Source organism: Parahaliea mediterranea, assembly GCF_003402235.1.
GTDB lineage: Bacteria > Pseudomonadota > Gammaproteobacteria > Pseudomonadales > Halieaceae > Parahaliea > Parahaliea mediterranea.
Genome location: NZ_QEWO01000002.1, coordinates 1 through 112,276 on the forward strand (window position 1 = coordinate 1; position 112,276 = coordinate 112,276).

General features: G+C 63.0%; 112 protein-coding genes and 4 tRNA genes (1 of these 116 cut by a window edge). 36 read left to right on the top strand and 80 right to left on the bottom strand.

Annotated elements, in window-relative coordinates; translation table 11 throughout:
- The first annotated feature begins 191 nt into the window (after positions 1 to 191).
- From DDZ17_RS05520 to DDZ17_RS05580, 15 genes are all read left to right on the top strand, one after another.
- Positions 192 to 701 carry a helix-turn-helix transcriptional regulator gene (locus DDZ17_RS05520; RefSeq protein ID WP_116364994.1) on the top strand — a complete coding sequence of 170 codons (510 nt, stop codon included), beginning with the start codon at positions 192 to 194 and terminating at the stop codon, positions 699 to 701.
- A gap of 20 nt (positions 702 to 721) precedes the next feature.
- On the top strand, positions 722 to 1,222 hold the full coding sequence (locus DDZ17_RS05525) for an antitoxin Xre/MbcA/ParS toxin-binding domain-containing protein (protein ID WP_116364995.1): 501 nt from the start codon (positions 722 to 724) through the stop codon (positions 1,220 to 1,222).
- Between the two features lie 125 nt (positions 1,223 to 1,347).
- Positions 1,348 to 1,575: a helix-turn-helix transcriptional regulator gene (locus DDZ17_RS22260; RefSeq protein WP_157976468.1), complete on the top strand. Its 228-nt coding sequence runs from the start codon at positions 1,348 to 1,350 to the stop codon at positions 1,573 to 1,575.
- Positions 1,576 to 1,596: 21 nt separating this feature from the next.
- Entirely contained in the window at positions 1,597 to 1,875 is a 279-nt protein-coding gene (locus tag DDZ17_RS22265) for a type II toxin-antitoxin system Phd/YefM family antitoxin (protein ID WP_157976469.1), read from the top strand.
- Positions 1,876 to 1,938: 63 nt separating this feature from the next.
- Entirely contained in the window at positions 1,939 to 2,187 is a 249-nt protein-coding gene (locus DDZ17_RS05535) for a hypothetical protein (protein ID WP_116364997.1), read from the top strand.
- A gap of 51 nt (positions 2,188 to 2,238) precedes the next feature.
- Complete coding sequence (locus DDZ17_RS05540; protein ID WP_116364998.1) at positions 2,239 to 2,493, top strand: type II toxin-antitoxin system HicB family antitoxin; 255 nt, start codon at positions 2,239 to 2,241, stop codon at positions 2,491 to 2,493.
- A gap of 11 nt (positions 2,494 to 2,504) precedes the next feature.
- A complete protein-coding gene (locus DDZ17_RS05545; RefSeq protein ID WP_157976471.1) occupies positions 2,505 to 2,819 on the top strand; it encodes a hypothetical protein in 315 nt (104 codons plus the stop codon).
- Positions 2,816 to 3,202: a hypothetical protein gene (locus tag DDZ17_RS05550; protein ID WP_116365000.1), complete on the top strand. Its 387-nt coding sequence runs from the start codon at positions 2,816 to 2,818 to the stop codon at positions 3,200 to 3,202. The genes DDZ17_RS05545 and DDZ17_RS05550 overlap by 4 nt, the downstream gene beginning before the upstream one ends.
- 81 nt (positions 3,203 to 3,283) lie before the next feature.
- Positions 3,284 to 3,760, top strand: coding sequence for a helix-turn-helix domain-containing protein (locus DDZ17_RS23015; protein WP_157976472.1), 477 nt, complete (start codon positions 3,284 to 3,286; stop codon positions 3,758 to 3,760).
- Positions 3,757 to 4,149 carry a type II toxin-antitoxin system death-on-curing family toxin gene (locus tag DDZ17_RS05560; RefSeq protein WP_116365002.1) on the top strand — a complete coding sequence of 131 codons (393 nt, stop codon included), beginning with the start codon at positions 3,757 to 3,759 and terminating at the stop codon, positions 4,147 to 4,149. Before DDZ17_RS23015 ends, DDZ17_RS05560 begins: the two co-directional genes overlap by 4 nt.
- A 47-nt stretch (positions 4,150 to 4,196) precedes the next feature.
- A complete protein-coding gene (locus DDZ17_RS22275) occupies positions 4,197 to 4,475 on the top strand; it encodes a hypothetical protein (protein WP_157976473.1) in 279 nt (92 codons plus the stop codon).
- Between the two features lie 93 nt (positions 4,476 to 4,568).
- Positions 4,569 to 4,958, top strand: a complete 390-nt coding sequence (locus DDZ17_RS05565) for a hypothetical protein (protein WP_116365003.1) — start codon at positions 4,569 to 4,571, stop codon at positions 4,956 to 4,958.
- A gap of 98 nt (positions 4,959 to 5,056) precedes the next feature.
- Positions 5,057 to 6,472 carry an HNH endonuclease gene (locus DDZ17_RS05570; RefSeq protein ID WP_116365004.1) on the top strand — a complete coding sequence of 472 codons (1,416 nt, stop codon included), beginning with the start codon at positions 5,057 to 5,059 and terminating at the stop codon, positions 6,470 to 6,472.
- A gap of 191 nt (positions 6,473 to 6,663) precedes the next feature.
- Complete coding sequence (locus DDZ17_RS05575; RefSeq protein ID WP_157976474.1) at positions 6,664 to 7,074, top strand: thermonuclease family protein; 411 nt, start codon at positions 6,664 to 6,666, stop codon at positions 7,072 to 7,074.
- A 5-nt stretch (positions 7,075 to 7,079) separates the two neighbouring features.
- On the top strand, positions 7,080 to 7,271 hold the full coding sequence (locus tag DDZ17_RS05580) for a hypothetical protein (RefSeq protein ID WP_157976475.1): 192 nt from the start codon (positions 7,080 to 7,082) through the stop codon (positions 7,269 to 7,271).
- 12 nt (positions 7,272 to 7,283) lie between these two features.
- On the opposite strand, the gene DDZ17_RS05585 is transcribed toward DDZ17_RS05580, so the two are convergent.
- The 6 genes from DDZ17_RS05585 to DDZ17_RS05610 all read right to left on the bottom strand — a co-directional run bounded on the left by DDZ17_RS05585 (position 7,284) and on the right by DDZ17_RS05610 (position 11,702).
- Positions 7,284 to 7,940, bottom strand: a complete 657-nt coding sequence (locus DDZ17_RS05585; RefSeq protein WP_157976476.1) for a Mom family adenine methylcarbamoylation protein — start codon at positions 7,938 to 7,940, stop codon at positions 7,284 to 7,286.
- A gap of 399 nt (positions 7,941 to 8,339) precedes the next feature.
- Positions 8,340 to 9,287: a hypothetical protein gene (locus DDZ17_RS05590; RefSeq protein WP_116365008.1), complete on the bottom strand. Its 948-nt coding sequence runs from the start codon at positions 9,285 to 9,287 to the stop codon at positions 8,340 to 8,342.
- Positions 9,280 to 10,059 carry a hypothetical protein gene (locus tag DDZ17_RS05595; protein WP_116365009.1) on the bottom strand — a complete coding sequence of 260 codons (780 nt, stop codon included), beginning with the start codon at positions 10,057 to 10,059 and terminating at the stop codon, positions 9,280 to 9,282. Before DDZ17_RS05595 ends, DDZ17_RS05590 begins: the two co-directional genes overlap by 8 nt.
- Positions 10,060 to 10,111: 52 nt before the next feature.
- Positions 10,112 to 10,633 (bottom strand): hypothetical protein, encoded by a 522-nt coding sequence (locus DDZ17_RS05600; protein WP_116365010.1) that lies wholly within the window; start codon positions 10,631 to 10,633, stop codon positions 10,112 to 10,114.
- Positions 10,634 to 10,686: 53 nt separating this feature from the next.
- Positions 10,687 to 11,088 (bottom strand): hypothetical protein, encoded by a 402-nt coding sequence (locus tag DDZ17_RS05605; RefSeq protein ID WP_116365011.1) that lies wholly within the window; start codon positions 11,086 to 11,088, stop codon positions 10,687 to 10,689.
- Positions 11,085 to 11,702: a hypothetical protein gene (locus tag DDZ17_RS05610; protein WP_157976477.1), complete on the bottom strand. Its 618-nt coding sequence runs from the start codon at positions 11,700 to 11,702 to the stop codon at positions 11,085 to 11,087. Before DDZ17_RS05610 ends, DDZ17_RS05605 begins: the two co-directional genes overlap by 4 nt.
- Positions 11,703 to 13,008: 1,306 nt before the next feature.
- Between DDZ17_RS05610 and DDZ17_RS05615 the strand changes: the two genes are divergently transcribed.
- From DDZ17_RS05615 to DDZ17_RS05640, 6 genes are all read left to right on the top strand, one after another.
- The gene (locus tag DDZ17_RS05615; RefSeq protein ID WP_116365013.1) at positions 13,009 to 13,194 is read left to right on the top strand and encodes a DUF7417 domain-containing protein; all 186 of its coding nucleotides are present in this window, start codon (positions 13,009 to 13,011) and stop codon (positions 13,192 to 13,194) included.
- A gap of 33 nt (positions 13,195 to 13,227) precedes the next feature.
- Positions 13,228 to 13,545 carry a hypothetical protein gene (locus DDZ17_RS05620; protein ID WP_116365014.1) on the top strand — a complete coding sequence of 106 codons (318 nt, stop codon included), beginning with the start codon at positions 13,228 to 13,230 and terminating at the stop codon, positions 13,543 to 13,545.
- Positions 13,546 to 13,578: 33 nt separating this feature from the next.
- Positions 13,579 to 14,070, top strand: a complete 492-nt coding sequence (locus DDZ17_RS05625) for an antirestriction protein ArdA (RefSeq protein ID WP_206613462.1) — start codon at positions 13,579 to 13,581, stop codon at positions 14,068 to 14,070.
- Positions 14,060 to 14,386, top strand: a complete 327-nt coding sequence (locus tag DDZ17_RS05630; RefSeq protein ID WP_157976478.1) for a hypothetical protein — start codon at positions 14,060 to 14,062, stop codon at positions 14,384 to 14,386. Before DDZ17_RS05625 ends, DDZ17_RS05630 begins: the two co-directional genes overlap by 11 nt.
- Positions 14,387 to 14,539: 153 nt before the next feature.
- Entirely contained in the window at positions 14,540 to 15,094 is a 555-nt protein-coding gene (locus DDZ17_RS05635; RefSeq protein WP_157976479.1) for a tyrosine-type recombinase/integrase, read from the top strand.
- Between the two features lie 42 nt (positions 15,095 to 15,136).
- A complete protein-coding gene (locus DDZ17_RS05640; RefSeq protein WP_157976480.1) occupies positions 15,137 to 15,580 on the top strand; it encodes a hypothetical protein in 444 nt (147 codons plus the stop codon).
- A gap of 18 nt (positions 15,581 to 15,598) precedes the next feature.
- Here DDZ17_RS05640 and DDZ17_RS05645 read toward each other — a convergent pair whose 3' ends face one another.
- The 10 genes from DDZ17_RS05645 to DDZ17_RS05690 all read right to left on the bottom strand — a co-directional run bounded on the left by DDZ17_RS05645 (position 15,599) and on the right by DDZ17_RS05690 (position 26,372).
- Positions 15,599 to 16,351, bottom strand: coding sequence for a hypothetical protein (locus DDZ17_RS05645; RefSeq protein ID WP_116365018.1), 753 nt, complete (start codon positions 16,349 to 16,351; stop codon positions 15,599 to 15,601).
- 25 nt (positions 16,352 to 16,376) lie between these two features.
- Entirely contained in the window at positions 16,377 to 17,210 is an 834-nt protein-coding gene (locus DDZ17_RS22280) for a hypothetical protein (protein ID WP_157976481.1), read from the bottom strand.
- A 629-nt stretch (positions 17,211 to 17,839) separates the two neighbouring features.
- Entirely contained in the window at positions 17,840 to 21,364 is a 3,525-nt protein-coding gene (locus DDZ17_RS05655) for a DNA-primase RepB domain-containing protein (RefSeq protein WP_116365020.1), read from the bottom strand.
- Positions 21,365 to 21,612: 248 nt separating this feature from the next.
- Positions 21,613 to 22,089: a hypothetical protein gene (locus DDZ17_RS05660; RefSeq protein ID WP_116365021.1), complete on the bottom strand. Its 477-nt coding sequence runs from the start codon at positions 22,087 to 22,089 to the stop codon at positions 21,613 to 21,615.
- The gene (locus tag DDZ17_RS05665; RefSeq protein WP_116365022.1) at positions 22,089 to 22,772 is read right to left on the bottom strand and encodes a hypothetical protein; all 684 of its coding nucleotides are present in this window, start codon (positions 22,770 to 22,772) and stop codon (positions 22,089 to 22,091) included. Before DDZ17_RS05665 ends, DDZ17_RS05660 begins: the two co-directional genes overlap by 1 nt.
- A gap of 11 nt (positions 22,773 to 22,783) precedes the next feature.
- On the bottom strand, positions 22,784 to 23,341 hold the full coding sequence (locus tag DDZ17_RS05670) for a hypothetical protein (RefSeq protein ID WP_116365023.1): 558 nt from the start codon (positions 23,339 to 23,341) through the stop codon (positions 22,784 to 22,786).
- A 30-nt stretch (positions 23,342 to 23,371) separates the two neighbouring features.
- Positions 23,372 to 24,391, bottom strand: coding sequence for a hypothetical protein (locus DDZ17_RS05675; protein ID WP_116365024.1), 1,020 nt, complete (start codon positions 24,389 to 24,391; stop codon positions 23,372 to 23,374).
- 25 nt (positions 24,392 to 24,416) lie between these two features.
- Entirely contained in the window at positions 24,417 to 24,785 is a 369-nt protein-coding gene (locus DDZ17_RS05680; protein WP_116365025.1) for a hypothetical protein, read from the bottom strand.
- A gap of 56 nt (positions 24,786 to 24,841) precedes the next feature.
- Positions 24,842 to 25,798, bottom strand: a complete 957-nt coding sequence (locus DDZ17_RS05685; RefSeq protein ID WP_157976482.1) for a hypothetical protein — start codon at positions 25,796 to 25,798, stop codon at positions 24,842 to 24,844.
- Between the two features lie 406 nt (positions 25,799 to 26,204).
- Positions 26,205 to 26,372, bottom strand: a complete 168-nt coding sequence (locus DDZ17_RS05690) for a hypothetical protein (protein ID WP_157976483.1) — start codon at positions 26,370 to 26,372, stop codon at positions 26,205 to 26,207.
- A gap of 145 nt (positions 26,373 to 26,517) precedes the next feature.
- Here DDZ17_RS05690 and DDZ17_RS05695 point away from each other — a divergent pair, with 145 nt between their 5' ends.
- The 3 genes from DDZ17_RS05695 to DDZ17_RS05705 are packed head-to-tail and all read left to right on the top strand — an operon-like array spanning position 26,518 to position 28,787.
- The gene (locus DDZ17_RS05695) at positions 26,518 to 27,216 is read left to right on the top strand and encodes a hypothetical protein (RefSeq protein WP_116365028.1); all 699 of its coding nucleotides are present in this window, start codon (positions 26,518 to 26,520) and stop codon (positions 27,214 to 27,216) included.
- A 4-nt stretch (positions 27,217 to 27,220) separates the two neighbouring features.
- The gene (locus DDZ17_RS05700) at positions 27,221 to 27,454 is read left to right on the top strand and encodes a hypothetical protein (RefSeq protein ID WP_206613463.1); all 234 of its coding nucleotides are present in this window, start codon (positions 27,221 to 27,223) and stop codon (positions 27,452 to 27,454) included.
- 10 nt (positions 27,455 to 27,464) lie between these two features.
- Positions 27,465 to 28,787, top strand: coding sequence for an Arm DNA-binding domain-containing protein (locus tag DDZ17_RS05705; protein WP_116365029.1), 1,323 nt, complete (start codon positions 27,465 to 27,467; stop codon positions 28,785 to 28,787).
- Between the two features lie 161 nt (positions 28,788 to 28,948).
- On the opposite strand, the gene DDZ17_RS05710 is transcribed toward DDZ17_RS05705, so the two are convergent.
- The 4 genes from DDZ17_RS05710 to DDZ17_RS05725 form a co-directional block, all read right to left on the bottom strand.
- Positions 28,949 to 29,036, bottom strand: a tRNA-Ser gene (locus DDZ17_RS05710).
- A 142-nt stretch (positions 29,037 to 29,178) separates the two neighbouring features.
- On the bottom strand, positions 29,179 to 29,997 hold the full coding sequence (gene queF / locus DDZ17_RS05715; protein WP_116365030.1) for an NADPH-dependent 7-cyano-7-deazaguanine reductase QueF: 819 nt from the start codon (positions 29,995 to 29,997) through the stop codon (positions 29,179 to 29,181).
- 4 nt (positions 29,998 to 30,001) lie between these two features.
- Positions 30,002 to 30,775: an ABC transporter permease gene (locus tag DDZ17_RS05720; RefSeq protein WP_116365031.1), complete on the bottom strand. Its 774-nt coding sequence runs from the start codon at positions 30,773 to 30,775 to the stop codon at positions 30,002 to 30,004.
- Positions 30,772 to 31,689 (bottom strand): ABC transporter ATP-binding protein, encoded by a 918-nt coding sequence (locus DDZ17_RS05725; RefSeq protein ID WP_116365032.1) that lies wholly within the window; start codon positions 31,687 to 31,689, stop codon positions 30,772 to 30,774. The genes DDZ17_RS05720 and DDZ17_RS05725 overlap by 4 nt, the downstream gene beginning before the upstream one ends.
- 95 nt (positions 31,690 to 31,784) lie before the next feature.
- On the opposite strand from DDZ17_RS05725, the gene DDZ17_RS05730 reads away from it, so the two are divergent.
- The 3 genes from DDZ17_RS05730 to DDZ17_RS05745 all read left to right on the top strand — a co-directional run bounded on the left by DDZ17_RS05730 (position 31,785) and on the right by DDZ17_RS05745 (position 32,556).
- Complete coding sequence (locus tag DDZ17_RS05730; RefSeq protein WP_116365033.1) at positions 31,785 to 32,168, top strand: PA2817 family protein; 384 nt, start codon at positions 31,785 to 31,787, stop codon at positions 32,166 to 32,168.
- Between the two features lie 96 nt (positions 32,169 to 32,264).
- Positions 32,265 to 32,340, top strand: a tRNA-Glu gene (locus DDZ17_RS05735).
- Between the two features lie 140 nt (positions 32,341 to 32,480).
- Positions 32,481 to 32,556: transfer RNA gene (locus tag DDZ17_RS05745), tRNA-Gly, on the top strand.
- A 21-nt stretch (positions 32,557 to 32,577) separates the two neighbouring features.
- Here DDZ17_RS05745 and msrB read toward each other — a convergent pair.
- The 8 genes from msrB to DDZ17_RS05785 all read right to left on the bottom strand — a co-directional run bounded on the left by msrB (position 32,578) and on the right by DDZ17_RS05785 (position 38,288).
- The gene (gene msrB / locus DDZ17_RS05750) at positions 32,578 to 32,991 is read right to left on the bottom strand and encodes a peptide-methionine (R)-S-oxide reductase MsrB (protein WP_116365034.1); all 414 of its coding nucleotides are present in this window, start codon (positions 32,989 to 32,991) and stop codon (positions 32,578 to 32,580) included.
- 104 nt (positions 32,992 to 33,095) lie between these two features.
- Positions 33,096 to 34,238: an ATP-NAD kinase family protein gene (locus tag DDZ17_RS05755; RefSeq protein WP_116365035.1), complete on the bottom strand. Its 1,143-nt coding sequence runs from the start codon at positions 34,236 to 34,238 to the stop codon at positions 33,096 to 33,098.
- Positions 34,235 to 35,377: a 4-phosphoerythronate dehydrogenase gene (locus DDZ17_RS05760; protein ID WP_116365036.1), complete on the bottom strand. Its 1,143-nt coding sequence runs from the start codon at positions 35,375 to 35,377 to the stop codon at positions 34,235 to 34,237. The genes DDZ17_RS05755 and DDZ17_RS05760 overlap by 4 nt, the downstream gene beginning before the upstream one ends.
- Before the next feature lie 38 nt (positions 35,378 to 35,415).
- Positions 35,416 to 36,318: a 5'-3' exonuclease gene (locus tag DDZ17_RS05765; RefSeq protein WP_157976484.1), complete on the bottom strand. Its 903-nt coding sequence runs from the start codon at positions 36,316 to 36,318 to the stop codon at positions 35,416 to 35,418.
- The gene (locus DDZ17_RS05770) at positions 36,318 to 36,968 is read right to left on the bottom strand and encodes an elongation factor P hydroxylase (RefSeq protein WP_193940553.1); all 651 of its coding nucleotides are present in this window, start codon (positions 36,966 to 36,968) and stop codon (positions 36,318 to 36,320) included. The genes DDZ17_RS05765 and DDZ17_RS05770 overlap by 1 nt, the downstream gene beginning before the upstream one ends.
- Complete coding sequence (gene tusA / locus DDZ17_RS05775) at positions 36,965 to 37,219, bottom strand: sulfurtransferase TusA (RefSeq protein WP_277749296.1); 255 nt, start codon at positions 37,217 to 37,219, stop codon at positions 36,965 to 36,967. The genes DDZ17_RS05770 and tusA overlap by 4 nt, the downstream gene beginning before the upstream one ends.
- Positions 37,216 to 37,491, bottom strand: coding sequence for a YheU family protein (locus DDZ17_RS05780; protein ID WP_116365038.1), 276 nt, complete (start codon positions 37,489 to 37,491; stop codon positions 37,216 to 37,218). Before DDZ17_RS05780 ends, tusA begins: the two co-directional genes overlap by 4 nt.
- On the bottom strand, positions 37,491 to 38,288 hold the full coding sequence (locus tag DDZ17_RS05785) for a class I SAM-dependent methyltransferase (protein ID WP_116365039.1): 798 nt from the start codon (positions 38,286 to 38,288) through the stop codon (positions 37,491 to 37,493). The genes DDZ17_RS05780 and DDZ17_RS05785 overlap by 1 nt, the downstream gene beginning before the upstream one ends.
- A 74-nt stretch (positions 38,289 to 38,362) precedes the next feature.
- Between DDZ17_RS05785 and DDZ17_RS05790 the strand changes: the two genes are divergently transcribed.
- Complete coding sequence (locus tag DDZ17_RS05790) at positions 38,363 to 38,890, top strand: glycine cleavage system transcriptional repressor (protein WP_116365040.1); 528 nt, start codon at positions 38,363 to 38,365, stop codon at positions 38,888 to 38,890.
- 13 nt (positions 38,891 to 38,903) lie between these two features.
- Here DDZ17_RS05790 and DDZ17_RS05795 read toward each other — a convergent pair whose 3' ends face one another.
- From DDZ17_RS05795 to prmB, 3 genes are all read right to left on the bottom strand, one after another.
- Positions 38,904 to 39,131 carry a hypothetical protein gene (locus DDZ17_RS05795; RefSeq protein WP_116365041.1) on the bottom strand — a complete coding sequence of 76 codons (228 nt, stop codon included), beginning with the start codon at positions 39,129 to 39,131 and terminating at the stop codon, positions 38,904 to 38,906.
- 12 nt (positions 39,132 to 39,143) lie between these two features.
- Positions 39,144 to 40,256 (bottom strand): chorismate synthase, encoded by a 1,113-nt coding sequence (aroC, locus tag DDZ17_RS05800; protein ID WP_116365042.1) that lies wholly within the window; start codon positions 40,254 to 40,256, stop codon positions 39,144 to 39,146.
- Between the two features lie 154 nt (positions 40,257 to 40,410).
- Complete coding sequence (gene prmB, locus DDZ17_RS05805; protein ID WP_116365043.1) at positions 40,411 to 41,301, bottom strand: 50S ribosomal protein L3 N(5)-glutamine methyltransferase; 891 nt, start codon at positions 41,299 to 41,301, stop codon at positions 40,411 to 40,413.
- 256 nt (positions 41,302 to 41,557) lie between these two features.
- On the opposite strand from prmB, the gene DDZ17_RS05810 reads away from it, so the two are divergent.
- The 4 genes from DDZ17_RS05810 to folE all read left to right on the top strand — a co-directional run bounded on the left by DDZ17_RS05810 (position 41,558) and on the right by folE (position 45,642).
- On the top strand, positions 41,558 to 43,087 hold the full coding sequence (locus DDZ17_RS05810) for an alpha/beta fold hydrolase (protein ID WP_157976485.1): 1,530 nt from the start codon (positions 41,558 to 41,560) through the stop codon (positions 43,085 to 43,087).
- Between the two features lies 1 nt (position 43,088).
- On the top strand, positions 43,089 to 43,832 hold the full coding sequence (locus tag DDZ17_RS05815) for an ABC transporter ATP-binding protein (protein ID WP_116365045.1): 744 nt from the start codon (positions 43,089 to 43,091) through the stop codon (positions 43,830 to 43,832).
- The gene (locus DDZ17_RS05820) at positions 43,829 to 44,998 is read left to right on the top strand and encodes an ABC transporter permease (protein WP_116365046.1); all 1,170 of its coding nucleotides are present in this window, start codon (positions 43,829 to 43,831) and stop codon (positions 44,996 to 44,998) included. Before DDZ17_RS05815 ends, DDZ17_RS05820 begins: the two co-directional genes overlap by 4 nt.
- Before the next feature lie 95 nt (positions 44,999 to 45,093).
- Positions 45,094 to 45,642 carry a GTP cyclohydrolase I FolE gene (gene folE, locus DDZ17_RS05825; RefSeq protein ID WP_116365047.1) on the top strand — a complete coding sequence of 183 codons (549 nt, stop codon included), beginning with the start codon at positions 45,094 to 45,096 and terminating at the stop codon, positions 45,640 to 45,642.
- A 50-nt stretch (positions 45,643 to 45,692) separates the two neighbouring features.
- Here the strand turns inward: folE and DDZ17_RS05830 are convergent, their stop codons facing one another.
- The 14 genes from DDZ17_RS05830 to sdhC form a co-directional block, all read right to left on the bottom strand.
- Entirely contained in the window at positions 45,693 to 46,295 is a 603-nt protein-coding gene (locus DDZ17_RS05830; protein WP_157976486.1) for a DUF4892 domain-containing protein, read from the bottom strand.
- Between the two features lie 13 nt (positions 46,296 to 46,308).
- Positions 46,309 to 47,223, bottom strand: a complete 915-nt coding sequence (locus DDZ17_RS05835) for an alpha/beta fold hydrolase (RefSeq protein WP_206613464.1) — start codon at positions 47,221 to 47,223, stop codon at positions 46,309 to 46,311.
- On the bottom strand, positions 47,220 to 47,723 hold the full coding sequence (locus tag DDZ17_RS05840; RefSeq protein ID WP_116365050.1) for a SixA phosphatase family protein: 504 nt from the start codon (positions 47,721 to 47,723) through the stop codon (positions 47,220 to 47,222). The genes DDZ17_RS05835 and DDZ17_RS05840 overlap by 4 nt, the downstream gene beginning before the upstream one ends.
- Positions 47,724 to 47,816: 93 nt before the next feature.
- Positions 47,817 to 48,833, bottom strand: coding sequence for an NAD(P)H-dependent glycerol-3-phosphate dehydrogenase (locus tag DDZ17_RS05845; RefSeq protein ID WP_116365051.1), 1,017 nt, complete (start codon positions 48,831 to 48,833; stop codon positions 47,817 to 47,819).
- A 125-nt stretch (positions 48,834 to 48,958) separates the two neighbouring features.
- The gene (htpG, locus tag DDZ17_RS05850; RefSeq protein ID WP_116365052.1) at positions 48,959 to 50,899 is read right to left on the bottom strand and encodes a molecular chaperone HtpG; all 1,941 of its coding nucleotides are present in this window, start codon (positions 50,897 to 50,899) and stop codon (positions 48,959 to 48,961) included.
- Between the two features lie 158 nt (positions 50,900 to 51,057).
- Positions 51,058 to 51,930, bottom strand: coding sequence for a succinate--CoA ligase subunit alpha (sucD, locus tag DDZ17_RS05855; RefSeq protein WP_116365053.1), 873 nt, complete (start codon positions 51,928 to 51,930; stop codon positions 51,058 to 51,060).
- Positions 51,930 to 53,099, bottom strand: a complete 1,170-nt coding sequence (gene sucC / locus DDZ17_RS05860) for an ADP-forming succinate--CoA ligase subunit beta (RefSeq protein ID WP_116365054.1) — start codon at positions 53,097 to 53,099, stop codon at positions 51,930 to 51,932. Before sucC ends, sucD begins: the two co-directional genes overlap by 1 nt.
- 184 nt (positions 53,100 to 53,283) lie before the next feature.
- Entirely contained in the window at positions 53,284 to 54,723 is a 1,440-nt protein-coding gene (gene lpdA, locus DDZ17_RS05865) for a dihydrolipoyl dehydrogenase (protein ID WP_116365055.1), read from the bottom strand.
- Between the two features lie 48 nt (positions 54,724 to 54,771).
- Positions 54,772 to 56,004, bottom strand: coding sequence for a 2-oxoglutarate dehydrogenase complex dihydrolipoyllysine-residue succinyltransferase (gene odhB / locus DDZ17_RS05870; RefSeq protein WP_116365056.1), 1,233 nt, complete (start codon positions 56,002 to 56,004; stop codon positions 54,772 to 54,774).
- A gap of 24 nt (positions 56,005 to 56,028) precedes the next feature.
- A complete protein-coding gene (locus DDZ17_RS05875; RefSeq protein WP_206613465.1) occupies positions 56,029 to 58,881 on the bottom strand; it encodes a 2-oxoglutarate dehydrogenase E1 component in 2,853 nt (950 codons plus the stop codon).
- Between the two features lie 184 nt (positions 58,882 to 59,065).
- Complete coding sequence (locus DDZ17_RS05880; RefSeq protein WP_116365058.1) at positions 59,066 to 59,770, bottom strand: succinate dehydrogenase iron-sulfur subunit; 705 nt, start codon at positions 59,768 to 59,770, stop codon at positions 59,066 to 59,068.
- Between the two features lie 12 nt (positions 59,771 to 59,782).
- Positions 59,783 to 61,555, bottom strand: a complete 1,773-nt coding sequence (sdhA, locus tag DDZ17_RS05885; protein ID WP_116365059.1) for a succinate dehydrogenase flavoprotein subunit — start codon at positions 61,553 to 61,555, stop codon at positions 59,783 to 59,785.
- Positions 61,556 to 61,558: 3 nt separating this feature from the next.
- Entirely contained in the window at positions 61,559 to 61,921 is a 363-nt protein-coding gene (gene sdhD, locus DDZ17_RS05890) for a succinate dehydrogenase, hydrophobic membrane anchor protein (RefSeq protein ID WP_116365060.1), read from the bottom strand.
- A complete protein-coding gene (gene sdhC / locus DDZ17_RS05895; RefSeq protein ID WP_116365061.1) occupies positions 61,915 to 62,289 on the bottom strand; it encodes a succinate dehydrogenase, cytochrome b556 subunit in 375 nt (124 codons plus the stop codon). Before sdhC ends, sdhD begins: the two co-directional genes overlap by 7 nt.
- 345 nt (positions 62,290 to 62,634) lie before the next feature.
- Between sdhC and gltA the strand changes: the two genes are divergently transcribed.
- Entirely contained in the window at positions 62,635 to 63,924 is a 1,290-nt protein-coding gene (gene gltA, locus DDZ17_RS05900; RefSeq protein WP_116365062.1) for a citrate synthase, read from the top strand.
- Between the two features lie 250 nt (positions 63,925 to 64,174).
- Here gltA and DDZ17_RS05905 read toward each other — a convergent pair whose 3' ends face one another.
- Positions 64,175 to 65,821, bottom strand: a complete 1,647-nt coding sequence (locus DDZ17_RS05905) for a SulP family inorganic anion transporter (RefSeq protein WP_116365063.1) — start codon at positions 65,819 to 65,821, stop codon at positions 64,175 to 64,177.
- A gap of 1 nt (position 65,822) precedes the next feature.
- Positions 65,823 to 66,470, bottom strand: a complete 648-nt coding sequence (locus tag DDZ17_RS05910) for a carbonic anhydrase (protein ID WP_116365064.1) — start codon at positions 66,468 to 66,470, stop codon at positions 65,823 to 65,825.
- Positions 66,471 to 66,598: 128 nt separating this feature from the next.
- On the opposite strand from DDZ17_RS05910, the gene DDZ17_RS05915 reads away from it, so the two are divergent.
- Complete coding sequence (locus tag DDZ17_RS05915) at positions 66,599 to 67,549, top strand: hydrogen peroxide-inducible genes activator (protein ID WP_116365065.1); 951 nt, start codon at positions 66,599 to 66,601, stop codon at positions 67,547 to 67,549.
- A gap of 108 nt (positions 67,550 to 67,657) precedes the next feature.
- On the top strand, positions 67,658 to 68,779 hold the full coding sequence (locus DDZ17_RS05920) for a beta-ketoacyl-ACP synthase III (RefSeq protein WP_116365066.1): 1,122 nt from the start codon (positions 67,658 to 67,660) through the stop codon (positions 68,777 to 68,779).
- A 14-nt stretch (positions 68,780 to 68,793) separates the two neighbouring features.
- On the opposite strand, the gene hisC is transcribed toward DDZ17_RS05920, so the two are convergent.
- From hisC to smc, 23 genes are all read right to left on the bottom strand, one after another.
- On the bottom strand, positions 68,794 to 69,849 hold the full coding sequence (gene hisC / locus DDZ17_RS05925; RefSeq protein ID WP_116365067.1) for a histidinol-phosphate transaminase: 1,056 nt from the start codon (positions 69,847 to 69,849) through the stop codon (positions 68,794 to 68,796).
- A gap of 88 nt (positions 69,850 to 69,937) precedes the next feature.
- Positions 69,938 to 70,013, bottom strand: a tRNA-Glu gene (locus DDZ17_RS05930).
- A gap of 107 nt (positions 70,014 to 70,120) precedes the next feature.
- Positions 70,121 to 70,933 carry a peptidylprolyl isomerase gene (locus DDZ17_RS05935; protein ID WP_116365068.1) on the bottom strand — a complete coding sequence of 271 codons (813 nt, stop codon included), beginning with the start codon at positions 70,931 to 70,933 and terminating at the stop codon, positions 70,121 to 70,123.
- Entirely contained in the window at positions 70,933 to 71,628 is a 696-nt protein-coding gene (narI, locus tag DDZ17_RS05940; RefSeq protein WP_116365069.1) for a respiratory nitrate reductase subunit gamma, read from the bottom strand. Before narI ends, DDZ17_RS05935 begins: the two co-directional genes overlap by 1 nt.
- 5 nt (positions 71,629 to 71,633) lie before the next feature.
- On the bottom strand, positions 71,634 to 72,392 hold the full coding sequence (narJ, locus tag DDZ17_RS05945) for a nitrate reductase molybdenum cofactor assembly chaperone (RefSeq protein WP_116365070.1): 759 nt from the start codon (positions 72,390 to 72,392) through the stop codon (positions 71,634 to 71,636).
- Entirely contained in the window at positions 72,382 to 73,944 is a 1,563-nt protein-coding gene (gene narH, locus DDZ17_RS05950) for a nitrate reductase subunit beta (RefSeq protein WP_116365071.1), read from the bottom strand. Before narH ends, narJ begins: the two co-directional genes overlap by 11 nt.
- Positions 73,941 to 77,711, bottom strand: coding sequence for a nitrate reductase subunit alpha (locus tag DDZ17_RS05955; RefSeq protein WP_116365072.1), 3,771 nt, complete (start codon positions 77,709 to 77,711; stop codon positions 73,941 to 73,943). Before DDZ17_RS05955 ends, narH begins: the two co-directional genes overlap by 4 nt.
- A gap of 25 nt (positions 77,712 to 77,736) precedes the next feature.
- Positions 77,737 to 80,433 carry a nitrate/nitrite transporter gene (locus tag DDZ17_RS05960; RefSeq protein WP_116365073.1) on the bottom strand — a complete coding sequence of 899 codons (2,697 nt, stop codon included), beginning with the start codon at positions 80,431 to 80,433 and terminating at the stop codon, positions 77,737 to 77,739.
- Positions 80,434 to 80,667: 234 nt separating this feature from the next.
- Positions 80,668 to 81,924 carry a putative porin gene (locus DDZ17_RS05965; RefSeq protein WP_116365074.1) on the bottom strand — a complete coding sequence of 419 codons (1,257 nt, stop codon included), beginning with the start codon at positions 81,922 to 81,924 and terminating at the stop codon, positions 80,668 to 80,670.
- Positions 81,925 to 82,085: 161 nt separating this feature from the next.
- A complete protein-coding gene (phoU, locus tag DDZ17_RS05970) occupies positions 82,086 to 82,817 on the bottom strand; it encodes a phosphate signaling complex protein PhoU (RefSeq protein WP_116365075.1) in 732 nt (243 codons plus the stop codon).
- A 32-nt stretch (positions 82,818 to 82,849) separates the two neighbouring features.
- Positions 82,850 to 83,671: a phosphate ABC transporter ATP-binding protein PstB gene (gene pstB, locus DDZ17_RS05975; protein WP_116365076.1), complete on the bottom strand. Its 822-nt coding sequence runs from the start codon at positions 83,669 to 83,671 to the stop codon at positions 82,850 to 82,852.
- Positions 83,672 to 83,678: 7 nt separating this feature from the next.
- Entirely contained in the window at positions 83,679 to 85,379 is a 1,701-nt protein-coding gene (gene pstA / locus DDZ17_RS05980; protein WP_116365077.1) for a phosphate ABC transporter permease PstA, read from the bottom strand.
- The gene (locus tag DDZ17_RS05985) at positions 85,379 to 87,616 is read right to left on the bottom strand and encodes an ABC transporter permease subunit (protein WP_116365078.1); all 2,238 of its coding nucleotides are present in this window, start codon (positions 87,614 to 87,616) and stop codon (positions 85,379 to 85,381) included. The genes pstA and DDZ17_RS05985 overlap by 1 nt, the downstream gene beginning before the upstream one ends.
- Positions 87,617 to 87,766: 150 nt before the next feature.
- Positions 87,767 to 88,735, bottom strand: a complete 969-nt coding sequence (locus DDZ17_RS05990; RefSeq protein ID WP_116365079.1) for a PstS family phosphate ABC transporter substrate-binding protein — start codon at positions 88,733 to 88,735, stop codon at positions 87,767 to 87,769.
- A 99-nt stretch (positions 88,736 to 88,834) separates the two neighbouring features.
- A complete protein-coding gene (gene phoR / locus DDZ17_RS05995) occupies positions 88,835 to 90,112 on the bottom strand; it encodes a phosphate regulon sensor histidine kinase PhoR (protein ID WP_116365080.1) in 1,278 nt (425 codons plus the stop codon).
- Complete coding sequence (gene phoB / locus DDZ17_RS06000) at positions 90,109 to 90,819, bottom strand: phosphate regulon transcriptional regulator PhoB (protein WP_116365081.1); 711 nt, start codon at positions 90,817 to 90,819, stop codon at positions 90,109 to 90,111. The genes phoR and phoB overlap by 4 nt, the downstream gene beginning before the upstream one ends.
- Before the next feature lie 164 nt (positions 90,820 to 90,983).
- Complete coding sequence (locus DDZ17_RS06005) at positions 90,984 to 92,036, bottom strand: 2-oxoacid:ferredoxin oxidoreductase subunit beta (RefSeq protein ID WP_116365082.1); 1,053 nt, start codon at positions 92,034 to 92,036, stop codon at positions 90,984 to 90,986.
- A gap of 3 nt (positions 92,037 to 92,039) precedes the next feature.
- Complete coding sequence (locus tag DDZ17_RS06010) at positions 92,040 to 93,893, bottom strand: 2-oxoacid:acceptor oxidoreductase subunit alpha (RefSeq protein ID WP_116365083.1); 1,854 nt, start codon at positions 93,891 to 93,893, stop codon at positions 92,040 to 92,042.
- Positions 93,890 to 95,668, bottom strand: a complete 1,779-nt coding sequence (locus tag DDZ17_RS06015) for an FAD-dependent oxidoreductase (protein ID WP_116365084.1) — start codon at positions 95,666 to 95,668, stop codon at positions 93,890 to 93,892. Before DDZ17_RS06015 ends, DDZ17_RS06010 begins: the two co-directional genes overlap by 4 nt.
- Positions 95,669 to 95,846: 178 nt before the next feature.
- The gene (locus DDZ17_RS06020; RefSeq protein WP_116366114.1) at positions 95,847 to 96,449 is read right to left on the bottom strand and encodes a transglycosylase SLT domain-containing protein; all 603 of its coding nucleotides are present in this window, start codon (positions 96,447 to 96,449) and stop codon (positions 95,847 to 95,849) included.
- A gap of 128 nt (positions 96,450 to 96,577) precedes the next feature.
- Complete coding sequence (gene ligA / locus DDZ17_RS06025) at positions 96,578 to 98,614, bottom strand: NAD-dependent DNA ligase LigA (protein ID WP_241505799.1); 2,037 nt, start codon at positions 98,612 to 98,614, stop codon at positions 96,578 to 96,580.
- 34 nt (positions 98,615 to 98,648) lie between these two features.
- Complete coding sequence (zipA, locus tag DDZ17_RS06030; protein ID WP_241505800.1) at positions 98,649 to 99,791, bottom strand: cell division protein ZipA; 1,143 nt, start codon at positions 99,789 to 99,791, stop codon at positions 98,649 to 98,651.
- A gap of 31 nt (positions 99,792 to 99,822) precedes the next feature.
- Positions 99,823 to 103,320 (bottom strand): chromosome segregation protein SMC, encoded by a 3,498-nt coding sequence (gene smc, locus DDZ17_RS06035; RefSeq protein ID WP_116365086.1) that lies wholly within the window; start codon positions 103,318 to 103,320, stop codon positions 99,823 to 99,825.
- A gap of 165 nt (positions 103,321 to 103,485) precedes the next feature.
- On the opposite strand from smc, the gene DDZ17_RS06040 reads away from it, so the two are divergent.
- Positions 103,486 to 104,487, top strand: a complete 1,002-nt coding sequence (locus tag DDZ17_RS06040; RefSeq protein WP_170150165.1) for a prenyltransferase — start codon at positions 103,486 to 103,488, stop codon at positions 104,485 to 104,487.
- 32 nt (positions 104,488 to 104,519) lie between these two features.
- On the opposite strand, the gene DDZ17_RS06045 is transcribed toward DDZ17_RS06040, so the two are convergent.
- The 10 genes from DDZ17_RS06045 to ttcA form a co-directional block, all read right to left on the bottom strand.
- Complete coding sequence (locus DDZ17_RS06045) at positions 104,520 to 105,746, bottom strand: tetratricopeptide repeat protein (RefSeq protein ID WP_116365087.1); 1,227 nt, start codon at positions 105,744 to 105,746, stop codon at positions 104,520 to 104,522.
- On the bottom strand, positions 105,743 to 106,201 hold the full coding sequence (locus tag DDZ17_RS06050) for a cytochrome c-type biogenesis protein CcmH (protein WP_116365088.1): 459 nt from the start codon (positions 106,199 to 106,201) through the stop codon (positions 105,743 to 105,745). Before DDZ17_RS06050 ends, DDZ17_RS06045 begins: the two co-directional genes overlap by 4 nt.
- The gene (locus DDZ17_RS06055; RefSeq protein ID WP_116365089.1) at positions 106,198 to 106,758 is read right to left on the bottom strand and encodes a DsbE family thiol:disulfide interchange protein; all 561 of its coding nucleotides are present in this window, start codon (positions 106,756 to 106,758) and stop codon (positions 106,198 to 106,200) included. Before DDZ17_RS06055 ends, DDZ17_RS06050 begins: the two co-directional genes overlap by 4 nt.
- A complete protein-coding gene (locus DDZ17_RS06060) occupies positions 106,742 to 108,724 on the bottom strand; it encodes a heme lyase CcmF/NrfE family subunit (RefSeq protein ID WP_116365090.1) in 1,983 nt (660 codons plus the stop codon). The genes DDZ17_RS06055 and DDZ17_RS06060 overlap by 17 nt, the downstream gene beginning before the upstream one ends.
- On the bottom strand, positions 108,721 to 109,197 hold the full coding sequence (gene ccmE, locus DDZ17_RS06065; protein ID WP_116365091.1) for a cytochrome c maturation protein CcmE: 477 nt from the start codon (positions 109,195 to 109,197) through the stop codon (positions 108,721 to 108,723). Before ccmE ends, DDZ17_RS06060 begins: the two co-directional genes overlap by 4 nt.
- Positions 109,181 to 109,387, bottom strand: coding sequence for a heme exporter protein CcmD (gene ccmD / locus DDZ17_RS06070; protein ID WP_116365092.1), 207 nt, complete (start codon positions 109,385 to 109,387; stop codon positions 109,181 to 109,183). Before ccmD ends, ccmE begins: the two co-directional genes overlap by 17 nt.
- On the bottom strand, positions 109,387 to 110,121 hold the full coding sequence (locus tag DDZ17_RS06075; protein WP_116365093.1) for a heme ABC transporter permease: 735 nt from the start codon (positions 110,119 to 110,121) through the stop codon (positions 109,387 to 109,389). Before DDZ17_RS06075 ends, ccmD begins: the two co-directional genes overlap by 1 nt.
- Positions 110,122 to 110,201: 80 nt before the next feature.
- Positions 110,202 to 110,888, bottom strand: coding sequence for a heme exporter protein CcmB (gene ccmB, locus DDZ17_RS06080; RefSeq protein ID WP_116365094.1), 687 nt, complete (start codon positions 110,886 to 110,888; stop codon positions 110,202 to 110,204).
- Complete coding sequence (ccmA, locus tag DDZ17_RS06085; RefSeq protein ID WP_241505801.1) at positions 110,885 to 111,544, bottom strand: cytochrome c biogenesis heme-transporting ATPase CcmA; 660 nt, start codon at positions 111,542 to 111,544, stop codon at positions 110,885 to 110,887. The genes ccmB and ccmA overlap by 4 nt, the downstream gene beginning before the upstream one ends.
- On the bottom strand, positions 111,544 to 112,276 hold the 3' portion of the coding sequence (gene ttcA / locus DDZ17_RS06090) for a tRNA 2-thiocytidine(32) synthetase TtcA (protein ID WP_116365095.1). The gene runs 110 nt beyond the window's last position; the window shows 733 of its 843 coding nt (coding positions 111-843); the start codon falls outside the window, past its right edge; it ends in the stop codon at positions 111,544 to 111,546. Before ttcA ends, ccmA begins: the two co-directional genes overlap by 1 nt.

Sequence of the window (112,276 nt, forward strand, 5' to 3'; positions counted from 1 at the left end):
GCATTACCCAGCCGAGGGACGATGCAGCTTGGGATATCCCGGATTCTGCCGGTTTCCCAACACGTCCGGAACGACACAATCCGGAATGAAACCCACCGCGGTTTACGGATTATTAAGCGAGACAACACCAAGAACCCGGCCCAGCGCCGGGTTTTTTGTACCTACTGATAACCTGTTAGGAGTAGTACCACGTGACACAGATAGCACACGAAATTCCACTGTTCATCCAGCCGGATATTTCTGACGAGAACACACAAGAGGCTCTCGCATCCGAAAAATGGTATCGGGAAACTGAGCTTTATTCCGGCAAGGATAGTCATGGGATATTGCCGATAGGGAGGTCCACGTTCAAGGCGATGGTAAAAGCAGGCGAACTCCCCCGGCCGATTAAAGCTGGTGGGGTGCTGATGTACACCGAAGGAATGGTGCGTATGGCCAAGCGGGTACTGCTGCACGACGAGCGCCCCGGCCGTGGTAGCAAATTGCACGCTACTGGGCCCAGCGTCCCGCATACACCCATTGAGTACAAGCCTGTGGAATCCACCCCACTCAAAGACGTAGAAAACTATCTGACCGTCGAACAAGCCGAGTTGCTTCTGGCCCGACTGGTAAAGATGGAAGATAGATTTGCGAACCTGACGGATCAGCTGAATGAATCCGTGGCGAGCTATGCGCGGGCCCTGCTCCGCGCTACCGAGTAGATTGTTAGGAGCAATATCCGATGGCAAAACAAAAACCAACGAAGAAACCCGACCCCCGCGTAGCGCGGTTAATGAAAGCCGCCGAGGCCGCCCGCGACACGCCCACTCCCGTCAAAGCGCTGCTGGGCCTGACCAGCAAGCGCGTTCTGCATGTCAGCCTTTATAGCCTCGTAGAACGGGGGTTACCGTTCAGCACGCTGACCAAGCTGGCGAAGCACTACGGCATGGCCCCAACCACTCTGGGTGAGGACTACCTTGGCATTACCAAGTCCACCCTTTCCCGCCGCCGTGCCAGTGGCAGGCTCACCACCCGCGAATCGGACGCCGTGGTGCGTTATGCCCGGCTGCTGGTCGATGCCACCGACATGATGCACGGCGACGAAGCCGCCGCCCGGCACTGGCTGCTGTCCCCTGCCCTCTTGTTCAAAGATCGTACCCCCGCCGAGCGGGCCCGGACAGAGGAAGGGGCGCGGGAGGTGGAAGGTTTGATTCACCGCATCGAACATGGGGTTTTCAGCTGATGGATGCCGCTAAACGCAAACGCCTTGAAGCCGCTGGCTGGAGATTTGGCGATGCCCAAGACTTTCTTGGCACGGCTGAGTCGGAGGGCCCTTTGTTTACTGACAACTTGTTAGGAGTAATACAGATGCAAGCCGATCACAACCCCGTATTGAAAACCTCCATCGCCAGCCGTGGCGGCGAGGACGCGCTATTGACCACGCAAGAGGTGGCTGACCTGTTGGGGGTAACCCGGCGCAACGTCAACCAGAGAATCCAGCGCGGTGAAATCAAAGGCGTGAAGCTGAGCACCCGGACGACCCGAATTGCGCTCAGTGAATATCGCCGCTACGTGGCCAGCCTACCAACGGCATAACTTTGTTAGGAGTAGTGACACATGAGACTAAGGCAACGCCACGACCGGGCACGGCTGCGTGTCCGCAACGTACGCCTCTATGACCGACGCCGCCACTGGCTATTTCACCAAGGGCGAGCCCGCAGCCACCGCTTCGCGTACCTGACCCCGGGCGGGCGTTACACCAGCGGCGGCTGGGATGTTGGGTGTATGGCGCATTTCAACCCCAGCAGCGAACGTCTACACGAAATCGCTGAGCATGGTGCAGTGCTGATGGCCAATGCTATGCCCGATGACCTTAAGACATTCAACGAGGTGTAACGAATGCCAAGCCACACAAAATCCCCCAGCTTTGCACAACCAAACACCGATGACCCCGCAGTAATGGAGCAGCTGGCGTCTGAGCGCTGGTATGCCGAGGATGAAGTCTGGGGCCGTAACGGTCGCCGGGGTGAACTGCCACTGGGCAGAAGCAAGTTCAAGGAAATGGTCGCCAACGGTGAACTGCCCGTTCCCATCCTAGCAGCCGGGAGATTGATCTACACCGAAAGCATGTTACGAGCAGCCAAGATCGCGCTGTTAAAGAGCGACCGCCCCGGCCGGGGTGGCAACCGCCGTTCTAAGTCGAAGTGAACACAGTAGATACCCGGTGCCACTGTGATCAACCTGTCAGGAGTAAAGACCATGCTCTACCCCGTCTACATCCACAACGATGACAACAGTGCGTTCGGCATGATCGTGGCTGATTTCCCCGGCTGCTACGCCGCCAGTGATGATTTCGATGGCATCCCGGCCGCTGTGCAGGAGTCTGTGGAGCTGTACTTTGCTGACGAACTGCGCAGCGTGCCCTTGCCCACCAGCCCTGCCCACTTTTCCGGTGCGGCGTTTACAGGCGGACTGTGGGCCCTGATTGATATTGACCTGACGAAACTGAAATAGGAGCAACACCCATGAAACCTGTACTTACCCTCATGCTGTTAGCAGCAGCCACTGCCATGGCCGACGATGACTGGTGGCCGGGCGACCCGCTGTTACCCGGTACGCCTTCCACGTCTGTCCTGATCGACAACGATACCCGGATCATTTCAGCACCGGGCAGATCATTGAACGAACGCTGGGGCGAGCCTGCGGGCAATGACTGGTACTTTGATCGGCCATCACAGGAGCTGTTCATTCAGCAGAAGCTGGGCGATACCACCGTGACCACCGGGGGTGGCCGCATCACCGTCTGCCAGAAAGTGGCGCAGCTGGAGTTTTGCCGATGACTTTGTTTTTCAACATTTTCGCCATGCTGCTGTTAGTGCTCGGCTCGTTTTCAGCCTTTATGGCCAGTGTCGTGAACTACGAATGGCCCGTCCTGCGCCGGGTGGTCTTGGGAGTTGGCGGCGTGGCCGGGTTCGCGCTGTTCCTGACCATTACCGTCCAGACCCTCCGCGACCGGGAAAGTGACTGGCGCGAATATGCGCTGGCGAACAACTGCACCGTGCAACAGCTTACCAGCAAGCGCGAAACCTCAGTGGGCGTCGCCCCGGTGGTGACTACCAGCGGCAGTGTCGGCGCGGCCATTGTGCCCAGCAGTAAAAACGCGGGCTATGCCGTGTGGTTCTGCGAGAACACTGGCGAAACGCACGTCAGGAAAATTCGATAGCAGGCAGCATGACAGGGGTGTCCAATTTGGGTATATTATACAGTCCGTTCAACGGTACAGCTTTTCCCGTAGGTGACCACCATGCCCAAGACAGTGAAATCAAACTTCCAACTCCCGACCAAAGGTAAAGGTGGAGGTAAAAGTGTGCGCAGTCATCGCACGGGCCGGTTTGTAGAAAAAACGACAGGGAAATCCCATCCCGTAGCCACTACCGCAAGGGGCCGAAAATCCACGGCCACCCCCCTGCCCGCCGCTATCAACGTCACCGCGCAAGACATTGTGACGCTGCGCGAAAAGCTGAAAGTGTCTCAGCCAGTGTTCGCCCGGCTGCTGCATACCAATGTCAAAACCCTACGCAACTGGGAACAGGGTATTGCCAAGCCTAACGCTCAGGCAGCGGTACTCCTGCGTCTGGTAGAGCGCAATCCAGCCATGCTTGGGGAACTGGAGCAGCTGGGTGGGGGTAAGCCGAAGACTTCCGATACTGACCGCCAGCTGGCACTGGCACGGCGTGGCATGGGTAAATACCGCAATGCCCTGCGTGACCTTGCTCAGTGACCGACTTCAACTGGCTGTCTCATGAGTTGGTTCGCCAGATACATGACGAGCAGTTGGCGGAGCACGGGGGGCTGCCCGGCATCCGCGACCAAAATGCACTGGACGCCACTTTGGCCCGACCAGAGCAAAAGCACTACTACCAGCCTGCTTCTTCCGTCTTCGAGCTGGCGGCGTCTTACGCCTACGGCTTCGCCCGCAACCACCCGTTCAGTGACGGTAACAAGCGCACTGCCCTGCTGGCAGCTTATGTTTTTCTGGCCGACAACGGATGGGAACTGGACGCTGACGAGGATGCGGCCCGGGACACATTTCTGGACCTTGCTGCTGGCAATTTATCAGAAGAGGCACTGGCTGAGTGGCTTGAACAGGAGTCGATACCCTTTGAGTAGCCAGCGCCCGCAGGCTACTCAATAACCTGTTGCTGGTAACGCCCACGTTGGGGCTGGACAGCAAAGCAACCACCAAAACGGGCAAGTGGTATGCCGAGCAAAAGGTTAAGCGAGGTGCGGGAAATCCCGCACCTGAGTTAACTCTGCTCGACCAGCCGGGTGATCTGGAGGTGCTGCGCTCCCTGTTCGATAGCGAGCAAGGTTTTCAGAAAGCCAAGTCAGGATTCTCCAATAATCCATGGCTTCCACCGCCAACCCCATGGCCGACCACGACAACACATCAGGCACCTGTCGCATTTTCATGCACACCCGTTATTTATATTTGACTAGTCATTTCAATATCACTAGTATTGTCAATGTAAGAGGTCAGGTAGCGACACAGCCACCGACCAGACACCGTAGGGAACAGGTAATCAATCATGGCAGCGAGAAAGCTACCGGACGATAGCGCGTGGGTATGGAGTTACCTGCGCAAGAAGCTGAACCGCCCCCGCCTCACGATGACTGAGGCAGTGACGCTGGCGCAGACACTGGAAAGCGAAGACTACGCGGCGATGAAAGCCGCATGGCGGAGCTACCAGCACCAGCAACGGGTACGCGAAGACGAGCCCATGGGCAGCAGTGAACCGAAGCCGGGGAAACTGTGGACGGACTTGGTGAGCAAGTACGGACTCAACTTTTCCTTGGTCCGCAGCGCCGCCGAGGCATACGGCTTCGAGAATGAACGATGTAAAGAATGGCTCAGTGACGTATTCAGCAATGTGAAAGAGCCAGTAAAGAAACCCAGAAAACGGGCCGCCAAAAAGTGATGGCCTGACGACTCAGGCCCTGTGCGCGAAGCCCGGTCCTGCCGGGCATTTTTGTCTCTGGAGAATGGAAAACGGTTAACTGCTTAGGAGTAGTAACGATGGACGCTACAGAAATTAACGCAAAACTGGAAAAGAAGCTGAAGGCGGACCTGAACGACATTCCGAACTTGCGTGTAGAACAAGAAGGCACCGGACGAGTCCTTGCCACCTTGCAGATGGGTCAGTTCAGAATATCCCTTCGCCAGAAATCACGGAACAGCACAAACGTGTCAGGCTTAATCATTCATCATGAGGACGATACCCAACTTAAAAGGGCGCTGGATTTCATTCAAGATAAGCAACCAAGCCGGAAGAAAGGCCACACCCTTGTGCAATTATCAGATTACGATGAAGCAGTCGCGCTGATCAGGCATATGGCGGTAGGCACACCCAGAGGTCGTACGACAGCGGGTGGGCGTCGTCCCCGTTTCGACTTCAAGGAAATGGGGGTCGCTGTCCCCGGCACACTATCTTACGTTCGCAATCCTGCTCATACCGTCACCACCACCGACAACAATCAGGTTCTGTATGAAGGCCAAAAGTACACCCTGACCCACGTAACTCGCCACTTCATGAATGAGCAAGGCGGGTGTACAGAACATTGGGTGTATGAAGGCAGGAACCTTGGTGATATTTATGATGACACCTACGGCCCCCGCGATGGCGAGCCAAGCCCTGCGAAAAAGCCTTCCAGTAAAGAAGCCAATCTGAAGTGGCTGGAGCATCTACGTGCTGATGTGGCCGATGGATACACCCTCGGAGGCCCCTACGAGAACGGTGACATTCGTTGCACGCTCGCTACTGGCGGCCTGAGCATGGTGGTCCGCTACCGCGTGACCGAGGAAAACTTCACCGTATCATTCCACAGCACATCAAACGATGCCCTACTGGCGCAAGCCGGTAAGCAGCTCGCGCCCTTCGCCACGGAGACAGGCGGCGGAGATAGTTACGTCCGCTACAGCGGGCTGAGCTACAAATACGTTGTGGAAATGCTACATAGCATTGCGAACAACGCACACGCAATGGAGGTAGAAGACACCGCTATTGAGAATGAGCTGACCAGTTACGTGAAACCTGACCAACCCCGTCCACGTGATCGTGACGCCATCGTCAAAGTGCGCGTCCAGCATGGCACATGGGCCAAAGGTGTCAAAGCGCGAGGCCGCTGCCAGCTGTTACCTGAGCTGACGCGCAACCTGATCGCAAGTCACATCAAACCATGGAGCCGTTGCGATGAAAGCACCGATGAACACCGGGACCGCGCAAACGGCCTTTGCCTCAGCCCTTGCATCGACAAGTTGTTTGAGGACGGCCTGATCCAGTTCGAGGACGACGGCAAGATCATCCTACATTCGGAGTTGTCCGCAGCAGAGCGGGCAATTTACGGCCTCAATGATGACATGCGAATCAAAGTAATACCGGGCCAAGACAAGTACCTCCGCTGGCACCGTGACAATGTACTAGTGAAGTCATGAGTGGCAACTGGCGCAACCGCCGCTGGCGCAATAAGCGCAGGCCGCTGTGGCGGGTCCGTCGCAGGCGTTCTCGCTGGTGGCCTACGCTTAAGCTGTTACTGCCACCGCTGGTCGCGTTCGGCGTGATCCTTGGCTATCTCGGCAATGACATGGGCTGGGACAAAGCGCGGGACGCTATTAGCTTCACCCCTGTGAAGCCTGTCGGCAGCCAGTTGCACCGTGTCATCGACGGCGACACCGTAGAGGCCACCATCCCCGGCTACGGCCGTGAACGCATCCGCCTGTCGAGCATCGACGCCCCTGAGCGTAACCAGCCCTACGGCAACCAGTCCACGCAGTGCCTGCGCGAACTTCTCAGGCAGGGCTCCCTCAGCGTGAAACCCAAAAAGACGGACAAATACGGCCGCCTCGTGGCGGACCTGTACGTAGGCGATGACCGAGTGGACGTAGCCATGGTGGAGCGCGGCTGCGCGTGGTGGTACTCGCGGTACGCCCCCGCCAGTGTCGTACTGGCCAAAGCCCACTACACCGCCAAGTTCGAGAAGCGTGGCTTGTGGGCGGGTAGTAACCCCATCAAACCCGAGCAATGGCGTCGGAGGTAATCACCATGAGCGATGACAGCCACTACACCCGCATCAAGGCTTTGGAGGCCAAGGTAACCGAGGCCAGCACCATGGACGAGCGCCGCGAAGCCCGCCAGCAGCTGTACCAGACACTGGTGGACTGCATCGGCACCAAGGACAAGAGCCCCACCAAACAAATGGCGCTGGCCCGATTGCGGCGGCGGTATCTGGACTGAGCCTGCTCACGTCTACCGTTTCGGGTACGGCTTTGACGTGTAACGCAATGCCGCCCTCAACGCCCGTTGTTCTCGCTTGTCCCCTTCCAGCCTGCAATACGTGTGCTTTCCCTTTGTGGGCACAATCTCATAGCCCGCCCTTCGAGCCTCGCCAAACGTAGCGGGGTTACTGCCAAACCGCTGAAGCGCTGTGCCATGACGCAGTATCCTTTCTGATAAGTAGTTAGCCACATCGCCGGGCTCTACCCACGGTGGCCGTAGCAAGTACCGCGCCGATGAGCGACCGAGGTTCTGGCCAAGGTACAGCCAGTTCGTCGCCTGATACACCGTGCCTATCTCACCGGCCATGGGGTCGGCATACGCCAGAAACACTCGCCAGCCATGTTCGGCGGCTGCCCGCTTGCAGGCCCGGGCTATCAAATACGATGCCGCGTGCTCGTGTGCCCAGTGCACGCAGGCACCGCGTTCCAGCAGAATCACCTTATCTGCATTCCGTTTGCCGCAAACGTGGCTGGAGTGGGTATGCAAAGGCTTGCCGAACGACGACACACCCAGTAACTCCCCTGCCCCATCCACCAGCCCATACGTCGCTTGCGGTTTACCGGGATTGCCCAGCCACTCGTACTGGCGGATCAGATCAGCGGCGTCCTTGCTGCTGACCACTTGCACCGTGCAGCCATGCAGTGATGTCTGGCGGGGGCGGCCATCGTCCTGTGCCTGTCGCACCTGCCACTGGTGGGCAGGAATTGTCGCGGGACGCTGGCGGTACGCCTTCTGCTTGCAGGCGGCAGAGCAGTATTTCGCGGTTCTGCGGAGTGCCTGAAACGGGTTTCCGCACTCAAGACAATTGGCCGACATCGGGTGCCTTAGCGTAACGGGGGAGCGTTACGCTAACCGGCGATTTATGCGCGGGTCAAGACATTCCAAAAGATATTTTTTATGTAACGCGCTGTCACGTGTAACACGTGTCGTAACGTGTCAAACGCTACAAATATAGGGGTTATAGGCGTTTTCAATTTGCGCTATATCTAAGTGCTTACTGGTAACTGGGACACTTTCCTAACCACCCTACTCTGCCAGCTCTGGCCACCGCTCCAGCACGGTCTCCAATGAGTCCAAGCCCAGCGCCTCCAGCTCCACCCGCAGTTTTGCCAGCGCCGTCGCCTCAATCTGGCGGATGCGTTCACGTGATAATACCCGAGGCGTATCACCGTCGCGGTACAGGGCTTGGGCCACGGCTTCCAGCGACATGGCGGGCTCAAGGTCCGCCCCTGCCACTTGCAGGTGGCGGTGCCTGATTTTTCCGGTGTTGCGGTTGATCTTGGCACGGCCACGGCGCGGGGGTGGGATCGTCACTGTGAGGAGCCCGGGCAGCACCTCGGTGAGCCACGGATCGTCGGCGGGTTCCGGGGCCGGTTCGTGCCCGGGGCTGGGGGCAAAGGCCACGGACAGGTCCAGCCCGCCCGGGCCTACCTGTAACTGGTTAATGGCAAGGTCCGGTATGTGGGTCTCGCTGGCCGCCGTGCGCTCTTCCCGCTGTCGCAGCTCCGCCAGTGCCGACCCACCCAGCAGCATCGACCGTAGCGGCTGGGTGCTTGTCCACGGCAGGTAGCTGTTCAGGAAATTGTGCAAGTAGGTGGTAGCGGCGGTGATGGCGCGGGCGGCCAAGGCGTCGGTGCGCTCGGTCGTGAACTGGAGTGACAGCTGGAGACCATGGACATGGACCATCAACAGCGGGCCGGGATCATCGGGCAGTGCGATGGCCAGCGCGATCTTGCCGGGCTCGGAATCCCGCATCACGTGTATCAGCGCCGGAAGCCGGTACAGGCTGTTCCACAACTGGAGAGCCTGCTGGCGCTCCTGCTCCAGCTGCGGGGCCCGGTGGGGTGCCAGCGCCACCACCTCGGCGGCCGGGGTGGTGGCGGGGGCAGTGAGGGCTTGGCGGGGGTTGGGCAGGGTCTCATTGGCGACCGCGTTGCCCCGGGTCTGGAACATCAGGACTTGGTGCTCAGCCATCGGTGGGGTCTCCCGCATCGCTGTCGTCGCCGTCGTGGGCGTCCAGTGTAGCAGCGGTGTCAAACGTGCTATCGGCCCCGTACAGCCACGCTGAGGTGTCCGGGCACAGGATGGGCTGCCACGGCCTGCACAGGGCCTGTAGCGCCCGCAGATCAGCGGTGGGCAGGTTGTCAGGGCTGCTGACGTGCACCTGCAACCAGAACGCCGGGGGCTCATCAGCAGCGACCTGACGGTAAGGCACCGGGCGTCCCTCGGCGGTGAGCCGGGGCACGAGGCACAGCGTCAGTTGCAGCGCAGTCACTTCGTTATCATCCACATACAGGGCGCGGTGCCCACCTTCGTGGGTCTGGTTGGGTACCCGCTGTCGCAGGGCCTCCGCGAGTTGCCGCATCAATGCCGGGCGCGTCTCAGGGTGGTGCAGAGACCGTAGGGCGGTGTCGATGTCGTTGAGGCTCGGTGGTGTGTAGGGTGCGATCACGGCCAGCGCATCGAACAGGTCTAGGGACTGTGGGCCGCCCCAGATGCCAAGAAAGTGGCGGCACATCCGGGCGACATCGGTGCTGACGGCATGGGGCGGGGGCAGGATGTCATAGCCAGCCGGGGTGTTGAGGACCACCAACCCATTGTGAAACTCCACGCGGCCCGGGAGCACATCAAACGCGCCCTCCCCGGCTTGTTGCAGGCTCAGCGCCAGCGAACCGACCGGGGTGTCGGTGTCCTGACGGTCGGCGTCGGGGACGTGCGCGTTCGCATCGGGGATCGGCGGGCTCATGTGGTGTTCTCCTTGGTGCTGACAGCTTAGGTGCAGCGGCCGGGGTCCGGGCTCAGTAGCCGGTCATGGTGTCGGCGGGCACACCGAACGCCCGGGTATCCTGATCGACCAGCTGGCAGGCTTCTTCCCAGAGCGAGTCGGCCACCTTGGCGGCTTGCGCAGGCGACATCGGCTGACCGTTGTTGGGATGGCGGTTGCTGTTGTTGCCGGGCCGGTAAGCGTCACTGGCTTTGTAGATGTTCAACAAGGCCACATTGTCGGAAGCCGCTGTACTGCGCACCATGGATTTCACACCGTCGCCTTGCTGATCAACCCATGCCCAGAATGCCGGGTCTTTCTGGATCGTCTGGTAGTCCGGGTGGACTGCGCTGAACGCGGCCAGCTGGGTCGCACGGTACTCCGCCATTTCCTGCTGCTGCAATCGCGTGATCGGCTCGCGCAGTTCCGCCAGTTGCGAATCGAGTTTGCCGGATAGCTCGTTGGTCCGCTGCACCATCAACTGCTCCATGGCGTTATACACCTCGGGAAAATCCTCTTGGAACATTTTGAGGTCAACTTGATTGGTGTCTGCCATGGTGATGTCCTCTGTTCAGGGTCGTAGGTGGGCGGCCAGTACTGGGGATGGAGTTAACCTGTTAATCCCAACCGTCTGCGCAAGGCATCGGTCTGGGCGTCATCGGCCAACTGCTGCTCGGCATCAAACTCCGCCATCATTTCATCCACCGAAGCATCCCGCGCATGGGCCGTGGCGGCGAACATTTCCGCATTGCCACGGGGAATGCTCAGCTCGCGCTGGACGGCATCGGCATGTTCCCTGACCAGATCGGGCAGGTGGTTCTGCGCAAAGCTATTGCCAGCGGCCACCCGCAGCACGCGGTCCGCCACCTGCCGCTGGCCGGGGGTTAGGGCCTCATAACGCGAACGGTCGGCGTGATCCAGCCGGGCCTGCACGGCGGACTCAATGGCGTTGAGCAAGTCGGCGTCTTCAGGTGCGAGCCGCGCAGGGCTGGCGGATGTCATGGGGTTCATGCGGCGGACTCCGGTTGCTGGGTGTTTGGTGTTTGCGGTGACGGGGCCGGGGCGTCGGGTGCCGGGTTGCTGGCCATGGACAGGGCTGCCACGGCATGGCGCACCCGAACCAGCAACGGTTTCCACCGCTGTGGACCATTCGGCTCGCGCAGGAAGCGGGCGTTCGTGGCCACGATCAGGGCATCCATCAGGGATGATGGGAACGCAGGTTCTGCCAGCGTACTGGTCAGCAGCTGGGCAATCTGGTCCGGGCCATCGGGTTGGGCTGCGAGGTGCCGGATGGCGACGCGGAAACTGGACTGCTGGCGCTGGGTTTCCCGGGTGTCGGCAACATCCGGCATCAACTGTTTGAGGGCTGCGGCGATGGACAGGCCCGCGTCGATAGCCGCCTGCCACTCGACTTCAAGGCCCCGCTCGGCCGCCATCTGGCCGTAGCGAATCCGCTGGGCCGCCAGCTCGTGGCTGACGTTCTCGGCCTCGGCCAACTCGCGGACGGTGGGTGCAGTGTCGCCAGCGGGGGTAGCGTCGGCGTCGAAAGCGGAAGACTGGGCTTCACGCCGCACGGCGTTGGCCCGGGCGCGGTTCTCAAAATGACGACGGCGTGATCGTCCCATGTGCGAACTCCTGAACAGCAGGTGACAACAGTAACGTGTGTCATTGCAGGTCAGAAGCCGCTGGAACCATCATCGCCAGACAACCCCACCTATGCCCACATCCGAACCGCAAGTAATCCTGTCTACGGTCCGGGCGCAGGGGCAACTGGCGAAAAGTCTGGACCTGAGCGGGGGCCCTGTCAACCAGTTTTTTCTGAGTAGAAGCGCCACGAAACCCTATAAATACAGGTGTTTTGTGACATCACGTTACAAGTTCTGAGTGGTTTCCAATAGCCATGGAAAGGGTTTGTTGTGTCCAGCACATGGGCAGGAAATGTGGACGCTAAAACAGGAGGCATGGACAGGGGCTTATAGCGTCCAGCACATGGAAAGGGAGCTATGAAGCATGAGACGTGGACAGGCGCTTTATCTGCATCGCTATAAAACATTGGGCATGGACAGACTGTTACCACTGGTCACACTCAATTTCGCCCTGAAACACGACAAAATGTGTGAAGGGGATAACCCCTACCCCCCGCCCCGCGCCCGATTGCCGCCCTCCGGGGGTTAGGGGGTGGGGTACCTGCTTCGGTTTCCGGCTGAAACGAACAAAAAAGTCCGAAATACGAAAAATTCAGACCTGCCGGCTACTCCTAAGCTCTTATGAGAAACACAGGAGTCGCCTCAAACCCCTGTATTTACAGGGTTTCCGCCGATCACCGCCGAATCATCTTGACATTTAACATACGTTTACCGTAGTATTTATCGCGTCGCGGGGCACTCCGCCCCGTTCCGACATTCCAACACTCCCACCCTTGATGCCGTGTAAGCCGTCGTGAGCGACGTTACGGCGGGAGTTTGTCTGGAGCTGGTACGGTGCCAGTTGAAACCGCCGGTCACCCGGAGCCACAGCACGTCGGAGCTGTCAATGGGCGAGCCTACTGGCGAGAGTGCGAGGTGACCCCGAATACCGGAGCAACAGTGTAAAGCACAGCAACGACCACCCGAACGGAATGCAGCTGTGATGCTACGCCCCGGCGATATGACACCCCGCACACCCACCACCCCACCTGACCTGCTACCAGCAATGACCCATAGCCCCGAGACCCGTCACTCCACGCGACACGGTAGGGCCCGGCGAGCTGGCCAGTAATTCCTAGTGAATCGAGCGCCCGCGTAGCAGGCAGGCAACGCCGCATGGCCAGCGGCTGGACTATGGCCAGAGACCTGCCGGGATAGCACCCGGCGCGGTTTCTAGTGGGCTCTCGACTCGTGCTGAGTGCTCACCAGTAACCGATATTTTCACACTGACTAGGAGTAATACCCCATGAACCAATTTGATGCTGTAGGCATCGCGGAAGGCTGGATTGAAGCCGACAGCGAGGACCAAGTGATTGAAGCGTGGCAGGCCCTTGTTGACACCGGCCTGTGCTGGCAGCTGCAAGGCTGGTTTGGCCGTACTGCCAGCCAGCTGATTGAGAACGGCATTGTGCAGCCCGCGCAAGCGCCGTAGCGCCCTGAATCTAACCGTCTAGGAGCAACACCAATGTCATTTTTCAAACGCGATCCCTTTGCTCACGAGTGGTGGGTTCGAGCGGAGATTGAGCGCCGGAAAACTTCACGCAAGCAAACCTATGCCGCCGCCGCTGTGGCCCACCTGCTGATTCTGCTCGTCTTCCCTATGGTCGGTTTTATCCACCTGATGCTGGCGAGCAAATGGGGCGTTGTCGTCGGCATCCTGCTCGCAATAGCCCTCTATGCGCTGGTCATGTTCTTTGGCACCCGCCGCCCCGGAGGGCTCACCCCCTACCAAGCGGGTCAAGCCCTCGGCCGATTTGTGCGCCGATTCAAGCGCAAGCGCTAACGCCATGAATCTAACTGCTTAGGAGTAGCAACCATGTCCCTGCAACTTTACGCCCAACCTTACGACCTCGACGCGGCCGGGTTCTATTTCTCCACCTTCGAGGAGTACGAATCAAAATCCGCTGACCTGCTGAACTGCCACGGGTACCCGGTGGAAGAGTTTGAAGTTCAATTCATCGACGGCCTTGAGGCCCCACCCATTGATCCCAACCAGTGCGAGCTGGAGGAATGGGTGGATTGCTACGACCAATATCAGGGGCTATCCCCGGAGGAAATCGTTGCTGTGAAGTGGTTAGTGGAGCGGGGTAAATCCTTCCGCGATGCTCTGGACCAGCATGGCGAAGTACAGGTGTTTCACGGTAGCGCCAGCGACTATGCCACAGAACTGGTGCACGACTGTCATGACTTGCCCGACTTCGCCTTGCAGTATTTCGATTACGACAGCTTTGCCAATGACCTGAAGTATGGGGGCGACGTGGAATGCCTTGGCAATGGCTACCTCGTCACGAACCCCCATGACTTCTAGCGCAGCTGTGGAGGCAATGACCATGTACACCTACAGCGAATTGATGGCGGAGTTCCGCCGTGCTGAGGATTGGCGCTACGACCCGTGGGGCTCTGCCATGTCCGTCCTGTTCGACCTGTGCGACAGGCTCTACCACCGTGATGGCGAAACCCCGGCTGAGTGGCACTACCAGCCCGGCATTTCCGGCCCGGCCCTTGAGCCGGATTCCTACTGGTTCGAGATTTTCCGCGATACCAGCAGCGCCGTCCTGATCACCTTCGGCCACACCCTGCACCGCTATATCGAGCGGCTGCGGATGGCAGGCCGGGATTACTGACGGTTTTTAAAACTGTCGCTTTTAAGTATTTTCAACAAAACTCTGGAGACTGCTATGAGTAACCATGCGGCTTTGCGGCTGGTCCCGTCTGAGGGTCAAACCGCGAAAGCAACAAAATCCAAAACCAAGGGTGGACGCCCGACCAACGAGGGCATGGGCCGCAAACGCGAGCACCTGACCCTGACCGAGGTGCGAGCCCTGCTGAACGCCGCCAAACGGACTGGCAGGGAATCCCTGCGCAAACGCAATCACCTGATGGTGTTGATCATGTACCGCCACGGGCTGCGCGTCAGCGAGCTGTGCGGGCTGCGCTGGGCCGATGTGGACCTGCCCGGGGGTGAAGTCTTCATTCGCCGGGTGAAAGGCTCCGTGAGCGGTACCCATCACCTCGAACATGACGAGAACCGGGGGCTGGCTGCCCTGCGCCGGGCACGGCCAGATACGGCGTTTGTGTTTTCTGGCGCTACGGGTAAGCCCTTACGAGATACCGCCGTGCGCGAACTGATCCTGCGACTGGGGCGCGAGGCTGGCCTGCCCTTTCGGGTGCATCCACACCAACTGCGGCACTCGGTGGGTTTCGACCTGATTGATCAAGGCCATGGACTCAGGCATGTGCAGCAGTGGCTAGGCCACCGGGATATAGCAAACACCGTGAAGTACACAGCGCTGAGTGGTTCTGCCCTGCGCGGAATCAAGGCCCGGGTGTAGCCGTGTTATCCTTAAGCACTTACTACGAAGGTGGTATTATTCGTGTCCGCCAGCAGCACACCTGAATTGTTCATCGGCCATGCCTGTCGGCTGATGGCGCAGCAAGCGATTGCCGAAGGCATCACCACGGGCGAACCCAGCGCCTACGCGGTGCTGGGCTGGCTTGAGCAGGCCCATGGCATTGTGATGCCGCCGCCGCGTGCATCGCGGTTGTGCAGCGGCCAGACCCTGCCCAGTGCTGATGACCCTGTGATTGATGTGCTTGCCGAGGTGACCGGGGCCCCGGTGTGGTTGGTGTTGGTGCAGTTGCAGCTGGACGCCCTGCGCAAAGCCGTAATGAGCGACACAGGGCTGCGCCAGCGGCTCGTGGAGGCTGAAACCGGGCTCATGGACAGGCTGACCAAGCCCCTGCGCGAAAAGTGCGTGACGGCCCCGGTGATGATGCCCGGAAAAGCAGGCCGGAAACCCAAAGCGGCCAAGCGCTAAGCTGTCAGGAGTAACGCTCTACCACAAAGGCTCGCCATCCGGTGCCAGCGGCGGCGCAGTAGGGTCATCCTCGGGGCTGGTCACCACTACCTCCCCCTCAATCACGTCATTCTCCGGCGTAATATCCTTCGGCTCCCGAACCGGCGTGCCGGGCACGTCGGCCAGCCTGCCGTCCTTGGCGCGGGTGACCATGCTCACGCCGATATGCTTGGGGCTGCCATTGCCGCTGTTCTCACCGCCGAAATCCAGCTGCACGTTCACCGCCACGCCCTCGCCACCATCCGGGCGCAAAATACCGTTGACCTTGGCTGCTGTGCTGAGCAGGTTATTGAGCGCGGTCAAATTCGTCACGCGGCCTTGGCCCTGAACATGCTCGCCCATTTTTGCGAAAAAGCTGTTCAGCTGCACATCCTCTTCACCTATGGCCATTTGAATGCCCCTTGCTAGGAACCTGTTAATCGCATCCTTGTCCACGCCCCGGGCCGGGTCTGCCAGCCGCTGGTGCACTTCCTGCTCCAGCAGATCGCGCAGCGCCGGGCGCTCCTGCAACCACTCCGCCATCGCCGTCTGATCCTTGGCGTTCAATGCCAGCTCCGTACACGCCGCCTCGGTGTCGCAGAACGGCTGCCTCAAGACAGCTTCCAGAAATTCGCCATGGCGCTCGCTGGGGATGGGGTCGGCCACCGCCAGTGCGCGTCGCCACAGCGACAGGCTGAAGTCGATGGGGTCACTGCTATCCGCTTCAATCGTGGGCAGTGGTGGTGTGTACATTGTCGGGATTCCAGCCATGGCGGCGTTACTCCGTTACAGGTGGCATGTTAATAACAAGATCGTTCAGCTCCCGGGCGACCAATACCTGATTCAATCGGTCTACGGCATTGGACAGATTCTGGCGGTATCGCCGCCACGCCTCCCGCTGGTTAGGGCTGTGGGCATAGCCGATAGGCGGGGCACTTAAGGTATAGCCCACCCGCTCATAGGCCATTTCCACGTCCAGCACCGCCCGCAGCGCTACCACCGTCTCAGGCAGGCCATTGCGCTGTCTCAACTGAGTGTAGGTAGTGCACTTCAAGCAGAACACCCGGCCGTTCGAGCCGACGTACAATTTTTCACAGCTATGGCCACAGCTAGGGCAGTTGACCTTGAAAATCCTGCGCCCATACAGCTGGGGCAGCATCGTCCAGTTTATGGGAACGATCAACCGAGAAATATGCGGTGAAACAAGGGGTCCGTCGTCCTTACCTTCTGGAAGACCTGTAAAAATAGGGCCTTGGAGAATGAAATGCTTTTCGGACTTGAGCACGATGATATCCACGGCCGGGGCGGTGTGCGGCGAGCGGCCATGGTTGTAGTTTTCTCTGATGACCGCAGGAAAATGGTACCTACCCGGGACACTTTGGCGACGATGCGGAACGCCACGGCGGTTTTTCTTAGGCCAGATGGGTCGCCACATAATCCGGGCCGCAGCTGGCGGCGGGATGCGTTGGCAATCCTCCCAGCCCGGCTTGAGGGTGCTTGCCATTAAACGGTTACGCACTTGGTTCAGGCGCTGCGTAAACGGCGATTCTGGCGGCGGGCCGAAGGTGAAAACCAGCTCGGGCTGGGGTAATACGGCAGGGGTAGTATTCACTGCCACATCACCCCCGCCCCGCGCCCGATTGCCGCCCTCCGGGGGTGTGGGTCGTGCACTGGACCTGCAAAATCTGGCGAATTTTCCATGTTTGGTCCCTGTGTTCTATCCCTTTTCATCGCCTTCTGGCTTATGGCTCATGACCTCTGGGCTGTGGATCATCAGCTTCGATAGCCTACCCATTTTTGCACCACCAATGGCCAATATTCCATTTTATGATGCACTAACAAGCATATGTATTCCCACACTGGCTACCCTCAACCAGTCACCAGCAAGCCCGCTCCACATCCCAATCGCCAAAAACGCCGCGAGAATACGCCGCCGTGATTGAGACCTTTGAGACCACCCTGAGACCACCCCCCTGTCTCACTTGAAACCCGCGCCAGCACTGGGCTGCGATAAATTTGAGACCTTGAGACCAGCAACCTATTTCTTCCCTATATATACCTATATTTCTCTTTTTCTTTATTTCTATATTTCTCTCTATTTCTATAACCCTAAAAAACCCCTATAAAGGAATAGAAAAGGTGGTCTCAAGGTCTCAACATAGCCGCAGCCCTTGGTATCACTGGCTTTCAGCTGAGACCATGGGGTGGTCTCAGGGTGGTCTCAAAGGTCTCAATTTGGTCTCAATCTACCCCTTTTTTCGCGTTTTTGGCCTTTTCCAGCGACGCTTTACCCTCATCTATCCGTTTTTGCGTTGCGGCATCGGCTGCACGCATGGCCTCACCCTTGTCAAAAACCGCCTTGCGAAACTTGGCATCGTTCGAGGTTTCCACCTCCAGAGCCTCGGCAAAGTCCGCCATATCTTCCGGCACCTCAGCCTCCATCCCACGCCATGATCGGGCGGCCAGCACCCCCTTTCTCAGCCACAGGCTTTTGGGGTCATTCGGGATGGGCGCGGTAAGGTTGAACTTCTCGCGTGCGTCCCGGTTCGGGTCGCGGTCCACCGCCCGTCGAATCTCGTCTTCACGCCCGGTGAAATTGTGCAGCAACCCGCCCTTCACCAGCTGTGCGCTGACCCATACCCGCAGTAGCGCTTCCGGGCTTCGGATACACAGCACCCCCTTATGCACCAGCAAGTTCTCGGCAACGAGGCGCTGGCCTGCATCAACAGGCCGTTTATCACTTAGCTTGTCGCGGGCTTCCATGGCAGTCATCAACAGCCAGCGCAACCAGTGTGCTCCCAGTTCCTCGTAAGCAGTTGCGTCCAAGACCCCACCCATAGCCCCTGACAGGCTCTTGGCACGATTCAGTTCAACCAGCCGGGCCATGGCCGCCTCGCCAGCTTTCGCGGCTCCCATGTCGCGGTACGTGGCCATACGCACGTTCACAGCATCGGCTACCCAGCGCATCAGGTGGAACATATAGTAGTTCCGCCCAACGCGGCGATAGAGTGGCCGGGTCTGCAATTTCATCGGGCCCGGGATGGGTTGCCCATCGGTGTCCACTTCGTCGCTGGGCTCGCCTACACCGTCCTCGCCCTGTGCCACTACCCGGTGGTAGATAAAGCGATTGTCCGTCTGCTCTTCGACCGGCGAGCCCTCTTCCAACCCCCGCACGCGCTCGGCAACGAAAAACAGTTTCAGGAATACTTCGACCTGCCCCGCCATCTGGTACTTGGGCGCGATTTCGATATCGTTTTGCAGCTCACGTATGTCACTGCCCAACACGTTGTATTCGTCAAACACGATGCCGAACGCTGATACCAGTGACTCAGGTGTGATCGGCGCGGGCTTGCCTTCCATCACGGCCTTGGCGGTGCCCTTTTTCAACACCACCAACAGCCGTAGTGCCCGGCCCATGTCAATCAGGAAGCCCTTACCCGCATCACTGAACCAGCGCATCAGGACAAACGCCTTCTTCCTGTCAGGGGCCACACGGGCGGCGACAAGGGCGTCCAGCAGATCATCCAACACACCACCAATCTGCACGTTGTAATCCTGAGCCACGGCCGGGTCCGCGCCGCCCTCTGGGATATCGAATCCCAGTTGCTTGGCCTTAACCGGCATCACCACCGGGTGGTAGCCGTAGCAAATATCCACGGTGTGTTCGACATCGCGCAGGAGTGTCAGCACTGTGGTGTCGCTGAAAGGGTCTACCCGGGTAACACAGCGGTGGATACTTCGGTGCTGGCGAAGGAAGGACAATACCCCCTCTTCCACCAACGCCATGACCTTGAGCACGTCTTTTTCGGAGACGCCCTGATCGCGGCGGGAATCGGGTTGCAGTCGCCGGGCCCAGCGCCGATAGCTTCCGCTGTCGAACAGGCTGGCATCCATGCTATGACTCAAGTTTGAGAGCACCCGCTGCGCTTCCTTGGACTCCTGCCAACTGAGCAGGCCAGTCTGGGCATCGACAAAACCAAACTGGCCTCGGAAACCGCCCGCCGCGCAGTACACCCAACCACTTAACAGCACGCGCACCAGCGGCTGTCCTGACAAAACAAACTTCAACTCGGCGGCTTTGGGCGCGGCCCCGGCTTTGCGCAGGACGCCAGCAATACACTGGCGTAGCAGTTCCAGATCACGCGGTGGTGCGCTCGGGGCTTCGCCAATCGGAGCAGCTACAGGCTCCCCATCGGCATTGACAGGCTCGAACACATCCTCTGGCGAGGGCCGCATGATCCATGGTTGTGCCGGGGCGTCTTCCAAACCTTCCAACTCCAGTGCGGTCAGGAACTTACCCGTAAGCTCACCCGCGCCGCGCTTTATACAACTCTCATGACGGCAGGAGTACACCACCCGGCCGTCGTCATGGATCACAAAGCCCGCCCCGGTAGGGTCACTGCTTTGGTGCTCGGCCTCATTGATGCAGGGTGTGAGATTGTAAAAGCCAGTGCCTTCGGCGTAGCGGTAGGAATCAATGGCCTTGGATTTCGCCAGCGCCTGTATGACCGGGTGATCCGCCGCGTCTGCCTCGCTGAGCAGCGTCTTGTGCCCCTGCTCCGACTCATCCAACGTCGCCCATTCCAGTGCTTGTGCGTCCGCAACGGATTCGACCAACTGTTCCAGTGAGTACCGCAGGCCCTTGTTCCACTGCACGCAGCGCACGAGGTGTGCCCCACCGTACTCACGTTTCGTGTTCACAGAGCCCACAATGCGCAACAACCGCGCTACCCCTTTGGCGTCTTCGGGGACATGCAAAGGCTCGCCCGCTTCGTCAGTGAGTAGCGTTCCGGATTTGTCGTACAGGTCGGCTGTGTGTAACACCTTGAGAGCAGCCTTGAACCGAGCCAAGTCTGTGCAGGGCGTATCCAGTACATAACACCAGTGCTGGTTGCCGGGGCTGGTCTCGATAGCAATGGTCGGCGGGGGTAGGACTTGCTGGATAACTGAGAGAGGGATTTTCTTGCCAACGTCATCAATGCCTATGATATGGGCCTGTAGGAAATTGGACTCCCGGCGTACTGCTGACTCCTGCTCGCCCCGCACACTGGGCTCGAACAGGCTCACAGTGAAGTACATATCCGCCTTCTGCATGAACGCAACGTCACCGGCCCGGTCCTTGTACTGGCTCCAGAAGCGGGCTGGCCAACCGGCGCGTTTGACGTTTTTCTTATCGGCTTCCGGGGCGGCCGCCAATCGCTGTTGGTACTTGTCCTCGGCGTTCTGGAAATGGCGGCGGCATACCACCACATCGTCAGTGCGCTCACCAAACATTTCCGCCAGCTGATCCGCAGGTGTCATTGCGATGGTGGCAAGCTCAACTGCCGCGCCCTTACCCTTAACCTGTTCGCAAGAACCCGGCCCCAGCAGGTCATCCCAGTCGTCATCGCTGACCACCCCGGCCGCTGACTCCCATGCCGCCAGTACCGCGTCATCCGCGGCTGTCGCTTTCAGTACCTGCTCGCCCGTGCCATTCAGTTTGCGCATCACCGGGGCCAGCGTCTTCACCGTAAGCACGGTGTACACGAGCGTGCAATGGCCTGCCGCCAGCGTCCTTGCCCCCGCCTCTACCCCCTTCGATGATAGTGACTCGCCCCCGCGATAGCGGAACAGGTAAGTAGCCTCATCCTGATCAACCACCGCCCCGGGCAAGTGGGTCTCGGCGGTGGCCAGCAGCGTGGCAACCTCGGCTTCGGGGCCATGGACGGTGAGCAGGACGGACTGGGTATTTTGATGTGATGTAGTTTCTAGTTTATTCTTGGCCATGGTGACTCTGCGTGGTGGTAGACGAACCTATGAACGCCGGGGTAGCAACTGCTTGTTGCCTCGGCGTTCGCCGTTATGGGGATTGATCCCCGGTGCCTGCTCCACGCTCTACGCTTTCAGCCTCAACCGCCCACGCTGGCCAACGTGACGGCATATCAGCCTCCCAACTGTTTAACCTCGCAGGGACGGCGAGCTGGCTGGTCAGTTTACGCCCGCCTGCATTCCGCAGGCCAGCACAATGCAGCGCGTCACCCTTGGTCGGGTTTCGGTGCAGCGCTTTTGTGGTAGCGAAACATTTGCCCGGAGTAGTTGAGAATGAAAATATACCCGCCAGTGAAATCCTCAAAGCCAACTTCACGCCAACCCTTCTTCAGTGCCTCCAGTGCCTCCAGCTCCGGTGGTGACCGCCAGTAGGTTTCGATGATCCCCTTATGGTTGTTCATAGCCAGAAGGTTCTGCGTGAGCGCTTCATGGGCGTCGGGGTCGATGTTGCTGTGGAGATAGCCTTGCGCGAAGCAGTACGCACCTAACGTGCGCCCGCTTGGGGATGTCCCGCCGTTGCCGGTGTGCAGCATGGGCTTTCCGCCAGTCACGTAGTGGTCCGCCAACTCGCCCGGGAAATTCTCGCGTTTGTACTCACTCACGGGCGCGACGGCAAAGCCGAGGTTACCGCTGTATCCCGTCTGGGCCATCACGGGTTTCAAGGTGGAAATTTTTTCACTCATTATCTTACTCCTGACAGGTTAGTCGCTGTGTTCTTGCGCTGTTGGTCCACCACCCTGCCCGGGTGCGTCCGCGCTTCCACGGCGTACAGGGCTTCGCGTGATGTGATCATGGAAAATAGCGATTGCACGTGCTCATCATCGTCGCGGGCAATCAGCATCGGCAGGCAGTAGCCGCTGTTGTGCAGTGAGTGAATGCCGATGTCGTAAGCGGCGAGCCCCATGTTCAGGTAGGGTTGCAACTCGTCCCACGACTGATCAGCGGGCAGGTAGGTCTGGGTCAGAAGGGCAGCGGGTCGCCGCTTGCGGTCGTAGAAACACTGGTGGTCGAACACTCGCTTGCCCTGATTCAGAAAATCCGGGTCGTACTGGCTTCGGTTGAAACTCGGGTTCCACAATTCCAGCCCGGCGCGGCTGGCACGAGCCAGCGCCTTTGGCCCGAAGCTGCGGTGGGTGTAGGAAAACCCGCAGAATTTGCGGAATGCCACGTACCAATCTCCTTCGTGCCAACTGCGATACTGATAAAACGCCTCCATCGCTTCTTGACTGACTCGCTGGGTGTCGCGGTTATTGAACACCACGATGTGCGCCAGCTGCGCCCCGAGGTCTTCCAGTGAGTCCAGCGTGCGCATGACCGGCTGGTTCAGATAGGCTCGGGCGTCTTGAACAGTGCGAAGTGTAGTCATACTCTCTACTCCTAAGCGGTTATAGGTTTCGGATAGTGGCGGTAATGGCGTAAATTCTTAGACTCGCTGACCTTGGCGAAATCCGCTCTCAGCTGGTCCTTGATACGCTCGGGGTCAACCAACCCGGAGTCCATCACTACGCGCATCGGGTCCAGTGTCGCCACCTCGAAAATCCAGCGGCGGGTATGTACGAACGGCCGTGCGTTGTCCACTGGGTGTTTGATCTGGCCGTTCACAATATGCGCGAGGTCTGGGTAGAAATAGCCGGGTTCCAGTTCGTAGCGCGGCATGTCCTCATCAGAAAAGCAATCGCCGTTCGTCGTGTAAAAATACAGGCCGACCAAGCGGTCCCAAACCACTTCCCCGCAGTCGATGTAGGTCTTCTCTTTCAGGTTCTCGGGCAGCCGACTGGCGTACAGCGTCAAAATCTGCTGCTTCACGTCGCATTTGATTTCTGGCCCCTCCCAATCCAGCCACGCAACAAGGGACAGCGCGTGATTGAAAGGGGCAGGTCGCAAGATGGCGTTGAGGTCTTCCAATGGCACGTCATGATATTTTGCCAGACACATTTCACTTCTCCTGACTTGTTAGTAGTAATCTCAATGCGCCCGGGGCGCAGGGGCCGCTGCAAAAGAGCACTGCTTTAAACGCCACGAACACATCACCTCTTCCAGCGCAGTCACCCCCATCAGGTCCAGCGCTATAAAGTCTTCAAGGTCGGTTTCGTAACCGGCCATGACCATGAACGCCTTGTCTTCGGCATTCAGGTGCCAGCTCAAGCTATGGCCATTGGGCAGGGTGAAATTCCACTGAATAAGAAACCCGGTAGCGAGCTGGGTTACGTCATACCCGCCGTACCACCGCAAGTAATACTGCTTGGCCAGACAGGTGATGTCGTAGAACGCGCCCAGTCGCCGCCGTTCTACGTTCAGGTTCGCCCGTGCTTTCCCCGCCATCTTGGCTTGGTTTTCCTGCTCCATGGCCTCAGCCAGCTGCTGGGTGGAGCAATGGAAATAGCCATCGGCACCGCAGGGCACGCCCCGCCCTTCCAGCGTTTTGCCCAAGCTCGCCATGACGGCATCCCGGTGAGCAATGTCATCCTCGGTCATCATGAAGGGCGTCCCCGACCGATCATCCTCCATCGTCATGGCGTCCAGCCGGGCCTGACGGGCAATCTCGTACTCGTCGGCCAGCGTCTGACTGGCACCCTCGGTGCTGTGCCCGGGCACACGCAAGGGGACTACAGCGGCCGTCCGCTCCGCCCCCGCAGGCGGCTGCAACAGCGGAAGCCCGGTGGTAGGTGGCACCACCCCCAGCACGACCGCCAGCGCCTCCAGCACACCGTCATGGAAATCATCTTCGGTCTCCGGTGTCAGGCCCTGTCGGGCATAGGCATTCTCCAGCCACACCTCCAGTGCCCATGGGCTGGCGAACGGCGCGGCCTCCACCACAGCTGGCAGGGCCCTGAACAGCTGTTCGCTGCTGAACGTCAGATCAGGGCCCTTACGCTCGGCACCCTGCTGCTGGAGCGCGGCGGTAATGGCGTCTTTGAACCGGGAAAGCTGCTGCTGGCGGCGGGCGCGGCGCAGGTCGATGACCCTCCGGGTGTCGTCAATCATGGTGCCAACTCCTAACAAGTTCAGGTCAGTGCAGGGTAACTTCCGCTGCCGGGGTCTCGCTGGTTTCCGCATCCGGTGCTCGCTGCCATGCCGCCTCCACGATGTGCGCGGTATCGAGGATCACCGCTTTGTTCACCACCTCGGGCACCTGCTCGCAGCGCTCCCGCAGCCAGCGGGTGGTGATGAACAGGTGACCATCGAACACGATCATCGGCCCGGGCTCCCCGGCCGCCATCAGGCGGTCCAGATCGTCGCCTATCAAACTGGCGGGCATGAACGTCTCGCTACCGCGCCGAAAAGAAAAGCATTCATGCGGTTCCAGCACTCCGGCCAGTGAGAGTAGGACCATGTGCAGGGCGTCAATGCCGCTGTCGTAGTGATACAGGTGGACCATGGTGTTGACTCCTGAGAAGTGAGCAGTAGGCAGTCATGACCCGAATCCGGCCATGACTACAAAAGCGATTGCGACTGGCTGCGAACCTGTGCCCGGAGCACTTCAAATAACTCCGCAATGAGATTGGCTTCTCTGAAGCACTGGCGGTCTGGGGACGTTTCGGGCAACCGGAAAAAGCGAGAGTCCTTGAGGGCTCTCAGCACGACGGCACACCAGAAATCAGCGTCTACCGCATTCGCGTCCGCCACCCGGCGCAGCAGCGCCTTGCTGGTAAACTCCATGAGTTTGGGTGTCAACGGATGCCCATAGGCCCAGTCATACCGCATGACGAGCCAATCACCCAGTTGCCAACCCGGGGGGCTGTGGACATCATCCGGGTCGAGGTGCTCATCAAAATCCGGCAGTGACATATCGCAGGGCAAACCGTGTAGTGTCAGGGACAGCGCCTTACCAAGTTGCTGTAACGCACGTTCGCTCAATAAGTGATCGAAGTGCCAGAGCCACGCTGCCCATGCCTCATCGGCGTCGTCAATATGGCTGCCGTTAAGTCGGTCCTCAACGCCGCGTAAAATGGGATCGCGCAGCGCGTTGTCGAGTAGGTGGTCCCCCGCCGCCAACCAAAAATCGTCCAGCCGGGGAATGGCAAGAAGGTTCACTTCTCCCACCAATGCTTTCAGGGCCTCGAAATTCGCCGGTTTCGCATCCGCCAGTGGGCGGTGCCTCGACAGGTCTTCAAAAAAGCCCTGCCCGTCGCACAGGGGGCAGATGGAGTGTTCGTCATCATCGTCGGCGTCTGGGTCAACCTCGGGGTTGTAGCCACCAGCTCCTCCACAGGCTGCGCAAAAAATACAGCCATCAGGAGGGGCGGTCTCCACGATGCCGCCTCCTCCACAGCGAGGACACTCCCCCTCGCCGTAACTGCTACTCCATGTGCCTTTACCACTGCACAACACGCAAGGCCCGGTGGTTGCGGTGGTGGTTTCACTCTCCATTACTTCCATTGCTTCTGTCATGGTGCGTTCTCCTTTGCGCGGTGCGCAGGTGGTGTCCAGACTGGACGGCGTGACTACCGATAAGGGGTTACCAGCAGCAGGGCGTAACCGGCGAAGACCGCCAGCGCTGCTGAGACAGTGACTTGAAGCATCAGGATTCTGTGGTAGGGTCATTGCGGTCAGTGTCCTTGGCGGGTCGCTGTCGTTCTCCAAAGCCCCCGGCTCGCGGCCACGAGTTGGGGGTTTTTCGTTTTCTGGGGCATGGGGTCACCTACACCGCCGCTGCGAGGCCATTCCATGCCCGGGCATCCCGCTCCGTCTTGAAGTGCCCCACCGGACGTTCGCGCCAGTGGAGCAACCCTGTAGCGGGCTCGTAGCGGAAACAGGCGTTGAGATACGACTGTTCTGGCAGCGGTGTGGGCATGGATCAGGCTGCCTGTCCGTCACGCTCATGTTCTAGGGCCTCAATCAACAGCCGCTGAACCTCTTTGTTGAGACTCCGCAGATTTTGGTCCGCTGACTGCTTCAACTGCTTGGCCAGTGGTGCAGGTAGTAACACGTGCACTGAGGTCAGGTTGCGCTCTTTGCTGGGCATGGGGTCCGTCTCCTCGTGAGCGGTCAAATTCTGCAACAACCATAGGATTCATATTTTGATCGGTCAAATACTTTTTTATTGTGTATTTAATAGGTCTGCAATATAGTTGGACAGTGTTACCCATTCTTGGACAGGAGAAAGGACCATGCAATCACCGTTGTTGCCCGAGGGGCGAAAGGCTGCCGACCTACGCATTTACCCACTGGATATGGTGTTGCACGCCGCTGAGGAAGTTACGGGCTTCGGCCACGGGAAGGGGCGCAAGTCCGCAGCGGATAAAGCGCGACTAGCGGCCAAAACCATGCGTGACAAAAAACTACGCAAAACCTTGAAGCAATTTGCAGAGGAACATCGGGGCTTCGATCCTGAGCCGTGGGCGAGACTGGACGAACACGAACCCGTGCTGTTCAAGGCGCTGCTCTATATCCTCGCCGGGTTCACATGGCGGGAGACTACCAAGCAACTGCCGTTGTCGGTGTACGACCGCGCTCGGCAGGCACTGGCGGCATTAGAAGAAGACGTGCCCACTGAGGAAATTTGCCTGCACCGGGGGATGTCGCTGTTGAATGAATGGATCAAAACCCAGCGATTAGAGCTGACTGTGCGACTGGACCAAGGCACGTTTACCCAGTCCTTCGCTGTCTGCAATCCACTGTTCGTTCACGTAATCGACCCCCTGCTGATTTTCCTGAACGCCTCGTCAGCAGAGTTTGATTTTGGGGTGCGCGAGTGCGACTGCTGCGGTGCTATCCAACTGACCGGGATTCGCAGTCGAAGTTACTGCACCTCGCACTGCGGCCAGACACTAACCCGGCGCAAACGCGCCGCCGCCTCGGGAGGCTGACACCATGAAAAAAGAGGACCGTAAGCACCTTGGCACGAGCGCCGTGGGTGTTATGCCCAGTAACAATATCCGGGGCTGCCTGCTGCCCGCCGTCTTTGGTATCTCCGAATCGGCAGCGGCCAAGTACCGTCAGCGCGGCACATGGTTGGAAGGTACACACTTCTGGCGTGATCCCGCAGGCCAATATATTTACAGCGTTCCGGCCATTTCCCAATGGCAGGAATCCACCAAGCATTGAGTAACAGGTTATGAGTAAGACAATCACGCTGGAAAACGGCAACACTATAGAACTACCCACAGGGGTGGAACTCAACGGCAAGACCCTGCGCATTGTGTTTCCCTACGAGGACAAGCGACGCCGGGAGCCAGTAAAGGGTCCACTGACAGCCAATACCGTAAAGTACGCCGAACGCTTGCGCACGGCGGTGCTCCATGAAATCGAAGTGGGCACGTTCGACTACGCCACCAAGTTCCCCAACTCGAAGTACCTGAAGCGGCAAGCGGTACAGGAACAGCCAGACGCCCGGAAGACCATGGGTGATTTGTGTGATGAATACGAAAGGCACATCCGCAATCTGGACCCCAAGACCGTCCGCGACTTCAAGACTACCCGGAAGTATCTGGCCCAGCACTTCGATGAATCCACGTTGATGGCCAGCCTGTCCGTGGTCAAGGTGCGGGGGTATGTTCAAGGTCTGGAAGACGGCATTAAGGAACCGGCGACCGGAGCCTACACCCGCAAGCCGCTATCTCCCAAAACGGTGAACACCCATATCCAGTCCTTGCGGTGGATACTGAAGCAGGCCGCGAACAGGGGGATGTGTGAGGGCCCCCTGCTGGACGAGGTGAAAACCCGGACCATTACGCAGGAGTACAAGGATCAGGCCAAGGAAGAAAACAACGACGCCTTTACCATTGATGAAGTGCTGGCGCTGGAGCAATGCGAAGCAAAGCGCCCCGAGGTCAGGGACATGCTGCTGTTTGCCATCTACACCGGGCTGTCGATTTCGGAGCTGCACGGCCTTTGCTGGGAGGATGTTGATAGCAGCGGCGAGGTCTGGACGGCCAAAATCCAGCGGGCCTGCTCCGAGGGTATTATGAAGTCCACCAAGAACGCCCACCGCAGCCGGACTGTCGAACTGTCCGGCCGGGCCAAACAACTGCTCCGGGCCCAAAAGCTCAAGACCAGTTCACTGCCACCAATAACGGTGCCAACTCAGCGGAAAGTCAACGCGGTTCAGGAGACGCTGATGGCGGAGTACCGGCTGGTGTGGCGACGACCTACCACCGGCCAGTCATCGGCGGGATACTGGGCTAAGGGCTCCCCTGCCCGCCATATCAAGAAGCTCTGCCGGGACGCTGGCGTGCGTGAACGAGCCCCCAATCAAGGCAAGCACAGCTTCGCCACTTTGATGTTCTCAGCACGTGCGGACCTGAACGTGGTAGCCCGGCAACTGGGTCACACGGACACCAAAATGTTGATGGATCACTATGCCAAGGTGACCGGAGACGGCAAGGGGTTGGCTTCGCAAACCTTCGATGCAGCCATGGAAAAACTGAGGCTTAATTGAAGTCCAAGTGGAACAAAAAAGGGGCCCCGAACAGGGCCCCTTTTCATTTTAGGGCATGGAAGCCAGCGCCGTGTCTTGCGGGTCGCCAGAGGGTCGATGCCCTAATTTTGCCCTAATTTAATTGGCTGATTTACTTTTTCCTTTAAAATCAGTCACTTATATGGCGGTGAGGGAGAGATTCGAACTCTCGAACGGTTTCCCGTTACACACTTTCCAGGCGTGCGCCTTCGACCACTCGGCCACCTCACCAGATAACTTGTCTGCCGGCCTTGCGCCGGCTGCTGTTGCTTGGTGGCTGGCAAGCCACGGCAGCAGAGGGCGCGCATGATACCACAGGATTTGCTGATTGCCAGTCCTGCGGGCTGGGAATGGGGCAGGAAATTTGCCTGCCCTATTGGCGGTTCATGCGCGGCAGGGGCTGGCGGCCGCCGGTGCTGCGAAACGGCGTGATATCGAGGCCGCCGCGGCGGGTGTAGAAGGCCTGGATGTGCAACCCGGACGGGGCGCATGCGGCGCTGAGGTCGCGGAAGATGCGCTCGACGCACTGTTCGTGAAATTCCTGGTGGTTGCGATAGGCCAGCAGGTAATTGAGCAGGCTGAGAGGCTCCACGCTCGCCCCTTCCATGGCAATCCACACGCTGGCCCAGTCGGGCTGGCCGGTCACCGGGCACAGGGAGCGCAGCAGGTGGGTATGCACTTGCAGGCTGTTTGCGCTGGCGCGTTGCAGTTGGCCGGCATCCGGCTCGCCGCCCTGCCAGCGGCCGGGCAACGGGTCCAGGCACTCGCCCGGCAGACGCCGGCCGGCCAGGGCCGGGTCGTCGGGGGCAAACAGGGTAAGGCTCACGTCAGCGCCGGCGGCAGCGCTTAAGTCGTGACAGATGCGCGCTATAGCGGCATTGTCGTCAGCCAGCACTTCCTGGTTCAGGGAGTTCAGGTAGAGCTTGAAGGATTTGGATTCCACCAGGTTGGCACTGTGCGCCGGCACGCTGAAACGCCCCACGCGGGACACCGGCCTACCCTGCCCGTCCAGCCAGGACAGCTCGTAAGCGTGCCACAGGTCTACCCCGGTAAAGGGCAGCGCCGCCTCGTTGATGCCCAGGTCATCGCGGGCCTGGCGGCGCGCAATGGGGTACAGCAGTTCCGGCGCGTAGTGTTCGCTGACCGGCACCTGCCGGCCGAGCAGCAGGCCGTTGTCGTTGGTATCGGCCACGGGCTTACTGCCGCAGGCGCTTGCCGGAATTCAGCAGGTGCATGCTGAAGGCAAAGGCCGCTACGGTGAACAGGGTGATCATGCCAAAGGCGAAGGGCAGGCTGACATCGGAGACGCCCAGCACGCCGTAGCGGAAGGCGTTCACCACGTAAACCAGCGGGTTCAACTTGGACACCGCAGCCCAGAAGGCCGGCAGTAAATTCATGGAGTAGAACACGCCGCCGAGGTAGATCAGCGGGGTCAGCACGAAGGTGGGCACAATGGAGATGTCGTCAAAACTGTTGGCATACACGGCGTTGATGAAGCCGGCCAGTGCAAACAGGGTGGAGGTCATCAGCACGATGGCAACCACCACGAAGATGTTGTGAATGTGCAGTTGGGTGAAAAACAGCGACACGATGGTCACGATGATGGCCACCAGCAGCCCCCGGCTCACGCCGCCAAGCACGTAACCCATAAGGATGACGTAGTTGGGCGTTGGCGATACCAACAGCTCTTCCACGCTGTGGTTGAACTTGGAGCCGAAGAAGGACGACACCACATTGGAATAGGAGTTGGTGACGATGGCCATCATGATCAGGCCAGGCACCACAAACTGCATGTAGGTAAAGCCGCCCATGTCGCCAATGCGCGAACCGATGAGGGAGCCGAAGATCACAAAATACAGGGACATGGTGATCGCCGAGGGCAGCAGGGTCTGGGTCCAGATGCGGGTGTAGCGCTTGATTTCCTTGCGCAGGATGGTCATGAAGGCAACAAACTGCTCATGCGGGGTCATGCGGCGCCCTCCACCAGGTTGACAAACATTTCTTCTAGGCGATTGGCGCGGTTACGCATGCTGGTGACCTGTATGCCTGCGCGATCCAACTGGGCGAAAACATCGTTGATGTGCTGGCCCTTTTCCACTTCCACCTCCAGGCTGTGCTCGTCGATGACGCGGGTGACAAAGCCATCCACCGCCACGCTCTCGGGCAACATGCCGGCGCAGTCGAGAATGAATACCTCCCGGTGCAGGCGGCGCAACAGGTCGCGCACCGAGCTGTGCTCAACGATTTGGCCGTGGTTGATGATGGCGATGTTGCGGCACAGGGCCTCGGCCTCTTCCAGGTAGTGGGTGGTGAGAATAATGGTGGTGCCCTCGGCGTTGATCTTGCGCAAAAAATCCCACATGGAGCGGCGCATTTCGATGTCTACCCCGGCGGTGGGCTCATCCAGAATCAGCAGCTTGGGCTCGTGCACCAGGGCGCGAGCGATCATCAGGCGCCGCTTCATGCCGCCAGAGAGCATGCGCGATGCCACTTCGCGCTTGTCCCACAGGCCCAGTTCCTTCAGGTATTTGTCTGCCCGCTCGGCGGCCTGCTGGGCCGGCAGGCCGTAGTAGCCCGCCTGATTGACGACGATATCCCGCACCTTCTCGAACTGGTTGAAGTTGAACTCCTGGGGCACGATGCCGATGAATTTTTTGGCGGCGGGAAAATCCTCGTCGATATCCACGCCATGCACGGCCACCCTGCCCCCGCTCTTGCTGACCAGCGAGCAGATAATGCCAATAGTGGTGGATTTGCCGGCCCCGTTGGGGCCAAGCAGGGCGAAGAAGTCCCCCTGTTTGACCTCCAGGCTGATGCCCTTCAGGGCCTGAAAGCCGTTGCCGTAGGACTTGCTGAGATTTTCGATGGTCAGGGCTGATATCATTGCGCCACGCGTCATTCTGCGGAAAACAAAACGCGCCATTGTACCTGCAATCCCCTCCCGTAACGACCACAGCAACCGCCACAGGACACCCCGACATGAACGATGAACAGTACCTGCAACACAGCCTGGAAGCCTGGCGCCAGTTTGCCGACACCTTTGTAAAGCGCTGCGCGTCACTGCCGGAGGGCGACCCTCTGGCCGAACTGGCCGCCGCCTGCCAGCGGGCCGGAGCAACCAGCGATGCGCTTTACCAGGCCGGGCCGGAACTGGTCGCCCGGCTGTTCACCGGCTTCCCGGAATTTGCCCCCACGGTGCCGCGGGAATTGCTGTGGTTTTTGGGGGGCGAATGCCTGCACTACCTCACCGATGAAGAGATAGCCGCCTACCAGGAGATCGACGAAGCGCGCACGGCGGCGGCCTCCCGCGGCGAGGTCATCGACCTGGCGGCAGCGCGGGCCAAGCTACTGCCAAGCCACTGAAAGCCCAGTAAAAAATCAGCCCGAATTTTGGAGTTTCGGGCTTGACGAGGGGGGCCACCCTACCTACAATGCGCGCCTCTTGATTGAGACCGATGCGTCCCCTTCGTCTAGTGGCCTAGGACACCGCCCTTTCACGGCGGGAACAGGGGTTCGAACCCCCTAGGGGACGCCACTCAAACAAGCGCTTTCAGGCTTCAGTCCTGGGATGCGGGAATAGCTCAGTTGGTAGAGCGCAACCTTGCCAAGGTTGAGGGGGGACGCCAAGTCTCGCCGGTTCCGGCGACCGTGACGACGGTATAAACGCGTAGATGTGCGGGAATAGCTCAGTTGGTAGAGCGCAACCTTGCCAAGGTTGAGGTCGCCGGTTCGAACCCGGTTTCCCGCTCCAATCCCCTCCCCCGAATCGCACTTATTCTTCTTCCCTCAGCTTCACTGATGCGCTGTTAATGCAGTAACGCATCCCGGTGGGCGGCGGGCCGTCGCTGAACAGGTGGCCGAGATGGCAGCCGCAGTGAACGCACTCCACTTCGGTGCGGCACATGCCGTGGCTGCTGTCGGGTTTTTCGACAATGCTGGCGCGCTCAATGGGGCGGTGGAAGCTGGGCCAGCCGCAGCCGGCATCGTATTTGGCAGAAGAGTGGAATAACGGACTGTCGCAGCAGCGGCAGTGATAGACACCCGGGGCATCGCACTCCCAGTACTCGCCGGTAAAGGCCCGCTCGGTACCCTGCTGGCGGCACACATGAAACTGCTGGGGCGTGAGTCGCGCACGCCAGTAAGCATCGTCCCTGGGTACCACTTTGTCTGGTGTTTTACCAACCATCGCCCGCTACCCCGCCAGCCCGAAATCCGACCATAGCATACACCGGCGGCGGATTGCGCCGTTTTACGGATTGATGAAATCACCCCCCACCTGGGGCTTGTGGCTCAGCCGCCGGCGGCCACGCGATAGAGGATTTCGTCGTCGTAGCCGGTCACCACGGGGTAGTAGCCAGCCAGTTCGCGATCCAGCGCTGGGTCGTTGGTGTCCACCAGCAGGGGGCGGCCCTCCAGGGCGGCTATCTTGGATTTGGCGGCGATCAGGCGGATATTGTCGCGCCCCACGGCGCGAATGACCGCCGGCGAAAACTGCTGGTTGCCACGGCCGAAGATATGCCCCTGGCCGCCAATGGCAGTGACGATCATCTGCACCGGGCCGGTGTGGGCCCCCAGCAGTGCCAGCAGGCGCGCCTCATCGGCGTCCGCCGCCAGAACCTGGCCGCCGCAAAGGGCATCAACCCCCAGCAGGGTGGCCGGCAGACCCAGTTCTTCCAGCAGCGCGGCGGTGGTGGAACCGGGGCCCAGCAGGTACAGCGTTTTATCATCCAGCGCCGGCGCCAGCCAGGCGGCGATATCGGCGGCCACCAGGGCCTGGTCTTCACGCCCGCCCACCTTGGTGTGCTGCAGGAAGCGGCCCTCCCCCGGCACGCTCATTTCGCCGTAGAAGCGGGTGCGTACCCGGCCCTGGCGAAAGGCGTCCTCGTCGATGTCACGCACTTCCTGGCGCCGCAAACCCACCAGGCCGCCACGCGCCAGTTGCAGCAGCAATTCCCCGGCCGCCTCGGGCGACACGGCAAACACGCCCGAGTGCATTTTCACCCCGGCGGGAATACCGAGCACCGGCTGCTGCTCGCCCACGGCATCGAAAACATCCCGCGCGGTGCCATCGCCGCCAGCGAATACCAGCAGGTCGCAGTGCTGGCAGAGGGTGGCGGCGGCCTGGCGGGTGTCGGCGGCGCTGCTCATCTGGCCCTGGCAGCTGCCCTCGGCAGCGCCCAGCACCTGCGGGGCAAAGCCCAGCGCCTCCAGCACCTGCTGGCCCATATCGCCGCCCCAGGTCACAAACGACAGCTCGGCCGCGCACTCGCGCAACAGTGACAGGGCGCGCTGGGCACGCCCCGCCGCGCGCTGGGGGTTGCCCTCTGCGGCCACCCGCTCGCGGACGGCCTCCCCGTCGGAGCCCTTGAGCGCCAGGCTGCCCCCAACGCCTGCCAGCGGGTTGACCAGCAGGCCAATGCACAGGGCACTCATTGCGCACTACCCCCGTCTGCCACCCGGTAACCGAGCGCCGTCGCCCAGGCGGCGGGGGCGGCCGGCGCATACACCGGGCTCCCCTTCAGTTCGCGCCGCTGGGGATACAGGCGGCGCAAGGCATCAAAGGCCTGGGCTGCCTGCGCCCCGCTGGCGCCGGCCAACGCATCGCGCAGGGCGGCATCGTCGGCCCGAATGTCGTAGCGGGCCTGCAGCAACCAGCGCAACAGGTCACCGCCGGCAAGCCCCGGCGGGGCTGCCAATGTTGCCACCGCATCACCTTCCAGCAGTGCCGGCGGCGCCAGGTCGAAGGCCGCCGCCAGCGCTGCCCCCAGCATGCGGGTGCCTTCCAGCTTGGCGTCCAGGCTGTGGCCGGCGATATGGGGGGTACCCAGGCGCACCTGCTGCAACAGCCCAGGCTGCAAGTGGGGCTCGTGCTCCCACACATCCAGCACGCAAGCCGGCCCCCGCCCCTGCTGCAACAGGCTGCACAGGGCGGCGTTATCCACCACCGCGCCGCGGCTGGCGTTGATCAGCAGGCTGTGTTGGGGCAACTGCTCCAGCGCCTGGGCATCCAGCAGGTGATAGCTCGGGTGGGGTTTGCGGCGGGTGAGTTCCGGGTGCAGGCAGATGACATCCGCCGCCAGCACCGCCGCCAGGTCGGCGGCGTCTTCCACCGACTCCAGCCAGGGATCATGGGCGCGCACCTGCACACCCAGGGCGCGGGCGCAGCGGGCCAGTGCGCGCCCCACATGCCCCTGCCCCACAATGCCGAGCACCCCGCCTTCCAGCAGGCGCTCCAGGTAGTTGTCGCAGGCGGCGATGGCCGCCAGTACATATTCCACCACGGCATTGGCATTGGAGCCCCGGGCGTGGGCAAAGCGAATACCCTGCTCCGCCAGGTAGTGCGCGTCCACGTGCTCCAGCCCGCTGGTGGCGGTGCCCACAAAGCGCACCCCGGTACCGCGCAGCAGTTCGCTGTCCACACTGGTGACCGAGCGTACCAGCAGCACATCCGCGCCTTGCAGGTCCTGCCGGCGCAGGCTGCGCCCTTCCACCAGTTGCACTTCGCCATAGGGGCTGAACACGGTTTCCACCCCCCGCATATTGGCGTCGGCAACAATTGTCAGTCCACTCATGTCCAGTCTCCGGCAAGCCGCCCGCAGCGGGCGGCAGCTCAGGCGGCGGCGCGCGCCGCCAGTTGTTCACAGCGTTGCAGCAGGCGGCCACCCAGGCCCAACTGCTGCAGGTAATCGCGCCCCGCCAGCAGGGCGGGCGCTTCAAGCCGCCAGTGAGGCATGTTATCCACCCCGGGAATGGCCGGCTCCAGGCGGGCCAGTTCACGGGACATCAGCGCCTGGGGCCAGTGCGCCTGTAGTTTGCGCTGCAGGCTGAGGGCGCCGCGCAGGGGCAGCGCCGCCACCTCGTCCAGTCGCTCACCCAGCGCATCCAGGCTGCTGAAGTGCGACAGCAGCGCTGCGGCGCTGCGCGCGCCCACGCCCGGTACACCTGGAATGTCATCAATGGCATCACCCACCAGAGCCTGATAATCCGGAAACTGATGCGGCGCAACACCAAAGCGCGCGGTAAAAGCCTTTACATCCAGTGCCTGGTCCGCTGCGGCATCCCACAGTGTGTCGTCGCCGCACAGTAGTTGCCCCAGGTCTTTGTCGCGGCTGACCAGGGTGACCGCGTAACCCTGCCCCCGGCACTGGCGGGCAAGCGTGGCCAGGTAATCGTCCGCCTCATAGCGGGGGCCGCCGTAGCAGGCCAGGCCCAGGCGTTCGGTCAGCTCCCGGCAGGCATGCAACTGAAATGCCAGCGCTTCATCAGGCAGTGCACGGCTGGCTTTATAGGCGGGGTAGATGGCATGGCGAAAGCAGCTGCCCAGGCTTTCGTCAAAGGCCGCCGCCAGCGGCGCCTGTGGCGCGCAGCGCTCCACCATGCCCAGCAAAAAACCGGCGTAGCCCACCACCGCGTTCAGCGGCATGCCCCGGGGGGTATGCCAGCGGTCTGGCAGCGAAAACCAGGCGCGAAAAATATAGATGGAGGTATCGAGCAGCCAGGCCCGCTGTGGCATCAAGCGAGGTCGTCCACGCTGAAGCTCAGGGCCTGCGCCTGCAGGTGCGTGCCAAAGTCCTCGCTGAGCGCGGCAAACCAGCGCGCTGCCCGGGGCGGCAGGCCGCGCTGGCTGCGGGCATTGGCGGCGGCGGTCACCGCCTGGCGGAAGGCCGCTTCCTGGCGGCGCGCGGCCTCGCCGCCGCTCAAGTTGTCCAGGCTGAGCCGAAAGGGATAGCCACAGGCCCGGGCAAAGAACCACTCCAGCGCCTGGGGCGCCACCTCCACCTGCTGGAAGGCCGCCTGCTGCTGCTCACTGCGTCCGTCCGGGGCGTACCAGTAGCCGAAATCCCGCTGCTGGCGCCGGGCGGGCCCGGCAATGCACCAGTGGGCGGTTTCGTGCAGGGCACTGGCAAAGTAGTCGTCGCGAAAGTACAGGCGGTGCGCATCGCAGGGGCCGCCGGGGCCCGGCTCTGTCGCCGGGATGTATTCCGGTTCCGGGGCGCCGCCAATCAATCGGGTGTTTTCGCTGTGGCCAAAGCAGCGCTGGAATAACTGCTCTAGCCGCCGGCTGTCGAAGGTGGCGTCACTGGCGTCACGCAAGGTATTGACGGGTTCGGCGCGGGGCACGCCCAATGCAGCGGCCCCCAGTGCCTGCTGGATCGCCGTCATGCCGCCGGCGCCGCCTTGCGCAGCCAGTAGCGGTATTCGCCGGCGTCCGCTTCCTGGTGCACCAGTTCGTGCCCCAGAAAGTGGCAGAACTTGGGAATGTCGCGCTGGGTTGCCGGGTCGGTGGCGATCACTTCCACCACCTCGCCCACGGCCATATCGCGCACTGCGTTGTGCAGCATCATCACCGGCTCTGGGCAGTACAGGCCACGGGTGTCCAGCTGGTGCTGGCCGGGCGGGGGCGCTGCACTCACGCGCCGCCTGCCTCGCCCTCATGGCAAACCTCGCCCGCCAGCCACTGGGCGGCCTGCTCGACGTCCACCAGATCCCAGTGTTCGGATTCGGCGTCAAAAAGCAGCTTCAATGCCCCGCTGTGCAGGCCGCGGCGCAACTGGGCGACCTTGGCCTCCAGGCTGGCTTCGCGCAGGCCGTAGTCGGTGCCATCGCGGGAGGCAAACTCCTCCAGCAGGGCCTGCAGGGTGTCGGCCTGCAGGCGGCCGACGGGAATGTCCAGCACCTGGGCCATCAGGCTCCCGGGCGCTCGAACAGCAGGGTCATGCGGTCGCTCTCGCCAATGGCCAGGTACTTCTCGCGGTCTTTTTCACCGTCGCGCAGCCCGGGCGGCAGGTTCCACACGCCATTGGGGTGGTCTGCGGTGTCTTTGGGGTTGGCGTTGATGTCAGCGCGCTTCACCAGCTTGAAGCCGGCCTTTTGCGCCGCCGCAATCACATAGTCTTCAGTGACGTAACCGCTGGCTTTCATCGCCTCTACGTCGGTGCCGGGTTTGGCGCGGTGCTGCACCAGACCAAAACGGCCACCGGGCTTTAAGGCGGTGAAGATGGCGGCAAGCGTGGGCTCCAGTACGTCGCCGCGCATCCAGCTGTGTACGTTGCGAAAGGCCACGGCCAGATCGACCGAGCCGGCCGGCGCCGCGGTCATTTCGCTGGGAGGCTGTAGCTGGGTGACCACCACGGCGCTGTACAGGTCGCTATCCGCCGCCAGTTTTTGCAGGTACTGGCCGAGTGAATTGCGGTAGTAGGCATTGGGCGGGTTGAGGCTGGCGTGGGCGGCGTAGTAGGTGCCGTTGTCCTTCATCAGCGGGGCAATCACCTCGGTGTACCAGCAGCCGCCGGGGGCCACTTCCAGCACGTTCATGCCTTCCTGCAGGCCGAAGAATTCCAGGGTTTCGCGCGGGTGGCGGAAGGTGTCACGGGCGCGGTTTTCCTCGCTGCGCTGGGCGCCATTGAGGGCGGTGTCCCAGTCCAGTGCGGCGTGTGCGAGGCCGGCGGACAGGGCAAACAGCAGTGCGATGCCAACTTTCATGTCGAGCTCCTTATAACAAGGGGAATTTGCGCGTTAATATACGGCCTGCGTAAACGAATGTGGAGTCCAGTGGCATGGAAACATCTTATATCGTCACCTTTATCGGCGATGACCGCCCCGGCCTGGTGGAACAGCTGTCGGCCGTGATTGGCGCCGCCGGCGGCAACTGGCAGGAAAGCCGCATGACCCAGCTCGGCGGCAAGTTCGCCGGCCTGGTGCTGGTGAGCCTGCCCACCGACAGCGCCAGCGGCCTTGAAACCGAGCTCAAGGGCCTGGCTGCCAGCGGCCTGAGTGTGCGGGTAACCCCCACCGCCTCCACCGTTGCCCTGGCCACGGCCCGGCGCATCAAGCTCAGCCTGATCGGGCCGGACCGCCCCGGCATTGTGCTGGAAGTGTCCCGCGCCCTGGCGAAGCAGCAGTTCAATGTGGTGGAGATGGACAGCGAGGTGGTGAGCGCCCCGATGACCGCCGAACCCCTGTTCCAGGCCCTGATCGAGGCGGACATCGCCCCGGACGCGCGGCTGGAGGAGCTGTCGGAGGCACTGGAGGCCATCGGCAACGAGATGGCCCTGGATATCGACCTGGAGGAAATCCTCGGCTAAGGCTGCCGGCGGCTCAATCCCTGCGCCGCAGCAGCCGGCGCAGTCCAATCCACACCGCGGCAAACAGCGCCGCGGCGGCAATGGAAAAGCCCACCATCAGCAGCGCGCCCAGCGCCAGTTGCAGCAGGGTGTCGGTTGACACCCCGAACTGGTCCACCGCCGTCCACACCAGGGTGGCCAGGGCCAGAATACCCAGCACCATGGTGCGCAGGAAACGCTTGGCAGCGCGAGTTTTAGCCATGCGCAGGCGGCCCTAGGCCCGCGGTTCCGGCGCCCGGGCCGGAATCACCGGGGTATCGCACTGCACGTCCATGTTCTGCCCCCGGTGGCGCAGCACATGATCCATCAGCACCAACGCCAGCATGGCCTCGGCAATGGGCGTGGCGCGAATACCCACGCAGGGGTCGTGGCGGCCGTGGGTGGCCATTTCCATGGCCTGGCCGGCAGTATCAATGGTGGCCCCCGGTTGGCGAATGCTGGAGGTGGGCTTGAGAGCAATGCTCACGGTAATGTCCTGGCCGCTGGAAATCCCCCCCAGCACGCCCCCGGCGTTGTTGCCCACAAAACCCTCGGGCGTCAGCAGGTCGCGGTGCTCGCTGCCGTGCTGCTCCACACTGGCAAAGCCGGCACCAATCTCCACCCCCTTCACTGCGTTGATGCCCATCATGGCACTGGCGATGTCGGCGTCCAGGCGGTCGAAGACCGGCTCGCCCAGCCCCGGCATCACGCCGCTGGCCACCACGTTGATGCGCGCGCCAATGGAGTCGCCGCGCTTGTTCAGCGCCGCCATGAACTCTTCCATCTCTCCCACTTTACCGGCATCCGGGCAGAAGAAGGGGTTGGTTTCCACGCAGTTCCAGTCCAGCTGTTCCGCGCGAATGGGGCCGAGCTGGCTCAGATAGCCCCGCACCAGAATGCCGTAGCGCTCGCGCAGGTATTTTTTGGCAATGGCGCCGGCGGCAACGCGCATGGCGGTTTCGCGGGCCGACGACCGGCCGCCGCCACGGTAGTCGCGAAAACCGTACTTCTGGTTGTAGGTGTAGTCCGCGTGGGCCGGGCGGAAGGTGTTCTGGATGTTGGAATAATCCTTGGAGCGCTGGTCGGTGTTCTCGATCAGCAGCCCGATGGAGGTGCCGGTGGTTTTGCCCTCGAAAACACCGGAGAGAATCTTCACCTCGTCCGCCTCGCGGCGCTGGGTGGTGTAGCGGGAGGTGCCGGGCTTGCGCCGGTTGAGGTCGTGCTGCAGGTCGCTGGCTGCCAGCGCCAGCCCCGGCGGGCAGCCGTCAACAATGCAGCCCAGAGCCGGCCCGTGACTTTCGCCAAAGCTGGTAACGGTAAACAGTTTGCCAAAGGTATTGCCAGCCATGGTGAGAAATCCCGCGCCCAAAAGCGGCTAATTATAAAGGGAGGCCGGGGCTGTCCGATAGCACCTGCCCGGCATCCTGGCGCACGGGGCAATATTGTTCAATACAGCGGCTGCGGCCGGCAGCAGTCTGGGCGCCCTGGCTGCTACACCGAACTCACCGCTGTAGTTGCTCCCGGTACTGGTGCAGCTCCGCCGCGCTGAGCACAAAAACACCGTGCCCGCCCTCGACAAACTCGACCCAGGTAAAGGGCACGCCGGGATAGGCCGCCTCCAGCGCTTCCCAACTGTTGCCCACCTCCACCACCAGCAGGCCGCGGGGGTTAAGGTAGTGAGCCGCCTCGGCCAGAATACGCCGGGTAATGTCCAGCCCGTCGCTTCCAGAGCCGAGGGCCAGTGCCGGCTCGCGATGATACTCGGCCGGCATGCTGGCCAGGTCGCGGGCGTCCACGTAGGGCGGATTGCTGAGGATAATGTCGTAGCGCCGCCCGACCACGGCGCTGAACAAGTCAGATTCCAGGCATTCGGTGCGCGCCTGCAGGCCTAGCAGGTCACGGTTCTCCCGGGCCAGTGCCAGCGCCGCCGGGTCCAGATCCAGCAGATCAACGCTGCACTCGGGAGCGTAGTGGGCCGCTGCCAGGCCGATCGCCCCGCCGCCGCAGCACAGGTCGAGAATGCGCCGTGGCGGCGGCCCCTCGTACCAGGGTTGGTAATCCCCCAGAATCAGCTCCCCCAGGGGCGAGCGCGGCACAATGGCGCGGTCGTCGCAGCGCAGTTCAAGGCCGGCAAACCAGGCGCGCCCGATGATATAAGGCAGCGGCACCCGCTCTTCGATACGCTGAATCAGCCAGTCTTCCAGTTGCTGGCGCTGGGTGGGGCTGACCGGCAGGGGCAGCACGCTCTCGTCAGCGTCGATGGGAAGCTTCATGGCAGTAAGCACCAGCTGCACGGCCTCGTCCCAGGCGTTGTCGCAGCCGTGCCCAAAGCAGACACCCGCCGCGTCGAGGGCTTGCGCACAGTGTTCCAGAGCGTCGTTAACCGTATGCATAAATGTCCTGTCGCGCGCGGTGGATCAATAGGGCTGGTTAATTAAGACGCCTTGCCAAGCCAGCAACAACGTGGTGGCATGGATGGCAACGGCGACAGCGGATTCTAGCAGAGGTGCGTGGGTGGGGTACGCGCTAATCCCGCTGGCACGAGTGGGCAACGACACAGGCCAACACACCGGTAACAACCCAACAGACTTTCATAGAAACCACCCAACAGACTTTCCACACCAACCACCAAGGGAGAACACAGCGGGCATGGATGCAGTATGGCGCCGCTTGGCAGCATGGGTACCCGGGCCATCGGCGGCGCTGCTCGCCGGGCTCATCGGCAGCGGGGCCGCGCAGGCCGGCGGCCTCCAGGCCGATGCCAGCGGGCAGCTGGTATACGGCGCGCTGACCTTCAGCCCCTGCGCCCTGAACAGCGCGAGCGGCCAGTCGGTGGAGGCCCACTGCACCACCCTGCCGGTGCCGGAAAACACCGCCAATCCCGCTGGCCGCCACATCGAACTGGCCCTGGCGCTGATACCCGCCACCGGCCAGGCAAAGGGCGACCCAGTGTTCATGCTGGCCGGCGGCCCCGGCCAGTCAGCCCGGGAAAGCTACCCGAACCTGCAGCAGGCCTTTGAGGAGGTGCTGCAGCATCGCCACATCCTGCTGCTGGACGCCCGCGGCACCGGCGGCTCGCATCCGCTGCACTGTGAACAGGCCGAAGCCGAGGCCGCCCTGACCAGCCTTGCACAGCAGAGCGAGGACGCCGCCCGGGCGCTGGCTGCCCAGTGTCGTGACGCACTGTCTGCGCAGGCCGATTTTCGCTACTACACCACCACCGAGCACATCGACGACCTGGAGCGGGTACGCGCCGCTCTGCAGGTGGCGCGCATCAATCTGGTGGGCATCTCCTACGGAACCCGTGTGGCCCAGCACTACGCCCGGCGCTTTCCCGGGCACACCCGGGCGTTGGTGCTGGACTCGGTGGTGCCCAATACCCTGGTGCTCGGCCAGGAGCACGCCCGCAACCTGGAAACCGCCCTGCAGCGGCAGTTTGCCCGCTGCCGCGAAACACCGGCCTGCGCCCAGGCCCTGGGCGACCCGCGCCAGCAGTTGAACACCGCCCGCCAGCAACTGACCGGCAACACCCTGGGGCCGGTGCGCTACCGCGACCCCATCACCGGCGCCTGGCGAGAGGAAGTGCCGCGCTTTGAGCATCTGGCCATCCTGCTGCGCATGTACGCCTACCAGCCCGCCATGGCGGCCTCGCTGCCGCTGCTGCTGCACGAGGTGGCACAGGGCAACTACGATGGCCTGCTCGCCCAGGCCCAGTTGGTCACCCGCGAACTCGGCCAAGCCCTGGCCATGGGCATGAGCCTGTCGGTGACCTGCACCGAAGACGCGGTGGATTTTCGGGACAACCCCGGCGACGCCGGCACCGTGCTTGGCACCGAGTTCATCACCCTCACCCGGGCGATGTGCTCCCAGTGGCCCCTGGGCGCCCGGCCGGCGGGGTTTCGCGAGCCCCTGCAAGGCGATGTGCCGGTGCTGGCCATCAGCGGCGAATTCGACCCGGTCACCCCGCCCCGCTACGGCGACGCCGTGATCGCGCCCCTGGCCAGGGGGCGCCACCTGGTGCTGCCCGGCCAGAGCCACAGCGTACTCGGCACAGGTTGCCTGCCGAACCTGGTGGCGCAGTTTCTTGACACCACCGACGCCGCCGCCTTGGACGCCACCTGCCTGCAGCGCCTGACAAGCCCGCCGCCCTTCAGCGGGCGCTACGGCTGGGAGCCCTGACATGATCCGCATCGACTCCCTGCACAAAACCTTTCGCAGCCGCGCCGCCACGGTACAGGCGGTGCGCGGCGTCAGCTTCTGCGCGCAGGACGGCGAAATCCTCGGCCTGCTGGGCCCCAACGGCGCCGGCAAAACCACCACCCTGCGCATGCTCTACACCCTGATGGCGCCCCAGCAGGGCCGGGTGGAAGTCGACGGCTTGGACGTACAGGCCAATCCCGGAGAAGTCAGGCGGCGCCTGGGGGTACTGCCGGATGCGCGCGGCATTTACAAGCGCCTCACCGCGCGGGAGAACATCACCTACTTTGGCCACCTGCACGACCTGGATGACGCCACCATCGACGCGCGCATTGCCGCACTGGCCAGCACCCTGGGCATGGAGGATTTTCTCGACCGGCGTGCCGAGGGCTTCTCCCAGGGCCAGCGCACCAAAACCGCCATTGCCCGCGCCCTGATCCACCGCCCGCGCAATATTGTGCTGGACGAACCCACCAACGGGCTCGACGTGATGACCACCCGGCGCCTGCGCGGCTTTTTGCGCGGCCTGCGCGACGAGGGCCATTGCATTGTGTTTTCCAGCCACATCATGCAGGAGGTGGCGGCCCTGTGTGACCGCATTGTGGTTATCGCCCGGGGCGAGGTGCAGGCCATCGGCAGCCCCGACGAGCTGCGCCAGCAGACTGGCCTGGCCGACCTGGAGGATGTGTTTGTGCGCCTGGCAGCTCTGGAGGAGAACACCGCATGAAGGCGCTATGGACCGTGGCCCGCAAGGAGCTCATCGACCTGTTCCGCGACCGCAAGACAGTGGTGCTGGGGCTGCTGCTGGGGCCCCTGCTGATGCCGGGCATTATCCTCGGCATCGGCGCCCTGGTGGAAAACAAAGTACGCACCCAGCTGGCATCCACCCTGCTGCTGCCGGTGGCAGGCATCGAGCGGGCGCCCAATCTGGTGGCCTTTCTGCAAAGCCGCAATATCGAGGTGACCCGGGCACCGGACGACCCGGTCAGCGCGGTGCGCGAGCAGACGGCGCCGGTGATCCTGCACATCGGCGATGCCTATGCCACGCGCTGGCGCGACAGCCTGCCGGCGCCGGTGGAGCTGACCTACGACAGCTCCCTGCAGGATGCCCAGATACCCCTGCAGCGCGTGCACCGGGTGTTGTACGAATACAGCGCCACCGTGGGCTCGCTGCGTGGCCTGCAGCGCGGGCAGAGCCCCCTGGCGGGGCAGGCGGTGCAGGTTGCCCTGCGCGATGTGGCAACACCCGAGGCCCGCCGCGGCATGCTGCTGACCTTTCTGCCCTACCTGCTGATACTGTTCAGTTTTATTGGCAGCGCGGCGCTGGTCATCGATGTGACCGCCGGTGAGCGCGAGCGCCAGTCACTGGAGCCGCTGCTGGCCACGCCCGTCGCGCGCAGCGCCATCATGAGCGGCAAGATTCTCGCCGCCTGCCTGTTCGGCATGCTCGGCCTGGTGCTGATTGTGTTCGCCTTCAAGCTCAGCTTCCAGCTGGCCCCCGGGGCGCTGGCGCAGGTGCATGTATCGCTGCCGGTAGCGGCCCAGCTCCTGCTGGTGCTGCTGCCCATGGTGCTTATTGGCACCACCCTGCTGACCCTGCTGGCCGCCGCGGCGCGCTCGGTCAAGGAGGCCCAGAGCTACCTGAGCATTCTGATGCTGCTGCCCATCGCGCCGACCATCATCCTGATGGTGAACCCGGTGAAGAACCAGCTGTGGCAGTTCACCGTGCCCTTTCTGGCCCAGAACCAGATGATCCTCAAATTGATTCGCGGCGAGGTGATCTCCCCCCTGGAGTGGGCCGTATACATGACATGTGGATTCGCGCTGGGGCTGCTTCTGTGGCTGATTGCGGCACGCCTGTATCATCGCGAATCGCTGGGTGTGTCGGGCTAGCCCGCCCTGCGGGGTGCGCTGTGTGGCGGTTTGCCATGACATAGGCGGGTTGCTACTATCGCCGTCCTTTTTACCTCCCTGACGAGGAATTTTCCGTGGAACAAGACTGGGCACGCATTATCGAAGCCATTGGCGAGGACCTGAACCGGCCCGGCCTGGTGGACACACCCAAGCGCGCGGCCAAGGCCTTCGAGTTCCTGACCCGCGGTTACCAGCAGTCCGTGGAAGACGTCGTCAACAACGCCCTGTTTCCCTCGGACTCCAGCGAGATGGTGCTGGTACAGGATGTCGAACTCTACTCACTGTGCGAGCACCACCTGCTGCCCTTCATCGGCAAATGCCACGTGGCCTACATCCCGACCGGCAAGGTGCTCGGCCTGTCCAAGGTGGCGCGCATTGTGGATGTGTTTGCCCGCCGCCTGCAGATTCAGGAATCCCTGACCACCCAGATCGCCGAAACCATCATGAACGTGACCGGCGCCGAGGGCGTGGGCGTGATCATCGAAGCCCAGCACATGTGCATGATGATGCGCGGGGTCGAGAAGCAGAACTCCGTCATGAAAACTTCCGCCATGCTAGGCAGCTTCCGGGACTCCCAGACCACTCGCGAAGAATTCCTGTCACTGCTGCAGCTGCGGCGCTGACACACTAGCGCCAGTGCTTCAGCGCTGGTGCCAGGTTCTAGGGCTAAGGGCTAAGGCTTAGAGTCCAGGGCAACCACTTCCGCGTGAAGATACTGGCGGTCCGCGGTGCGGGCCGAGGCGTAGGCCAGCATCAGGTAGGCGCCCGCTTCCGTGCTGGCACGAAACACCACATAACGCTGGGCATCGGCCCGGCCGTACAACACCCGCTGCCCGAAGACCCGGTTGGCCCATTGGGCGCCGTTGCCGCAGGCGCGGCCCTCGCAGCGAAACAGCCGCTCACTGCCCTGCCATTCGGCAAACCGCGTTACCAGCTCCTGGAACACTTCCTCTGAACTGAAGCCGTCGGTTATCTGCCAGGTGTACCGCAACCGTTCGCCATCAACCCGCTCGCTGCGCTTGAACTGCCAGTCGCCGAGATGCTTTTGCATGGCACCAAGGCCCACTTCGTAATCCACCACCGCCTGAGAGGACGTGGCCACGCGCACCGCATGGGGAAATTGATCCAGCTCGCCAAGCAACGGCGCGGGGCCGCCGACCGGCGCCGGGGCGGCATCCTGGGTGGCGGCAGCAACAGCGGTGAGCGCAACCACGCCCGCCATCAGCAGCACCACGCAGGCGCGGGCAATGGCAGACAAAACAGGCAATCTGGGCAAGGGCACTCCTTATCTAATCCTGTGCCAGGAAGGCAAGCAGATCGGGAACCAGAGAGTCCACCACTGCCTCCATGTGGAAATGGTGGCCGCCGTCGACCTGCGTAACCCGCAGCTGCGGTATGTGGCCGCGCGCCAGCTCCACCAGTGGCTCATGCTGCATCATTCCGCGCCCTGCCCGCAACAGCAGCGCCGGGGCGCGAATGGCGCCCAGGGTGGCGCGAATTTGCCCATCGGTCATCTTCACCGCCGACGCGGCACGCAAGCGCGGGTCGATACGCCAGGCCCAGCCCTGCTCGCTGTCACCCTCCAGCCCACGCAGGGCCAGGGTTTCGGCGCACTCCCGGTTAAAGCCGTTGCGCACCCGGGCTTCCACCGCCGCATCACGGCTGGGGTAGCGCCGGGCCTGGCGGGCCAGGGCGCGGTCGCGTTCGCTGACAAAGCGGCCAAGCTGGAAGGGAAAGGCCGTCTCTGGCACCGCTTCGGGCACAATACCATCCAGCATGACGAGGTGGCTTATCCGCTGCGGCGCGGCAGCGGCCACCAAGGTGGCAATGATGCCACCGCGGGAATGCCCGAGCAGCGCGCAGCGCTGCCAGCCGAGCCGATCCAGCAGCGTGATCAGCTGGGGCACGTCATCCCAAATCTGGTAGGTGGCATCGGCGGAGCGAAAACTACTACGGCCCTGCCCGCTGAGGTCTACCGCCACCACCCGGCAGCCGGTGAGCTGTGGGGCGAGCCGGGCAAAGCTGGCGGCGTTGTCCTGCCAGCCGTGCAGGGCCAGCACCGGCTGGCCGTCCTGCGGCCCCCAGCAGAGCCCGGCCAGGCGCAGGCCGTCGATCTCCCAGTGCGCCTCCTCGGCCTGGGACATGGCCTGCGCTACCGCAGCCGAAACCCCGGCGGATACAACACCACTGACCGGCGAAGTCACAGGCCGGCCTCGTAGTGCGGTGGGAAGGCCCACCACAGCAGACGCGCACAGCCGGCGGCGGGGGCATCCAGCTGCAGGCTGACCAGCCCGCCCGGGGGGTGGGGCGGCGCCGCGCGCGACTCGCCGAGCCAGTGATCCACCAGCGCCGACACCAGCGGCTGGTGCGATACCAGAATCAGGTGTCGCGGCGCGCTGACATCGCCCCAGAGAGGTTCCAGGGCCTGTTCAACGTCGGCGGGTTCAGCGCCGGGTATCAGCGCCTCTTCGGCGCGGTGTGGCAGTGTGGGATGGCCCAGCAACAGCAAGCCGGCGGTTTGGGTGGTACGCACCCAGCGGCTGTGCCAGAGCGCGTCTGGCACTGGCAGGTTGCGCTGGGCACACAGGCCCCACTGGCGGCCGGCGCCGGTGCTGATGTCCCGTTCACCCTGGAGCGTCAGCGGCCGCAGGCGATCTTCTGCAGCCCGGCCCGCCTCCCCGTGCCGCCACACTGTCAGGATCATTACACATCTCCCTGGGGGGGGCGGCATGCTCCACCGCCACCGTTGTTATGACTGTCTGCGCTGTCGCGCCGTCCACAATCCGCCCCACAGCGGCTAGCCGGCAACAAATTCCACATCCTGCGCCTGTTCGCGGGTCATCATATCACTGAACAATTCCGACACCGGGCGACTGTGGTGGAGGATGTCGTACAGGCCGTTGACCAGCGGCATGGGCACGCCGCGCTGCTCCGCCTGGGCCTTCAGCAGCTCCAGGGTATTGATGCCCTCGGCGACCTGATCCATAGCCGCCAGCACCTCCGAAAGCGGTTGGCCGCGCCCGATGGCCTGGCCGATGCGGTAGTTGCGCGACAGGGGCGACGAGCAGGTAACAAACAGATCCCCTACCCCGGCGAGGCCAAGGAAGGTCATCGGGTTGGCGCCGCAGTGCACGGCAAAGCGGGACATTTCGCTCAGCGCCCGGGTCAGCAGCAGGCCGCTGGTGTTTTCCCCAAAGTCGAGGGCATCCCCCAGGCCAGCGAGAATGGCGTACACGTTCTTCAGGGCCCCGCCAAGCTCCACGCCGTACATATCGCCGGAGCCGTAGATGAGGAAGCGGTCGCTGTGCAGCAGGTCGTGCAAGGTGGTGTTGATAGCATCGCTGCGCGAGGCCACCACCGCCCCGGCAATACCGCCGGCGGCGATCTCCCCCGCCAGGTTGGGACCGCTGAGCACGGCGCAGGGGTTCTCCGGCAGCTCCTGGGCGAGGATTTCACTCATCAGGTGAAAGCCGGGCGCCTCGATGCCCTTGGTGAGGCTGACCAGCAGGGCCTGGGGCGACAGCAGGCCCGCCAACCGCCGGGCCACTTCACGGAAGGAGGCGCTGGGCACCGCCAGAAACAGAATGTCGATAGCGCTGACGGCGTCTTCCAGCGAGGTGGTGGCGCGCAGTTTGTCGTCCAGCCGATAGCCCGGCAGGTATTCGGCGTTTTCGCGGGCGCTGTTGATGGCCTCAACCCGCGCGTCATTGCGCAGCCACAGGCAAACCGGGTGGCCGTTGCAGGCAATGAGATTGGCAACCACAGTGCCAAAACTACCGCCGCCGAGCACTGCGACGCGGTGGGTGTGCATCATAGGGAGTTCCTGCATTTATTGTGATCGACCCCGCCGGGCTGGCCCGGGCGGGGTCGAGTCTAACAGCTTTGGCGCGGCCTGCACTGGCGCGGCCAGCGATGGCGCGGCCAGCTTTGGCGTGCGCCTCAACCGGCCATGGTGGCCAGCAGCAGCTTGTTGAGGCGCGCCACGTAGCTGGCGGGGTCTTCCAGCTGCCCGCCCTCAGCGAGGGTGGCCTGATCGAAGACGATATTGGCGAGGTCGGCGTAGCGATCCTCGTCCGCTTCGGCGTCGAGCATTTTCACCAGCGGGTGCTGGGGGTTCACCTCGAGGATGGGCTTGCTGTCCGGCACCGGCTGGCCAGCGGCCTCCATAATGCGGCGCATCTGCGCGCCCATGTCGTAGTCTCCCACCACCAGGCAGGCGGCGGACTCGGTCAGGCGGGCGGTGGCGCGCACTTCAGACACTTTGTCTTCCAGCACTTTGGCCAGGCGCTCTACCAGGCCTTCGCTGTCCTTCTGCAGCTTCTCCTGCTCGGCCTTCTCCTCCTCGGAATCGGCGGCCAGGTCGAGGGCACCGCGCGCCACGTCCTGCAGCTGCTTGCCGTCGAACGCCTGCAGATGGTTCATCAGCCAGTCGTCCACGCGATCCGACAGCAGCAACACCTCGATGCCCTTCTTGCGGAACACTTCCAAATGGGGGCTGCTCTTGGCGGTGTTGAAGTTTTCCGCCACCACGTAGTAGATCTTGTCCTGACCGTCCTTCATACGCGACACGTAGTCTTCCAGGGACTGGTCCTGCTCGGCCTTGTCGGTGTGGGTGGTGGCAAAGCGCAGCAGCTTGGCAATTTTCTCTTTGTTGGCAAAGTCCTCCGCGGGGCCTTCCTTCAACACCTGGCCAAATTCCTTCCAGAAGGTGGCGTAGTCGTCACCGTCTTTCTTGGCCAGCTTGCCCAGCATGTCCAGCACCCGCTTGGTCAGGGCCGAACGCATGGATTCCACTGCCCCGTCCTGCTGCAGAATTTCGCGGGATACGTTCAGGGGCAGGTCGTTGGAGTCCACCACGCCTTTCACAAAGCGCAGGTACAGCGGCAGGAACTGCTCGGCTTCATCCATGATGAAGGTGCGCTGCACGTAGAACTTGAGGCCGCGGGCCATGTCGCGGTTCCACATATCAAAGGGCGCGCGCTTGGGCAGGTACAGCAGGCTGGTGTACTCCAGCTTGCCTTCCACCTTGTTGTGGCTCCAGCTCAGGGGCTCGTCAAAATCGTGGGACACATGACGGTAGAAGGCCTTGTACTCGTCGTCGCTGACCTCGCCCCGGGGGCGGGTCCACAGGGCAGTGGCCTCGTTGACCGCTTCGTACTCGGGGGCCTTTTCTTCTGCCTTGGCTTGGTCTTCAGACTTAGCTTCCTCATCCTCGTCGCCAGTGGGCATGTCCGGCTTCAACATCAGCACCGGCACAGAGATGTGATCCGAGTACTTCTTGATCACACTGCGCACGCGGAAATCGTCGGCGAATTCCTTGCAGTCATCCTTCAGGAACAAGGTAATGGCGGTACCACGGTTGTCCTTGGCGCGCGGCTCAATGGTGAATTCCGCCTCGCCGGCGGACTCCCATACCACGCCGCTGTCGGCGCCATCGCCCGCCTTGCGGGTGTGTACCTGCACGCGGTCGGCAACAATAAAGCCGGAATAAAAGCCCACGCCAAACTGGCCGATCAACTGGGAGTCCTTCTTCTGGTCGCCGGTGAGGTTCTCCAGGAAGGTGGCGGTGCCGGATTTGGCGATGGTGCCCAGGTTCTCGATCACCTCCTCGCGCGTCATGCCAATGCCGTTGTCGCTGATGGTGATGGTGCCGGCGTCTTTGTCGACATCCACCTGAATCTGGTAATCGCCCTGCCCTTCCAGCAACGCGTCGTCCGCCAGGGCTGCAAAGCGCAGCTTGTCGATGGCATCGGAGGCGTTGGAAATCAGCTCACGCAGGAAAATCTCCCGGTTGCTGTACAGGGAGTGAATCATCAGGTGCAGGAGTTGCTTGGCTTCGGTCTGGAAGCCCAGGGTTTCTTTCTGAACGTCGGCGGTCATGGGTCCCTCGTGCTTGATCTGTGGTTGGGATGACTGTCAGGGGGCAAACATGGGGACGCCACGGCGGAAATTCAAGGGAGACCGGCATCCTTTGCGCCGCACAACGAAAAAGGCCCCGCCAGCCTGCGCTGACGGGGCCCTTTAACAGCGAGCGTAAGTTACCAGCCGGTCACTTCCGCCAGCGCGCTGCCGATCTCGGCCAGGGAGCGCACGGTTTTTACACCGGCGTCTTCCAGGGCGGCGAACTTCTCATCGGCGGTGCCTTTACCGCCGGAGATGATGGCCCCCGCGTGGCCCATACGCTTGCCTTTGGGCGCGGTGACACCGGCAATGTAGGACACCACCGGCTTGGAGACATTGGCCTTGATGTAGGCGGCCGCCTCTTCTTCGGCGGTGCCGCCGATTTCACCGATCATGACGATGGCTTCGGTGGCCGGGTCCTTCTCGAACATTTCCAGAATGTCGATGAAGTTGGAACCGGGGATCGGGTCGCCGCCGATGCCCACACAGGTGGACTGGCCGAAGCCGGCGTCGGTGGTCTGCTTGACCGCTTCGTAGGTCAGGGTGCCGGAGCGGGAAACAATGCCCACTTTGCCGGGCAGGTGAATGTGACCCGGCATGATACCGATCTTGCACTCGCCGGGGGTGATGACACCGGGGCAGTTGGGGCCGATCAGGCGCACGCCCAGTTCGTCGCACTTCACTTTCGCGTCCAGCATGTCCAGGGTGGGAATGCCCTCGGTGATGCACACGATGAGCTTGATGCCGGCGTTGGCCGCTTCCAGGATGGAGTCCTTGCAGAAGGGCGCGGGCACGTAGATGACGGAGGCATCGGCGCCGGTGGCTTCCACGGCTTCGGCCACGGTGTTGAAAACGGGCAGGCCCAGGTGCTCCTGGCCGCCCTTGCCGGGGGTAACGCCGCCGACCATCTGGGTGCCGTAGGCAATGGCCTGCTCGGAGTGGAAGGTGCCCTGGGAGCCGGTGAAGCCCTGGCAGATTACCTTGGTGTTCTTGTCGATCAGAATGCTCATTATGCTGCACCTCCCGCTGCTTTAACTGCCTGCTGAGCAGCGTCTGTGAGGCTGGTGGCAGCAATGATGTTCAATCCACTGTCGGCCAGCACTTTCTGGCCCAGTTCCGCGTTGTTACCTTCCAGGCGCACAACCACCGGCACTTTCACGCCGATTTCCTCAACCGCGCCAATCACGCCTTCGGCGATCAGGTCACAGCGCACAATGCCGCCGAAGATGTTGATCAGGACGGCCTTCACCTTGTCGTCGGACAGGATGATTTTGAAGGCCTCGGAGACGCGCTCTTTGGTGGCGCCGCCGCCCACGTCCAGGAAGTTGGCGGGGAAGCCGCCGTGCAGGGCGACGATATCCATGGTGCCCATGGCCAGGCCAGCGCCGTTGACCATGCAGCCGATGTTGCCATCCAGGGCCACGTAGTTGAGTTCCCACTTGGCAGCGTGAGCTTCGCGCTCGTCTTCCTGGGAGGGATCGTGCATCTCGGCCAGTTGCTTCTGGCGGTAGATGGCATTGCCGTCAACGCCGAGCTTGGCGTCCAGGCAGTGCAGGTTGCCCTCGGTGGTGATCACCAGCGGGTTGATCTCGATCAGGGCCAGGTCTTTTTCCTCAAACAGCTGCGCCAGACCCAGGAAGATCTTCACAAACTGCTTGATCTGGTCGCCTTGCAGGCCCAGCTTGAAGGCCAGTTCACGGCCCTGGTAGGGCTGTGCGCCCACCAACGGGTCGATGGTGGCGCGGAGGATTTTCTCGGGGGTTTCCTCGGCCACTTTCTCGATTTCCACGCCGCCTTCGGTGGAGGCCATGAAAACGATGCGACGGGTGGCGCGATCCACTACCGCACCCAGGTAGAGCTCTTCGGCGATGTCGGTGCAGGATTCCACCAGGATCTTGCTGACCGGCTGGCCGTTTTCGTCGGTCTGGTAGGTCACCAGGTTCTTGCCCAGCCAGTTGGCGGCAAATTCGCGCACTTCGTCGGTGGTCTTGACCAGCTTCACGCCGCCGGCCTTACCACGGCCGCCCGCGTGCACCTGGGCTTTCACCACCCACATGTCGCCGCCGATCTGCTCGGCAGCTTTGACGGCATCCTCTGGGGTGTCGACCGCGTGCCCTTTGGACACCGGCAGACCGTATTCGGCAAACAGCTGTTTGCCCTGGTACTCATGAAGGTTCATGCTCTATCCCGTTCTCGTCTTGGGTTAAGGTTTACCCGGTGCGGAGGCCGTCATTAGCTCCCGTCACCTGCTGTTGCCTCCGGCACCAAAGTTAGGCTCTTATGCTTGCGCGCCGGGGACGGATTCTACTCCTTCATTACGCAAACTGCCCTCTCGGGCAGTTTGGCATTTCGCCCGTGGGCGATTATTTGCGCTTCTTGCGGTTGGCAATGTGGATGGCGTGGCCGTCCACCGCCAGCGCGGCTTCGTGCACCGCTTCGGACAGGGTCGGGTGACCAAACACGGTGAGGGCGAGGTCTTCCGCGCTGGAGCCGAACTCCATCGCAATCACCACCTGCTGCACCAGGTCCGCCGCGGAGGGGCCAACAATGTGGCAGCCCAGGATGCGGTCGGTCTCGGCATCCGCCAGCATTTTCACCATGCCGTCGGAATCGTTCGCCGCCAGGGCGCGGCCGCTGGCCACAAAGGGGAAGACACCGGCTTTGTAGTCGATGCCCTCGGCCTTCAGCTGCTGCTCGGTTTTGCCCACGGCGGCCACTTCCGGGTGGGTGTAGATCACCGAGGGAATGACATCGTAGTTCATCTGCACCGGCTTGCCGGCGATGCGCTCGGCCACCATCACGCCCTCTTCCGAGCCCTTGTGGGCCAGCATCGGGCCGCGCACCACGTCGCCCACGGCGTACACATGGGGCGCTTCGGTGGCGCAGTAGTCGTCCACGTAGATGAAGCCGCGCTCATCCAGTGACACGCCGCTGTCGGAGGCCAGCAGCTCTTCGGAGCGCGGGCGGCGGCCCACGGCGACGATGAGCTTGTCAAAGACTTCTTTGTGCTCGCCATCGGCGCTGCTGTAGGTCACCTCGACCTGGCCCTTGCCGACCTCGGCCTTGGTCACGCGGGTGCCAAGGCGAATGTCCAGACCCTGTTTTTTCAGGATCTTGGCGGTTTCCTTGGCGATCTGCACGTCCATCATCGGCAGGAATTCATCCAGCGCTTCCAGCACCACCACTTCGGCGCCGAGGCGGCCCCACACGCTGCCAAGCTCCAGGCCAATGACCCCGGCGCCAATGACACCCAGGCGCTTGGGCACGTCGGTGAATTCCAGTGCGCCGGTGGAGTCGACGATGTATTCGCCATCCACCGGGGCCGGGGGAATGTTCACCGGCACGGAACCCGCGGCGATGATCACGTTGCCCGCTTCCAGCACGCTGACTTCGCCCTTGGCGTTGGTGACCTCCACCTTGGCGCCCGCGAGCACCTTGCCGCGCCCCTGAATGGGGGTAACGCCATTGTGCTTGAACAGGCCGGCGATACCGCCGGTGAGCTGGCCGACGATTTTGTCTTTGCGCGCGAGCATGGCGGCAACGTCAATCTTCGGCTTGCTGACGCCGATGCCGTGTTCCTGGAAGTGGTCGCGGGCCTCCACAAACTTGTGACTGGAATCCAGCAAGGCCTTGGAGGGAATGCAGCCCACGTTCAGGCAGGTGCCGCCGAGCTTGACCTCGCCCTTGTCGTCCAGCCACTGCTCTACACAGGCGGTATTCAAGCCCAACTGGGCAGCCTTGATGGCTGCCACATAGCCGGCGGGGCCAGAGCCAATTACTACTACATCGAATTTGTCAGACATGGTGTGTCCCGTTGTCAGTGCGTTGCTTAGCCGATTATGCGCGCAATATTACAGTTGCAGCAGAATGCGCGCCGGGTCTTCGATCAGGTCCTTCACCGCCACCAGGAACTGCACGGCGGTCTTGCCATCGATCAGGCGATGGTCGTAGGACAGGGCCAGGTACATCATCGGCAAAATTTCCACCTTGCCGTTCACCGCCATCGGCCGCTCCTGGATTTTGTGCATACCCAGGATACCGGTCTGCGGCGGGTTGAGAATCGGCGTCGACATCAGCGAGCCGAACACACCGCCGTTGGTCACGGTGAAGGTGCCGCCGGTCATATCGTCGATGGACAGCTTGTTATCGCGGGCCTTGAGGCCCAGGTCGCGAATGGCCGCTTCCACGTCCGCCAGGCTCATGAAGTCGGCGTCGCGCAGCACCGGCACCACCAGCCCATTGTCGGTGGACACGGCCACGCCGATGTCCTGGTAGCCGTGGTAGACCACGTCGTTGCCATCGATAGAGGCGTTCACCTCGGGGAAGCGCTTGAGCGCCTCGCAGCAGGCTTTAACAAAGAAGCCCATGAAGCCCAGGCGCGTGCCATTGTGGATCTTCTCGAACTGGTCTTTGTACTTGCTGCGCAGCTCCATTACCGGCGCCATGTTCACCTCGTTGAAGGTGGTGAGCATGGCGGTTTCCTGGGAGGCCTGCAGCAGGCGCTGGGCAATGCGCGCGCGCATGCGGGTCATCGGCACGCGCTTCTCGACACGCTCGCCGGAGGGTGTGGTGGCAGCGGCAGGCGCCGGAGCGGGCTCTGGCGCTTTGGCCTTGGCCTTGGCCTCCGCCTTGGGTGCGTTTTTCAGGTGGTTGAGTACATCTTCCTTGGTGACGCGGCCGCCCTTACCGGTGCCGGCAATCTGGCTGGCATCGAGCTTGTGCTCTTCCACCAGCTGGCGGGCGGCGGGGCCCAGCACCGGCTCGGCGGTGCTGTCGGACGCGGCCTCGGCCACCGGCGCGGCGGGTTCCGCCTTGGCGGCGCTCGGGCTGCCAGCGGACGCCGCGGCACCCACTTCGAGGTCGGCCAGCAGTTGCTCGCTCTCGATGGTGTCGCCCTCGCCGGCGTAGATCTTGGTGATCACACCGTCTTCGGGAGCGACCACTTCCATCACCACCTTGTCGGTTTCGATTTCCACCAGCAGCTCGTCGCGAGCAACGGCTTCCCCTTCCTGCTTGTGCCAAACAGCGATTTCACCGTCGGCAACGGATTCCGGGAATGTGGGTGCCTTGATTTTGTGTGCCATTTCGCTTCCTTTAAATGCGATCGCTTATGCCTGGGGCCGGGGGCCCAGGGCTTCATTGATAAACCGTTCCTGCTGCTCGAGGTGCAGCGCCATGTAACCCGCCGCCGGCGCCGCCGACGGGTCGCGACCCACATAGCTGAGATAGACATCGCTCTTGTGGGCGTGAATCACGCGCCGCATGTGGTGCTGGCTGGCGTACCAGGCGCCCTGGTTCATGGGCTCTTCCTGGCACCAGATGACCTCTTCCACATTGGGATAGGCGCTCAGAATCTGCAGCAGCTCAGCTTCCGGGAAGGGGTAGAGCTGCTCCAGGCGGATGATGGCGATATCCTCGATCTCCCGCTCCCGGCGCGCGGCGCGCAGGTCGTAGAACACCTTGCCGGCGCACAGGATAACGCGCTTGACCGCCGACTTGTTGAGATCGTCGGTTTCGTCCAGCACGTTGTGGAAGTGGCCGTGGGCCAGGTCTTCCAGGGATGAGATGGCCTCCTTGTGGCGCAGCAGGCTCTTGGGCGACATCACCACCAGCGGCTTGCGCAGGGGACGAATGGCCTGGCGGCGCAGCATGTGGAAGACCTGGGCCGGCGTGGTGGGCACACAGACCTGAATGTTGTGCTCGGCGCACAGCTGCATGAAGCGCTCCAGACGGGCCGATGAGTGCTCGGGGCCCTGCCCTTCGTAACCGTGGGGCAGCAGCATGGTCAGGCCACACAGGCGCGACCACTTGTGCTCGCCAGAGGTGATGAACTGGTCGATCACCACCTGGGCGCCGTTGGCGAAGTCGCCGAACTGGGCCTCCCAGATCACCAGGCCGGTTGGCGAGGTGGTGGCGTAGCCGTATTCGAAGGCCAGTACGGCCTCCTCTGACAGCAGGGAGTCGTGGATGGTGAAATCCGCCTGGTCCTCGCTCACGTGCTGCAGCGGAATGTAGAGGCTCTCGTCCTTCTGGTTGTGCAGCACCGCGTGACGGTGGGAGAAGGTGCCGCGGCCCACGTCCTGCCCGGTCAGGCGCACCGGGTAGCCGTCCTGCAGCAGCGACGCATAGGCCAGGGTCTCGGCGGCACCCCAGTTCAGGGGCATGGCGCCGGCGGCCATCTTGCGGCGGTCCTCAAAGATTTTGTTTACCTGGCGCTGCACCGGGAAGCCGTCCGGCAGCACGTTGCTGTCGTGGGCCAGGGTCTGCAATGCCTGCAGATCCATACCGGTGTCGGCGTGCAGGGTCCACTCGTGGCCGAGGTAGGGGCTCCAGTCCACGAACATGCTTTTGTTCGGTTCCGACACCAGGCTGCTGACCAGCGGTTCGCCGCGGTCCAGCGACTCGCGATAGCCGTCCATCAGGCGCTGGTCTTCCTCGGCGCTGATCACACCCTGGGCGATCAGACGTTCGGCATAGAGATCGCGGGTGGACTTCTGCTTGCGGATCTGCTGGTACATCAGCGGCTGGGTCACCGAGGGCTCGTCGGCTTCGTTGTGGCCCCGGCGGCGGTAGCAGACCAGGTCGATCACAACGTCCTTGTGGAACTCGTTGCGGTAATCCACTGCCATCTGGGTGACAAACAGCACCGCCTCCGGGTCATCGGCGTTCACGTGGAAAATTGGCGCCTGCACCATCTTGGCGACGTCGGTGCAGTACTCGGTAGAGCGTGAGTCCTCGCGCTCGCTGGTGGTAAAACCCACCTGGTTGTTGAGCACGATATGCACCGTCCCGCCGGTCTTGTAGGCGCGGGTCTGGGACATCTGGAAGGTTTCCATCACCACGCCCTGGCCGGCAAAGGCGGCGTCGCCGTGAATGACGATGGGTACCACCTTGTGACCGACCGTGTCGTCCCGGCGATCCTGGCGCGCGCGTACGGAACCCTCCACCACCGGGGAGACAATCTCCAGGTGAGAGGGGTTGAAGGCCAGCGCCATGTGCAACTCGCCACCGGGGGTCATGACATTGGAAGAGAAGCCCTGGTGGTATTTCACGTCGCCGGAGCTCTGGTAGGTGGCGCGCCCCTCGAACTCGGCAAACAGTTCACTCGGGTTCTTGCCGAAAATATTGACCAGCACGTTCAGGCGGCCGCGGTGGGCCATGCCGATCACGATTTCCTGGGCGCCGTAGCCACCCAGGCGCTGCACCATCTCGCTCAGCATGGGGATCAGGCTCTCGCCACCCTCCAGGCCAAAACGCTTGGTGCCGGGGTATTTGGAGCCCAGGGACTTTTCCAGCCCCTCGGCCTTAATCAGCCGCTTGAGCAGCGTAGTGCGGACTTCATTGCCCCACTCCGGCGCCGAGCGCACGGACTCCATCCGCTGCATCACCCAGTGGCGCTCATCGGTGTTAACGATGTGCATGAACTCGGCGCCAATAGTGTGACAGTAGGTCTTCTCCAGCGCATCGACGATCTCGCCAAGACTGGCGTCCGCCTTGCCAATGTACAGGCTGGCGGTCTGGAACACAGTGTCCAGGTCGGCGGCGGACAGCTGGTGAAAGCCGAGGTCGAGATCCGGCACTGGCTCGCGCACGTGCAGGCTCAAAGGATCCAGGGAAGCCTTCTGGTGCCCGCGCTGGCGATAGGCGGAAATCAGCTGGACGACCTTGACCTGTTTGCGCTCGTATTCGGTGGCCTGGGAGTCGTGGGCCACCGTGGCTTCGGTCCGCACGCGCATCTTGGAGATGCGGGCAAACTGTTCGCGAATAGTGGAGTGGGGAATGTCCTGAATAACGGCGGACTTGGATTCGACCCGCGGCAGGGTGTCGAAATAACTGCGCCACTGCTCCGGCACTGAATTGGGATCAGTGAGGTAGGTTTCGTACAGGTCTTCCACGTAGGTGGCGTTGCCACCTGCGATGTGCGAACTCCGCCACAGGAGTTCCATTGAGCTTTCTTGCATCGTGACCTTTCCGGCAAGGTAAAACGGCCGGTGCCCGGCGAACTGCAAGCGAGAGTGGACCACCTTGCAGGGGGGCGCCGCGGCCCCGGTCCCAGAGTGTTCACCCGTTGCCGCCCCTTGAACCAGGGACGGTAACGGTCCTTAAACTACTTAAAAATCAAATGCTTGCTGACACTTCTTTATGTCAGGTGGCACGAGACAGCAGCATGTTGCGGATGTGCCCAATGGCCCGGGTCGGGTTCAGGCCCTTGGGGCACACGTTGACACAGTTCTGGATGCCATGACAACGGAATACGCTGAAGGGGTCATCCAGTTTCGCCAGCCGCTCTTCGGTGGCGGTGTCACGACTATCGGCCAGAAAGCGGTAAGACTGTAGCAGACCGGCGGGGCCGATGAAGCGATCCGGGTTCCACCAGAACGACGGACAGCTGGTTGAGCAGCAGGCGCACAGGATGCACTCGTAGAGGCCGTCCAGCTTGGCGCGGTCCTCGGGCGATTGCAGGCGCTCGATAGCCGGTGCCGGGCTGTTGTTCTGCAGGTAGGGCTGCACCTTCTCGTACTGGGCGTAGAACATGCTCATGTCCACGATCAGGTCGCGAATGACCGGCAGGCCGGGCAGCGGGCGCAGCACCAGCTTGTTGCCCTTCACCGTCGCCGACAGCGGGGTGATGCAGGCCAGGCCGTTCTTGCCGTTCATGTTCAGGCCGTCGGAGCCACACACGCCCTCGCGGCAGGAGCGGCGATAGGTGATGGTGGTGTCCTGGGACTTGAGCTGCTCCAGTACGTCCAGCACCATCAGGTCCTTGCCCTGGGTGTCGAAGTCAAAGTCCTGCATGTAGGGCTTGTCGTCGACTTCCGGGTTGTAGCGGTAAATACTGACTTTCAACATCGCTGGGGCCTCTTAGTAAGTCCGCGTCTTGGGCTGGAAGGTGTCCACGGTCTTCGGCGCAAAGTTCACCGCGCGCTTGCCCACACGCTTTTCACCGGGGAAGTACATGGAGTGACACAGCCAGTTCTCGTCGTCGCGATCCTGGTAATCGTCACGGGCGTGGGCACCGCGGGATTCCTTGCGCTCTTCGGCGGCAATGGCAGTTGCCTCGGCCACTTCGAACAGGTTGTGCAGTTCCAGCGCCTCGATACGGGCGGTGTTGAAGGCCTGGCTCTTGTCTTCCAGGGCAGCATTCTCGATGCGCCCGCGCAGGTCGGCCAGCTTCTGGATACCCTCCTGCATGAACTTCTCGTTGCGGAATACACCGAAGTGGTTCTGCATGGTGGTCTGCAGTTCCTTGCGCAGGTCCGCCACCTTCTCGCCGCCGGTGGAGTTGTTCAGCTTGTCGAGACGACTCATGGCCTGTTCGATGTCGCTGTCGGAAGCGTCGCGCATCTCGATGCCTTCGCGCAGGGCCTTCTCGATGAACAGGCCCGAGGCGCGGCCGAACACCACCAGGTCCAGCAGCGAGTTGCCACCCAGGCGGTTGGCACCGTGCACGGAAACGCAGGCCACTTCGCCACAGGCGTACAGGCCGGGGATCACCACATCGTTGCCGCTGGCGTCCACGGTGAGCGCCTGGCCGTGAACATTGGTGGGAATGCCACCCATCATGTAGTGACAGGTGGGCACCACCGGCACCGGCTCGTGTACTGGGTTGGCGTGGGCAAAGGTTTCGGACAGCTCACAGATACCCGGCAGTCGGCTGTGCAGCACTTCCTCGCCCAGGTGGTCGAGCTTCAGGTAAACGTGGTCGCCCTCGGGGCCACAGCCGCGGCCTTCGAGAATCTCCATCACCATGGAGCGGGCCACCACGTCGCGGCCGGCCAGGTCCTTGGCGTTGGGGGCATAGCGCTCCATAAAGCGCTCGCCGTCCTTGTTGACCAGATAACCACCCTCGCCCCGGCAACCTTCGGTTACCAGCACGCCGGCGCCGTGAATGCCAGTGGGGTGGAACTGCCACATCTCGATGTCCTGCACCGGGAAGCCGGCGCGCAGGGCCATGCCGATACCGTCGCCGGTATTGATGTGGGCATTGGTGGTGGATGCGTAAATACGCCCTGCCCCGCCGGTGGCAAACACCGTGGCCTTGGACTTCACATAGACGGTTTCACCGGTTTCCATGCAGATGGCGATCACGCCAACCACGGCACCGTCCTGGTTTTTTACGATGTCAGTGGCGTACCACTCGTTGAAGAACACGGTGTTGTTCTTCATGTTGCCCTGGTACAGGGTGTGCAGCAGGGCGTGGCCGGTGCGATCCGCTGCGGCGCAGGTGCGCGCCGCCTGGCCACCCTCGCCAAAGTTCTTGGACTGGCCACCGAAAGGACGCTGGTAGATGCGGCCCTCTTCGGTGCGCGAGAACGGCAGGCCCATGTGCTCCAGTTCGAACACCGCCTCGGGGCCCACGCTGCACATGTATTCGATGGCGTCCTGGTCACCGATGTAATCGGAGCCCTTGACGGTGTCGTACATGTGCCAGCGCCAGTCATCCTGCGGATCGGCACTGGCAATGGCACAGGTAATGCCGCCCTGGGCGGATACGGTGTGGGAACGGGTGGGGAAAACCTTGGAGATTACCGCCGTTTTGTAGCCGGACTGGGCCAGCTGCAGGGCCGCGCGCATACCGGCGCCGCCGCCACCGACGATCACGCCGTCAAAGGAAATCGTACGCATATTCGCCATAGCTTAATAACCCCACAGGATCTGGACGCCCCAGACCACATAAACAAAAATGGTGACCATGACCAGCAGTTGCAAGGCCACCCGCAGCACATTGCCCTTGGCGCCCATGAGGCGCTCAGTCAGGTAGTCCGTCAGCACGACCCAGATACCGATCCAGGCATGAGCCGCCAGCGACAACAGGGCCATCAGGCTGAACACCTTCACCCAGGTGTGGGCAAAGAGGGCCTTCCAGGCGATGTAGTCAACGCCACCAATGAGGTTGCTACCAATAAAGAGGAAGTAGGCCAGCAGGATAACGCCGCTGACCCGCTGCACCAGCCAGTCAGAGGTGCCTGAACGACCAAAACTCGTCACTGCAGTTACCATACCCACACCCCCGCAAGAACACTCAGGACAATCGACAGGCCAATCACCAGGCGCGCGCCCAGCACACCGCCGCGCATGGATTCACCGTAGCCGAAATCCATGATCAGGTGCTTGATACCGGCCAGCGAGTGATAGATGAGGCCGACGAGCACCGCCCACAGCACCAGCTTGGCGACGGGGCTGGTCAAGCACTCCTTCAGGGTGGCGAAGCTCTCGGGGCTCTTGAGGCTGGCATCCAATATATAAAGAAGCACGGCCATGCCGACAAAAAGGAATACGCCAGAGGCGCGGTGGGTAATGGACGTCCATGCGGTTATGGGGAGCCGCATGGTACCAATGTCCAAGTTCACGGGACGTTTGTCATTCACAGTATGGGTACCATTGTTTTGACGCCAAAAATGGCGGTTACAGAGCCGACGGCAGCCGGGCGTTGCGCCCCCGCGAGAGGGGGCGGCCAAACCAAAACGCGCGAAATTATAAGGAGTCGGGGCGACGATTACAAACCTGTAATAAATAAGAGAAAGGACGCCGCCTGCCCGGCATGCGCCAAAAAATGGCTGCTGCGAACGTCGGCGAACATCGCCAATCCTGATTGGCGAATATCACCGCAGTATCTATCGACATAGGGCCAAAACCCGCCTTTCAATTGACAAAAGCTGACGAAACTCTATAGTTGGGCACCCCACAGAAACACACCTCTAGCAGGACTTTTCATGAGTGACAAAAAAGCGACATTGACCGTCGATGGCATCGACGAGGCCATTGATCTGCCGATTTATTCCGGCACCCTGGGGCCTGACGTGATAGACGTGGGCGGCCTCACCGGAAAAGGCATGTTCACCTACGACCCCGGTTTCGTTTCCACCGCCGCCTGTGAATCCCAGATCACCTACATCGACGGCGGTAAAGGCACCCTCCTCCACCGCGGCTACCCCATCGACCAGCTGGCCGAACAATCCGACTACCTCGAAACCTGTTACCTGCTGCTCTACGGAGAGCTGCCCTCCAAGGCTCAGTACGAAAAATTCGTCGGCACCGTTAAAAACCACACCATGGTGCACGAGCAGATCCGCACCTTCTTTAACGGCTTCCGCCGCGATGCCCACCCCATGGCCATCATGTGCGGCGTGGTGGGCGCACTGTCCGCCTTCTACCACGACTCCCTGAACATCTCCGACGAGCACCACCGCCAGGTGGCGGCCTTCCGCCTGATCGCCAAGATGCCTACCCTGGCCGCCATGAGCTACAAGTTCTCCATCGGCCAGCCCTTCATGTATCCCGACAACAGCATGGGCTACGCCGAGAACTTCCTGCACATGATGTTCGGCAACCCCTGCGAGCGCAGCAAGATCAGCCCCACCCTGGCCAAGGCCATGGATCGCATCTTCCTGCTGCACGCCGACCACGAACAGAACGCCTCTACCTCGACCGTGCGCCTGGCCGGCTCCTCTGGCGCCAACCCCTTCGCCTGTATCGCCGCGGGCATTGCCGCCCTGTGGGGCCCGTCCCACGGCGGTGCCAACGAAGCGGTGCTGGAGATGCTGGAAGAAATCGGCGATGTCTCGCGCATCGATGAATTCGTGGCCCGCGCCAAGGACAAGAACGACCCCTTCCGCCTGATGGGCTTTGGCCACCGCGTGTACAAGAACTTCGACCCACGCGCCAAAGTGATGAAAGAAGCCGCCGACGAGGTGCTGGCGGAGCTGGGCATTGAGAACGACCCGCTGCTGGCCATCGCCAAAAAGCTGGAGCAGATCGCCCTGGAAGACGAGTACTTCATCGAGAAGAAGCTCTACCCGAACGTGGACTTCTACTCCGGCATCATCCTCAAGGCCATCGGCATTCCCACCAGCATGTTCACAGTGATCTTTGCCGTGGGCCGTACCGTGGGCTGGATTGCCCACTGGCACGAAATGATCAGCGGCAGCTACCGCATCGGTCGCCCGCGCCAGCTGTACACCGGCCACCCGCAGCGCGACTACGTGGCGCTGGACAAGCGTTGATCGCCCGCTGACATCTGCCTGACGCAAAGGGCCAGCGCGAGAAATCCGCTGGCCCTTTTTTTGCGCCCGCCGCGGCGCTATTTTGTTGCGCGTCCGTCGTAGCAGCGCAATTCTGTTGTGCGCCCGACACGGTGCCATGCTGTTGTGCGCCCGACGCAGCGCAGGTGCCCTGCCTGGCCCACAACGAAAAAAGCCGCCCCCACCAGGTGGGAGCGGCTTTTGCCATCGGGTGAATACGCTGTCAGTCAGCTCAGGTGGCGGGCACCATCTTCACGTGCGGCGAGCGGTCGCCACCGAAGTCACCGGACAGGGAGTACCGCGCCGCCCTGAGGGCCTCCAGGCGGGTCTCGTAGTCCCCATTGCCGGGCACGCTGCCCATGAGCCCCACCAGCACCTCGCGCACCTCATCACTCATGCCCGCCAAAAACAGCGACTTGCCGCTGGCCTTGGCGTCGGTGGCAATGGTTTCGATGGCCAGGGCCGCCGACAGATCCAGGAAGGGCACGCTGGAGAAGTCCAGGATCATGATGCGGGTGCCGGGCTCACTGTGCTCGCGCACATGGTGGCCAAGGTCCGCCGCCGCGCCGAAGCTCAGCGGGCCGCCAAAGTCGAACAGCGACACCTGGCTGCGGATGGATGACAGCAGCTCTTTCTCCTCCGGTGAATCCAGGTGCTCCGGCAGGTTCTTCAGGCTTTCCACCTGGGTCTTGGCCACCTGGCGCACGAAGGCCAGGGCCGCCAGCACCACGCCGGCCCCGACTGCGGTGATCAGGTCGACAAACACCGTCAGGCCCAGCACCAGCACCATCAGCGCCAAATCCCAGCGCGGGCCGCGGTGGGCGCGCTTGAGGTAGCTCCAGTCGATGATGTCCAGGCCAACCTTCACCAGAATACCGGCCAGCACCGCGTGGGGGATGTTGGCGGCCAGGGGGCCAAGGCCCAGCACCACTGCCAGCAGCACCAGGGCATGGGTCATGCCCGACAGGTTGGTGCGCCCGCCGGTGCGAATGTTGACCACGGTGCGCATGGTGGCGCCGGCACCGGCGATACCGCCGATCAGGCCGGCGATGCCATTACCAATACCCTGCCCGATCAGCTCCTTGTTGGAGTCATGGCGGGAGCGCGACATATTGTCCGCCACCAGGGAGGTCAGCAGGCTGTCGATGGCACCGAGAATGGCCAGAATCACCGCAGCCTCCACCACCAAGAACAGACTGTCGCGGTCGAAGACCGGCATGTGCAGGCTGGGCAGACCGGTGGGGATGTTCCCTAACACCGGCACTTTCAGGGCAAAAAAGGCAATCAGGGTGCCGGTGATCAGCGCCGCCAGCGGCGCCGGCAGGTACTTGCCCCACTTTGCCGGCCACAGGTAGCACATGGCCAGGGTGCCGATACCCAACGCCAGGGCGGCGAAGTTGATATCTGCCAGCGCCGTGGGCAGGTAGATCATGGCCTCAACCGGCTCACCGGGGGGCGCGTGGCCCATCAGGCGACCGAGTTGCAGAATAATAATGATGGCCCCGATCCCGGACATAAAGCCCGAAATCACCGGATAGGGCACCAATCGAATGTACTGCCCGATCCCCAGCACGCCGAACACAATTTGCAGGACACCGGCCAGCATCACCGCGGTGAAGACCAGCTCCACGCTGCCAGACAAGCTGGCAAACAGGCCCGCCAGCACCACCACCATGGGGCCGGTAGGGCCGGATATCTGGGAGGGTGTGCCGCCGAACAGGGCGGCGAAGAAACCGAGGGCAATGGCCCCGTACAGACCGGCCATGGGGCCGACGCCCGAGGCCACGCCAAGGGCGATGGCCAGGGGCAGCGCAACCACGCCGGCGGTGACACCACCGGCGATATCGCCGCGCACGTTACTGAAGTCGAGTTTGACCATATCAGGCCTCCGCGGCGCCCAGTGCAGCCAGCTCGCCGTCCAGCAGCGGCTGCATGCTGCGGCTGGATTCGTCGTAGCTCAGCACCTCGCCGGTGCCGATGTTGTACACCCAGCCGTGCAGCTGGACCTTGCCGGTCGCCAACTTGGCGGCAACCGCCGGGTGGGTGCGCAGGTGCTGCAGCTGCAGGGCCACGTTCTCGGAGGTAACGCAGTCCAGGTGCTCGGCGCAAACCTCGCCCTTCTGCTCGCGCACCACTTCCACCGCCGCGCGACAGTGGCCCAGCCACTCCCGCACGTGGGGCAGCGAAGCGACTGATTCCGGGTTCAGGGCGCCCTTCATGGCGCCACAATCGGTGTGGCCACACACCACAATGTGACTGACACCCAGTACCGCCACGGCGTACTCGATGGAGGCGGTCATGCCGCCGGTGTCGTTGCTGTGGGGCGGCACCACGTTGCCGGCGTTGCGGCAGATGAACAGCTCGCCCGGCTCGGTCTGGGTGATCAGGCTGGGGTCGATGCGCGAATCAGCGCAGGTAATGAACAACACTTCGGGTTGCTGGCCGTCGGCCAGTTCGCGAAAGCTCTCGGCTTTCTGCGGGTACACTTCGCGGCGGAACTTGGCGACACCGGATAGAACGTGATCCATGGTTACTCCTTCACGGATGACTGTAGTGGGTTACGGAGGGTCAGAGCCGAAAAGTATCTTGATAATTCCATAGAAGTATCTGTATTTTGTTGATAGTCTAAAATTATCAGCCGTCGACGGAGCCCCCCGTGGCACGCCCCAAAGAACCCACCCTGCGCCAGCTGGAATATTTCGAAAGCGTTGCCCGCCTGCTCAGCTATCGCGGCGCGGCGGAAGAACTGCAGATCAGCCAGCCCGCCCTCACCGCCCAGATCAGCACCCTGGAGGCCGGCCTGAAAGTGGCGCTGCTGGAGCGCTCCCGCAGCGGCACCCACCTCACCCCGGAGGGGCGCGAGCTGCTGCCCTATGCGCGGGATGTGCTGGCCACCATGCGCAACCTCAAGGAGCGGGCAGCAGTGGTCAGCGAGGGGCGCCAGACCACCTACCGGCTGGGCGTGCCACCCACCCTGGGGCCCTACCTGCTGCCCCACGTTCTGCCCGAGCTGCACAAGCGCCACCACAAGCTCAAGCTGTATGTGCGCGAACAGCCCCACCAGATTTTGCTGCAGGAGTTGCGCAGCGGCTCGCTGGACATTGCCATTCTGCCGCTGCCGGTGCGCGCCGACGACCTCATCATCGAGGGCCTGTTCAGCGAGCCCCTGCGCTACGTGGTGCCGGCGGACCACCGCCTGGCCGGCAACCCGGTGGTGCGCCCGCCCCAGTTGCGGGGCGAGCGGGTGCTGACGCTGGAAGCCCAGCACCACATTCACTCACTGGTGAAAAATGTCTGCGACCGCATTGGCGCGGTGATCGAGCGCGACTACGAAGGCACTAGCCTCGACACCCTACGCCAGATGGTGGTAATGGGCCTTGGCACCGCGTTTCTGCCGGCCCTGTACATCCATTCCGAAATGCACAAACCCGAAGCCCTCTACGTCAGCCAGCTGGAAGGCGTGCCCCTGGTGCGCGACCACGGCCTGGCGTGGCGCGCCGCGGCCCCCAGCCGCCACTTCTACCGGGAGCTTGCAGCGGACATCCGCGAGTTTGTGGAGCTGCGCTTGGGGGATGTCGTCAGCCTGGCCAATACCAGCCGCCGCTAGGCCGGTATTTTTGCCGCCAACACCCACGTAGGTGACGGATTCAGGGTACACTAGCGCCCATTCAATGGCCCTGCCCGGGCCCGTCAATTTCGCTTCAGGAGTTCCCGCATGACCGCCATCGTGATCAGCGGCACCGGCCTCTACACCCCGCCGGAGTCCATCAGCAACGCCGAGCTGGTGGCCGCCTTCAACACCTATGTCGACAACTACAACCAGGCCAACAGCGATGCCATCGAACGCGGCGAATTGCCCGCCCTGGGCCACTCCTCCGAGGAGTTCATCGTCAAGGCCTCCGGCATCAAGTCCCGCTATGTGGTGAACAAATCCGGCATTCTCGACCCCGAGCGCATGGCACCAGTGATTGCCGAGCGCAGTAACGAAGCGCCGTCTGTGCAGTGCGAAATGGCCGTGGCCGCCGCCCGCGAAGCCATGGCCCAGGCGGGCAAATCCGCCGCCGATATCGACGCGGTGATTGTCGCCGCCTCCAACATGCAGCGCCCCTACCCCGCCATGGCGGTGGAAATCCAGGCCGCCCTGGGTATCGCCGGTTACGGCTTCGACATGAACGTGGCCTGCTCATCGGCCACCTTCGGCATCCAGCAGGCCAAGGACGCCATCGCCAACGGCAGCGCGCGCTGTGTACTGATGGTGAACCCGGAAATCTGCAGCGGCCACCTCAACTTCCGCGACCGCGACTCCCACTTCATTTTTGGCGATGTGTGCACCGCGGTGATCGTTGAGCGCGAAGACAGCGCCACCAGCGACGACTGCTACCGCATTCTGGACAGCAAGCTGCAGACCATGTTCTCCAACAACATCCGCAACAACTTCGGCTTTCTTAACCGGGGCGACGAAAGCGGCATCGGCAAGGCCGACAAACTGTTCGTGCAGGAAGGTCGCAAGGTTTTCAAGGAAGTCTGCCCGGCAGTGGCCCGGCAGATGTCCGAGCAACTTGAGCGGCTGGACATTCCCGCCACCCGCCTGCGCCGGCTGTGGCTACACCAGGCCAACCTGAGCATGAACCAGCTGATTGCCAGAAAGGTGCTGGGCCGGGAAGCCACCGACGACGAAGCACCCACCATTCTCGATGAATACGCCAATACCAGCTCCGCTGGCTCGGTGATTGCCTTTCACAAACACCGGGGCGACATGGACAGCGGTGACCTGGGGGTGCTGTGCTCCTTCGGCGCCGGCTACAGCATCGGCAGTGTTGTACTGGAGAAGTGCTAGGGCCTAGCGCACGGTCAGACCAGCGACTCCAGCGCCGCCACCAGACTTTCACAGTCCGCCCGACTGCCAATGCTGATACGCAGGAAGCGGTCGATGCGGGGCTTGGCGAAGTGCCGCACAATAATCCCCTGCCCCCGCAACGCCTCGAACAGCTCCACGGCGTTGCGTTGTGGGTGGCTTGCAAACACAAAATTGGCCGCCGAGGGCAGGCATTCAAAGCCCAGCCGGGCAAGCTCACCGCACAGCCAGGCGCGGGTTTCGATCACCGCGGTACAGCCGGCCTGGAACCAGTCTTCGTCCTCAATCGACGCCACCGCCGCGCGCTGGGCAATGACATCCAGCGGGTAGGAGTTAAAGCAGTTCTTTACCCGGTTCAGGCCGTCGATCAACGCTGCATGGCCCAATGCGTAGCCGACCCGCAGGCCCGCCAGGGCCCGTGATTTCGACAATGTGTGCACCACCAGCAAGTTGTCGAATTCCGGAATCAGGCTGGCCGCCGACTCGCCGCCAAAATCGATATAGGCCTCGTCGATAACGACCACGCTGTCGCGATTGTTCTGCAACAGGCGGCGGATAGCCGCCAGCGGCAGCAGCACGCCGGTGGGCGCATTGGGGTTGGGCAGGATGATCCCGCCGTTGGGCTGGGCGTAATCGTCCACCTGGATGGTAAACCCGTCATCCAGCGGCACCTGCCGGTAGCGAATGCCGTACAGGTCTGCCCACACAGTATAAAAACTGTAGGTGATATCCGGGAACAGCAGCGGCTGGGGATGCTTTAGCAGGCCCAGAAAGGCGTGAGCCAGCACTTCATCTGAGCCGTTGCCGACAAACACCTGTGACGGGTCGAGTTGAAAACGTGCGGCCAACGCCTGGCGCAGGGTGGTGGATTCCGGGTCGGGGTAGCGCCTCAACTGGTCGCCGCTGGTACTGCGAATGGCCTCCAGCACCCGGGGCGATGCCTCCCCCGGCGCCTCGTTGGTATTGAGCTTCACCAACCGCTGATGCCGGGGCTGTTCACCCGGCACATAGGGCACCAGCGTATGGGTAATCTCGCTCCAGAAACGGCTCATGGCCAACCTCCGCTCGGCAGGTTATCTCAGAGACAAAAAAGCCCGGTGCGATACCGGGCTTTTTCGCCGCGCTCACGGCGCGGATATATGGCGTCCCCTAGGGGGTTCGAACCCCTGTTCCCGCCGTGAAAGGGCGGTGTCCTAGACCACTAGACGAAGGGGACGCAGCACTTTGCCAGGCGCATTCGATGCGCCGGTAAAGAAGCGCGCTATTGTACTCAGCGCGGCGCGTATTGCAAGCGGACGGCCGCAAGATAGTAGCGGCGCAGACTCACTGCATCAGCAGTGCACCGGCATCCTCATCCAGCGCCAGACCCTCGACGCCAATCTGCTCCGCCAACGCCAGCAGGTAGTGACGCAGGGCGCGTCGCGAGGCCTGTTCCTGCAGGCTGTGGCGCACGCGATGGCTCACCGCTTCGAACGGCACTGCCTGTGCCTCTATGCGCTCATCGACGCTCACCACATGCCAGCCGTAACGACTGGCCAACGGCTCCACATGCAGCCCCTGGGACAAATGCTTTAGCGCCCGGTCCAATTCCGGCACGGTCTGGCCGGCGCTGAGCCAGCCGAGGTTACCGCCGCTGTCCTTCGACGGGCAGGCGGAGTGGCGCATGGCGAATTCGGCAAAGCGCTCGGGGTGCGCGGCCAGCTCGGCCAGCAGTTTTTTGCCCTGTCTGTACTGGGTGTCCCGGGCGCGGGCGTCTTCGGGGGCCGCCGGCAACAGGATGTGGGAGACCTTGAGCCGGGCCGGCTCGCTGAAGCGCTCGGGATTGGCCTGGAAGAAGCGCCGGCAGGCGGCTTCGTCCGGCTCCGGCACGCTCAGCTCGCGCTCCAGCAACGCGGCAATGCCGGCCTCGTCATCCGCAGCATCGGTACCCGAACGCAAGCCGAGTTCCGCGGCCCGTTGCAACAGCAGCTCCCGCACCACCAGGGCGCGGGCGGCCTGGGCAAAGGCCTCCTGTTGGCTGCTGGCCGGGTGATGCTGCATTTCCTGGGCGATATGGCTTTCGTCGATCTCGGTCGCGCCCACCCGGATGGTAACGGGGGGCGGCTCGGGCAGATTTTCCAGATCGATCAGTTGCATCAGCGCACTCCCGTGGAGCGGCGGCGCACAATCTGGTAGTTGCGGCCGAAGTAGCCCACCGGCGCGCTCCACACGTGCACCAGGCGCGAGAAGGGGAACAGCATGACGATGGTCAGGCCGAGGAACACGTGAATCTTGTAGACCCAGCCCACCCCTGCCATGTGCTGCGCCGCATTGCCACCGAAGTAGACGATGGCCTGGGCCCAGGCGGACAGTTGCAGCATCAGTTCGCCGTCCAGGTGACCCAGGGAGAACACCACGGTGCCCAGGCCCAGCGCCGCCTGGATCACCAGCATGGCCAGAATCAGGTTGTCCATCAGGCTGGACGAAGCGCGCACCCGCGGGTTGAACAGGCGCCGGTAGAGCAGCATGGCGCCCCCGATCAGGCACAGCACACCGGCGATCCCGCCCACCGTTATCGCCATGATCTGCTTGGTGCTAGCGCTGAAGAAGGGCGCGTACACCCAGTGCGGGGTCAGCAGGCCGACCACATGGCCGAAGAAAATAACCAAAATACCGATGTGGAACAGGTTGCTGGCCAGCCGCATGTTCTTTGACGACAGCATCTGGCTGGACCCGGTCTTCCAGGTGTACTGGCCGTGATCGAAGCGCAGCAGGCTGCCGATCAGGAACACGGTGCCCGCCAGGTAGGGGTAGTAGCCGAAGATCAGTTGTTCAAAGTAGGCGGCAATCATGGTTGCTATCTCCTGGAGGTTTCGTTTGCAGTGCGCGCCATGGCCGGCTCCAGCGTGACCACCTCTGGATGCACCTGCTGTTTCTGTTCGGCCCGGCGCTGGCCGCCCGCCGATTGCACGGCGCAGTCGGCATCGGACTCGGCGGAAAAACGCACCGCTTCCTCCTCCCACACCGCATCCAGCGCCTCCGGCGTGTAGTCCGGTGGCTCATTGGCCACCTGCTCCCGGTGCTGTGCCACATCGCCCTCGGCGCCGATCAGGGCCAGCAGGCTCAGGGGTACCAGGGCGTAGTCGCTGTCCCGCCCTTCCAGGCGCACCGCCAGCAGGGCCAGAATATGGCGGATATCGCCCAGCCAGTTGCCGATCTCGGCCTCGTCCCGGGTGGACAGGAACTCCAGGAACAGCGGCAGGTAGTCGGGCAGTTCGCGGGCGTCGAGGGCAAAGCCTGCGGCCTCGTACTGGGCCAGCAGGTCCACCATGGCCTGGCCGCGGTCGCGGGACTCGCCGTGCACATGTTCGAACAACAGCAGCGACACCGAGCGCCCGCGATCGAACAACTCCACATAGCGGGCCTGCAGATCGAGCAATTCACCCGCTGCAATATCATGGCACCACTGCAGCAGCGCCCGGCGGCGCTGCTGCGACAGGCGCTCCTCGCGCTGGAACACCGCCAGCAGCTCGGGCACCGCCGCCTGTAATTCTGCCGTGGGGTAGTCCAGCAGGCGCGCCAGCGCGCGCAGGCTGAGCTGAAGGTCAGCGTTCATTGGCGGCCTCCGCTTGCACCGGGTCGTACTCCTGCACCGGCTGCACCAGGGTGGTGGTCTGGCGGCGCCCGCCGAACAGGCTGGTGCTGTTGTTGCCACTCTGGCAGCCATCGCCAAAGCTGAAGCCGCAACCGCCGCGTTCGGGGTAGGCGTCCAGCGCCATTTCCCGGTGGGAGGTGGGGATGACATAGCGGTCCTCATAGGAGGCGATGGCCAGGTAGCGGTACATGTCTTCCACCTGGGCCTCGCTCAGGCCGACCTCGTCCAGCACCGCGGTATCGGTCTGCCCGTCCACATGCTTGCCGCGCATGTACTGGCGCATCGCCAGCAGACGCTTGAGGGCCAGCACCACCGGCGCTTCGTCGCCGGCGGTGAGCATATTGGCCAGGTAGCGCACCGGAATGCGCAGCGATTCCACCTTGGGCAGCACGCCGTCCAATTCGATGTGGCCGGCTTCGGCGGCACTCTGCACCGGCGACAGCGGCGGCACATACCAGACCATGGGCAAGGTGCGGTACTCCGGGTGCAGCGGCAGGGCCAGCTGCCAGTCCATGGCCAGCTTGTACACCGGCGAGGCCTGGGCGGCCTTGATCACCGAATCGGGCACTCCGTCGCGGCGCGCCTGGGCAATCACCTCCGGGTCGCTGGGGTCGAGGAATATCTCGCACTGGCGGCGGTAGAGGTCGCGCTCGTCCTCGGAGGCAGCCACTTCCTCGATGCGATCGGCATCGTAGAGCAGCACGCCGAGGTAGCGGATGCGGCCCACGCAGGTTTCCGAGCAAATCGTGGGCTGGCCGGATTCAATGCGGGGGTAGCAGAAGATGCACTTCTCCGATTTGCCCGATTTCCAGTTGTAGTAGATTTTTTTGTAGGGGCAGCCGGATACACACATGCGCCAGCCCCGGCACTTGTCCTGGTCGATCAGCACGATGCCGTCCTCTTCGCGCTTGTAGATCGCACCGCTGGGGCAGGAGGCTACGCAGGCCGGGTTAAGGCAGTGTTCACACAGGCGCGGCAGGTACATCATGAAGGTGTTTTCAAACTGGCCGTAGATGTCGGCCTGCACCTGGTCGAAGTTGATATCCTTGCGCCGTTTGGCAAACTCGGTGCCGAGAATTTCCTCCCAGTTGGGGCCCCACTCGATCTTCTCCATGCGCTGGCCGGAAATCAGAGAGCGCGGGCGCGCCACCGGCTGGTGCTTGCCCGGTGCCGCGGTGTGCAGGTTCTGGTAGTCGAAGGTGAAGGGTTCGTAGTAGTCGTCGATCTCCGGCAGGTCCGGGTTGGCAAAGATATTCGCCAGCACCCGCCACTTGCCGCCGATGCGCGGTTCAATAGCGCCGTCTTTGCGGCGCAGCCAGCCGCCGCGCCAGCGCTGCTGGTTCTCCCACTCCTTGGGGTAGCCGATGCCGGGCTTGGTCTCCACGTTGTTGAACCAGGCATATTCCATCCCCTCGCGGCTGGTCCACACGTTTTTGCAGGTCACCGAGCAGGTGTGGCAGCCGATGCATTTGTCGAGGTTGAGCACCATGCCCACCTGGGAACGTATTTTCATTGCACAGCCTCCTGTTGGAAATCCGCCCCTTCACCGTCGAGCCAATTGATATCGCGCATCTTGCGCACGATCACAAACTCGTCGCGGTTCGAGCCCACCGTGCCGTAGTAGTTGAAGCCGTAGGCGAGCTGGGCGTAGCCGCCGATCATGTGGGTCGGTTTCGGGCACACCCGGGTCACCGAGTTGTGGATGCCGCCGCGGGTGCCGGTGATCTCCGAGCCCGGAACGTTCACGATGCGCTCCTGGGCGTGGTACATCATGGCGGTGCCGACCTTGACCCGCTGGCTGACCACCGCCCGCGCGGCGATGGCGCCATTGGCGTTGAACAGCTCGATCCAGTCGTTGTCCTCCACGCCGATAGCGCGGGCGTTGTCCTCCGACAGCCACACGATGGGCCCGCCCCGGGACAGGGTCTGCATCAGCAGGTTGTCGGAGTAAGTGGAGTGGATGCCCCACTTCTGGTGCGGGGTCAGAAAGTTCAGGGCGATTTCCGGGTTACCGTTGCTGCCCCGCTCCGCCACCGCGGCCACCGCCTTGGTGTCGATGGGCGGTCGGTAGACAAGCAGGCTTTCGCCGAAGTCGCGCATCCACTGGTGATCCTGGTAGAACTGCTGCCGCCCGGTGACGGTGCGCCAGGGAATCAGCTCGTGGACGTTGGTGTAGCAGGCGTTGTAGGAAACATGTTCATCCTCCAGACCCGACCAGGTGGGGCTGGAGATGATCTTGCGCGGCTGCGCCACCACGTCGCGGAAGCGGATTTTTTCCTCTTCCTTGGGTATCGCCAAATGGGTGTGGTCGCGCCCAGTCACTTTTGACAGCGCCGCCCAGGCCTTCACCGCCACCTGGCCGTTGGTTTCCGGCGCCAGGGTGAGGATCATCTCCGCCGCGTCGATGGCTGTATCCAGGCGCGGCCGACCATCGGCTGCGCCCTCGCGATGCAGGTGGTTCAGTTTGCCCAGCAGGTCCACCTCCTTGCTGGTCTCCCAGCTGATGCCCTTGCCGCCGTTGCCCAGTTTATCGAGCAGTGGCCCCACCGAACTGAAGCGCTCAAAGGTGTGGGGGTAGTTGCGCACCACCTCCACCAGGTTGGGCATGGTTTTACCCGGTATCGGCTCGCATTCGCCGCGCTTCCAGTCCAGCACCTGGGGCTGGGCCAGCTCCCCGGGAGTGTCGTGCTGCAGGGGCACGGTGACCAGGTCGGTTTCCTCCCCCAGGTGGCCGACGCAGACCCGCGAAAACGCGCCGGCAATGCCGCGGTAGATATCCCAGTCGCTGCGCGCCTCCCAGGCCGGGTCGGTGGCGGCGGTCAGCGGGTGAATGAAGGGGTGCATGTCGGAGGTGTTGAGGTCGTCCTTCTCATACCAGGTGGCCGTGGGCAGCACCACGTCGGAGTACAGGCAGGTGGTGGACATGCGGAAGTCCAGGGTGACCAGCAGGTCGACTTTGCCCTCGGGGGCCTCCTCCTCCCAGCGCACTTCCTGGGGCTTGGCAATGCCCATACCACCGAGGTTTTTGCCCTGCACACCGTGGCGGGTGCCGAGCAGGTACTTGAGCATGTACTCGTGGCCCTTGCCGGAGCTGCCCAACAGGTTGGAGCGCCACACGAAGAGATTGCGCGGGAAGTTCTGCGGGTTGTCCGGGTCCTCGGCGGCAAAGCGCAACTTGCCGGATTTCAGTTCGCGCACCACATAGTCTTTGGTATCAAGGCCCGCCTCTTTCGCCTGCGCCGCCAGGTGCAGCGGGTTGCGGTCCAGTTGTGGCGCCGAAGGTAGCCAGCCCATGCGCTCGGCGCGCACGTTGAAGTCGATCAGACTGCCTTCATAGTCCGCCGGGTTGGCCAGCGGCGACAGGATCTCGCCCACACCGAGCTTCTCGTAACGCCACTGGCTGGCGTGGTTGTAGAAGAAGGAGGTGCCGTTCATGTGCCGCGGCGGCCGGCTCCAGTCGAGGCCGAAGGCCAGCGGCAGCCAGCCGGTCTGCGGCCGCAGTTTCTCCTGGCCCACATAATGCGACCAGCCGCCGCCACTCTGGCCCACGCAACCACAGAGGATCAGCATGTTGATCAGCCCGCGGTAGTTCATGTCCATGTGATACCAGTGGTTCATACCGGCGCCGACGATGATCATCGAGCGGCCATGGGTGCGGTCGGCGGTGTCGGCGAACTCCCGCGCCAGGCGAATCACCCGCTGGGCGGACACACCGGTAATGCGCTCCTGCCAGGCGGGGGTATAGGGCTTGACCTGGTCGTAGTCGGTGGCGCCGTCGTCCTCACCCTCTTTGCCAAAGCCGCGGTCGATGCCGTAGTTGGCGCACATCAGGTCGAACACGGTGACCGCCAGCACCTCCCGACCGTCGGCCAGGCGCAGGCGCTTGGCCGGCAGGCTGTGGTGCAGTACGTCGCCGTCGCCCGCCGCCACATGGCTGAAGTGCTCGCGCTCGATGCCGCCGAAATAGGGGAAGGCCACCCGCGCCACTTCATCGTGATTATCGGCCAGGCTCAATTGCAGCTCGATATCGCGGCCCTCGGCATCCAGCGATTCCAAGTTCCAGACGCCCTCCTCGCCCCAGCGGAAGCCGATGGAGCCGCGCGGCACCACCAGGCGATCGCCGGCCCGGTCCCAAGCCACGGTTTTCCATTCCGGGTTGTTGTCCTGGCCGAGGGAAGCTTCGAAATCCGCCGCCCGCAGCAGCTTGCCGGGCACCAGGCTTCCCGCTGTGCCGCCCTCTCCCCGCGGCTCCAGCTCCACCAGGAAGGGCATATCGGTGTAGCGGCGCACATAGTCGCTGAAGTAGGCACTGGGCTTGTCCAGATGGAATTCCTTGATAATCACATGCCCCATAGCCATGGCCAGCGCGGCGTCGGTGCCCTGCTGGGGGCTGAGCCACTCGTCGCAGAGTTTGGACACCTCGGCGTAGTCCGGGGTGATGGCCACGGTCTTGGTGCCCTTGTAGCGCACCTCGGTAAAGAAGTGGGCATCCGGGGTGCGGGTCTGGGGCACGTTGGAACCCCAGGCGATCAGGTAGGCGCTGTTGTACCAGTCGGCGGACTCCGGCACATCGGTCTGCTCGCCCCAAGTCATCGGCGAGGCCGGCGGCAGGTCGCAGTACCAGTCGTAGAACGACAGGCAGTTACCGCCGATCAGCGATAGGTAGCGCGCCCCGGCGGCGTAGGACACCATGGACATCGCCGGAATCGGCGAGAAGCCGGTGACCCGATCCGGCCCGTACTGCTTGATGGTGTACACGTTGGACGCGGCGATCAGCGTCTGCACTTCATCCCAGTCGGCACGCACAAAGCCGCCCATGCCGCGGGCGGCCTTGTACTGCTTGGCCAGTTCGGGGGTTTCCACGATGGAGGCCCAGGCGTCCACCGGGTCGCTGTGCCGCTGCAGCGCGGCGCGCCACAGTTTCACCAGCGCACTGCGCATCAAGGGGTATTTGAGGCGGTTGGCGCTGTACAGATACCAGGAGTAACTGGCACCGCGAGGACAGCCGCGAGGTTCATGGTCGGGCAGATCGGGCCGCGTGCGCGGGTAGTCGGTCTGCTGGGTTTCCCAGGTCACCAGGCCGTTCTTGACATAGATTTTCCAGCTGCAGGAACCGGTGCAATTCACACCGTGGGTGGAGCGCACGATCTTGTCGTGCTGCCAGCGCGCCCGGTAGCCGTCCTCCCATTCGCGGTTTTCATCGCGGGTTTCGCCGTGGCCACCAGCAAAGGACTCGGGCCGCTTTACCAGGTATTTCAGGCGGTCAAGAAAATAGCTCATATGAGGCTCCTAGAATTTGGCCGAATCAAGTCGCTGCGGACATTGCCGCCGCAGTAGGCTGTTGCCTGTCAAACACAATCTCGGCCCCTTTGCGTACGTAGTAAAACCAGGTCACCGCCAGGCAGATGACATAAAACGCGATGAACAGATACAGGGCCATCTGCGGGCCACCGGTGAGCGCTAGCGAGGTACCGAAGGCCTTGGGAATCACAAAGGCACCGAAGGCGGCAATGGCAGAGGTAAAGCCGATGATAGCCGCTGACTCTCGCTCGGATTCCAGCTTGGCTTCTGCCGCGGACAGTTCCGGCATCAGCCGCGGCACTTCCTGGGCGAAGATGGTTGGCACCATCTGGAAGGTACTGGCATTGCCCACCCCGCTGATGAAAAACAGGAACAGGAACATGCCGAAGAAACCCCAGAAGGCTATCTCCTCGCCCCGCATCCGGAGGAAGAACAGCACGCCGCAGACACCGATGATCATGCACACGAACACCAGCAGGGTAACCCGTTGGCCACCCAGGCGATCAGAGATACCACCGGCCCAGGCGCGACTCAGGGCACCGACAAGGGGCCCCAGGAAGGCCAGTTGCAGGGCGTTCACCTCGGGAAACTGATTCAACGCCAGCAGCGGAAAGCCGGCGGAGAAGCCGATGAAGCTGCCAAAGGTGCCGGTGTACAGCAGGCACATCAGCCAGTTGTGTTTGCGCTGAAAGATCACCACCTGATCCCTGAAAGATGCTTTTGCATCAGCGATATCGTTCATGCCAAACCAGGCGGCGACCGATCCCAGCACAATGAAGGGCACCCAGACGAATCCGGCGTTCTGTAGCCACAACTGGCCACCCCCCGTCACCGGCTGCGGGTCACCAGTCAGGAAGGCAAACACGCCAGTGGTGACAACCACCGGCACCAGGAACTGCATCAGGCTGACACCCAGGTTGCCGAGCCCCGCGTTCATGCCCAGCGCCTTGCCCTTCTCGCGCTTGGGATAGAAAAAGGAAATGTTGGCCATGCTCGAGGCGAAGTTGCCGCCGCCGATACCGCACAGCAGCGCCAGTACCAGCATCACCAGGTAGGGGGTTTGGGTATCGCGCACCGCGAAGCCGATCCACAGGGCCGGCACCACCAGGGCCAGGGTGGACAGCGCAGTAAAGCGGCGGCCACCAAAAATGGGCACCATGAAGCTGAAGAAGATGCGGAAGGTGGCCCCCGACAGCCCCGGCAGTGCCGCCAGCCAGAACAGCTGGTTGGCGTTGTAGTCAAAGCCCACCGCCGGCAGCTTGGCCACCACGATGGACCAGACCATCCACACCGCAAATGCCAGACAGAGATTGGGAATGGAAATCCACAGGTTGCGGGTGGCAATGCGCCGGCCCTTTTCCTCCCAGAAGCTTTCGTCTTCCGGGCGCCACTCTTCCAGCACAAAGGGCGCGGGAGTGGAAAGTTCGGGTAGGTCTGTGGGCTCATCTTCCCGCCCCCACTCGATACGACCGGCCCTGACTATGGCGTAGTGCATCCACAGTAGCGCCGCGGCGCAGACAACAAACAGCAGCATGAAGCAGCTCTGCCAGATGCCCACCACGTCATTGAGCATGCCGAAGGTCAGCGGCAGCAGGAAACCGCCAAGGCCGCCGACCATGCCAACTGCGCCACCAACCACACCGACACTGTTCGGGTAGTACACCGGAATGTGCTTGTAGACCGCCGCCTTGCCCAGCGACATGAAGAAGCCCAGCACCAGGGTCAGCGCCACAAAGCCGCCCAGGGAAATGGCGAAGTCAAATTCGACCGGGCCGCGCACCCCCGCCACGGTGTAGTGGGTCGGAGGATAACTCAGCAGGAAGGTACACAGCACCGAAGCACCAAGGGTCCAGTACATCACCCGGCGCGCGCCGTAGCGGTCCGACAGCCAGCCACCAAGCACCCGGAACAGCGAGGCGGGAATGGTGTAGGCCGCAGCGATCATGCCGGCGGTCTTGATGTCGAGGTGGTACACGGCCATCAGGTAGTGGGGCAGCCACAGTGCCAGCGCCACGAAGGCGCCGAAAACAAAGAAGTAGTACAGGGAAAAGCGCCACACCCGCTGGTCGGCCAGCGGCGCCAGTTGCTCCCGCAGGGAGGGCGCCCGCGCACGGCGCGCAGCACTGCCTGGGTCTTCCCTGGCCAGCAGCAGGAACAGCACGCCGGTAGCGGCCAGCACCGATGCGTAAACCAGCGCGGTGTGTTGCCAGCCCAGTGCCACCAGTAGGAAGGGGGCGGCAAGGTTGGTGAGGGCGGCGCCGATATTGCCGGTGCCGAACAGGCCCAGAGCGATGCCCTGACGTTCCTGTTCGTACCAATTGGCGACGTAGCTCACCCCAACGATGAAGGAGCCACCGACCAACCCCAGCCCCAAAGCCGCCAGTAAAAGCATGTTATAGCTGTCGGCGACGCTGAGCAGGTAGACAAAGGCGGAGGCGACCAGCATCAGCAGGCCGAACACCCATCGTCCGCCAAAGCGGTCGGTGAGCACACCGAGGAACAGGCGGCTGACGGAGCCCGTCAGTACCGGGGTGGCCAGCAACAGGCCGAGGTGGGTATCGGAAAGACCGAGATCCTGCTTGATTTGCAGGCCGAGTATGGAAAGTAGCGTCCATACGGCGAAACAGAGGGTAAAGGCCAGGGTGGACAGCGCCAGCGCTTGGCGCTGGGCCGAGGAGGAAGGCAGCTTTGATACGAGCACAGCACGATCTCCCGACAGTTCTGGAGAGGCCGGTGAATAGCCTATAGCCTAGTACGCCCTGCAACAAACACAACTGTCACTATCGGGCGGTGGCCTGCGCGGCGGGTCAACACCGGATTTGCCCGCGCCTTGTTCTGCTTCCACAGCCCCTCTGGGCTCTGGAATTCATTAAAGTAGCATATTACATACCACTTTAAACATCCAGCAATCGCGCGAGCGGAGTTACCTGTTTTTTCAGTACTTGAAACGGGCGTCGAGAATCACGCGGTCGTAGGTGAGCGCCCGGGGCTGGTTGTCGGCGCCAAACTCGTTGTTGATGAACCAGGTCAGGCCGAGCTTGATACCGTTTTCCAGCGCATACATGCCGTACAGCTTGTGGCCGCGTCCGTCGGTGCCGCCGGCGGCAAAGTTGGAGTCGGTCACCAGACCCAGCGCGGCATCCGCCTCCAGTTCCTGGTACTGGTAGCCCAGCTCCCAGGTGCCGCGCTTGCCGGCCTCCCCCAGGCGCCCGCCGGCCAGCCAGCCGTGTTCGAACTCATCCACCGCCAGGTTCTGCACGGCATCGGCGTACAGCACCGCCGGCAGGGAGAAGGCGGTAAAGTCGAGGGCGGCAAACCACTCCATCTCCTGGTAGTCGTAACGGTAGCTGCAGTCGTCGCGCACGCCCGGCTCGGCACAGGTGAAGGAGTTGCCAAAGAACACATCCGGCCCGCCAAAGAAAGGGCTCTGCCCGGCAACGGGAATGTCAAAGTAACCAAGGCCCGTGGTCAGGCGCGCATCACCCAGGTGCAGGCTGAGCCCGCCCTGCAAGCCCCAGGTAACACGCTGGTTATCGGTGACGCTATCACTCTCCAGCCAGCTCACCAAGCCGTGGACGAAGGCGGTGCCGTTGGACCAGCCCGCCCCGATGCCCTCGGGGTTGTAGTCGTCATCCCACAGCAGGGCGGTGTCGGCCGGGCGGTAGAAGGGGTTGGTCATTTTGCCGGCGCTCAGGTAGCTACCCTCCAGCGGTTGCCAGCGCACATAGGCCAGGTTCAGGCCGATATCCTTGCGCGAGGCGCCTCCGCCCAGGGTCTGGTTGGCGGACAGGGGGTTGTCGCCGCCGGTGGCGATTTCGGTGCCGACTTCCACATTCCCCGGCAGCTGGGCGCGAATGCCGAGCCGGGCGCGAATCCGGTTGCGATCGCGGGTGGCCAGCTCCTCCACGTCGATCTCTTCATAGCGATAGCGGAAATTGCCGCTGATGGCGATGCGCTCGTTCCATGACAGCTTCTTTGGTGCCGGGGCGGCACCCAGCGTGGGCGCAGCTGCCTCGTCGTCAACCAGGTCCTGCAGCCTGGCATTTTCCTGCTCCAGCACGGCCACGCGGCTCATCAGCGCCGACATCTGTTCGCGCATCTGCGCAAAATCGGCGTCGCTGACGGTGGCACTGACGAGGGGTGACAGAACACAACAAAGGGCCGCAACAGGCGGCAAAACGGCGGATTTCATGGCTTTCTCCCTGGTCTGTCCAGGCCAATGTGACAATTGGGTGGCGATTTTATGTCGCTTTTATGACAGCTATGTTACAGCGTGCAGAAAAGTGCACCAGCATGGCACCATGCGGGCAAAAATGACCGTCTGCGAGGGGAGAAAGGTGGAGGCGGTGCCGCTCAGTCGCGGCGCCGGGACTCTTCGACCTGGGCCACGACCTCGTCGGGCTCGATATGGCGCACGTCCAGGCCGCGCACCAGGTAGACCACGTGCTCTGAGATGTTGCTCGCATGGTCGCCAACCCGCTCCAGGCTGCGCAGCGCCCACATTTCATTGATTACCGGCCCAATGGTGCGCGGGTCTTCCATCATGAAGGTAATCAGGCTGCGCATGGCGGTGGCGTATTCGGTGTCCACCGAGCGGTCGGAGACGATGGTGTCCACTGCCATGTCCACATCAAGTCGGGCAAAGGCATCCAGCGACTTGCGCAGCATGGTGGTCACGTAGCTGCCGATATGGCGAATTTCCACAAAGTTGCTGGGAGAGCCGCCCTCCTCCGACAGGCGCACCGCCTGGCGGGCGATCTTGGATGCCTCGTCGCCGATGCGCTCCAGGTCGGTGGTGACCTTGGAGATGGTAAACACCAAGCGCAGGTCCGACGCCGCCGGCTGGCGCCGGGCGAGGATGCGCGAGCATTCCTCGTCGATGCTGATTTCCAGCTGGTTGACCAGTTCGTCGTTGTTGATGATCTCTTCCGCCAGGCCGCTGTCGCGATTCAGCAGGGACTCAATGGCGCGGGAAATCTGCTGTTCCACCATCCCGCCCATTTCCAGCAGGTGGTTCTTCACCGCTTCCAGTTCGGCGTTGAACTGGGCGGAGATATGCTGTTTGTAGCTGTCCTGTTGCAACATGGCGCTTGTGTCTCCTGGGTCGGCGGGCGGGCTTATCCGTAGCGACCGGTAATGTAGTCCTCGGTCTGCTTTTTGGCGGGGTTGGTAAACAGGTTGTCGGTGGTGTCGACCTCAACCAGCTTGCCCATGTACATGAAGGCTGTCATGTCGGATACCCGCGCCGCCTGCTGCATGTTGTGGGTCACAATCACAATAGTGTAGCGGGATTTAAGCTCGTAGATGAGCTCCTCGATCTTGAGGGTGGAGATCGGGTCCAGCGCCGATGCCGGCTCATCCAGCAGCAGCACCTCCGGCTCCACCGCGATGGTGCGCGCAATCACCAGCCGCTGCTGCTGGCCGCCGGACATGCCCAGGGCGCTTTCGTGCAGGCGGTCTTTCACCTCGTCCCACAGCGCGGCGGCGCGCAGGGACTTCTCCACCACCTCGTCCAGCACCCGCTTTTTGTTGATACCCTGGATGCGCAGGCCATAGGCCACGTTCTCGTAGATGGATTTGGGGAAGGGATTGGGTTTCTGGAACACCATGCCCACCCGCCGGCGCAGGCTGGCCACGTCCACCCGCGGGTGGTAGATGTCTTCGCCTTCCAGCAGCAGCTCGCCCTGTACACGGCAGCCGTCCACCAGGTCATTCATGCGGTTGATGCAGCGCAGCAAGCTGGATTTACCGCAACCGCTGGGCCCGATGAAGGCCGTTACCCGCTGCCGTGGAATCTCCAGGTTGATGTCGTACAGCGCCTGCGAATCGTTGTAGAACAGATTCAGTTGGTTCACCGCCAGGCTGGTGGGCGGCGTGCCCTGCTCCGGCTTCAGGCTACCGCGGCGCAGCGCCTGGATGTCGATGGCGTGATGTTCCATGGTTGCTCTAGTTCTCCAGTGACTTGTAGCGCTCGCGCAGATGGTTGCGCAGGTAAACCGCCGCCAGGTTCAACAGGGCGATGAGAATCACCAGCAGCAGTGCCGTGGCGTAAACCAGCGGCCGCGCCGCTTCCACGTTGGGGCTCTGGAAGCCCACATCGTAGATGTGAAAGCCCAGGTGCATGAACTTCTGGTCCAGGTGCAGGAAGGGGTAGTTGCCATCCACCGGCAGCGACGGCGCGAGTTTGACCACGCCAACCAGCATCAGCGGCGCCACCTCGCCGGCGGCACGGGCCACCGCCAGAATCAGGCCCGTCATCATGGCCGGGCTCGCCATCGGCAGCACCACCCGCCACAGGGTTTCGGCGCGGGTGGCCCCCAGGGCCAGGCTGCCCTCGCGGATGGATTTGGGAATGCGCGCCAGGCCCTCCTCGGTGGCCACAATCACCACCGGCAGGGTCAACAGCGCCAGGGTGAGGGAGGCCCACATCAGGCCCGGGGTCCCGAAAGTGGGGCTGGGCAGAGCCTCGGGGAAGAACAGCTGGTCCAGCTCGCCGCCCACGAAGTACACGAAGAAGCCGAGGCCGAACACGCCGTAAACAATGGACGGCACGCCGGCCAGGTTGTTCACTGCCACCCGGATGGTGCGGGTGACAAAGCCCTGCCGGGCGTATTCACGCAGGTAGACGGCGGCCACCACGCCAAAGGGCGTGACCATGATGGACATCAGCAGCACCATCATCACCGTGCCGAACATGGCCGGGAAGATACCGCCCTCGGTATTGGCTTCGCGGGGCTCGTCGCTGAGAAACTCCCACAGCTTCTCCAGGTACATGGCGCACTTTTGCCACAAGCCCATGGCATTGGGCTGAAAGGCGCGCACCACTTTGGCAATGGGCAGCTCCACCACCCGGCCATCCGCCAGGCGGGCGCTGTAGCTGGCGTCCCCAATGCTCTGGTAAAGCCCCTGCAACTGGCCCTGCAGCATCCGGTACTCGGCATCCAGCTCGGCCCGCTCGGCGGCCAGTTGCGCCTGGGCGCTGGCGTCCAGCTCGCCGTCCAGTTGCAGCGAACGCTCGCGCAGGCGCAGGCGCTCCATGCGGTGGTTGATGGCGCCGATGTCGCCGCGCTCGATCTGCTGGATTTGCCGGCGCACCACCAGCGTGTCGGCAATCAGGCCCTGGAAAGCCTGCCACAGCTGCTGCGGCTCGCTGGCATCGGCCAGGGTTTCCCCGCCGGCGCTCACCGACTGCAAAACCCCGTAGAAATTGCCCCACTCCAGGCGCTCCACCACCATGACATCCTCTGGCCAGGCGGGGACGGACATCTGCTCGTTAAGTACCCAGACAAAATCATTGCCCAGGTAATCCCGGTTGCCCTGCTTGACCAGGGAGCGGCCGTAGAACGGGCCGGGGCCCTGCAGTGTAATGCCCGCCTCGCTGAGCTGCTCGCCAGACACCTGAACCTGCTCCACCACCTCACCCAGTAGGGCCTTCTGTTGGCCCTGGTAGCTGCTGGTCGCGGCCATAACATTGCGCGGCCAGAAGTGGCCAAAGCCACGCACGGCCAACAACAGGATCAGCCCCAGCACGGCCACCACACACACGCTGACCGCGGCGGCGTTGAGCCAGATCATCGGCTCGCCACTGCGGAACCAGGCCAGTGGGCCGGCGTGGCCCCTGGCGTGTATATCAGACTGCGGCGCCATCAGAGGGACCCATACTTGCTGCGCAGGCGCTGGCGCACCAGCTCTGCAACGGTGTTAAACACAAAGGTGAACAAAAACAGCACAAAGGCCGCCAGGAACAGCACCCGGTAGTGGGTGCTGTCCACCTCCGCCTCGGGCACCTCCACCGCGATATTGGCAGACAGGGTGCGCATGCCCTCGAAGATGTTGGCGTCCATGATGGGCGTGTTGCCGGTGGCCATCAGCACGATCATGGTTTCGCCCACCGCGCGGCCGAGGCCAATCATCAGGCCAGAGAAAATACCCGGGCTGGCGGTGGGTAGCACCACGCCCACCAGGGTCTGCCAGGGGGTTGCCCCCAGCGCCAGGCTGCCGTCGCTGAGATGGCGCGGCACCGAGAAAATAGCGTCTTCGGCAATGGAGAAAATGGTCGGGATGACCGCCATGCCCATGGCGATGCCCACCACCAGGGAGTTGCGCTGGTCGAAGGAAATACCCAGCTCCCGGGTGATCCACAAACGCATATCCCCGCCAAACAGGGCCAGTTCCATCGGGTCGTTGAGGGCAAAACTGAGGTAGCCGATCACCACCACCACGGGCATCAGCAGGGCTGCGTCCCAGCCTTCCGGCACCCGGCCGCGAACAGCCAGCGGCAGGCGCGAAAATGCGTAGGCAAATAACAAAATGCCAACGGGCATGAAAACCAGCAGGGTAAAGATGCCGGTGAGCTTGTCCTCGACGAAGGGCGCCAGCCACAACCCGGCCAAAAAACCGAGAATCACTGTGGGCAGCGCCTCCATCAGCTCGATCATCGGCTTGATTTTGCGGCGCAGCCCCGGCGCCATGAAGTAGGCGGTGTAAATGGCGCCGCAGATGGCCAGTGGCGCCGCCAGCAGCATGGTGTAAAAGGCCGCCTTGAGGGTGCCAAAGGCCAGCGGCGCAAAGCTGTACTTGGGCTCAAAGTCATTGTTGGAGGCGGAGGACTGCCAGATATGCGCCGGCTCGTCGTAGCTTTCGTACCACACTTGGTCCCACAGGGCCGACCAGGACACATCCGGGTGCTCGTTGTGTACCTGCCAGTGGCCCAGGGTGTTGTTGGCAACCGCCACAAGCAGGTCGCCCCGGGGGGCGATGGCTGCCTGCACGGCGCCCTGCATGCCCAGGGGTTCGGCGTACAGGCGGCGATGGGCGGTGGTGTGAAAGAGCTGCAACTCGCCCTGGCGCCCCACCAGCAAAAAGCCCTTGCGGCGGTGCTCTGGCAGCAGTTGCGCCGCCACGGTGCCATCGGTGTCAAAGCTGCGCACGCGGTGCAGGCGGTTGCCACCCTGCGCATCGCGCACCATGAAATACTGGGCCAACTCGCCCGTCTCCGATGCGGCCAGCAGAGAAATATTACCCAGCAGCATGGCACTGGTGGCCAGCCCGCCGCCCCCCTCGAACAGGGGCATGGTGGCGGTGATGGGCACCACACCGTCGCTGTCTGTCTGGCTCAAATCCAGCACGGTGGCATTGCCGGCACGATCCAGGCGATACAGCCAGCGCTGGCCGGCCCCCAGGTACAGGGCCGCGGTGTGCCCCGCCAGGCGCGGCAGTTGCAGCACTTCCTCTTCCAGCGTGATCTCGCCGGTGAGGAAGTTTTCCTCCCGCGTGTAACGCAAACCCCGCAGGCCCTGGCTCTCCAGGTCGGCCACCAGCAGCAGGCCGTCACTGTTGTCGCTCACAGCCAGCGTGCGCACCGCAGCGCTGCCGAGGCGCAGCACCTGGTCGGCGTACAGGCGATTGAGCGAGGGGGTAATCAGGCGCTCGCCATCGGGGTAGGACAGCCGGTAATCGTGCCGGGCCAGGGTCACCTCGCCATCGGCGTGCCCCAGGGCCAGCAGGCGCCCCTCGGCGCTATCGCGGGCCACTACGGTGACCGGCGCGTGAGCGCTGGCGAGGTCCTGCTCGCTCAGCGTCGCGCCGTTTTCAACCCGGAAGAATCGCGCCCGGCCACTGGCAGCCACCGACAGCCCAACCTCGCCCTGCTCCTCCACATAGAGCTGCGCCGGTGCTTCACCTACCCAGGCCTGCCGGGCGCCCGCTTCCACCCGCGCGCTGCCGAACAGGGGCAGCACTTCGTACAGCAGGTAGAAGAAGATCAGCAGGATGGCCAGCAGCACGCCAGCGCCGCCGGCGGTGATGCTCACGGTGGCCAAGCGGTCCTTGAAATAGCGGACTTTGGCGCGGTGGGCCGGAACGTACTGTGCCAGGTCTGTCATCAGTTTGCCGTGAAGGAGTAAAAATCGTTGTCCACTATCGTGGCTATCGTGGCTATCGTGGCTATCGTGGCTATCGCGACCATCGCAGTGGGAATAGCAAAGTGAATGGCGAAGGGGCCGCGCCTGCGCGGCCCCTCCAGCACGCCCTGCTTACAGGCCGAGTTGTGCACTGAAGCGCTCAACCACCGCGGCCGGCAGCGGTATGTACCCGTCCTTGAGCACCACTTCCTGCCCCTGGCGCGAGAACACCAGGCGCACAAACTCTCGCTCCAGCGGCGACAGGGCCTTGTTCGGCGCCTTGTTGATGTACACATACAGGAAGCGCGACAGCGGGTAGTCGCCGGTCACGGCGTTCTCCGGGGTGGCTTCTACGGTTTGGCCGCCGGGCTTTTTGCTGAGGGGCACAGCCCGCACGCTGGAGGTTTTATAGCCGATACCCGAGTAGCCGATGCCGTTGATGGAGGTGGATACCGATTGCACCACCGATGCCGAACCCGGCTGTTCGTTGACGGTGTTCTTGAAGTCGCCCTTGCACAGCGCCTCTTCCTTGAAGTAGCCGTAGGTGCCGGATACGGAGTTGCGGCCGAACAGCTGCATGTCGCGGGAGGCCCATGCCCCCTCTAGCCCCAGGCCACCCCAGCGGCTGACATCATCGCCGCGCCCGCAGCGGCGGGTGGATGAGAAAACGGCATCCACATCGGCAATAGACATCCCGGCGATGGGGTTGTCCTTGTGCACGTACACCGCCAGGGCATCAATGGCCACCGGCACAGCGGTGGGCTTGTAGCCAAAGCGGGTCTCGAAGGCCTCGATTTCCTTGTCCTTCATTTTGCGGCTCATGGGGCCGAGGTTGGCAGTGCCTTCGGTGAGGGCGGGCGGCGCGGTGGAGGAACCGGCAGCCTGGATCTGGATGTTCACGTTAGGGTAGGCCCGCTTGAATTCCTCGGCCCACAGGGTCATCAGGTTAGCCAGGGTATCGGAGCCAATGCTGGACAGGTTGCCGGACACTCCGCTGGCCACCTGATAGTCGGGCAGCGCCGGGTCCACATCCGCGGCGGCGGGAAGTGCGTTTACCAGGCCGAGGCCAACGACGGTCAGGGCGGCTTTGATCAGTTTCATGTTCACTCCAGGGCCGTATTCGGGTGGCGCCTACGTTAATCGCCAATTGTGACAGTTTTATGACATTTCCATGTACAGGAAAAATAAGCGGGCAACGCCCTAGGCCGGCTTGAACAGCAGGGTGAACGTGCTGCCCTGGCCGGGTCGGCTGGCAATCTCCAGCCGCGCCTGGTGCGAGGCCGCCACATGCTTGACGATGGCCAGGCCAAGCCCGGTGCCCCCGGTCTGGGACGAGCGGCTGTCATCCACCCGGTAGAAGCGCTCGGTCAGCCGCGGCAGGTGGCTCTCGGCAATACCGATGCCGCGATCTTCCACCGACAGGGCCAGGCCGCCCTCCTTCGCCTGCCAGCGCACCGTCACCGGCTGCTCCTCGGCGCTGTATTTGAAGGCGTTGATCACCAGGTTGGAAATAGCGCTGTGCAGCTCGCGGTAATCCCCCAGCACCTGGCCGTTGCTGTCCAGCTGCAGGTTCAGCTGACGCCCCGGGTGGGAGGTCTGCATTTCATCCTGCAGTTCCTGCAGCAGGGCCGCCACGTCCAACCGCTCGTGCTTGGGCTGGCTTTCCACGCTCTCGATGCGCGACAGCCAGAGCAGATCCTTGAGCAGGTTTTCCATGCGCTGGGCCTGCTGGTCCATCTGCTGCAGGGGGCGCACGTAACGCGGCTCAAGCTGGCTGGCGTTGGCGAGGATGGTTTCCAGGTAGCCCTTGATGACCGTGAGCGGGGTGCGCAATTCGTGAGACACATTGCCGACAAAATCCCGCCGCATCTGCTCCAACTGGGCCATTTTGGTGATGTCGCGCACGAACACCAGGCGGTCGCCGGCGCCGAAGGGGGTCACTTCAATCTGGCAGATGCGCCGTTTGTCGCCCCCCAGCTCCAGTTGCAGCGGCTCGCTGTAGTTTTCCGCCAGAAAATACTTGTGAAAGGCCGGAATACGCAGCAGGTTCAGCAGGGCCTGGCCCCGGTCGCGTGGAAATTGCAGCCCCAGCATATGCTGGGCCGCGGTGTTGCTCCATTCAATGGCGCCACCCTTGGTGACCATGACCACCCCGTCGCGCATGGCGGCGAAGGAATCCTGCAGGTACTCCACGGTGGATTGCAGGCGGGCGTAGTTCTCCCGGTTGCGGCGCTGCAGGTGGTGAATTTCATCAAACACCTCACCCCAGATGCCCATGCCCTCGGGAGCCTGCTGCTCCGGGTCCTGCAGCCAGCGGTGAATCATCAGCAACTGGCGCAGCCAGTAGATGGTGACCGCCACCAGCGCCAGCGACACCCCCAGCCAGGGTCGGCCAAACAACCAGCCGATACCACCGCCGGCAACAATCAAAAGGCCAAGCCGCTGGAGCTCCAGCAGCCAGCCACCCGGCACTCTCACCGTGCAGCAACTCCCCGGCTGGAGAAGCGGTAGCCCGTGCCGCGCACGGTCTGAATCAGGTCGCTGTAGTCATGCTCGCCGGTTTGCAGGGCCTTGCGCAGGCGCCGGATGTGTACATCTACGGTGCGCTCTTCCACGTAGACGTTGGCGCCCCACACCTGGTCCAGCAGTTGGTTGCGGGTGTAGGCCCGTTCCGGGTGAGACATAAAAAACTGCAGCAGGTTGAACTCCGTGGGCCCCATATCCACCGGCTCGTCGGCCAGGAAGATGCGGCGGCTTTCGCCGTCCAGCACCAGGTCGGCCACCTGGATGCGATCTTCATCGTCGCCACCGGCCACCCGGCGCAGCAGGGCCTTGATGCGGGCAATCAGTTCCCGCGGGGCAAAGGGTTTGGTGATGTAGTCATCAGCGCCCACATCCAGCCCCTGGATCACATTATCCTCTGCGGTTTTGGCGGTGAGCATGATAACGGGAATGTCCTTGGTGGTGTCATTGCGCTTGAGGCGGCGCAGCAACTCCAGCCCGCTGCCCCCCGGCAGCATCCAGTCCAGCAGAACGATGTCGGGACGGTCATCCACTACGCGGGTGAAGGCCTCGTGGATATTCTCCGCTTCCAGGCAGCGAAACTCGGCGATTTCCAGCGCCATACGCAGCATGTCGCGAATGGCGAATTCATCGTCGACGATCAGCACCTTGCGTTCATTCATTGGTCATACATCCCTGATAGCTCCCGAGTGAGGAGCCTATTAGATGATGGAATTATGACAATGTTATGACAGCCCCGGCAATTGCGCGGCACGGGGCACCCACACGGGTGAAAATCGGCCCGGGCGGTGCTCCCTGGTTGCAGGTGCCTGGTTGCCGGTGCCTGCTAACGCAGGCTGGCGTTGATGTTCTGCAACACCTTGTCGCCGGGGCACAGGTCTTCCTCGGCCAGGGTGTTCAGCGGCCGGCGACTGGTTTCCAGCACCTCGTGCAGGTCGCGGGAGTCCTTGTCCATGTAGATCAGGCCGGTGAGAATCTGGCCGGAACTGCGATAGCGCTCCAGCGCCATCATGGCCGAGCTGCGACAGAAGGGATCGAGCTCCTCCGACAGCTTGTGCAGGTGCAGCACCGAGCCGTCGTGCATGGTGACCTCCTGGCTCTGCCCCGGCGGGTAGCTGGTGGTGATCTCCTCGCGCATGGGTACAAAATCCACCGTGCCGGTGGCCGCCGCGTGCTCGCGCACAAACTCATAGCTCTTGGTGGAGGCGGTGTTGTTGTTGAAGGTCACACACGGCGAAACCACATCGATCAGGGCAAAGCCCCGATGGCTCATCGCCGCCTTGATCAGCGGCACCAGCTGCTCCTTGTCGCCGGAGAAGGAGCGCGCCACAAAGGTGGCGCCAAGCTGCAGCGCCAGGCCCGGCAGGTCGATGGCGCCAAAGGGATTGGGGTCGCCCTTCTTGCTGGCGGAGCCCTCGTCGGCGGTGGCCGAATCCTGCCCCTTGGTGAGGCCGTAGCAACCGTTGTTCATGACGATGTAAACCATGTTCAGGTTGCGGCGAATGGCGTGGGTAAACTGCCCCATGCCGATGGAGGCGGTGTCGCCATCCCCGGAGACGCCGAGATACAGCAGGTCGCGGTTGGCCATGGCGGCACCGGTGACCACCGAGGGCATGCGCCCGTGCACCGAATTAAAGCCGTGGGATTTACCCAGGAAATAGGTCGGCGACTTCGACGAGCAGCCAATGCCGGATAGTTTGGCGATTTTGTGGGGCTCCAGTGACAGCTCGTGGCAGGCGCGCACGATAGAGCCGGAAATGGAGTCGTGCCCACAGCCAGCGCAAAGGGTGGAAATGGAGCCTTCGTAATCGGCGCGGGTATAGCCCAGCTCGTTGCGCGGCAGTTCGGGGTGGCGGAACTTGGGTACCTGATAACTCATTGCTTATTCTCCATTGCCAACAACGCGCTCGCGGCGCAGCGGGGTCACATTGTGACCGGGCATCTGCATCAGGATCTGCTTGCGGATATTGCGGGCGCTGATGGGCGTGCCGTCGAAGCACAGTACCGACTTGAGTTTGTCCGGCCCCAGCTCAAACTCCGCCATCAGCAGGGTGCGCAACTGGGCGTCGCGGTTTTGCTCGATCACAAACACCCGCTCGTGCTCGTGCAGGAAGGCCTCCACCTCGTCGTTGAAGGGGAAGGCGCGCACGCGCATGGCATTCACGTGAATGCCATCCTCGGCCAGGTAATCCATAGCCTCGCGGGACGACTCTTCACTGGTGCCGTAGTACAGCAGTGCGGTGTCGGTGGCCTGCTTGCTGCGCACCACCTCGGGCTTGGGAACGTATTCCTTGATGGTCTCCCACTTGGCCATCAACCGGTGCATGTTCTTCTCGTACTCCTCACCGCGCTCGGTGTACACGGCGTACTCGTCGCGACTGGTGCCACGGGTAAAGAAGGCGCCCTTCTCCGGGTGGGTGCCCGGATAGGTGCGATAGCAGATGGCGTCGCCGTCCACATCCAGGTAGCGACCGTAGCGCTCGATCTTGTCCAGATCTTCTGCCGACAGCACCTTGCCGCGGTCGTACCTGCGCTCGTCATCCCAGTGCAGGGGCTCGGACATATTATCGTTCATGCCAAGGTCGAGGTCGGTCATGAGGATGATCGGCGTCTGCAGACGCTCGGCGAGGTCGAAGGACGCCGCCCCCATGTCGAAGCACTCCTTGGGCGTTGCCGGAAACAGCAGCACCTGCTTGGTATCGCCGTGGGAGGCGTAAGCCGCCGACAGCACGTCGGACTGCTGGGTGCGGGTGGGCATGCCAGTGGAGGGGCCTGCCCGCTGCACATCAAACAGCACAGTGGGTATCTCGGCGAAATAGGCCAGGCCCAGGAATTCGCTCATCAATGACAGGCCGGGGCCGCTGGTGGCGGTAAAGGCGCGGGCGCCGTTCCAGCTGGCGCCAATCACCATGCCCATGGCGGCCAGCTCATCCTCGGCCTGAACGATGGCGTAATTGCGCGCGCCCGTGCCCGGGTCGATGCGCAGGCGCTTGGCGTATTTTTCAAAGGCATCCACCACCGAGGTAGACGGCGTGATCGGGTACCAGGCCGCCACGGTGGCGCCGCCGTAGATGGCGCCAAGCCCAAGGGCCGTGTTGCCATCCAGCAGGATTTTATCCCCCACCTGGTCGCTGGCGCGCACGGTGATGCCGATGGGGCACTGCAGGTTGGACTTCACATACTGGTGGCCCAGCTCCAGCGCGTGAATGTTCGGCAGCACCAGTTTTTCCTTGCCCTTGAACTGGTCACCCACCAGCTGGGTGAGCACGGCAAAATCCATGTCCAGCAGGGCCGCCAGGGCGCCGACGTAAATCACGTTCTTGAACAGTTGGCGCTGGCGCGGATCGTCGTACTGCTCATTGCAGATACGGGTCAGCGGCAGGCCGATGATGTTCACGTCATTGCGAATCAGGCGCAGGTCCAGGGGCTTGGTGTCGTCGTAGATAAAGTAACCGCCCGGCTCCACCTCTTTGATGTCCTGGGGCATGCTCTGGGGGTTGACCGACACCATGATGTCCACGCCGCCGCGCCGGCCCAGGTAGCCCTTCTCGCTCACCCGCACTTCGTACCAGGTGGGCAGGCCCTGAATGTTGGAGGGAAAGATGTTCTTCGGGCTGACCGGCAGGCCCATGCGGAACAGGGCCTTGGCAAACAGGTTGTTGGCGCTGGCGGAGCCGGTGCCATTGACGTTGGCGAACTTGATGACGAATTCGTTGACTGCTTCGAGAGACTTCATGCCGCCTGCCCCGCTTTGCTGACGTTGTACAGGAACTTCTGCATATCCCAGGCCGTGGTGGGGCAGCGCTCGGCGCACAGGCCGCAGTGCAGGCAGACGTTTTCATCCTTGACCATCACCCGGGTTGTCGGAAGAGCCTCCGACACGTAGAGATCCTGGGCCAGGTTGCCGGCCGGGGCACTCAGGCGCCCGCGCAGTTCCTGCTCATCGCCATTGGCGGTAAAGCTGATGCAGTCCGTGGGGCAGATATCCACGCAGGCGTCGCACTCAATACAGCGGCTTTCCTCGAACACCGTTTGCACGTCGCAATTCAGGCAGCGCTCGGCTTCTTTGAAGCCCATTTCCTGGTCGAAGCCCAGTTCCACCTCCACCTTGCGATCGCCCAGGGCCTTCTCCAGCGGCGCCAGCGGCACGATGTAACGCTCGTCGTTCTCCACGGCGTTGTCGTAGCTCCACTCGTGAATGCCCATTTTCTGGCTGATGAGGTTGGTGCGCGGCGCGGGGCGATCCTGCACCGATTCACCGCGGCAGAACAGGTCGATGCTCACCGCCGCCTGGTGGCCGTGGGCCACGGCGGTGATAACGTTCTCCGGGCCAAAGGCGGCATCGCCACCGAAGAAGATCTTCGGATTGGTGGACTGGAAGCTTGTCTCATCCACCACCGGCATATCCCACTTGTCAAAATCAATGCCGAGGTCGCGCTCAATCCACGGGAAGGCGTTTTCCTGGCCGATGGCCATCAGCACATCGTCCGCCTCCATGAACACCCAGTCCTCACCGGTGGGCACCAGGCTGCGCTTGCCGTTGTCGTCGTACTTGGCCTCCACCTTCTCGAACAGCATGCCCTTGAGCTTGCCGTCCTCGATGACAAATTCCTTCGGCGTGTGGTTGTCGTAGATGGGAATGCCCTCGTGCATGGCATCCTCTTTTTCCCACGGCGATGCCTTCATGTCGGCAAAGGGGCTGCGCACCACCACGCGCACATCCTCTCCGCCAAGGCGCTTGGAGGTGCGGCAGCAATCCATGGCGGTATTGCCACCGCCCAGCACCAGCACCTTTTTGCCGATGCTGTCGATGTGCTCAAAGGCCACGCTGGACAGCCAGTCGATACCGACGTGCACGGCATCCCCCGCCTCGGCCAGGCCCGGCAATTCGAGCCCCTTGCCACGCGGCGCGCCGGTGCCGACAAAAATGGCATCGTAGCCTTTGTCGATGATGGATTGCATGCTGGTGACTTCGATGTCGAAGAAAGTCGTCACCCCCATGTCGAGGATGAAGTTCACCTCTTCGTCCAGCACCTGGATGGGCAGGCGGAAGGAGGGAATCTGGCTGCGCATCATGCCGCCACCGGCAATCTGGTTGTCGTAGATGTCGATGCTGTAGCCCAGCGGCATCAAATCGCGAGCCACGGTGAGGGAGGCAGGCCCGGCGCCGATGCAGGCAATGCGCTTGCCGTTTTTCTGCTCCGGGATGGCGGGCATGCGATCGCGCACCTCGCCCTTGTTGTCGGCGGCCACCCGTTTCAGGCGGCAGATAGCCACCGGCTCCTTTTCTATCCTGCCCCGCCGGCAGGCGGGTTCACAGGGGCGATCACAGGTGCGGCCCAGCACACCGGGAAACACGTTGGATTCCCAGTTGATCATGTAGGCTTCGGTGTAACGCCGGGCGGCGATCAGGCGAATATATTCGGGTACCGGGGTGTGGGCTGGACAGGCGTACTGGCAGTCCACCACCTTGTGAAAGTACTCCGGGTTCTTTACATCGGTCGGTTCCACAGCAGCGACTTACTCCCGCGCGGGTACAGGGCCCCGCGTCTATTATTTAGGTCTTTGGAGTTTGTCACAGCTGCCGGGGCTTTTCACCCGCCGCACTCATTCAATTACATGAAAATGCTGTAACGGCGCGGGTTTGGCGCGGCGCGGGCGGCATATTAAACCGCGCCGGCAGGTGGCTTTAAAAGATGCCGAAGAACCAGCCGTCGTCCTGCAGGTCTTCCTCGCAGGTGGCCAGCTGCGCGCTATAACTGGCGGCGCGCCGGGAAACTTTTTTAGCCACGTTTTGCAACCAGGCCTTGCTGCGATAGGTGCCGCGGTTATAACCGCCGTGCCCCTCGTGATAAGCCAGATACAGGCGGTAGGTATCGGCGCGATTGATGCCGCTGCGCTTGTAGGACTGGTAGTTGTACCAGCCGATGAAGTCGATGGCGTCGCCAAAGTCGTCGCGGTCGGCGCCGTAGCGGCCGGCGTCGCGCTTGTAGCTCTTCCAGGTGGAGCCCAGCGCCTGGCTGTAGCCGAAGGAGTCCGACGGCCGCGGGCCCGGGATGAAACCGAGGATTTTTTTGCGCGGCGGCTTGGCCCGCGCCACAAAGCGGGACTCCTGGTGCATGATGGCCATCATCACCGGAATCGGACTGCCCCACTCCTTGCGTGCGTCTTCCGCCTCTTCGTACCAGTCGTCCTTCTCGTAGAAAATACTGCAGATGTTGTCCACGTTGCGGGGCGTGGACGCACAGCCGCCGAGCAGCGCCAGCACACAACAGGCCAGGCTGAGCCGCAGCGGGGCAGCACCGGACAGGCTAAAGCCAGCGGGGCTAAAACCCGGCAAACGAAAGCTTGAACGACGCACGCAAAACAGTCGCAACTGGCGAAACGGGAGAAAACCAAACAGACAACAACGAAACAGGCTCAAAGGGTGACTCCATGTTCGGCCAGTAGCGCGACAAAGGCCGCCTCGTCGATAACATCAATACCCAGCTGCTCTGCCTTGGCGAGCTTGGAACCGGCACCGGGGCCCGCCACCACGCAGTGGGTTTTGGCCGACACGCTGCCCGCTACTTTTGCGCCCAGCGCCTGCAGGTGGGCCTTGGCGTCGCTGCGGCCCATGGCTTGCAGGCTGCCGGTCACCACCCAGGTCTGCCCGTCCAGCGGCAGGGTTTGTGCGGCCACCACTTCCACATCCGGCCAGTGCACGCCGGCCGCCCGCAACTGCTCGACCACGCCCATCAGCCCGGCGTCGTCGAAGAACTGGCGCAGGTGGTCGGCCACCACCGGGCCCACATCCGGCACCGCCAGCAAGGCCTCTTCGGAGGCCGCCGACAGGGCTTCCCAGCTGCCAAAGTGGCGCGCCAGGTTGCGCGCGGTGGCCTCGCCCACCTCGCGAATGCCCAGGGCGAAAATAAAACGCTCCAGGGTGGTGTGCTTGCTGGCCTCCAGAGCCTTCAAGAGCTTGTCGGCGGATTTTTCGCCCATGCGCTCCAGGTTGGTCAGCTGGGTTTTCTCAAGGTGGAACAGGCCCGCGGCGTTATCCACCAGTTGCTGATCCACCAACTGCTCAATGAGCTTGTCGCCGAGGCCGTCGATATCCATGGCGCGGCGCGACACAAAATGCCGCAGGGCCGCCTTCTGCTGGGCGCCGCATACCAGCCCGCCCATGCAGCGCAGCACCGCCTCGTCGGGCTCGCGCTCAAGCGCCGAGCCACACACCGGGCAGGCGCTGGGGAACACCACCGCCCTGGCATCGTCCGGGCGTTCGGCCTGTACCACCGACACCACCTGGGGAATCACATCCCCGGCCCGGCGCACGATCACGCTATCGCCCACCATCACACCCAGGCGTTCGATCTCGTCACTGTTGTGCAGGGTGGCGTTGCTCACGGTGACCCCGCCCACAAAGACCGGCTCCAGCCGCGCCACCGGCGTAACGGCGCCGGTGCGGCCCACCTGGAATTCCACCGCCAGCAGGCGGGTGACTTCCTCCTGGGCGGGAAACTTGCGGGCAATGGCCCAGCGCGGGGCCCGGGACACCGCGCCCAGTTGTTCCTGCAGGGCCAGCTCGTTCACTTTGTAAACGATACCGTCGATGTCGTAGGGCAAGGCGTCGCGGCGCTGGGCGAGTTCGTCGTAGTAGGCATCGCAGGCGGCAAAGCCGCGCACCACTTTTGACTCAGGATTGATGCGCAGGCCCCACTGGTGCAGTTGCTCGAGGATGTCCGACTGCCGCTCGGGCAACGCGCCCCCTTGGTAAAGCCCCACGCTGTAGCAGCACATTTGCAACGGGCGCTCGGCGGTCAGGCGGGCATCCAGCTGGCGCAGGGTGCCGGCGGCGGCATTGCGCGGGTTGACGAAGGTCTTCTCGCCCTTCTCCCGGGCGCGGGCATTCAGCGCTTCAAAGCCAGCCTTGGGCAGGTAGATTTCGCCACGCACCTCCAGTACCTGTGGGTAGCCACTGCCCCGCAGGCGCAGGGGCACCGACTGGATGGTGCGCACGTTGTGGGTAATGTCTTCGCCGGTGGTGCCATCGCCGCGAGTGGCGCCGCGCTCCAGCACGCCGTCACGGTACAGCAGGCTGACGGCAATCCCGTCCAGCTTGGGTTCGCAGGCAAATTCCAACTCGGTATCGGGCGCCAGCTTCAGGCGCTCCAGTACCCGGCGATTAAAATCCTCAAGCTCGTCGGCATTGAAGGCGTTGTCCAGCGACAGCATGGGGAGTTCGTGGCGCACCTGGGTAAAGCCCGCCAGGGGCTCACCACCAACGCGCTGGCTGGGTGAATCCGGGCGCAGCAGCGCCGGGTGCTGGGTTTCCAGCTCCACCAGCTGGCGCATGGCGCGGTCGTACTCGGCATCCGGCACACTGGGGTCATCAAGCACGTAGTACTGGTAGTTCCACTGCTCGAGCTGCTCTCGCAGGCGGGCCGCTTCCTGCTCGGGGCTTGCTGCTGTCACGCCTGCGTCTTCCCGGACTTGCCTGCCAGCAAAGTCAGCGCGCCTTGGCCAGCAGGCGGCGCTCGAGATCGCGAATCTGCTGGCGGGCGTGTTCCAGGGTCTGGCGGGTGAGTACGCTGCGGGTTTCGTCCAGCACATCGCCCTTCAGGTTGCGGGCCACCGCCTGGGCGGTCTCCAGCATGTAGTCGTAGGCCTTCATCATGTCGTCGGGGCCCGGCAGGGTGACGAAGAACACCAGCCCCTTGGTGGTGAAGTCATCCATGCGATCGATGTCGAACACGCCGGGTTGCAGCATGTTGGCCACGCTGAACTGGATGGGGCCCTTGCCGGTATCGTGCTCGTGACGGTGGAAGAAGCTCATGTCGCCAAAGCGCAGGCCACAGGCCAGCAGGATCTGCATGATGTCATCGCCGCGAAAGCCCTGCGGATCGCGCGCCACCACATTCAGCATGAAGACCTCGGAGGCCACATCGCGGGGCAGCTGGGCGCGGGTCTGGCCGCCCATCGCCGGTTCCGGCTTCGGCTCCGCTTCCAGGGCGTCCAGCCAGTCGAGGTTTTCCGGTTCGTCGCTGCTGCTCATGCCGCTGAACAGCTCCACATCGTCCTCGTCGCGGCTGGATGGGCGGGAACGGGGCGCTGTTTCGGATTCTGCCTGCCGGGGCGCTGGTGACTGGCGCTGTTGTTGAGACGATTGCTGTGGCGGCGCTTGTTTCAGCGCCGGTTCCGACCCGGCCACGGCGCGTGCAGGCTGTGCGGTTTGGCGCGGCGGCACGGGCTCTGACAGCGGTGCGGCTCCTGCGGCTTCATCCAGCGGGTCTTCAGCGACGGCTGCCGGCTCAATGGGAGCCTGGGCCGCCCGCGGTTCGGGGGCGGACTCGCCCATCGCTTCGTCACCGATCTCGTCGTCAGTCTCAGGGCTCGCGTCGTACTCATCGTCCCGTCCGGCATCGCGATCCACCACTCTCGCACCGCCGTTAGGCAATTCTTTCAGCCAGGCCAGGTCGATATCGCGGGCGCTGCGCCCGTCCTCTTCACCCTCGTCGCCCGATGCGGACAGTTTCATACGCACCGGCGCGCGCCGGTCCTGATAGATTCGTCGCCAGGCATCGGCCAGCACTGCCAGAATCAGCAGCGTCCCGATGATGACCATCCAGTCCCGAATCGTTAAGTCCGCCATATCACTCGCGCCCGTTCTGACTCGATCTCAATTAACTTGCGGCCAGCTCGGCCGCCTCTTCCACGTCTACCGTCACCAGCCGGGATACGCCCGGCTCGTGCATGGTGACGCCCATCAACTGATCCGCCAGTTCCATGGAGATCTTGTTGTGGGTGATGTAAATGAACTGCACCTTCTCGGACATCTCCTTCACCATGCGCGCATAGCGGCCAACGTTGGCGTCGTCCAGCGGCGCGTCCACCTCGTCCAGCATACAGAAAGGCGCCGGATTAAGCTGGAAAATGGAGAACACCAGCGCGATGGCGGTGAGTGCCTTTTCGCCACCGGAGAGCAGGTGAATGGTGCTGTTTTTCTTGCCCGGGGGCCGCGCCATGATGGAGATGCCGGTGTCGAGCAGGTCGTCGCCGGTCAGTTCAAGGTAGGCGCTGCCGCCGCCGAAGACGCGCGGGAACAATTCCTGCAGGCCGCTGTTCACCTTGTCGAAGGTGTCGCGGAAGCGGTTGCGGGTTTCCTTGTCGATCTTGCGGATGGCCGACTCAAGGGTTTCCAGCGCGGTGTGCAGGTCTTCGTTCTGGGCATCCAGGTAGTTCTTGCGCTCGGACTGCAGGCTGTACTCGTCGATGGCGGCGAGGTTGATCGGCCCCAGCCGGGCGATACGGTTGGCCACCCGCTCCAACGAGCGCTGCCACTCGTCTTCGTTGGCGCCCTCGGGCATGGTGTCCAGCACCTGCTGCACGTCGTGTTCGTTTTCGGTGAGCTGGCGCTGGATGTTTTCGCGCTGCACCTGCAGGCCCTGGTGCTTGAGCCGCAACTGCTCCAGCTCACTGCGCACGGCCTGGGCGCGCTGCTCGATGGCGCCGCGCTGCTGCTCGGCCTGGCGCAGGGCGTGCTCCACTTCCGCCATCGCCTGGCGGGCCTCGGTGAGCTCGCCCTCGGATTGCAGGCGCAATTCCAGCTGGGCATCCAGCTCTTCCTGCAGGGCATCCAGCGGGTTGTCGGATTCGTTGAGGCCGGCTTCCAGCACCTGCCGGCGCTCCTGCAACTGGGCCACCTGGCTGCGGGTGCGCTCGATGGTCTGGCGCACGGCGTTGAGCTGGGTATCCAGTGACTGCGAGCGCATGGCGGCCTGGTGGGCGGCGTCCTTGTCGTGGCGCGCCTTCTGGCGCACTGCATCCAGGTTGCTGCGGGTTTCATCGCGGGTAGACAGCAGGGCCTCGCGCTCGCGGGAATCGGTCTCCATCCGCTCGATGGCTTCAGACAGAATCTGCCGCGCCTCGGCGACGGATTCCTGCTCCTGGGCAAACTGAGCCCGGGCCTCTTCTATATCGGCCTGCAGGCGCTCGCGGCGGGCGGTGATCTGCTCCACCTTGGCCCGGTGCGCCGACAGCTGGGCACTGTATTCGGCGTGCTGGCGGGTAGCCGCCTGCAGCTCGCGCTGGCCCTGCTGGCGCTGCTCTTCCAGCTGGCGAATCTGCTCCCGGGCGCCCTGCTGCTCGGCTTCAAGGGAGGCAATGTCACCGGCCAGCTGCTCGACCTCCGCCGCCAGGCTTTCCAGCTCCTGCTGGCGCTGGATGACACCGCCCTGCTGGTCGCTGAGCCGGGTGACCCGCACCCAGTTGGGGCCGAGCCAGATACCATCGCGCGTAATCAGCGATTCACCGGCGGCCAGCCCGGCGCGCAGGCCGAGGGCGGCGGGCAAATCCTGCGCCACTTTTACGCCGGCCAGCAGGCTGCCGGCCAGGCCGCCGTTACGCACTTTGGCGGCCAGCGCGTCGCTGGCCGGTGCCGGCGCGGGGCCGTCCTGCACCAGGGTCAGCTGGCCTTTTTCGAGGGCGGCAAGGCGATCGCCAAAACCGGCCAGGTCGTCGACACACACCGCCTGCAGATCGGCACCCAGCACGGTTTCCACCGCCAGCTGCCAACCTTCTTCAACGTCGAGTTTCTCCAGCAGGCGGGGGCGGTCACTCAGCTGGGCATCGCGCAGCCAGTCGCCGACGGCCTGGTCGCTGTCTTCCATGGCCGCCTGCTGCAGTGCTTCCAGCGAGGCCAGCCGGCCGCGCTTTTGCTGCAGTGTGGAGCGCAGCTGGTCCAGCTCCGCGCCCAGGGATTCGGTGCGCTCGCGGTGGCCGCCCAGGTCATCAACCAGCGATTCCCCGCGCTGCTCCAGCTCGGCCATCACCATCTCGGTTTCCGCCAGCTGCTCGCCGAGGGCTTCTATCTCGTCGTCCGCTGGGCCGGAGGCCAGGTTCTCGCGCTCCTGCTCCAGCTGGCCGATACGGTTCTGCAGGCGCTGCATGGCCTGCTCCAGGTGCTGGATGCGCGATTGCTGCACCTCGGCCTGCTGGCGCGGCTCGGCGGCGTGCTGGTTAAAGTCGTCCCAGCGCTGCTGCCAGGCGTGCATGGCCTCTTCCGCCAGCAGCAGGGCCTCGGCGGAGCCCTCTTCCACCGCTTGCAGCATCTCCAGATCCGGCGCCAGGGTCTCGCGCTCGGCCTCCCAGGCTTGCAGCTTGCGGCTGTCTTCGCCCAGGTGGGTTTCGGATTCGGCCAGGCTGGCGAGGGTCTGACTCAGGTCGTCCTGCAGCTGGCGCCCGCGCTCCTGCTGGTGCTTGATGGTCTGCTCGATACGGGCCACTTCCGAGCCAAGGGCGTAGTAATTGGCCTGCACCTTGTTGAAGGCGTCGTTGCGGTCGGTGTGCTCCAGCCGGTGCTGCTCGATGGCGGTGTCCACCTGCTGGTGCTCGGCGTGCACCGACTCCAGCTTGACCTCCAGCTCGGCAATCGCCTGGCTGGCGCTGCGCACCTGAACATCCAGCTCGCGCCACTGCAGGGCCTGAAGCTGTGCCTTCAGTGTGCGCTCTTCCTCTTTGAATTCGCTGTACTTTTCCGCTGCCTGGGCCTGGCGCTGCAGGTGCTGAAGCTGGCGCTCCAGTTCGTCCCGCAGGTCGGTGAGGCGCTCCAGGTTCTCCAGCGTGCGGCGCATCCGGCTCTCGGTTTCCTTGCGCCGCTCCTTGTATTTGGAGATGCCCGCGGCCTCTTCAATAAACACCCGCAGCTCTTCCGGCTTGGATTCGATCAGCCGGGAAATCATGCCCTGCTCAATAATGGCGTAGCTGCGCGGCCCAAGGCCGGTGCCAAGGAAGATGTCGGTGATGTCGCGGCGGCGGCACTTGGTGCCGTTGAGGAAGTACTCCGACTGGCCCTCGCGGGTCACCAGGCGCTTGATGGAGATTTCGGCGTAACTGGCGTATTCGCCGCCGACGCCGCCATCGCTGTTGTCGAACACCAGTTCGATGGACGCCTGCCCCACTGGCTGGCGGTTGACCGAGCCGTTGAAGATCACGTCAGTCATGGATTCGCCGCGCAGGTTCTTGGCGGAAGACTCCCCCATCACCCAGCGCACGGCGTCGATAACATTGGATTTGCCGCAGCCATTGGGGCCGACAACTGCGCACATATTGCTGGGGAAGCTGACGGTTGTCGGGTCGACAAAGGACTTGAAACCGGCCAGCTTGATGGACTTGAGTCTCATATGACCTTAACTAACTTTCGCACCCTGCTGTTTTATAAGGTTTTATCCCGAAAGGGAACGGATTTTCAGCGACCCCGGAACACTACATCTAGTGTATCGGACTTAATTCGGTAACACTATGCCCGCAGCCCATAAATCCCTAAAACAGCCCCCCTCCGGAGCCCGATGCCAAACCTGCAGATGTGGGGCCGCGCCCTCACCCACATGCCCAAGCTCAGCGCCCAGCAATGGCAGGCACTGGACCCGCTGGCGCGCTGGCTGCTGGCCTGCCGCGCCTCGGTGCTGTTCATGACCCTGGCCGCGGCGGCCCTGGGCGGCCTGCTGGCCTGGCGCGACGGGCGCTTCGACACCCTGCCCTGGCTGCTGTGCACCCTCGGGCTGTTGCTGGCCCACGCCACCAACAACCTGCTGAACGACTACAGTGACAGCCGCCGCGGCATCGACCGCGACAACGACTACCGCAAACAGTACGGCGTGCACATTCTGGAAGATGGCCTGGTGAGCCAGGCCGGCTTCTGGCGTTACCTGGCGCCCACCGGCCTGCTGGCGCTGGCACTGGGGCTGTGGCTGGTGGCGCTGCGGGGCGAGGTGACCCTGCACCTGATGCTGGCCGGTGCCTTCTTTGTGCTTTTTTATACCTGGCCGCTGAAGTACTACGGGCTGGGCGAGCCGGCGGTGCTGCTGGTGTGGGGCCCCCTGATGGTGGGTGGCAGCTACTATATCGCCAGCGGCCAGTGGAGCTGGCCGGTTACCACCCTGAGCATGGTGTTTGCCCTGGGGCCAACGGCTGTGCTGTTTGGCAAGCACATCGACAAAATGCCAGCCGACCGCGCCAAGGGGGTCAACACCCTGCCGGTGCTGCTGGGGGATGGGCTGGCACGCGCATGCACCCGCGCCCTGCTGCTGTGCCAGTATCTGCTGTGCCTGGCGCTGGTGTGGCAGGACGAATTTGGCTGGCCGCTGTTACTGGTGCTGGCCTGCCTGCCGCGCCTGCTGGCCCTGTGGCCCCGCTTCGGCGCGCCCAAACCCGACCAGCGGCCGGCCAACTATCCACACGAGGCCTGGCCGCTGTGGTTTTCCGCCTGGGCCTTCCGGCACACGCGGCTGTTTTCGAGTCTGTTTTTGGCTGGGGTCATGATCGATACTGCCCTGCAACGCTGGCCATGACGCAAACGCTTTAATCTTTGGGGCTTGGCCCCCTAGCCCTGCCGCGGGCTCAGCACGACCTCTACCACTTCATCCACGTTGGCGCTGGGCGCCAGGGGGCCACCGCGCCCCAGCCAGCTGGCGCTGGCTTCACCGGGCTGGCCACTGGGTGAAACCTGCACTACCACCACGACCTTCTCGGTCTGGGACAGCTTCTGGCCGGCCATGGAGCTGCTGTCATCCAGGCGCAGGGTCATCGGCAACTGGGCGGCCCGCAGGCGCTGCACGGCAATGGGCATGCGGCTGCCGCTGTCGGGGTTGCGGGCCAGCACGAACACGGTGTCATCCGGGTCAAGCTCGGCCCCTTCCGGCAGGGAGACACGCACGGTCACACCTTCGCCCACGCCCGCACCCGGCGCGGGTTCAGCGGCAGCCAGGCCGGCTTCACTGGTAGCACTCTCGGCGCCGGATTCGCCCAGCTTTTGCCGCGCCTGCTCGATAACGCCGGCAATCATGCGGTCGCTGTCGGACCCCGGCTGTTCGGTGGCGCGCAGGCGCTCCCAGTACTGGATGGCAGCCCGGTACTGGCCCTGCTCGAAGGACACCATGCCCAGCAGGCCGAGGGCGGTACGCTGGTGGGGGTTGATGGCCAGGGAGGCCTCCGCCAGACGCTGGGATTCGTCATCCAGCACTCGGCCGGCGGCGAGATAGCGGGCCTGGGCGGCGTAGGCCAGGGCGTAGGCGTCGCCGGGGGCGGCATCGGCCATCACGCTGTAGGTGTCGGCGGCCTGGGTGTACTCCTCCTGCCCCATGTAGTAGCGGCCGAGCAGCGCTTTGTAATGCAGGTTGTCCGGGCGCTGGGCCGAGCGCGCCTCCACCGCCGACATCACCGCATAGACCTCGGTGGCCGAGGCCGATTCATCCAGTTGCTGCAGGCGCTGGTTGAGCACCACATCCGGGGCGGCGCCAAGCAGGTAATACAGCCCGAAAGCGGCTACCGCCACCACCGGCAACAGCAACCAGCCGGGGAAGCGCTGGCTTTCGGCCCTCACGCTGGTTTTGGCGTTGGCGCGGGCCTGTTCTTCTTCCAGCAGGCGCAGGCGGGCGTCGTCGTCCAGGGCGTCGTCCCCGCCCTCGGCCAGCTCCTGCTGGCGCAGGCGGTACCATTCGAAGTTGGCGCGCTCCAAGGCCTCGGCGCCGCTGCCGCGACGGGAGGGAAACAGGTAAAACAGGCCGCTGAGCAGGACCAGTCCCGCACAGGCCAGAATAAAGGTGGTCAAGCGTCTTGCTCCCGCTCCAGCATTTCCTGCAGCTTGCGCTGCTCTTCTTCGGTCAGGGCCCGGCTGTCGGCATCGCGCCGGGAGCGCAGCACCGCCAGCGCCACCACAATCCCCACCGCCAGCAGCAGCACCGGCGCCAACCACAGGATCAGGGTGGCCCCGCCCATCTCGGGGCGATAGCGCACAAACTCACCGTAGCGGGCCACCATGTAGTCGAGAATCTCGGCATCCGTCGCGCCGGACTCCAGCTGTTGATACAGCTGCTTGCGCAGATCCTGGGCGATGGGTGCGTTGGAGTCGGCGATGTTCTGGTTCTGGCACTTGGGGCAGCGCAGCTCCTGGCTCAGGGCGTGGTAGCGCGCCTCCAGTTCCGGCGAGCTGAACTCGTAGGTTTCGATCACCGCCCCGGCGGCCAGCACCCAGCACCCGAGCAGCAGTGCGATCATCCTTTTCATGGCCCGGCCTCCGCCAGTGCGGGCGGCAGTTCGCCGCCGATCTCCGCATAAATGGCCGCCAGCTTGCTGCGCCAAACCCGCTCGTCGATCACCCCCACATGGCGGTAGCGAATGACGCCCTCGGCATCGACAAAGTAGGTTTCCGGCGCGCCGTAAACGCCGAGGTCAAGGCCGAGATTGCCATCGGCATCAACAATATTGACGCTGTAGGGGTTGCCGAGATCGGCCAGCCAGCGCTGCGCGGCGGCGTCATCGTCCTTGTAGTTCACACCGACGATGTGAATGCCAGCCTCGGTCAACTGGTTGAGGTAGGGGTGCTCCACCCGGCAGGAGATGCACCAGGTGGCCCAGATGTTGACCAGGCTCACCTTGCCGAGCAGCAGGCTGCGGTCCAGCGTTTCACCGCTTTCCAGGGCCGGCAGGGAGAACACCGGAAAGGGCTTGTCGATGAGGGCCGAGGGCATGGCCCGCGGGTCCAGTGACAGGCCCCGGAACAGGAACAGGGCGAGTACCGCAAACAGGATCAGCGGCAGGAAGAGTTTAAGCCTGGGCGCCATGGGCTACCTCCCCTGCGCCAGCTGCCCGCGCCGCCCGCTGGCGGCGGTAGCGTTTGTCCATCACGGTGACAAAACCGCCCACCGCCATGAAGATGGCGCCGAGCCACATCCAGCGCACCATGGGCTTGTAATGCAGGCGAATCGCCCAGGCACCGCCCTGCCCCACCGGCTCGCCCATGGCGACGTAAAGGTCGCGGAACAGGCCGGCGTCGATGGCGGCCTCGGTCATAATCTGGTTGCTGGCCAGATAGCGCCGCTTCTGGGGCGCCAGCCGGGCCACTTCCTCGCCATTGCGGGACACCACAAAGCGGGCCTCGTCGGCCAGGTAATTGGGGCCGCGGAAATTGGCCAACTCCACAAATTCAAAGCGGTAGCCGGCCAGCGTTTCTGCCTGGCCAACCTCCATTTTCAGGTCGCGCTCGATGCTGTACTGGCTGGTGGCCACCACCCCCACCACACAGGCGGCAAAACCCAGGTGAGCCAGCACCATGCCCCAGTAGCTGGCCGGCGTGCGGCGCAGGCCACGGGCCAGGGTTGGCGCGGCGCGCAGGCGGAACCACACATCCCGCAGCAGGCCCAGCAACAGCCAGCCCGCCAGCACCAGCGCCAACGCCACCCACAGGTTGTACTCGCCGTGCAGCAGCGGCAGGGTCAGGCCACAGGCCAGGGCGGCCAGGGTCGGCAACAGCAGCTCGGCCTTCCAGCGCTGGGCGCTGTCGCGCTTCCAGCGGGACACCGGCCCCAGGCCCATGAAGGGCACCAGCAGGGCCATCAGCGGCACAAATACGGCGTTGAAATACGGCGGGCCCACCGAGTACTTGCCCTGCCCCAGGGCGTCCATCAGCAACGGGAACAAGGTGCCGAACAGCACAGTAAGGGTGGCCACCAGAAACACTACGTTGTTCACCAGCAGCAGGGTTTCCCGCGACAGCCAGGCAAAACTCACCCGGCTGTTCACCGCCGGCGCGCGCAGGGCGTACAGGGTCAGGGAGCCACCCACCACAATGGCCAGGAACACCAGAATGAACAGCCCGCGGGCCGGGTCGGTGGCAAAGGCGTGCACCGAGGTCAGCACCCCGGAGCGCACCAGAAACGTGCCCAGCAGGCTCAGGGAGAAGGCGAAGATGGCCAGCAGCACCGTCCAGCTTTTGAACAGGCCGCGCTTTTCGGTCACCGCCAGCGAATGCAGCAGGGCGGTGCCCGCCAGCCAGGGCATGAAGGAGGCGTTTTCGACCGGGTCCCAGAACCACCAGCCGCCCCAGCCCAGCTCATAATAGGCCCACCAGCTGCCGAGCATGATACCCAGCGTCAGAAAGGCCCAAGCGATGTTGGTCCAGGGCCTCGACCAGCGCGCCCAACTCGCATCCAGGCGCCCGCCCAGCAGGGCCGCGATGGCAAAGGCAAAGGCCACCGAAAAGCCCACATAGCCCATGTACAACAGCGGCGGGTGAATGATCAGGCCCGGGTCCTGCAGCAGGGGGTTCAAGTCCTGGCCGTCTGCCGGGGTGCCGGGAATCAGCCGGGCGAAGGGGTTGGAGGTGAGCAGGGAGAAGGACAGAAAACCCACCGCCACAAAGCCCATCACCGCCAGCACCCGCGACAACACCAGCAGCGGCAGTTCCCGGCTGAAGAGAGCCACCGCCGCCGTCCACACCGCGAGAATGAGCACCCACAGCAGCAGGGAGCCCTCGTGGTTGCCCCACACGGCGGAGAATTTATAGATGGGCGGCAGCAGGCTGTTGGAGTTGTTGGCCACCACCTCGACCGAGAAGTCGTCCTGCAAAAAAGCGGTGGTCAGGCACACAAACGCGATGCCGGTAAACACCAGCAGGCCCATGGCCAGCCCCGGCGCCAGCGCCATGGCGCCGGTGTTGCGCCGCCAGGCGCCCCACAGGGGCACGGTGGCCAGCAGCACCGCCAGGCACAGGGCAATAATGAGGGCAAAGTGCCCGAACTCTGGAATCATTCGCCCTGCCCCTTGCCCGCCTTATCCGCGTTACCCGCGCCCATTTGCGCCCTGGATTTTTCCAGCGCGTCGGCGACTTCCGGCGGCATGTAGTTTTCATCGTGCTTGGCCAGCACTTCGGTGGCCTGCAGCACGCCGTTTTCGTCCAGCACCCCGGCGGCAACGGCGCCCTGCCCCTCGTCGAACAGGTCCGGCAGAATGCCCTCGTACACTATCGGCACGCTGGCCTGGTAGTCCGTTACCTCAAAGCGCACCCGCAGGCTGTTGTCGCTGCGCTGCACACTGCCATCCACCACCATGCCGCCCACCCGGATCGGCTGGCCGACGGGCGCCTTGCCGGCGGCCACTTCCGCCGGCGGGAAGAACAGGTTGATATTGCCGCGCAAGGCGTAGGCCATAAGGCCGATGGCGGCGCTGGAAAACAGCACCACACACAGCACCACAATCAGCCGCTGTTTACGTACGGGATGCATAGCCACCCTCCCCGGCAGCCGCCTCGCGGCGGCGAATGTCACCGGCCAGTTCGCGGCGCAGGCGGCGCGCGCGCAGCACCGGCGATACCAGCAGTGTCAACAGAACAAGCGCCGTAATGGCGTAGGCGCCCCAGACGAAGGGGCCGTGACCCTCCATCGCCAGGGCGGCATGCAGGGAATCGAAGTACATCAGGCTCCCACCAGTTTGCGCACCCAGCCGGTGCGGGATTCGCGGCGCAGGATTTCCAGCCGCATATTCATCAACAGGGCACAGGTAAACAGTGCGTAAAAACTGCCGATCATCAGCAGCAGCGGGTACAGCATACTCGGGTCGATGCTGGATTCGCCGGTAAATTTGATGGAGGCCGGCTGGTGCAGGCTGTACCACCAGTCCACCGACTTGTAGATGATGGGAATGTTCACGGTGCCCACCAGGGTCAGCACGGCGCAGGCCTTGCCGGCGGCCTCTTTGTTGTCAAAGGCCTCATAGAGGGCAATCACCCCCAGATAGAGGAAGAGCAGAATCAGCATGGAGGTAATGCGCGCATCCCACACCCACCAAGTACCCCAGGTGGGCTTGCCCCAGATGGCCCCGGTAACCAGGGCGATAAAGGTCAGCGCCGCGCCCACTGGCGCGCAGGACTTCATCGCCACGTCGGCCATCTTCATTTTCCAGATCAGGCTGATGGCGCCGGCGAAGGCCATCACGTAGTAGCCCGCCAGGGCCACCACCGCCGAGGGCACGTGGATATAGATGATGCGATAGCTGTTGCCCTGGCGAAAATCCGGAGCGGTGAACAGCAGCCCCCACACGGCGCCCACCGCCAGCGCGATGAGCGTCAATGGCAACAGCCAACGCAGGATGCTACCGGTAATGCGGTACAGCCACGGCGGTGAGCCCAGTTTGTGAAAGAAAGACCACATAGCGGCGGCATTATACTCCGTGACCGGGGGCCAACAACCGCGCCCTGTCAGTGTTGATGGGAAGGGTGTTTGGCGCGGCCTCAGGCATCGATGCTGATCCGCAGGGCGGCGCTGATGGCCAGTGGCGCCAGCGCCACCGACAGGCACAGCATGGCACCCAGAATGGCCAGGTGCGACGCGGCGGGCATGCCACCGACCACCGCCTGCACCGCGGCGCTGCCGAAAATCAGCACCGGCATATAAAAGGGCAGAATGAGCAGGGCAATCAACATGCCGCCCCGCTTCAACCCCACTGTCAGGGCGGCGCCGATGCCGCCCACCAGGCTGAGCACCGCGGTGCCCAGCAGCAAGCTGGCCACCAGCGTTGGCACCGCCGCCCCCGGCAGGCCCAGCATCAGGGCAAACAGCGGCGACAGCACAGCCAGCAGCAGCCCCGTTACCAGCCACTGGGCCAGTACATAGGCCAGCACCGACAGGTACAGCGGCTGCGGCGACAGCAGCAGTTGCTCCAGGCTGCCGTCTTCAAAATCACCGCGAAACAGGTTGTCGGCAGTCAGCAGGTTGGCCAGCAGGGCAATGATCCACAGAATGCCGGGGGCAAAGCCGGCCAGCGCGGCCGGGGCCGGGCCAAGGCCCAGCGGGAACAGGGCCACCACCATGGCAAAAAACAGCAGGGGGTTGCCGATATCCACCGGCCGCCGCAGGGCCAGCACCAACTGGCGGCGCAGCAGGCGGCCGCAAAAGGCCAGCAGCCCTGGCGCACTCACGTGTGTGCGCCCTCGCTCAAGCCCTCTTTCAAACCCGCGCGCAGGTCGAGCCGGGCCACCGGGTAACTGACCGACAGGCGCTGGTGGGAGGTAAGCACCACCGCCCCGCCCTGCTGCGCATGGCGCACCAGCAGAGCCTCCAGCGCCGCCACGCCGTCGCGGTCGATGGCGGTAAAGGGTTCGTCCAGCAGCCACAGTGGCGAGCGCGACAGGTAGAGGCGCGCCAGGTTCACCCGCCGGTGCTGCCCCGCCGACAGGGTGTGACTGGGCACGTCTTCGTAGCCGTACAGGCCCACCTGGGCCAGGGCGGTGTCGATTTCATCCGCGCGGTAGCTGCCCTCGCCGGCAATGTGCCAGGCCAGGTTTTCCCGCGGGCTCAACATGGCCTTGACGGCGCTGTGATGGCCCAGGTACAGCAGCGGCGCAGCGCGTTCCACCTGGCCGCTAAAACCGTAGCGGGACAGGCCGGCCAGAATGCGCAACAGGCTGGTTTTGCCGGCACCATTGGCGCCCTCCACCTGCAGCAGGTGGCCGGGGCGCACGGCGAAAGACAGATCGCAAAACAGCTCGCGGCCGCCGCGCTCCAGCCCCAGCCCCCGCGCCTGCAACAGGGAGCCGGCGGCCACTGCCGCGCCACTGTGGCCGGCAACCGACACTAGAGGTTGACGACCCGGATGCCGGGAAGGTGGAGGTCGCTGTCGACCTCGGCGCGCAGATTGCTGAAGTCGAACAGGCCTGTATCCGCCAGCTGCGACGGCGCCACATTGCGAATGGCGCCAAAAATGGTTTCGGTGCGCCCCGGGTACTGGCGCTCCCAGTCGGCCAGCATCTGCTTGACCTGCTGGCGCTGGAGGTTTTCCTGCGACCCGCAGAGGTTACAGGGAATGATGGGAAAGGCCTTGTAATCGGCGTAGGCCGCCAGATCCTTCTCTTTACAGTAGGCCAGCGGGCGAATCACCACGTTTTTGCCGTCGTCGCTGAGCAGCTTGGGCGGCATGGCCTTGAGGGACCCCTGGAAGAACATGTTGAGGAACAGGGTTTCGACAATATCGTCCCGGTGGTGGCCAAGGGCGATTTTGTTGGCGCCGATGTCCTGGGCAAAGCCATACAGGCTGCCCCGGCGCAGGCGCGAACACAGCCCGCAGGTGGTTTTGCCCTCCGGCACCACCTCGCGCACGATGCTGTAGGTGTCCTTCTCCAGGATGTAATAAGGAATGCCAAGCTGCTCCAGGTAGGCCGGCAGCACCTCCTCGGGGAAGCCGGGCTGCTTCTGGTCCAGGTTGACCGCAATCAGCTCGAAGTTGACCGGCGCGCTCTGCTTGAGGTTCATCAGCACATCCAGCATGCCGTAGGAGTCCTTGCCGCCAGACAAGCACACCATCACCCGG

Coding starts and splice junctions, on each gene's coding strand:
- DDZ17_RS05700 (WP_206613463.1), top strand. CDS start 27,221: ATGAAAAAAGAGGACCGTAAGCACCTTGGCACGAGCGCCGTGGGTGTT.
- DDZ17_RS05790 (WP_116365040.1), top strand. CDS start 38,363: ATGGAAACATCTTATATCGTCACCTTTATCGGCGATGACCGCCCCGGC.
- DDZ17_RS05565 (WP_116365003.1), top strand. CDS start 4,569: ATGGCAGCGAGAAAGCTACCGGACGATAGCGCGTGGGTATGGAGTTAC.
- prmB (WP_116365043.1), bottom strand. CDS start 41,301: ATGCATACGGTTAACGACGCTCTGGAACACTGTGCGCAAGCCCTCGAC.
- DDZ17_RS05755 (WP_116365035.1), bottom strand. CDS start 34,238: ATGAGTGCCCTGTGCATTGGCCTGCTGGTCAACCCGCTGGCAGGCGTT.
- ccmE (WP_116365091.1), bottom strand. CDS start 109,197: ATGCATCCCGTACGTAAACAGCGGCTGATTGTGGTGCTGTGTGTGGTG.
- DDZ17_RS05605 (WP_116365011.1), bottom strand. CDS start 11,088: ATGAACCCCATGACATCCGCCAGCCCTGCGCGGCTCGCACCTGAAGAC.
- DDZ17_RS05550 (WP_116365000.1), top strand. CDS start 2,816: ATGACTTTGTTTTTCAACATTTTCGCCATGCTGCTGTTAGTGCTCGGC.
- odhB (WP_116365056.1), bottom strand. CDS start 56,004: ATGGCACACAAAATCAAGGCACCCACATTCCCGGAATCCGTTGCCGAC.
- DDZ17_RS05785 (WP_116365039.1), bottom strand. CDS start 38,288: ATGAAAGTTGGCATCGCACTGCTGTTTGCCCTGTCCGCCGGCCTCGCA.
- DDZ17_RS05675 (WP_116365024.1), bottom strand. CDS start 24,391: ATGATTGACGACACCCGGAGGGTCATCGACCTGCGCCGCGCCCGCCGC.
- DDZ17_RS05990 (WP_116365079.1), bottom strand. CDS start 88,735: ATGAAACTGATCAAAGCCGCCCTGACCGTCGTTGGCCTCGGCCTGGTA.
- smc (WP_116365086.1), bottom strand. CDS start 103,320: ATGAGACTCAAGTCCATCAAGCTGGCCGGTTTCAAGTCCTTTGTCGAC.
- DDZ17_RS05680 (WP_116365025.1), bottom strand. CDS start 24,785: ATGGTCCACCTGTATCACTACGACAGCGGCATTGACGCCCTGCACATG.
- DDZ17_RS05725 (WP_116365032.1), bottom strand. CDS start 31,689: ATGATATCAGCCCTGACCATCGAAAATCTCAGCAAGTCCTACGGCAAC.
- DDZ17_RS06075 (WP_116365093.1), bottom strand. CDS start 110,121: ATGTGGTCTTTCTTTCACAAACTGGGCTCACCGCCGTGGCTGTACCGC.
- DDZ17_RS05965 (WP_116365074.1), bottom strand. CDS start 81,924: ATGAAATCCGCCGTTTTGCCGCCTGTTGCGGCCCTTTGTTGTGTTCTG.
- DDZ17_RS05845 (WP_116365051.1), bottom strand. CDS start 48,833: ATGATGCACACCCACCGCGTCGCAGTGCTCGGCGGCGGTAGTTTTGGC.
- pstB (WP_116365076.1), bottom strand. CDS start 83,671: ATGGAACATCACGCCATCGACATCCAGGCGCTGCGCCGCGGTAGCCTG.
- phoB (WP_116365081.1), bottom strand. CDS start 90,819: ATGAATGAACGCAAGGTGCTGATCGTCGACGATGAATTCGCCATTCGC.
- DDZ17_RS05815 (WP_116365045.1), top strand. CDS start 43,089: ATGATCCGCATCGACTCCCTGCACAAAACCTTTCGCAGCCGCGCCGCC.
- sdhA (WP_116365059.1), bottom strand. CDS start 61,555: ATGGCGAATATGCGTACGATTTCCTTTGACGGCGTGATCGTCGGTGGC.
- DDZ17_RS05795 (WP_116365041.1), bottom strand. CDS start 39,131: ATGGCTAAAACTCGCGCTGCCAAGCGTTTCCTGCGCACCATGGTGCTG.
- DDZ17_RS22260 (WP_157976468.1), top strand. CDS start 1,348: ATGCAAGCCGATCACAACCCCGTATTGAAAACCTCCATCGCCAGCCGT.
- DDZ17_RS05810 (WP_157976485.1), top strand. CDS start 41,558: ATGGATGCAGTATGGCGCCGCTTGGCAGCATGGGTACCCGGGCCATCG.
- DDZ17_RS05535 (WP_116364997.1), top strand. CDS start 1,939: ATGGAGCAGCTGGCGTCTGAGCGCTGGTATGCCGAGGATGAAGTCTGG.
- DDZ17_RS05910 (WP_116365064.1), bottom strand. CDS start 66,470: ATGGATCACGTTCTATCCGGTGTCGCCAAGTTCCGCCGCGAAGTGTAC.
- DDZ17_RS06060 (WP_116365090.1), bottom strand. CDS start 108,724: ATGATTCCAGAGTTCGGGCACTTTGCCCTCATTATTGCCCTGTGCCTG.
- DDZ17_RS22265 (WP_157976469.1), top strand. CDS start 1,597: ATGAGACTAAGGCAACGCCACGACCGGGCACGGCTGCGTGTCCGCAAC.
- gltA (WP_116365062.1), top strand. CDS start 62,635: ATGAGTGACAAAAAAGCGACATTGACCGTCGATGGCATCGACGAGGCC.
- lpdA (WP_116365055.1), bottom strand. CDS start 54,723: ATGTCTGACAAATTCGATGTAGTAGTAATTGGCTCTGGCCCCGCCGGC.
- DDZ17_RS05695 (WP_116365028.1), top strand. CDS start 26,518: ATGCAATCACCGTTGTTGCCCGAGGGGCGAAAGGCTGCCGACCTACGC.
- DDZ17_RS05615 (WP_116365013.1), top strand. CDS start 13,009: ATGAACCAATTTGATGCTGTAGGCATCGCGGAAGGCTGGATTGAAGCC.
- DDZ17_RS05840 (WP_116365050.1), bottom strand. CDS start 47,723: ATGATCCTGACAGTGTGGCGGCACGGGGAGGCGGGCCGGGCTGCAGAA.
- DDZ17_RS05730 (WP_116365033.1), top strand. CDS start 31,785: ATGAACGATGAACAGTACCTGCAACACAGCCTGGAAGCCTGGCGCCAG.
- DDZ17_RS06005 (WP_116365082.1), bottom strand. CDS start 92,036: ATGAGTTATCAGGTACCCAAGTTCCGCCACCCCGAACTGCCGCGCAAC.
- DDZ17_RS05760 (WP_116365036.1), bottom strand. CDS start 35,377: ATGAGTGGACTGACAATTGTTGCCGACGCCAATATGCGGGGGGTGGAA.
- sdhD (WP_116365060.1), bottom strand. CDS start 61,921: ATGGTAACTGCAGTGACGAGTTTTGGTCGTTCAGGCACCTCTGACTGG.
- DDZ17_RS05580 (WP_157976475.1), top strand. CDS start 7,080: ATGAGCGATGACAGCCACTACACCCGCATCAAGGCTTTGGAGGCCAAG.
- DDZ17_RS06050 (WP_116365088.1), bottom strand. CDS start 106,201: ATGAAAAGGATGATCGCACTGCTGCTCGGGTGCTGGGTGCTGGCCGCC.
- DDZ17_RS05770 (WP_193940553.1), bottom strand. CDS start 36,968: ATGACGGCGATCCAGCAGGCACTGGGGGCCGCTGCATTGGGCGTGCCC.
- DDZ17_RS05600 (WP_116365010.1), bottom strand. CDS start 10,633: ATGGCAGACACCAATCAAGTTGACCTCAAAATGTTCCAAGAGGATTTT.
- aroC (WP_116365042.1), bottom strand. CDS start 40,256: ATGGCTGGCAATACCTTTGGCAAACTGTTTACCGTTACCAGCTTTGGC.
- DDZ17_RS05655 (WP_116365020.1), bottom strand. CDS start 21,364: ATGGCCAAGAATAAACTAGAAACTACATCACATCAAAATACCCAGTCC.
- DDZ17_RS05880 (WP_116365058.1), bottom strand. CDS start 59,770: ATGTTGAAAGTCAGTATTTACCGCTACAACCCGGAAGTCGACGACAAG.
- DDZ17_RS05765 (WP_157976484.1), bottom strand. CDS start 36,318: ATGCCACAGCGGGCCTGGCTGCTCGATACCTCCATCTATATTTTTCGC.
- DDZ17_RS05525 (WP_116364995.1), top strand. CDS start 722: ATGGCAAAACAAAAACCAACGAAGAAACCCGACCCCCGCGTAGCGCGG.
- sucC (WP_116365054.1), bottom strand. CDS start 53,099: ATGAACCTTCATGAGTACCAGGGCAAACAGCTGTTTGCCGAATACGGT.
- narI (WP_116365069.1), bottom strand. CDS start 71,628: ATGATTGCCGCCTACTTTGAACAACTGATCTTCGGCTACTACCCCTAC.
- DDZ17_RS05635 (WP_157976479.1), top strand. CDS start 14,540: ATGGGCCGCAAACGCGAGCACCTGACCCTGACCGAGGTGCGAGCCCTG.
- DDZ17_RS05610 (WP_157976477.1), bottom strand. CDS start 11,702: ATGGGACGATCACGCCGTCGTCATTTTGAGAACCGCGCCCGGGCCAAC.
- phoU (WP_116365075.1), bottom strand. CDS start 82,817: ATGTTGCAACAGGACAGCTACAAACAGCATATCTCCGCCCAGTTCAAC.
- hisC (WP_116365067.1), bottom strand. CDS start 69,849: ATGAGCCGTTTCTGGAGCGAGATTACCCATACGCTGGTGCCCTATGTG.
- sucD (WP_116365053.1), bottom strand. CDS start 51,930: ATGAGCATTCTGATCGACAAGAACACCAAGGTAATCTGCCAGGGCTTC.
- DDZ17_RS05690 (WP_157976483.1), bottom strand. CDS start 26,372: ATGCCCAGCAAAGAGCGCAACCTGACCTCAGTGCACGTGTTACTACCT.
- htpG (WP_116365052.1), bottom strand. CDS start 50,899: ATGACCGCCGACGTTCAGAAAGAAACCCTGGGCTTCCAGACCGAAGCC.
- DDZ17_RS05670 (WP_116365023.1), bottom strand. CDS start 23,341: ATGTGTCTGGCAAAATATCATGACGTGCCATTGGAAGACCTCAACGCC.
- DDZ17_RS05660 (WP_116365021.1), bottom strand. CDS start 22,089: ATGAGTGAAAAAATTTCCACCTTGAAACCCGTGATGGCCCAGACGGGA.
- DDZ17_RS05540 (WP_116364998.1), top strand. CDS start 2,239: ATGCTCTACCCCGTCTACATCCACAACGATGACAACAGTGCGTTCGGC.
- DDZ17_RS05920 (WP_116365066.1), top strand. CDS start 67,658: ATGACCGCCATCGTGATCAGCGGCACCGGCCTCTACACCCCGCCGGAG.
- DDZ17_RS05820 (WP_116365046.1), top strand. CDS start 43,829: ATGAAGGCGCTATGGACCGTGGCCCGCAAGGAGCTCATCGACCTGTTC.
- DDZ17_RS05595 (WP_116365009.1), bottom strand. CDS start 10,059: ATGAGCCCGCCGATCCCCGATGCGAACGCGCACGTCCCCGACGCCGAC.
- DDZ17_RS05985 (WP_116365078.1), bottom strand. CDS start 87,616: ATGACAGACCTGGCACAGTACGTTCCGGCCCACCGCGCCAAAGTCCGC.
- DDZ17_RS05570 (WP_116365004.1), top strand. CDS start 5,057: ATGGACGCTACAGAAATTAACGCAAAACTGGAAAAGAAGCTGAAGGCG.
- narH (WP_116365071.1), bottom strand. CDS start 73,944: ATGAAAATACGTTCCCAGGTGGGCATGGTGCTCAACCTCGACAAATGC.
- DDZ17_RS05875 (WP_206613465.1), bottom strand. CDS start 58,881: ATGCAAGAAAGCTCAATGGAACTCCTGTGGCGGAGTTCGCACATCGCA.
- DDZ17_RS05685 (WP_157976482.1), bottom strand. CDS start 25,798: ATGACAGAAGCAATGGAAGTAATGGAGAGTGAAACCACCACCGCAACC.
- DDZ17_RS05935 (WP_116365068.1), bottom strand. CDS start 70,933: ATGCAACTGATCGATCTGGAAAATCTGCCCGAGCCGCCCCCCGTTACC.
- DDZ17_RS05720 (WP_116365031.1), bottom strand. CDS start 30,775: ATGACCCCGCATGAGCAGTTTGTTGCCTTCATGACCATCCTGCGCAAG.
- DDZ17_RS05545 (WP_157976471.1), top strand. CDS start 2,505: ATGAAACCTGTACTTACCCTCATGCTGTTAGCAGCAGCCACTGCCATG.
- ccmD (WP_116365092.1), bottom strand. CDS start 109,387: ATGTACTTCGATTCCCTGCATGCCGCCCTGGCGATGGAGGGTCACGGC.
- narJ (WP_116365070.1), bottom strand. CDS start 72,392: ATGAACGCTGACCTTCAGCTCAGCCTGCGCGCGCTGGCGCGCCTGCTG.
- DDZ17_RS05955 (WP_116365072.1), bottom strand. CDS start 77,711: ATGAGCTATTTTCTTGACCGCCTGAAATACCTGGTAAAGCGGCCCGAG.
- DDZ17_RS05705 (WP_116365029.1), top strand. CDS start 27,465: ATGAGTAAGACAATCACGCTGGAAAACGGCAACACTATAGAACTACCC.
- DDZ17_RS05905 (WP_116365063.1), bottom strand. CDS start 65,821: ATGGTCAAACTCGACTTCAGTAACGTGCGCGGCGATATCGCCGGTGGT.
- DDZ17_RS05630 (WP_157976478.1), top strand. CDS start 14,060: ATGACTTCTAGCGCAGCTGTGGAGGCAATGACCATGTACACCTACAGC.
- DDZ17_RS23015 (WP_157976472.1), top strand. CDS start 3,284: ATGCCCAAGACAGTGAAATCAAACTTCCAACTCCCGACCAAAGGTAAA.
- DDZ17_RS05665 (WP_116365022.1), bottom strand. CDS start 22,772: ATGACTACACTTCGCACTGTTCAAGACGCCCGAGCCTATCTGAACCAG.
- DDZ17_RS05780 (WP_116365038.1), bottom strand. CDS start 37,491: ATGGCCCAGGTGCTGGACATTCCCGTCGGCCGCCTGCAGGCCGACACC.
- DDZ17_RS05625 (WP_206613462.1), top strand. CDS start 13,579: ATGTCCCTGCAACTTTACGCCCAACCTTACGACCTCGACGCGGCCGGG.
- pstA (WP_116365077.1), bottom strand. CDS start 85,379: ATGGCGCCGCAGTCTGATATACACGCCAGGGGCCACGCCGGCCCACTG.
- DDZ17_RS05590 (WP_116365008.1), bottom strand. CDS start 9,287: ATGGCTGAGCACCAAGTCCTGATGTTCCAGACCCGGGGCAACGCGGTC.
- DDZ17_RS06010 (WP_116365083.1), bottom strand. CDS start 93,893: ATGAAGTCTCTCGAAGCAGTCAACGAATTCGTCATCAAGTTCGCCAAC.
- msrB (WP_116365034.1), bottom strand. CDS start 32,991: ATGGTTGGTAAAACACCAGACAAAGTGGTACCCAGGGACGATGCTTAC.
- DDZ17_RS06055 (WP_116365089.1), bottom strand. CDS start 106,758: ATGGCGCCCAGGCTTAAACTCTTCCTGCCGCTGATCCTGTTTGCGGTA.
- zipA (WP_241505800.1), bottom strand. CDS start 99,791: ATGGCGGACTTAACGATTCGGGACTGGATGGTCATCATCGGGACGCTG.
- DDZ17_RS05645 (WP_116365018.1), bottom strand. CDS start 16,351: ATGTACACACCACCACTGCCCACGATTGAAGCGGATAGCAGTGACCCC.
- DDZ17_RS06040 (WP_170150165.1), top strand. CDS start 103,486: ATGCCAAACCTGCAGATGTGGGGCCGCGCCCTCACCCACATGCCCAAG.
- DDZ17_RS05620 (WP_116365014.1), top strand. CDS start 13,228: ATGTCATTTTTCAAACGCGATCCCTTTGCTCACGAGTGGTGGGTTCGA.